Annotated in this window: 96 protein-coding genes (2 of these 96 cut by a window edge); 51 read left to right on the top strand and 45 right to left on the bottom strand. The window is 68.1% G+C overall.

The genetic code is table 11. The features are described 5' to 3' along the window. On the top strand, positions 1-1,006 hold the 3' portion of the coding sequence (locus B9N97_RS03855; protein ID WP_085083563.1) for a tetratricopeptide repeat protein. It extends 248 nt beyond the left edge of the window; 1,006 of the gene's 1,254 nt are visible here — the last part of the coding sequence; the start codon falls outside the window, past its left edge; the stop codon is at positions 1,004-1,006. Between the two features lie 12 nt (positions 1,007-1,018). On the opposite strand, the gene B9N97_RS03860 is transcribed toward B9N97_RS03855, so the two are convergent. After that, positions 1,019-1,906 carry a tetratricopeptide repeat protein gene (locus B9N97_RS03860; RefSeq protein ID WP_085083565.1) on the bottom strand — a complete coding sequence of 296 codons (888 nt, stop codon included), beginning with the start codon at positions 1,904-1,906 and terminating at the stop codon, positions 1,019-1,021. 210 nt (positions 1,907-2,116) lie between these two features. Between B9N97_RS03860 and B9N97_RS03865 the strand changes: the two genes are divergently transcribed. Both B9N97_RS03865 and B9N97_RS03870 read left to right on the top strand, forming a co-directional pair. Beyond that, positions 2,117-2,728, top strand: coding sequence for a hypothetical protein (locus B9N97_RS03865; RefSeq protein WP_085083567.1), 612 nt, complete (start codon positions 2,117-2,119; stop codon positions 2,726-2,728). A gap of 46 nt (positions 2,729-2,774) precedes the next feature. Next, complete coding sequence (locus tag B9N97_RS03870; protein WP_085083569.1) at positions 2,775-2,975, top strand: putative motility protein; 201 nt, start codon at positions 2,775-2,777, stop codon at positions 2,973-2,975. Positions 2,976-3,019: 44 nt separating this feature from the next. Here the strand turns inward: B9N97_RS03870 and B9N97_RS03875 are convergent, their stop codons facing one another. Beyond that, a complete protein-coding gene (locus tag B9N97_RS03875; protein ID WP_085083571.1) occupies positions 3,020-3,424 on the bottom strand; it encodes a flagellar basal body rod protein FlgC in 405 nt (134 codons plus the stop codon). Positions 3,425-3,723: 299 nt separating this feature from the next. Between B9N97_RS03875 and B9N97_RS03880 the strand changes: the two genes are divergently transcribed. Continuing rightward, entirely contained in the window at positions 3,724-4,557 is an 834-nt protein-coding gene (locus B9N97_RS03880; protein ID WP_085083573.1) for a PP2C family protein-serine/threonine phosphatase, read from the top strand. Between the two features lie 9 nt (positions 4,558-4,566). On the opposite strand, the gene B9N97_RS03885 is transcribed toward B9N97_RS03880, so the two are convergent. Further along, the gene (locus B9N97_RS03885) at positions 4,567-6,162 is read right to left on the bottom strand and encodes a DUF4384 domain-containing protein (protein ID WP_085083575.1); all 1,596 of its coding nucleotides are present in this window, start codon (positions 6,160-6,162) and stop codon (positions 4,567-4,569) included. 213 nt (positions 6,163-6,375) lie between these two features. On the opposite strand from B9N97_RS03885, the gene B9N97_RS03890 reads away from it, so the two are divergent. From B9N97_RS03890 to B9N97_RS03900, 3 genes are all read left to right on the top strand, one after another. Then, on the top strand, positions 6,376-8,037 hold the full coding sequence (locus B9N97_RS03890) for an alpha-amylase family glycosyl hydrolase (RefSeq protein ID WP_085083577.1): 1,662 nt from the start codon (positions 6,376-6,378) through the stop codon (positions 8,035-8,037). Positions 8,038-8,189: 152 nt separating this feature from the next. Beyond that, a complete protein-coding gene (locus tag B9N97_RS03895) occupies positions 8,190-9,290 on the top strand; it encodes a TRAP transporter substrate-binding protein (protein ID WP_085083579.1) in 1,101 nt (366 codons plus the stop codon). A 350-nt stretch (positions 9,291-9,640) separates the two neighbouring features. Further along, positions 9,641-10,288, top strand: coding sequence for a DUF305 domain-containing protein (locus tag B9N97_RS03900; RefSeq protein ID WP_244560542.1), 648 nt, complete (start codon positions 9,641-9,643; stop codon positions 10,286-10,288). 177 nt (positions 10,289-10,465) lie between these two features. Here B9N97_RS03900 and B9N97_RS03905 read toward each other — a convergent pair whose 3' ends face one another. The 4 genes from B9N97_RS03905 to B9N97_RS03920 all read right to left on the bottom strand — a co-directional run bounded on the left by B9N97_RS03905 (position 10,466) and on the right by B9N97_RS03920 (position 18,353). After that, the gene (locus tag B9N97_RS03905) at positions 10,466-12,514 is read right to left on the bottom strand and encodes a hypothetical protein (RefSeq protein ID WP_085083581.1); all 2,049 of its coding nucleotides are present in this window, start codon (positions 12,512-12,514) and stop codon (positions 10,466-10,468) included. Continuing rightward, complete coding sequence (gene flgK / locus B9N97_RS03910) at positions 12,511-13,920, bottom strand: flagellar hook-associated protein FlgK (protein WP_085083583.1); 1,410 nt, start codon at positions 13,918-13,920, stop codon at positions 12,511-12,513. Before flgK ends, B9N97_RS03905 begins: the two co-directional genes overlap by 4 nt. Positions 13,921-14,034: 114 nt before the next feature. Continuing rightward, positions 14,035-16,665, bottom strand: coding sequence for a flagellar hook-basal body complex protein (locus B9N97_RS03915; RefSeq protein ID WP_085083585.1), 2,631 nt, complete (start codon positions 16,663-16,665; stop codon positions 14,035-14,037). A gap of 209 nt (positions 16,666-16,874) precedes the next feature. After that, positions 16,875-18,353: a tetratricopeptide repeat protein gene (locus B9N97_RS03920; protein ID WP_085083587.1), complete on the bottom strand. Its 1,479-nt coding sequence runs from the start codon at positions 18,351-18,353 to the stop codon at positions 16,875-16,877. A gap of 82 nt (positions 18,354-18,435) precedes the next feature. Between B9N97_RS03920 and B9N97_RS03925 the strand changes: the two genes are divergently transcribed. After that, positions 18,436-18,774 (top strand): DUF1491 family protein, encoded by a 339-nt coding sequence (locus B9N97_RS03925; RefSeq protein ID WP_085083589.1) that lies wholly within the window; start codon positions 18,436-18,438, stop codon positions 18,772-18,774. A 7-nt stretch (positions 18,775-18,781) separates the two neighbouring features. Here the strand turns inward: B9N97_RS03925 and B9N97_RS03930 are convergent, their stop codons facing one another. The 6 genes from B9N97_RS03930 to B9N97_RS03955 all read right to left on the bottom strand — a co-directional run bounded on the left by B9N97_RS03930 (position 18,782) and on the right by B9N97_RS03955 (position 27,378). Further along, positions 18,782-21,361: an ATP-binding protein gene (locus B9N97_RS03930; RefSeq protein WP_085083591.1), complete on the bottom strand. Its 2,580-nt coding sequence runs from the start codon at positions 21,359-21,361 to the stop codon at positions 18,782-18,784. Further along, positions 21,361-22,995: a bifunctional metallophosphatase/5'-nucleotidase gene (locus B9N97_RS03935; protein WP_085083593.1), complete on the bottom strand. Its 1,635-nt coding sequence runs from the start codon at positions 22,993-22,995 to the stop codon at positions 21,361-21,363. The genes B9N97_RS03930 and B9N97_RS03935 overlap by 1 nt, the downstream gene beginning before the upstream one ends. A gap of 81 nt (positions 22,996-23,076) precedes the next feature. Further along, positions 23,077-23,910, bottom strand: a complete 834-nt coding sequence (locus B9N97_RS03940; RefSeq protein WP_085083595.1) for a metallophosphoesterase family protein — start codon at positions 23,908-23,910, stop codon at positions 23,077-23,079. After that, on the bottom strand, positions 23,907-25,109 hold the full coding sequence (locus B9N97_RS03945) for a carboxylate--amine ligase (protein WP_085083597.1): 1,203 nt from the start codon (positions 25,107-25,109) through the stop codon (positions 23,907-23,909). The genes B9N97_RS03940 and B9N97_RS03945 overlap by 4 nt, the downstream gene beginning before the upstream one ends. A gap of 18 nt (positions 25,110-25,127) precedes the next feature. Then, entirely contained in the window at positions 25,128-26,345 is a 1,218-nt protein-coding gene (locus B9N97_RS03950) for a GNAT family N-acetyltransferase (protein WP_085083599.1), read from the bottom strand. Positions 26,346-26,670: 325 nt separating this feature from the next. Then, positions 26,671-27,378 carry a glutathione binding-like protein gene (locus tag B9N97_RS03955; protein ID WP_085083601.1) on the bottom strand — a complete coding sequence of 236 codons (708 nt, stop codon included), beginning with the start codon at positions 27,376-27,378 and terminating at the stop codon, positions 26,671-26,673. A 273-nt stretch (positions 27,379-27,651) separates the two neighbouring features. Between B9N97_RS03955 and B9N97_RS03960 the strand changes: the two genes are divergently transcribed. The 9 genes from B9N97_RS03960 (at position 27,652) to B9N97_RS04000 (ending at position 36,251) form a co-directional block, all read left to right on the top strand. Next, positions 27,652-28,803, top strand: coding sequence for an acyl-CoA dehydrogenase family protein (locus B9N97_RS03960; protein WP_085083604.1), 1,152 nt, complete (start codon positions 27,652-27,654; stop codon positions 28,801-28,803). Continuing rightward, complete coding sequence (locus B9N97_RS03965; protein WP_085083606.1) at positions 28,800-30,368, top strand: class I adenylate-forming enzyme family protein; 1,569 nt, start codon at positions 28,800-28,802, stop codon at positions 30,366-30,368. The genes B9N97_RS03960 and B9N97_RS03965 overlap by 4 nt, the downstream gene beginning before the upstream one ends. A 51-nt stretch (positions 30,369-30,419) precedes the next feature. Next, positions 30,420-31,598: an ABC transporter substrate-binding protein gene (locus B9N97_RS03970; RefSeq protein WP_085083608.1), complete on the top strand. Its 1,179-nt coding sequence runs from the start codon at positions 30,420-30,422 to the stop codon at positions 31,596-31,598. 153 nt (positions 31,599-31,751) lie between these two features. Then, a complete protein-coding gene (locus tag B9N97_RS03975; protein WP_085083610.1) occupies positions 31,752-32,630 on the top strand; it encodes a branched-chain amino acid ABC transporter permease in 879 nt (292 codons plus the stop codon). Continuing rightward, positions 32,627-33,598, top strand: coding sequence for a branched-chain amino acid ABC transporter permease (locus tag B9N97_RS03980; RefSeq protein ID WP_085083612.1), 972 nt, complete (start codon positions 32,627-32,629; stop codon positions 33,596-33,598). Before B9N97_RS03975 ends, B9N97_RS03980 begins: the two co-directional genes overlap by 4 nt. After that, complete coding sequence (locus tag B9N97_RS03985) at positions 33,585-34,310, top strand: ABC transporter ATP-binding protein (RefSeq protein ID WP_085083614.1); 726 nt, start codon at positions 33,585-33,587, stop codon at positions 34,308-34,310. Before B9N97_RS03980 ends, B9N97_RS03985 begins: the two co-directional genes overlap by 14 nt. After that, positions 34,307-35,029, top strand: coding sequence for an ABC transporter ATP-binding protein (locus B9N97_RS03990; RefSeq protein WP_085083616.1), 723 nt, complete (start codon positions 34,307-34,309; stop codon positions 35,027-35,029). Before B9N97_RS03985 ends, B9N97_RS03990 begins: the two co-directional genes overlap by 4 nt. A gap of 11 nt (positions 35,030-35,040) precedes the next feature. Further along, positions 35,041-35,472 (top strand): PaaI family thioesterase, encoded by a 432-nt coding sequence (locus B9N97_RS03995; protein WP_167393187.1) that lies wholly within the window; start codon positions 35,041-35,043, stop codon positions 35,470-35,472. Then, positions 35,469-36,251 (top strand): oxepin-CoA hydrolase, alternative type, encoded by a 783-nt coding sequence (locus tag B9N97_RS04000; RefSeq protein WP_085083621.1) that lies wholly within the window; start codon positions 35,469-35,471, stop codon positions 36,249-36,251. Before B9N97_RS03995 ends, B9N97_RS04000 begins: the two co-directional genes overlap by 4 nt. A gap of 8 nt (positions 36,252-36,259) precedes the next feature. On the opposite strand, the gene B9N97_RS04005 is transcribed toward B9N97_RS04000, so the two are convergent. Then, positions 36,260-36,478 (bottom strand): hypothetical protein, encoded by a 219-nt coding sequence (locus tag B9N97_RS04005; protein ID WP_085083623.1) that lies wholly within the window; start codon positions 36,476-36,478, stop codon positions 36,260-36,262. A gap of 228 nt (positions 36,479-36,706) precedes the next feature. Between B9N97_RS04005 and B9N97_RS04010 the strand changes: the two genes are divergently transcribed. Together B9N97_RS04010 and B9N97_RS04015 are read left to right on the top strand one after the other, a co-directional pair. After that, positions 36,707-37,168, top strand: a complete 462-nt coding sequence (locus B9N97_RS04010) for a response regulator (RefSeq protein WP_085083625.1) — start codon at positions 36,707-36,709, stop codon at positions 37,166-37,168. A gap of 252 nt (positions 37,169-37,420) precedes the next feature. After that, on the top strand, positions 37,421-37,867 hold the full coding sequence (locus B9N97_RS04015) for a hypothetical protein (RefSeq protein WP_085083627.1): 447 nt from the start codon (positions 37,421-37,423) through the stop codon (positions 37,865-37,867). 68 nt (positions 37,868-37,935) lie between these two features. Here the strand turns inward: B9N97_RS04015 and treY are convergent, their stop codons facing one another. The 3 genes from treY to B9N97_RS04030 form a co-directional block, all read right to left on the bottom strand. Beyond that, entirely contained in the window at positions 37,936-40,716 is a 2,781-nt protein-coding gene (gene treY / locus B9N97_RS04020) for a malto-oligosyltrehalose synthase (protein ID WP_085083629.1), read from the bottom strand. Positions 40,717-40,754: 38 nt separating this feature from the next. Further along, positions 40,755-46,373 carry a malto-oligosyltrehalose trehalohydrolase gene (gene treZ, locus B9N97_RS04025; protein WP_085083631.1) on the bottom strand — a complete coding sequence of 1,873 codons (5,619 nt, stop codon included), beginning with the start codon at positions 46,371-46,373 and terminating at the stop codon, positions 40,755-40,757. 120 nt (positions 46,374-46,493) lie between these two features. Beyond that, positions 46,494-46,802, bottom strand: a complete 309-nt coding sequence (locus B9N97_RS04030; RefSeq protein ID WP_085083633.1) for a hypothetical protein — start codon at positions 46,800-46,802, stop codon at positions 46,494-46,496. Positions 46,803-47,267: 465 nt separating this feature from the next. On the opposite strand from B9N97_RS04030, the gene B9N97_RS04035 reads away from it, so the two are divergent. After that, positions 47,268-47,510, top strand: coding sequence for a hypothetical protein (locus B9N97_RS04035; protein ID WP_244560543.1), 243 nt, complete (start codon positions 47,268-47,270; stop codon positions 47,508-47,510). A gap of 25 nt (positions 47,511-47,535) precedes the next feature. Here B9N97_RS04035 and B9N97_RS04040 read toward each other — a convergent pair whose 3' ends face one another. Both B9N97_RS04040 and B9N97_RS36645 read right to left on the bottom strand, forming a co-directional pair. Continuing rightward, positions 47,536-48,891 (bottom strand): sigma-54-dependent transcriptional regulator, encoded by a 1,356-nt coding sequence (locus tag B9N97_RS04040; RefSeq protein WP_085083637.1) that lies wholly within the window; start codon positions 48,889-48,891, stop codon positions 47,536-47,538. Then, complete coding sequence (locus tag B9N97_RS36645; RefSeq protein WP_280174733.1) at positions 48,888-50,723, bottom strand: ATP-binding protein; 1,836 nt, start codon at positions 50,721-50,723, stop codon at positions 48,888-48,890. Before B9N97_RS36645 ends, B9N97_RS04040 begins: the two co-directional genes overlap by 4 nt. 272 nt (positions 50,724-50,995) lie before the next feature. Here B9N97_RS36645 and B9N97_RS04050 point away from each other — a divergent pair, with 272 nt between their 5' ends. From B9N97_RS04050 to pseG, 6 genes are all read left to right on the top strand, one after another. Next, positions 50,996-52,312 carry a dicarboxylate/amino acid:cation symporter gene (locus tag B9N97_RS04050; protein WP_143266350.1) on the top strand — a complete coding sequence of 439 codons (1,317 nt, stop codon included), beginning with the start codon at positions 50,996-50,998 and terminating at the stop codon, positions 52,310-52,312. A gap of 240 nt (positions 52,313-52,552) precedes the next feature. After that, positions 52,553-54,862: an NADP-dependent malic enzyme gene (locus B9N97_RS04055; protein ID WP_085083639.1), complete on the top strand. Its 2,310-nt coding sequence runs from the start codon at positions 52,553-52,555 to the stop codon at positions 54,860-54,862. A gap of 199 nt (positions 54,863-55,061) precedes the next feature. Beyond that, on the top strand, positions 55,062-57,065 hold the full coding sequence (locus B9N97_RS04060) for a tetratricopeptide repeat protein (protein ID WP_085083641.1): 2,004 nt from the start codon (positions 55,062-55,064) through the stop codon (positions 57,063-57,065). After that, positions 57,062-61,099, top strand: a complete 4,038-nt coding sequence (locus B9N97_RS04065; protein WP_085083643.1) for a tetratricopeptide repeat protein — start codon at positions 57,062-57,064, stop codon at positions 61,097-61,099. Before B9N97_RS04060 ends, B9N97_RS04065 begins: the two co-directional genes overlap by 4 nt. A 204-nt stretch (positions 61,100-61,303) precedes the next feature. Continuing rightward, complete coding sequence (locus tag B9N97_RS04070; protein WP_085083645.1) at positions 61,304-62,029, top strand: nucleotidyltransferase family protein; 726 nt, start codon at positions 61,304-61,306, stop codon at positions 62,027-62,029. Positions 62,030-62,201: 172 nt separating this feature from the next. Beyond that, complete coding sequence (gene pseG, locus B9N97_RS04075; protein WP_085083647.1) at positions 62,202-63,296, top strand: UDP-2,4-diacetamido-2,4,6-trideoxy-beta-L-altropyranose hydrolase; 1,095 nt, start codon at positions 62,202-62,204, stop codon at positions 63,294-63,296. Positions 63,297-63,310: 14 nt separating this feature from the next. On the opposite strand, the gene B9N97_RS04080 is transcribed toward pseG, so the two are convergent. Next, positions 63,311-63,820: an RT0821/Lpp0805 family surface protein gene (locus B9N97_RS04080; RefSeq protein ID WP_085083649.1), complete on the bottom strand. Its 510-nt coding sequence runs from the start codon at positions 63,818-63,820 to the stop codon at positions 63,311-63,313. 180 nt (positions 63,821-64,000) lie between these two features. On the opposite strand from B9N97_RS04080, the gene B9N97_RS04085 reads away from it, so the two are divergent. The 8 genes from B9N97_RS04085 (at position 64,001) to B9N97_RS04120 (ending at position 70,971) form a co-directional block, all read left to right on the top strand. Beyond that, positions 64,001-65,617 carry an acyl-CoA synthetase gene (locus tag B9N97_RS04085; protein WP_085083651.1) on the top strand — a complete coding sequence of 539 codons (1,617 nt, stop codon included), beginning with the start codon at positions 64,001-64,003 and terminating at the stop codon, positions 65,615-65,617. 4 nt (positions 65,618-65,621) lie between these two features. Next, positions 65,622-66,359 (top strand): sulfite exporter TauE/SafE family protein, encoded by a 738-nt coding sequence (locus B9N97_RS04090; RefSeq protein ID WP_085083653.1) that lies wholly within the window; start codon positions 65,622-65,624, stop codon positions 66,357-66,359. A 42-nt stretch (positions 66,360-66,401) separates the two neighbouring features. Continuing rightward, complete coding sequence (locus tag B9N97_RS04095) at positions 66,402-67,106, top strand: ABC transporter ATP-binding protein (RefSeq protein WP_085083655.1); 705 nt, start codon at positions 66,402-66,404, stop codon at positions 67,104-67,106. 109 nt (positions 67,107-67,215) lie between these two features. Then, positions 67,216-68,211, top strand: a complete 996-nt coding sequence (locus tag B9N97_RS04100) for an ABC transporter substrate-binding protein (RefSeq protein WP_085083657.1) — start codon at positions 67,216-67,218, stop codon at positions 68,209-68,211. Positions 68,212-68,214: 3 nt separating this feature from the next. Next, complete coding sequence (locus tag B9N97_RS04105) at positions 68,215-68,982, top strand: ABC transporter permease (RefSeq protein ID WP_348520072.1); 768 nt, start codon at positions 68,215-68,217, stop codon at positions 68,980-68,982. Between the two features lie 34 nt (positions 68,983-69,016). Next, positions 69,017-69,694: an ABC transporter ATP-binding protein gene (locus B9N97_RS04110; RefSeq protein ID WP_244560544.1), complete on the top strand. Its 678-nt coding sequence runs from the start codon at positions 69,017-69,019 to the stop codon at positions 69,692-69,694. A 107-nt stretch (positions 69,695-69,801) separates the two neighbouring features. After that, positions 69,802-70,260 (top strand): DUF2946 family protein, encoded by a 459-nt coding sequence (locus B9N97_RS04115; protein ID WP_244560545.1) that lies wholly within the window; start codon positions 69,802-69,804, stop codon positions 70,258-70,260. A gap of 183 nt (positions 70,261-70,443) precedes the next feature. Continuing rightward, the gene (locus tag B9N97_RS04120) at positions 70,444-70,971 is read left to right on the top strand and encodes a copper chaperone PCu(A)C (RefSeq protein ID WP_085083661.1); all 528 of its coding nucleotides are present in this window, start codon (positions 70,444-70,446) and stop codon (positions 70,969-70,971) included. 67 nt (positions 70,972-71,038) lie between these two features. On the opposite strand, the gene B9N97_RS04125 is transcribed toward B9N97_RS04120, so the two are convergent. The 4 genes from B9N97_RS04125 to B9N97_RS04140 are packed head-to-tail and all read right to left on the bottom strand — an operon-like array spanning position 71,039 to position 75,642. Then, a complete protein-coding gene (locus tag B9N97_RS04125; RefSeq protein ID WP_085083663.1) occupies positions 71,039-71,407 on the bottom strand; it encodes a response regulator in 369 nt (122 codons plus the stop codon). After that, on the bottom strand, positions 71,404-72,933 hold the full coding sequence (locus B9N97_RS04130) for a sensor histidine kinase (protein ID WP_244560587.1): 1,530 nt from the start codon (positions 72,931-72,933) through the stop codon (positions 71,404-71,406). The genes B9N97_RS04125 and B9N97_RS04130 overlap by 4 nt, the downstream gene beginning before the upstream one ends. Positions 72,934-72,944: 11 nt before the next feature. Next, a complete protein-coding gene (locus B9N97_RS04135) occupies positions 72,945-73,418 on the bottom strand; it encodes a response regulator (RefSeq protein WP_085083667.1) in 474 nt (157 codons plus the stop codon). 4 nt (positions 73,419-73,422) lie between these two features. Beyond that, positions 73,423-75,642: an ATP-binding protein gene (locus tag B9N97_RS04140; protein ID WP_085083669.1), complete on the bottom strand. Its 2,220-nt coding sequence runs from the start codon at positions 75,640-75,642 to the stop codon at positions 73,423-73,425. 412 nt (positions 75,643-76,054) lie between these two features. Here B9N97_RS04140 and B9N97_RS04145 point away from each other — a divergent pair, with 412 nt between their 5' ends. Beyond that, on the top strand, positions 76,055-77,029 hold the full coding sequence (locus B9N97_RS04145) for an NAD(P)H-dependent flavin oxidoreductase (RefSeq protein ID WP_085083671.1): 975 nt from the start codon (positions 76,055-76,057) through the stop codon (positions 77,027-77,029). Between the two features lie 583 nt (positions 77,030-77,612). Here the strand turns inward: B9N97_RS04145 and B9N97_RS04150 are convergent. After that, positions 77,613-78,944: an ISNCY family transposase gene (locus tag B9N97_RS04150; RefSeq protein ID WP_085083673.1), complete on the bottom strand. Its 1,332-nt coding sequence runs from the start codon at positions 78,942-78,944 to the stop codon at positions 77,613-77,615. 243 nt (positions 78,945-79,187) lie between these two features. Between B9N97_RS04150 and B9N97_RS04155 the strand changes: the two genes are divergently transcribed. The 4 genes from B9N97_RS04155 to B9N97_RS04170 all read left to right on the top strand — a co-directional run bounded on the left by B9N97_RS04155 (position 79,188) and on the right by B9N97_RS04170 (position 83,356). Further along, positions 79,188-79,763 (top strand): sigma-70 family RNA polymerase sigma factor, encoded by a 576-nt coding sequence (locus B9N97_RS04155; protein WP_085083675.1) that lies wholly within the window; start codon positions 79,188-79,190, stop codon positions 79,761-79,763. Continuing rightward, positions 79,760-80,188 (top strand): hypothetical protein, encoded by a 429-nt coding sequence (locus B9N97_RS04160; RefSeq protein WP_085083677.1) that lies wholly within the window; start codon positions 79,760-79,762, stop codon positions 80,186-80,188. Before B9N97_RS04155 ends, B9N97_RS04160 begins: the two co-directional genes overlap by 4 nt. Next, a complete protein-coding gene (locus B9N97_RS04165) occupies positions 80,185-80,631 on the top strand; it encodes a periplasmic heavy metal sensor (protein WP_085083679.1) in 447 nt (148 codons plus the stop codon). The genes B9N97_RS04160 and B9N97_RS04165 overlap by 4 nt, the downstream gene beginning before the upstream one ends. 373 nt (positions 80,632-81,004) lie before the next feature. Next, entirely contained in the window at positions 81,005-83,356 is a 2,352-nt protein-coding gene (locus B9N97_RS04170; RefSeq protein WP_085083681.1) for a Tex family protein, read from the top strand. 127 nt (positions 83,357-83,483) lie between these two features. Here B9N97_RS04170 and B9N97_RS04175 read toward each other — a convergent pair whose 3' ends face one another. The 6 genes from B9N97_RS04175 to B9N97_RS04200 form a co-directional block, all read right to left on the bottom strand. After that, positions 83,484-84,119: a LysE family translocator gene (locus B9N97_RS04175; RefSeq protein ID WP_085083683.1), complete on the bottom strand. Its 636-nt coding sequence runs from the start codon at positions 84,117-84,119 to the stop codon at positions 83,484-83,486. 134 nt (positions 84,120-84,253) lie between these two features. Continuing rightward, a complete protein-coding gene (locus B9N97_RS04180) occupies positions 84,254-84,514 on the bottom strand; it encodes a hypothetical protein (RefSeq protein ID WP_085083685.1) in 261 nt (86 codons plus the stop codon). A 34-nt stretch (positions 84,515-84,548) separates the two neighbouring features. Next, positions 84,549-84,878 (bottom strand): hypothetical protein, encoded by a 330-nt coding sequence (locus B9N97_RS04185; protein WP_085083687.1) that lies wholly within the window; start codon positions 84,876-84,878, stop codon positions 84,549-84,551. 9 nt (positions 84,879-84,887) lie between these two features. Beyond that, positions 84,888-85,757 carry a hypothetical protein gene (locus B9N97_RS04190; RefSeq protein ID WP_244560546.1) on the bottom strand — a complete coding sequence of 290 codons (870 nt, stop codon included), beginning with the start codon at positions 85,755-85,757 and terminating at the stop codon, positions 84,888-84,890. Continuing rightward, on the bottom strand, positions 85,745-86,719 hold the full coding sequence (locus B9N97_RS04195; protein ID WP_085083691.1) for a YqaJ viral recombinase family protein: 975 nt from the start codon (positions 86,717-86,719) through the stop codon (positions 85,745-85,747). The genes B9N97_RS04190 and B9N97_RS04195 overlap by 13 nt, the downstream gene beginning before the upstream one ends. 290 nt (positions 86,720-87,009) lie before the next feature. Next, the gene (locus B9N97_RS04200) at positions 87,010-87,645 is read right to left on the bottom strand and encodes a helix-turn-helix domain-containing protein (protein WP_085083693.1); all 636 of its coding nucleotides are present in this window, start codon (positions 87,643-87,645) and stop codon (positions 87,010-87,012) included. Between the two features lie 160 nt (positions 87,646-87,805). On the opposite strand from B9N97_RS04200, the gene B9N97_RS04205 reads away from it, so the two are divergent. From B9N97_RS04205 to B9N97_RS04215, 3 genes are all read left to right on the top strand, one after another. Then, positions 87,806-88,126 carry a heavy metal-binding domain-containing protein gene (locus B9N97_RS04205; protein ID WP_085083695.1) on the top strand — a complete coding sequence of 107 codons (321 nt, stop codon included), beginning with the start codon at positions 87,806-87,808 and terminating at the stop codon, positions 88,124-88,126. A gap of 98 nt (positions 88,127-88,224) precedes the next feature. Beyond that, entirely contained in the window at positions 88,225-89,439 is a 1,215-nt protein-coding gene (locus B9N97_RS04210) for an E22 family MetX-like putative esterase (RefSeq protein ID WP_244560547.1), read from the top strand. A gap of 718 nt (positions 89,440-90,157) precedes the next feature. Next, entirely contained in the window at positions 90,158-90,958 is an 801-nt protein-coding gene (locus tag B9N97_RS04215) for an ankyrin repeat domain-containing protein (protein WP_085083699.1), read from the top strand. A gap of 34 nt (positions 90,959-90,992) precedes the next feature. On the opposite strand, the gene B9N97_RS04220 is transcribed toward B9N97_RS04215, so the two are convergent. From B9N97_RS04220 to B9N97_RS04230, 3 genes are all read right to left on the bottom strand, one after another. Further along, a complete protein-coding gene (locus B9N97_RS04220) occupies positions 90,993-91,517 on the bottom strand; it encodes a hypothetical protein (RefSeq protein ID WP_085083701.1) in 525 nt (174 codons plus the stop codon). Between the two features lie 81 nt (positions 91,518-91,598). Beyond that, the gene (locus B9N97_RS04225) at positions 91,599-93,152 is read right to left on the bottom strand and encodes a DHA2 family efflux MFS transporter permease subunit (protein WP_085083703.1); all 1,554 of its coding nucleotides are present in this window, start codon (positions 93,150-93,152) and stop codon (positions 91,599-91,601) included. A gap of 148 nt (positions 93,153-93,300) precedes the next feature. Next, positions 93,301-94,410 carry an HlyD family secretion protein gene (locus tag B9N97_RS04230; RefSeq protein ID WP_085083705.1) on the bottom strand — a complete coding sequence of 370 codons (1,110 nt, stop codon included), beginning with the start codon at positions 94,408-94,410 and terminating at the stop codon, positions 93,301-93,303. A gap of 268 nt (positions 94,411-94,678) precedes the next feature. On the opposite strand from B9N97_RS04230, the gene B9N97_RS04235 reads away from it, so the two are divergent. From B9N97_RS04235 to B9N97_RS04250, 4 genes are all read left to right on the top strand, one after another. Next, positions 94,679-95,308, top strand: coding sequence for a TetR/AcrR family transcriptional regulator (locus tag B9N97_RS04235; protein ID WP_244560548.1), 630 nt, complete (start codon positions 94,679-94,681; stop codon positions 95,306-95,308). Positions 95,309-95,466: 158 nt separating this feature from the next. After that, complete coding sequence (locus B9N97_RS04240; RefSeq protein WP_085083707.1) at positions 95,467-96,660, top strand: GGDEF domain-containing protein; 1,194 nt, start codon at positions 95,467-95,469, stop codon at positions 96,658-96,660. A 190-nt stretch (positions 96,661-96,850) separates the two neighbouring features. After that, positions 96,851-98,017 (top strand): rod shape-determining protein RodA, encoded by a 1,167-nt coding sequence (rodA, locus tag B9N97_RS04245; protein WP_085083709.1) that lies wholly within the window; start codon positions 96,851-96,853, stop codon positions 98,015-98,017. Positions 98,018-98,165: 148 nt separating this feature from the next. Next, positions 98,166-98,954 (top strand): family 16 glycosylhydrolase, encoded by a 789-nt coding sequence (locus tag B9N97_RS04250; protein ID WP_085083711.1) that lies wholly within the window; start codon positions 98,166-98,168, stop codon positions 98,952-98,954. Positions 98,955-98,961: 7 nt separating this feature from the next. Here B9N97_RS04250 and B9N97_RS04255 read toward each other — a convergent pair whose 3' ends face one another. From B9N97_RS04255 to B9N97_RS04270, 4 genes are all read right to left on the bottom strand, one after another. Continuing rightward, entirely contained in the window at positions 98,962-99,690 is a 729-nt protein-coding gene (locus B9N97_RS04255) for an ABC transporter ATP-binding protein (RefSeq protein WP_085083713.1), read from the bottom strand. 1 nt (position 99,691) lies between these two features. Beyond that, positions 99,692-100,696: a branched-chain amino acid ABC transporter permease gene (locus tag B9N97_RS04260; protein WP_085083715.1), complete on the bottom strand. Its 1,005-nt coding sequence runs from the start codon at positions 100,694-100,696 to the stop codon at positions 99,692-99,694. Next, a complete protein-coding gene (locus B9N97_RS04265) occupies positions 100,693-101,562 on the bottom strand; it encodes a branched-chain amino acid ABC transporter permease (protein ID WP_085083717.1) in 870 nt (289 codons plus the stop codon). The genes B9N97_RS04260 and B9N97_RS04265 overlap by 4 nt, the downstream gene beginning before the upstream one ends. A gap of 101 nt (positions 101,563-101,663) precedes the next feature. After that, positions 101,664-102,827, bottom strand: coding sequence for a L,D-transpeptidase (locus B9N97_RS04270; RefSeq protein WP_167393188.1), 1,164 nt, complete (start codon positions 102,825-102,827; stop codon positions 101,664-101,666). 97 nt (positions 102,828-102,924) lie between these two features. Here B9N97_RS04270 and B9N97_RS04275 point away from each other — a divergent pair, with 97 nt between their 5' ends. Beyond that, positions 102,925-104,721 (top strand): tetratricopeptide repeat protein, encoded by a 1,797-nt coding sequence (locus B9N97_RS04275; protein ID WP_085083719.1) that lies wholly within the window; start codon positions 102,925-102,927, stop codon positions 104,719-104,721. Between the two features lie 148 nt (positions 104,722-104,869). On the opposite strand, the gene B9N97_RS04280 is transcribed toward B9N97_RS04275, so the two are convergent. From B9N97_RS04280 to B9N97_RS04305, 6 genes are all read right to left on the bottom strand, one after another. Continuing rightward, positions 104,870-105,328 (bottom strand): cache domain-containing protein, encoded by a 459-nt coding sequence (locus B9N97_RS04280; protein WP_085083721.1) that lies wholly within the window; start codon positions 105,326-105,328, stop codon positions 104,870-104,872. Positions 105,329-105,384: 56 nt separating this feature from the next. Then, the gene (gene pedF, locus B9N97_RS04285) at positions 105,385-105,813 is read right to left on the bottom strand and encodes a cytochrome c-550 PedF (protein ID WP_188051964.1); all 429 of its coding nucleotides are present in this window, start codon (positions 105,811-105,813) and stop codon (positions 105,385-105,387) included. Between the two features lie 204 nt (positions 105,814-106,017). Then, positions 106,018-107,781 (bottom strand): methanol/ethanol family PQQ-dependent dehydrogenase, encoded by a 1,764-nt coding sequence (locus B9N97_RS04290; RefSeq protein WP_085083725.1) that lies wholly within the window; start codon positions 107,779-107,781, stop codon positions 106,018-106,020. Between the two features lie 241 nt (positions 107,782-108,022). Continuing rightward, positions 108,023-108,988 (bottom strand): quinoprotein relay system zinc metallohydrolase 1, encoded by a 966-nt coding sequence (locus B9N97_RS04295; protein ID WP_085083727.1) that lies wholly within the window; start codon positions 108,986-108,988, stop codon positions 108,023-108,025. Further along, a complete protein-coding gene (locus tag B9N97_RS04300) occupies positions 108,985-109,851 on the bottom strand; it encodes a quinoprotein dehydrogenase-associated SoxYZ-like carrier (RefSeq protein WP_085083729.1) in 867 nt (288 codons plus the stop codon). Before B9N97_RS04300 ends, B9N97_RS04295 begins: the two co-directional genes overlap by 4 nt. A gap of 37 nt (positions 109,852-109,888) precedes the next feature. Then, positions 109,889-110,767: a transporter substrate-binding domain-containing protein gene (locus B9N97_RS04305; RefSeq protein WP_244560549.1), complete on the bottom strand. Its 879-nt coding sequence runs from the start codon at positions 110,765-110,767 to the stop codon at positions 109,889-109,891. Positions 110,768-110,963: 196 nt separating this feature from the next. On the opposite strand from B9N97_RS04305, the gene B9N97_RS04310 reads away from it, so the two are divergent. The 4 genes from B9N97_RS04310 to B9N97_RS04325 are packed head-to-tail and all read left to right on the top strand — an operon-like array spanning position 110,964 to position 114,800. After that, the gene (locus B9N97_RS04310; RefSeq protein ID WP_244560550.1) at positions 110,964-112,196 is read left to right on the top strand and encodes an ABC transporter substrate-binding protein; all 1,233 of its coding nucleotides are present in this window, start codon (positions 110,964-110,966) and stop codon (positions 112,194-112,196) included. Beyond that, positions 112,193-113,170, top strand: coding sequence for a YVTN family beta-propeller repeat protein (locus tag B9N97_RS04315; protein WP_085083733.1), 978 nt, complete (start codon positions 112,193-112,195; stop codon positions 113,168-113,170). The genes B9N97_RS04310 and B9N97_RS04315 overlap by 4 nt, the downstream gene beginning before the upstream one ends. Positions 113,171-113,205: 35 nt before the next feature. After that, positions 113,206-113,985, top strand: a complete 780-nt coding sequence (locus B9N97_RS04320; RefSeq protein WP_085083735.1) for an ABC transporter ATP-binding protein — start codon at positions 113,206-113,208, stop codon at positions 113,983-113,985. Further along, positions 113,982-114,800 carry an ABC transporter permease gene (locus tag B9N97_RS04325; protein ID WP_085083737.1) on the top strand — a complete coding sequence of 273 codons (819 nt, stop codon included), beginning with the start codon at positions 113,982-113,984 and terminating at the stop codon, positions 114,798-114,800. The genes B9N97_RS04320 and B9N97_RS04325 overlap by 4 nt, the downstream gene beginning before the upstream one ends. A gap of 4 nt (positions 114,801-114,804) precedes the next feature. Here the strand turns inward: B9N97_RS04325 and B9N97_RS04330 are convergent, their stop codons facing one another. Then, positions 114,805-114,829 carry the end of a 2OG-Fe(II) oxygenase gene (locus B9N97_RS04330; RefSeq protein ID WP_143266351.1) on the bottom strand. The gene runs 674 nt beyond the window's last position, so the window shows 25 of its 699 coding nt (coding positions 675-699); its start codon lies off the right edge, out of view — the gene reads right to left on this strand; its stop codon occupies positions 114,805-114,807.

Below are 114,829 nucleotides of genomic sequence, written 5' to 3' on the forward strand. Positions count from 1 at the left end.
TGGCCTGCATGAGGGGATGGCGCACTACAACCTCGGCTCGGTCCTGCGGCAGGCGGAACGGCATGGCGAGGCCGACGATGCGTTCCGCCAGTCCCTGGCGCTGCGGCCGGACCATGCGGAGGCGTGGAACAACCGCGGCAACCTGCTGCGCGACCTCGGCCGCTTCGGCGAGGCGGCGATGGGTTACCGGCGGGCGTTGGCCCTGCGGCCGGACTGGGCCGACGCCCACGACAATCTCGGCGCCGTGCTCTACCTGCTGCACGAGCAGGGCGGGGTCGAGGAAGCGGCGGTGCTGGCCCGGCTGTGGCGGCGCGATCACCCCGCCAACCCGCTGGCCCGCCACATCGGCGCCGCCATCGCCGGGGAGGAAGCCGATGCGCGCGCCCCCGACGACTATGTGCGCCAGACCTTCGACCTGTTCGCCGAGGAGTTCGACCGCAAGCTGGCGGAGCTTGATTACCGCGCGCCGTCGCTGCTCGCCGGCCTGCTGGCGGAAGAGGAGCGGCGCAGCGGCCTGGACGTGCTCGACGCCGGCTGCGGCACCGGGCTGTGCGCCGCCTCGCTCCGGCCCTATGCCCGCCGGCTGGTCGGCGTCGACCTGTCGGATGGCATGCTGGATCGCGCCCGCGCCCGCGGCCTGTATGACGAGCTGCAGGCGGCGGAGCTGGTCGGTTTCCTCGCCGAGCGGCCGGGCGCCTTCGATCTCGTCGTTGCGGCCGATGTCTTCTGCTATTTCGGCGTCCTGGACGACGCGTTCGCTGCCGCCCGCGCGGCGCTGCGCCCCGGCGGACGGCTGGCCTTCACGGTGGAGGAGCTGGACCCGGCCGACGGACGGCCCCACCGCGTCGCCACCCACGGCCGCTATGCCCATGCCGAGGCTTACATCAGGACGGCGGTGGCGGACGCGGGGCTCACTCTGCGGCGGTGCGATCGTGACCGGCTGCGCTACGAAAGCGGCGAGCCGGTGATGGGGCTGGTGGTGCTGGCGGAACGGCCCGTCGATTAACGGCGACGGCGATTAACGGGGCCGGCGGGGGCGGCGGGCGGACGGCTGTTTCGGCGCCTGAGCCGGCTGCGGCGGGGCCAGCGCCTCGGCCTCTTCGCCACGGCCCAGCGCCCGCAAGGCCAGGGTCAGCGTGTCGCGCGGCGCGGGATGGGCCGGGTCGATGCGCAGGGCGTGGCGCAGCGGGACCAGCGCCGCCTCTGCCCGGTTCGTCGCGGCAAGCGCGATGCCGAGGTTGAGCGCGGCCGACAGGAAATCCGGCACCAGCGCCAGCGCGTTGCGGAAGGCGATCACCGAATCCGCGCGCAGCCCGGCGGCGAACAGGGCGTTGCCCAGCAGGAAGGCGATGTCGGCATCCCGCGGATCCAGCGCGGCGGCCCGGATCAGGTCGGCCAGGGCCGGCGTCACCTGCCCCGATTCCAGCCGCAGCCGCCCGCGCGCGTGCAGCAGGTCGACCAGCTTTTCCCGGGCCGGATCCAGCGCCGGTTCGATCCGCAAGGCGCGTTCCAACAGCTCGGTGGCGGCATCGACGGCCGCCGCATCGCCGCGGCCATGGCGGGCGAAGGCACGGTCGGTCCAGGCCTCCGCGAAATCGGGGCGCAGGGCCAATGCGCGGCGATAGCCCATTTCCGCCTCGTCCAGGCGACCCAGGCCGCGCAGCAGGTTGGCGCGGTTGGCGTGGATGTCCGCCGCCTCCGGCCGCAGGGCCGACGCTTTGTCGATCAGCGTCAGGCCGAACTCGCCGCGGCCGATCTGGCCGGCCAAAACGCCGAGGTAATGCAGAGCGTCCGGCTGTTCCGGTTCGGCATCGAGGATGCGGGTGTACAGTTCCTGCGCCTCGCCGAAGCGACCGGCAAGATGAAGGTCGAGCGCCAGCGTCAAGGCTTCGAGGATCGTGGCCATGGCTCAACGCTTTAGGACGGCCGGTGCCGTCGCCGCAAGCCCGCCCGCGCGGAAACCCGGATTTTCGGCATGAATACGCCCGTAACGCGAAACCGCGTTTCGCCAAAAGGGTTAGATTCGCCAACCCAAATAAGAGTAAAGAAAGCCTTTACGCGTTGCCGGGGTTACGGTAATTTAATGTTCAACTCTCACCGATTCGGATAACCGGTCATGAACGTGGCGGCAGCCACATCGACGGTCTCGCGGCCGTTCGCCTTCATGACGCCCCGCGGCAGCGATGCCGTAGAAACAGGGGCCGGCACCCGGACTCCGACTTCCACCGCACCTGCCGATCCCCAGCCGGAAGCCGGCGGCACCGATCCGCTGGTCAACCGCTTCCCGACCATCGCCTTCAGCTACGACACCGATGCTTCGCGGCTGGTGATGCTGTACCGCGACCCGGCCAACGGGAAAACCGTGTCGCAGATCCCGACCGAAGCGGCGCTGAAGCAGTACAAGGAAGCCCAGCAGAAGGAAAAGAACGCGGAACGCGCGTCGCTTCTGGGGCTGACGGTCGGCGGGAATGGGCAAGGGAATGGGCAGGCGAGCGGGCAGGCCGGCAGCCAGTCTGCGGCCTATGGTCGCGGCGGGTCCGGTGTTTCCCCGGTCGCCGGCACCGGACTCTCTACCGGAACGGGGACTTCGACCTCGGCTGTTTCCCCCTCGACTGCCGCCCCGGTTGCGCTTGCGGCTTCCGCCACGTCCTCGTCCGTGGCACAATCGCCCTCGACCAGCATCGCTTCGGCCGGCAGTTCCGCCGCGCGGGTGAATGTGGTCATCTGAGGACGCTCTCTTCGCGGGGCGCTTTTTTCCGGGGGCCAGGATCGCCATGGACGTCACCTCATCGACCGCCGGCGCGGCGATTGCTCTCAAGCAGGCGCAGAACCAGGTGAATTTCGGTGTGAAGGCGCTGAGCCAGAATGCCGATCAGCAGCAGGCGACCGTCGCGGCGCTGGTCCAGCCGGCCGGTGGCTCCGGCGGCGGCAACGTCACGCCGACACGCGGCCAGAATCTGAACATCACGGTCTGATCTGAACATCACCGTCTGACCCGGCCGCAAGCGCCGCCGGCCGCTCAGACTTTCGAGTCGAGCAGAGACGTCAGCATTTCATCCTGTGTGCGGACGACCGCGATGTTGGCGCCATAGGCGCGGCTGGCGGCCATCTGGTTGACCCGCTCCGTCGCCAGATCGACGTTTGGCGCCGCCACCATGCCGTCGCCGTTGGCCGCGCTGTCGTCCGGCGCATAGTCCTGGAGATAGGCCGGGGTGATCGGCGTGAAGGTCGCGCGCGTCCCGGGGTTGGCATCGGTCTGTGCGACCGCCAGCGGCTGGTAGGGCGCGCGCTTGCTCTCCGCCGACCCATCGGTCGTGGGAACCGCCCCGGTGGAGCGGACATTGGCGACATTGGAGGCAGAGGCGTCGAGCCGCCGCGTCTGGGCGGTCAGGCCGCTGAGCGCGATTCCGATGCTGGCGGCCATGGCGGTCCATCCTTCGTCCGCTGCGAATGGGCAAACTTTACCACATCGGTTTTCCAACGCCAGCCGGGCGATCATCGGCAGAGGCAATCGTCCGGCCTTTACAATCGCCCGGTGCAATCGCCCGACACAATCACCGCTGTATCTTTTGGGGTGCTTGCGCCATTATCGGACAAACGGCCGCCGCTCCCTTCCCGTATTGCCGGGTCTCCCGGTGCTTCCGGTCCCGATGGAGCCGGCCCGGAATTCCGGTCCCAGCATCCATGGGACCAGACAGTCGCGAGACGGGAGCCGCCGCCTGAATGCCGAACTCACCCTATGTCCTGACCGTCGCCGGCCTGACCGACGTCGGGCGCACCCGCTCCCGCAACGAGGATAGTTTCCAGGCCAGCAGCGACGGTGAATTCGCGGTCGTCTGCGACGGAATGGGCGGCCATGCCGGCGGCGACATCGCCAGCGGCAAGGCGGTCGAGGTGATCTGCGGCCTTCTGCGCGATCATGGGGATGTCGAGCCGATCACGCTGGTGGGTGGGATCTCCGCGGCGGACCGCGACGATGCCGACCGCACCCTGACCGATCCGGCGGCGGGCGAACCGGCGGTGCGCCGGGCCCTGTCGCTGGCACGGTCGGCGGTGCAGCAGGCCAACCGGGAGATCTTCGACTTGAACATGTCGCGTGGATTCGCGCAGGGCCGCGGCATGGGCACCACCGTGGCCGGCGTCTGGCGGGTTCCCGGCACGGCGCAGATGGTCGTCTTCCACGCCGGCGACAGCCGGGTCTACCGCCTGCGCGACGGCGAACTGCGCACCCTGACCCGCGACCACAGCCTCTACCAGATCTGGCTCGACAACGGCGGGCGGGGGACCGCGCCGCAGCGGAACATCATCGTCCGGGCGCTCGGCACCGCGGAGGACGTGGAGCCGGAGGTCGGCGTGCATTCGCTGATGCCGGAGGATGTCGTCATGCTCTGTTCCGACGGGCTGAACGGCATGCTGCCGGACGGGCTGATCGCCCGCATCCTGCGGGAGGAGCCGGATCCGGCCCGCGCCGCCGCCACCCTGGTCGAGGCGGCCAACGCCGCCGGCGGTCAGGACAACGTCACCGTTGTGGTCGGACGCTTCGCCGCAACGGCGTGATGCCGTTCGTCAGGGGCCGGTGGCGATGAATCGCGCATCCGCCAGCGGGGCCGGAGCGTCGTCCGGCAAGGTCGCCAGCGCGTCCGTCAGGGCGGCCAGATAGTCGGCCGCGGGCTCCTGCTCCGGCCGCGGGGTCGGGAACAGCGGCGCCGCCGTGGCGATGGTCAGCAGCATCTCGGTGCCGAAGGGCGGGCCGATGGTCCAGTACCGGTCGCTCTGCGGCTTGCCGTCCCCGGCCTTTTCCCCAAGCCGACGCGACGCACCGGCCGCCAGTGCCGATCCGCTGTCCGACGGGTTGGGCAGCAGATGGACGACGCTGCCGTCGATGGTGAAGTAATCGACCTGCAACTGCACCGGCCGGGCGGGCGCCCGGATCTCCAGAACCAGCGGGTCGCCGGCACTGAGATCCGGCCCGTCCAGCACGCTCGCCGCCAACGGTTCCGCCAGCCCGCGATTGGCGTCCAGCGCCGTGGCGACGCTGCCCAGGGGCGCACAGAACTGCGCATCCGCGCCGGCGAGGTCGAAGCCATGGTCCCAGCCGGCGGCCAGCGCCTCGACCGTCTCGCGCACCTCCGTCTCCGCCCGCTCCCCCGCCACCGTCCCGGAGACCAGCAGCCGGCCGCCGGTCTTCTCCACCGTGACCAGCGCACAGGGGACGGCGCGCAGCGCCTTTTCCATCGCCGCGACCGGCGGCTGCCTGCTCGCCACCGGCGGGGCGGGCGGCGCGGAGGGAGTGACAGCGGGGGGCGGCGCGGGTGGGGCGATCGGCGCCGATTCTGCGGTCGGTCCCTCCGTTACGGTGCGGGGTGGGGAGGGAGGATTCACGAACATCATGGCAGCGGCAGCCAAGCCACCCGCCAGAACCACTCCGCCGGCCCACCACGTCCAGCGGGTGGAGCGCACAGGCGCGGCGGCCTGGAGGTTGGAGGCTCCGGTCAGACCGCTCACTGCAAGATGCAGCGAAGCAACATCCGGGAAAGTGCCGCCGTCCCGCAGATCCGCCAGCATGGCCGCGACTGCCGGCCGGTCCTCATGCCCCGCCAGCACCCGCTCCGTCAGCCGGGCGGCAGCCTCCAGATCGCCCCTGCGGTCCGCGTTCGCCGCAGTCAGCGCCGCCCGCCCAAAACCGCCGACCACGGCCGCCGAGCCGCTGTGGCGGATGACCCCGGCGGTCAGCGCGCCATGCGCGACCCCGGCCCGGTGGGCGGCGGTCAGCGCGTCCAGCACGCGGTCGAGCGTCGCGACCGCCTCGTCCCACGGCAACGGACCGCCGTCCAGACGCGCGGCAAGCGTCGGGCCTTCAGCCGGGGTGGTGGCGACGAAGGCTGTACCGGCATGTTCGCCCGACGCCAGGATGGCGGGGATCGCAGGGTGGGACAGCTGGGCCGCGGCTGTCGCCATCTGCCGGAACCGCTCCAGCCCGGCGGCATCGGCACACAGGCGGGCCAGCGGCACCGTCCACAGTTCCACCGCCTGACCATGGGCGTCCAGCGCGCGGTGCAGCCGGGCATCGCCGTCCCGCCCGATCACGTCGAGCAGCCGGTAACGGCCAAGCCGCCGTTCCTTCTCCTTCGTCGATTCGGTCGCCGTCCCGCCGCGTCGCATCCCCACTCCTCGAACTGAGCCGCTGGTATAGCCGCAGCGCGGCGCGGCGGCCAAGCCCCGGGACAGCCGTCCACAAGTTTCTATCCCGATGGCCGACCCCTACGAAAGGCAGGGTCTTGTGACCACGAACGGCCGGTAACCTTTCGTTAGCCACGACAGGCGACTCTGGCGTCGCGAACCGCTTATGCGATCCCCGGCGCGGAGCCCTCTGCCTTGCCCCACACCTCTTCCCAGTCCAAACCGTCGGCCCCCAACGCGTCCTGGCTGAACGGGGCGGCGCTCTACCAGATCTATCCGCTCAGCTTCCGCGACAGCGGCGGCGACGGCTGGGGCGACCTCGACGGCGTGATCGAGGGGCTGGACCATGTCGCCTCGCTGGGTGTCGACGGGGTGTGGATCAGCCCCTTCTATCCGTCGCCGCGCACCGACTTCGGCTATGACGTCGCCGACCACCGGGCGGTGGACCCGCGCATGGGCAACCTCGCCGTCTTCGAGCGGTTGATAGAGCGCACCCATGGGCTGGGGCTGAAGGTGCTGGTCGATCTGGTCTGCGGCCACACCTCCAACGCCCATCCCTGGTTCGTCGACAGCCGGCGGTCGCGGGACGGCGACAAGTCCGACTGGTATGTCTGGGCCGATGCCAAGCCCGACGGCACCGCGCCCAACAACTGGCTGTCGGTGTTCGGCGGCGCCGCCTGGACCTGGGAGCCGCGGCGGCGGCAGTACTACCTGCACCATTTCCTGGCCAGCCAGCCGGCGCTGAACCTGCACCACCCGGCGGTGATGGACGCGCTGTGCGAGACGGCGGAATTCTGGATGGAGCGCGGTGTCGACGGCTTCCGCATCGACGCCGTTGATTTCTTCGCCCATGACCCACAGCTGCGCTCCAACCCGGCCACCGTCTGGCGCGAGGCCGAACCGCCGCTGAAGCCCTTCGCCCTGCAACAGCATGTCTACGACATGATGCACCCGGCCATCGGCGGCATCCTGTCCCGCCTGCGCGAGACGGTGGAGCGCTATCCCGGCCGCGTCCTGCTGGGCGAGCTGTCGAGCCAGCCCGGCGCCGGCCAGCGCATCGCCGCCTACTGCACGCCGCAGGGGCTCCACGCCGCCTACACCCTGTCGTTGGCGAAACAGCCCTTCAGCGCCAAGGGCTTCGCCCAGGCCTTGAGCGCCGCGGGGCGGCCGGAGTCGATCTGCTGGAGCCTGTCCAACCACGATGTGGAGCGCGCCGCCAGCCGCTGGCTGCCCGCCGGTGCCGATCCGCAGTCGTTCAACGCCCTGCTGGCGATGCTGGCGGCGGCGCTGCCCGGCACCGTCTGCCTCTATCAGGGGGAGGAGCTGGCCCTGCCCAACGCAGTGCTGGAGCAGCACCAGTTGCGCGACCCCTTCGGCATCACCTACTGGCCCGATTTCCAGGGCCGCGACGGCAGCCGCACGCCCATGCCCTGGCGCGCCGCCGAGCCCCACGCCGGCTTCACCAATGCCGAGCCTTGGCTGCCGGTGCCCGACGCCCATCTCGACCTCGCGGTGGACCGGCAGGAGCGGACCGCCGGCAGCCCGCTGACGGTGTGGCGTGCGGCGCTCTCCCTGCGCCGCGACCTGGAGGCGCTGCGCGCCGGCTCCGTCACCGCCGTGGAGGAGCATGGCGACCTGCTGTCCTTCGAACGGACATCCGGGGAGGACCGCCTTCTCGCCGTCTTCAACATGGCCGACCGGCCGGCGGAATTCGCCCTGCGCGGCCGCGGAGATCTGGAGGAGCTGCCTGTCCCGCGCGCTCCGGGTGCCCTGCCGCCGGAACTGACCGCCGTCGGCCGGATGCTGGTGATGCCGCCGCTGTCGGTCTTCCTGGGACGGCTGCGCACCACCTCCTGACCCCCCTCGAAAGGCAGGCATGCACATTTATGCGATGCAGGGGCCGGCAGCGGATGCTTTGTTACACTCTCGCCTAAGTCGCTGTAATTCCCTGATTCATCGCGGGTCTTGGAAATCGTCAGCAATAGCAATAATCTTGCGGAGTAGCGGGAGTGGAAAGAAGAGCGTTTCTCACCAAGGCCGGTGTCGGTGCCGTTTCGACCGTTGCCGCCTCGACCCTCGCGGCCCCGGCCATCGCGCAGACCCAGCCGTCAATCCAGTGGCGCCTGGCTTCGAGCTTCCCGAAGAGCACCGACATCCTCGTCGGAACGTCCGAGATGATCGCCAAGCGCGTGTCCGAGGCGACCGACGGCAAATTCCAGATCCGCGTCCATGCCGCCGGTGAGATCGTCCCCGGCCTGCAGGTGCTGGACGCCGTCCAGAACGGCACGGTCCAGTGCGGCCACACCTGCGGCTATTACTATGTCGGCAAGGACCCGACCTTCGCCTTCGACACCGCCATCCCCTTCGGGCCCAACGCCCGCCAGCAGAACGCTTGGTACCAGTATGGCGGCGGCCAGGAGGTGATGCGGACCTTCTTCGCCAAGCATGGCATCGTCCAGTTCCCGGCCGGCAACACCGGCGCCCAGATGGGCGGCTGGTACCGCAAGGAGATCAAGTCGCTGGCCGACTTCAACGGCCTGAAGATCCGCATTGCCGGCATCACCGGCCAGATCATGGCCAAGCTGGGCGCCGCCCCGACCCAGATCGCCGGCAGCGACATCTACCCGGCGCTGGAAAAGGGCACCATCGACGCCGTCGAGTTCGTCGGCCCCTATGACGACGAGAAGCTGGGCTTCGTCCAGGTCGCCAAATACTACTATTATCCGGGCTGGTGGGAAGGCGGGCCGCAGGTCTCGCTCTACATCAACCAGAAGGAATGGGACGCGCTGCCCAAATCCTATCAGGCGATCCTGACAGCGGCCTGCGCCGAGGCGAACAGCGCGATGACCGCCCGCTACGACGCGGAGAACGCCAAGGCGCTGAAGCGTCTGGTCGCCAAGGGCGCCCTGCTTCGCCCCTATCCGCGCGACCTGATGGAAGCCGCCCACAAGATCGCCTACGAGCTGTACGACGACATCGCGAAGACCAATCCGGACTTCAAGGCCGTCTACGACAGCTGGAAGCCCTTCCTGGACGAGGTGCAGCTGTGGTTCCGCGTCGCGGAGCTGCCCTACGACAACTTCATGCAGACGGCCGGCCGCAGCAAGTAACAGTGCTGATGGACTGAGTGAAACAGGGGGTGGCTGAGCGGCCACCCCCTGCATGAATCTGTTGTGCCTTTCCGGATTTACCTCTGTCCGGCCCCGCCGTGGGCTGATTTGTAGGGCATCGCGAATACAAGCTCTTTGATCATCGGCATGGTCGACCTAAACGGTTGAGGCGCTAACTACCAGAACCGCCCAGCCCATATACTCAATTGGGCTTCGCTGTACACCATCGACCGCTTCTTCATGCCGATCCGGCACAGCCCCCGACGGCTGTAACGCCCGATCTCGCCAACTCTTCAGACGGGGCATCTGGCGCGGCTACGCGCCGGAGATGGTCGGCAAGTGCCTCGATCATGGAAAGCTTCGCGGGAACAACGACGATGAGGGCCCTGTTGCCTGTCATTGGGCAGAATCAAACAGAGGAAGCCGCAATGTCACGCGAACGGGATCATCATGAGAAAATGATGAATATGGGCTGGGGACGGTTCGCGGCAATGATCGCAACCTCCACGTTCATCATGTTCTTTTTGATGTATCAACTCGTTTATTCGCTCGATCATGCCCTGTTCAGCATAAATCGGATGGTTTCTTCACTCGTCATGGCCTGCGTCATGACAATCGTGATGCTTGGCTTCATGTGGTCTATGTACAGGGGGATGTTTACCAAGATTGCCGTGCTGGTGGCCGCCATTCTGGTCGGATCTGCACTCCTCTACGTGAACCGTAGTCAAGGTCTGGTCGACGATCTCAATTTCATGAAGTCGATGATCCCGCACCATTCCATTGCCATCAACAACGCAAGCAATGCGAGCATCAGCGACCCCCGCGTGCGCAGGCTCGCGGACCAAATCATCGAATCACAGGTCCGTGAGATCGCCGAGATGAAGCTGCTCATTGACGAAATTGCGAACAATGGCAAGCGCGGGAGCCAGCCCCTGCCGGCCCGACCGGCTCAGATCACTCCCGATATGGAGCGGCAGATACAAGAGGCGGTTCAATAGCGCCATCGACTAAGGCGGACCATTTTGGCGATCGGCAGCAAAAAGTCGCTCTCCTTTAATTTCCAGGCCGAGGAGAGACGCTTCGATTGGTGCCGCACGCCATCCGGCTTGCGGCACCTTCTGGGCAAAGCCCGTGCCCATTCGGCCGCCCCCATTTTTCTGTCAGGCCGGCCCCTGTCAGGCCAGATAGTTCAGCAGCGACAGCTTCTGCGTCTGGCCGGCGACGGTGTAGGTCGCCTGCTGGACGTTCATCGCGCTGCTCAGCCGCGCCGCGACCTCGGTCTGGTCGATGCCTTCGATCTTGGCGATGCGGTCGGTCAGGGTGGCGATCGAGTCGGTGTGGGCGTTCTTGGTGGTTTCCAGCGTGGCGGCGTCGGACGCGACCTTGGCGTGGATCGACCGGATCTGGTCGGTCGCCTGGGTCAGCATCTCGCGCGCCTGGGTGCTGTACTCCGTCCATTTGCCGGGATTGGCCGCCGCCGTCCGCACCAGCTGCATCGCCTTCACCAGGGTCTGGAACGCCTTGTCGTCGGCGCTGACGCCATAGGTCAGGTTCAGGTTGTCGTCGATGGTCACCTGTGACTTGCGGTACGCCTCGGCGTTCTTGCCCTTGGTCAGATATTCGGAATCGTAGAAGGGCAGGTCGGGCGGCTCGGCATAGGGGACATCGATCAGGCTGTCCTGCTCCGGCGGCAGGGTCCCGACCGAGATGGTGTTCTCCAGCGACCCGTTCGTCACCTTGGCACTGGTCGAGAACAGCGAGCTGCGGTTGGGATGATTGGGATCGGCGTTGGCCGTGCTGGTCAGCGCGATGCCGGGGCCGTTGCCGACCGCGTCGATGGTGACCGGCGGGGCCGGGTTCAGGTTGCCGAACTGCTGGCGCAGCTTGTCGGCCACCTGGCTGACGTCGGTGACGCCGGCGGCATAGTCGGTGTCGCTGACCGTGTAGCGCACCGTGTAGGTCTGGTAGGGCGGCAGGTCGCGCGGCTCGTTGGGATTCTTCGTGTAGTAGTTCTGGTTGTACGGATCGTCGGGATCGCCGACCGCGACCGTGAATTCGAAGGTGTCGCCGATGTCCACCGCGGCACCGTTCAGGGTGAAGCTGTCGACCTGCGGCAGGGCGGTCGTCGGCGCCTGGGTGGTGGTCGGCGCGGTGACGCTGTTCTCCACCGTGGCGGAGTTGATGACGCGGGCCGACAGGTCGAACTTCTGCCCCGGATCCTGGCCGACCAGCGTGATGATGCCGTTGGCGGTCGACACCGTCATCGGCAGCGGCGGGCTGGCGGCGTTGATCTGGGTGGTCAGGGTCTGGGCGACGAAGGTCAGCGTCTTCGGGTCGGTGGCCTGGATCTGGTAGCCGAAGGTCTGACCGGAAACCGTCACCTCGAAATAATCGTCGACGTTCACCACGGCGCCGTTCAGCGTGATCTTGCTGGTCTGCTTCGTCGCCATCAGATCGGTGACCGGTTCCGTTCCGAACCGCGAGCCGGAGAACAGATAGCGGTCGCCGAAGCGCTGGTTCATCAGCGCCTGGATGTCGCGCATGGCGCCCTCGGCGCGGTCCTTCACCTGATCGGCCTGCGGGAAGGTGACGGAGAAGCTGCTGCTCGCCGAGGCCTTCAGCGTGTCGAAGCTGAGGTTCAGGATCGCGCCCTCGCCGGGGCCGCCGGAGATGTTGAAATTGTATCCCTTGCCGTCGTTGGGCGGGGTGGTGCCCAGATTGATGGCGCGGGTGGTCTTGCCGCCCAGCCCGTCGGTCACCGTCACGTCGAAGGTGCCGTTCGGGCCCTGCTGCGACGGAACCGCGGTGACGGTGTATTTGGCGCCGACCGTCAGCTTCGACTTGGCGGCGTCGACCGACATCTTCATCCCGTCGGGATTGGTGTTGATCGGCGTGGCCACGCTGGCCGGACCCGGCTCGAACGGCATCGTGGTGCTGGAGGTCCAGCTCGACACGATCGATTCCAGCGAGGTCAGCACCTTGTCGGTCGCCTGCACGCGCGGCGCCGCCATGTTGATGCTCTGGACGTAATTGTCCTTCTTCGCCATCTCCGACCGCAGGTCCAGAAGCTTCTGCACCTCCGGGCCGTAGGCGTTGAGATCGACCGACTTCTTGCCCGTGGTCAGCTGTTCGGACAGCCGGTTGATGTCGTTCTGGCCCCCGGACAGGTTCCGGACAAGGCTCAGATATTTCGAGTAGCTGCTGACTCCCGTTATCGAGCTCATCGGACCACCGCCTCCAGCGCGTCAAACATTGCATTGGCCACTTGCATGACCCGTGCCGACGCCTGGTAGGAGGTCTGGAGCTGCTGCAGCTGGGCGATTTCCTCGTCGATGTTCACGCCCGTCTGCGACTGGTAGCGCTCGCTGAGGAGCTGCATGGAGGCCTTGTTGGAATCGGCGGCGGTGTTGGCCGTCTTGGCCGCGGCCATCCAGGTTCCGGTGATGGCGCTGCCGATGGCGCTGTAGGTGGTGTCCTTCATCTGCAGCCCGTCGGCGTTGAAGCTGCGGCCGGCGGCATTGACCGCCTGGACCATGCCGTCGATGGCGGACTGCTTGATTTTGCTGGTGTTGTCCAAGAGCTTGGGGTTGATCGCGATGGTGAAGCGGTCGCTGCCGGTGAAGAACTGGTTGGTCTGTTCGCCGTCGGCGGCCGGGCTGGCATCGTTGTAGGCGTCGGCGAAGCTGGTCGGCTCGCCCGGCTTGGTCGGGCCGGTGAAGGCCTTGGCGAACTCGTCCAGCTGCGAACGCAGCTTGCGGATGATCTCGGTCGTCGGGTCGCCGCTGGCCGGTGTCGGCGGCTCGGTCGTCGAGCCGTCCTTGCGCATCTGGATCAGCGAGCCCAGCTTGCCGGTGGTCAGGTGGCTGTTGATCGAGGTGATCTGATTGCCGACCTGTAGGTTGATGTTGCCGCCGTCATAGGAAAGATTTGCCGGCTGGGCATCGACCAGCGCCAGACCCGACGGGGTGAAGATCGCCAGCCGGCCATCCGGCCGCTCCACGGTGCGGATGCCCATGTAGGTGCTCAGCTCGCGCACCAGACCGTCGCGCTTGTCGGCGACAGCGTTGGCGGCGGACCCCTGGCCCTGCAGCGACACCATGTCGTTGTTGATCGAGTTGATCTGCTTCAGCAGGTCGTTGACCGTGTCGACCGACTTGGTGATGTCGGTCGACATGTCGCGGTCGAGCTGCTCCACGCCTTCCGACACGCGGCGGATCTCGCGCGAGAAGCTTTCGGCCGCCTGCACCAGCTGGTACTGCGCCGTCTCGTCCTCCGGCGAGGTCGACAGCGTCTTGATTGCCGCCTGGAACTTGTCGGCATAGTCGTTCAGCAGCGGCGTCCCGTTGGTGGTCCGCATCAGGTCGCCCAACTGCTGCATGTAGGTCGAGGTCACCTGCGATCCGCCGTCGCGCGAGGTCAGATCCATCACCTGGGCCATCAGCGCCTTGTCGACTTCCCGGCGATAGGTCGTGCTGATGACCTGACCGCTGGCATCCACCGACTGCTGGGCGGTGTGGCGGGTGCGGTTCGGGTCGTTGGCCTGCGCGATGTTGTCCGAAACCAGCTTGACGTTGGTCTGGACCGTGCGCAGCCCGGCCGTGGCACTGTTCAAGGCTGCGAAGAGGGACATGGCAGGAGACCTTTCACGGATCGGGATGGTCGGGGCGGTGCCGGGATGGCCGCCGCCCCCCATTCGGACGATCAGGGAACTGGCGATCAGGTAATCAGAAGGTCAGGGCCGCGCTTAGCGCTTCAGCCCCAGCACTTCCTGAAGCATTTCGTCCGACGTGGTGACGATCTTCGCGTTGGCGGAATAGCTCCGCTGGGTGACGATCATCTTGGTGAACTCGTCGGCGATATCGACGTTGGAGCTTTCCACGCTGTTCGCCACCACCGCACCGGCGCCGTTCGTCTCCGGATCGTTGAAGTTCGGCTTGCCGGCCTCTTCGCTCTCGACGAAGACGCCGCCGGACTCGCGCTGCAGGGCGTTCGGGTTGTTGAAGGTGATGATCGGCACCTTCGCGATCATCTTCGACCGTCCGTTGTCGTAGTTGACCAGGACGGTGCCGTTGTCGCCGAAGACCACGTCCTTGAACTGTCCGCGTGGCGCGCCGTTCTGGACCAGCTGGGTGACGTTGATCTCCTCGCCGGCATACTGGGTCAGGCCGCCCGGCTTCTGGTACTTGCCGAGGTTCAGCGAGATCTGCTGCGGGCCGAAGCCGTAATCGACGGTGAAGGTGACGGTGGCGTCGGAGCCGGCCGACTGGTTGGCGGCGCTGACCGCCGTGCCGGTGCCGACCAGCGCGGTGGAGATGTTGGTCAGCGTGCCGACCGTCTCGGGCGTCTTGCCGAAGGTCAGGCCGATATGGGCCGGCGTCTGGCCAGCGACCGCGCTCTGGTCCAGGGTGAACTGATAAGCGGTCGCGTCGCTCACCGTGCCGGTCGCCGTCGCGTCGCTGGTCACGGCCAGCACGTTGCCGGTCACCGTCGCAGTGCCACCGGCAGCGGTGATCTGCGTGGCGAAATAGTTCAGAACCGCGTTCGGCGTGCTGTAGGTGTTTATGTTGGCGTTGTCGAGGGTCAGCGAATAGGTCGTACCGCCGGCCGTCACAGTATAGGTATCGCCGACGTCCACCGTCGATCCGCCCAGCGTGATGGAGCCGGTGCCGGTCATCGTGTTGGCGTTGGCCGGCGTGGCCGCGGTCTTGGCGGTGACGGTGATGACGCCGCCTTGAGCGGTGGCGGTCACCGGCAGCGAGGTGTTGGAGTTGATCTTGTTCGCCAGCGCCGCGGTGATGTCCTCCATCGTCATCTCTTCGCCGGTGGTGCTGTAGGTCACCGCCGTGCCGTTGATGCTGAGGGTGTATTGCGTGCCGATGTCGCCCGGCGTGCCGGTCAGCGTCACCGTGCGGCTCTGGCGCACCCCGGCCACGCTGGCGACCGACGGCAGCGAGCTCATCGTATTCACCGACGCGCTGGAATTGGTCACCGTCGCGCTGGAGGTGACGTTGGTGTTCACCGCATTGGCCTGGATCGACAGGATGTTGCCGGCCGACGAGGCGGTGACGGTGGAGCCCAGCGCCTGGTTGATCTTGCCGGCCAGCTGGGACACGACGTCGCTCACCGTCGAGTAGCTCTGATAGGTGGCGGCGGTCACCGTGTAGCTGATCGGCGTGCCGTTCACGTTGATGGTGAAGGAGTCGCCGACCTCGACCTGGGTCTGCGGGAACTGGAACTTGTCGATCTCGCCGGCGCTCGCCGTCGCGGCCGTCGAGGTCTGGCTGACGATGGTGTTGGTGGTGTTGGTGCCGGACACCACGTCGGTGTTCAGCTTGAACGGCGTGCCGGGTTCGCGGGCGGTGACGCGGATCGTCTGGCCCGAGGAGGTGGCGAGCACCGATGCCGCCGGCGAGGCGGAGTTGATCTGGTTGGCCAGCGCGCCGGCCAGACCCGAATAGGTCCGGATCGACCCGATGTTGTCGGCCGTGATCTTCAGGCTGTAGTTGGTGCCGTTGACCTTGACCGTATAGGTGTCGCCGATGCGCAGGTTGTCCTGGCCGTTGGTGTTGTTGCCGGCCAGCGTGATGACGTTGACCTGTGCGACCGCGGTCTGGCCAGCGATGTTCTGGCCGAAGGTCACGGTGGCCGGATTGCCGGTGAAGGTGCCGTCGACCGGCTTGGTGTTGGAACCCGGCGCGTCCAGGACCATGCGCCAGCTGCTGTCCGCCTGCTGCCGCCATTTGAAATTGACGGTGCGCGGGTTGCCCTGGCTGTCGAAGATCTGGATGCTGCTGTCGGGAACCTTCTCGCCCGGCTTCGGCGTCGCCGGAAGGTTGGCCGACAGGTCGATGGTGTTGGTCGCCACCGGCTTGTCGATCAGCGAGTTCACCTGGATCGGCGCCACCTGGTCCTTGTGCAGGACGCCCGTCACCGGATCCACCAGCCAGCCGTTCAGGGCATAGCCGGAGCTGTTGACCAGGTAGCGGCTCTTGTCAAGTTCGAAGTCGCCGGCGCGGGTGTAGAAGGCGGCCGAAGAGCTGACCGTGCCCGTCTGCGTCTGCACCAGCGTGCTCGACCCCTGGGTCGCCACCTTGGTGACGCTGAAGAAGCCCTGGCCCTGGATGGCGATGTTGGTCGGGCTCTGCACCTGGGTCAGGCTGCCCTGGATGTTGTTCATGAAGACCGGCTGCGCCGTGACCCCGCCCGGCTCGTGCAGGCGCTGGCTGGACTGCAGGACCATCGTCTCGAAAGCCGAATCCACACGCTTGTAGCCGATGGTCGAGCTGTTCGCGATGTTGTCCGAGATATGTCCGAGCGCCTTCGACTGGGCATTCAGGCCGAGAACGGCGGTTGTCATCGAACCGAAGATGCTCATGGCCGGGGTCTCCGAAAGAAAGGGCAAAGGTCTTCTGCGCCCTGTCTAGCAAGAGGAGTGCCAACTGCCGCGCCGACATCAACTCATTGAAAAAGGCCAATCTTTTACAGGAGCACCGCAGCGGGGCCGGAATTTGCCGGCCGGTAGGAAAGTTTCGCCTAGTGCCGCTGGGCCGGCCGGGCAGAAAGCTCCCGCCGAAGTTGCCGGCCTCAGCCCAATCGCCGGGCGGCGCGGGCGGCCTGCGCCTTCAGCACGGCGGCGGCGGTGCCGAGCGTGGTGGTCCAGTCACCGGGGCGCGGCTGGCGGAACAGCCGAAGCGACGGGTACCAGGGGCTGTCGGCACGGTCGAGCATCCAGCGCCAGTCCGGCACATGGGGAAGCATCAGCCAGCACGGCACGCCCATTGCCCCGGCCAAATGGGCGACGGCGGTGTCGACCGTCACCAGCAGGTCGAGGTTGGCGAGGATGGCGGCGGTGTCAGCGAAATCGCGCACCCGCCCCATCGCATTCGGGATCGCCACGCCGGGCAGGCGGTTCAGGTCGGCCGCCGCGTCGCCGGTCTGCAGGCTGACGAACCGCACCCCCGGCACCGACAGCAGCGGTGCCAGGGCCGCCACCGGGATCGAGCGGTTGCGGTCGTTGCGGTGCTGCGGATTGCCGGCCCAGACCAACCCTACCCGCAGGCCGCCGCCGTTTCCGGCTTCGTCCTCCCCGGCCAGCCGGTCGCGCCAGCGGTCCACGTCGGCGGGGTCGGGGGCGAGATAGGGCACGTCGGCGGGGATGCTCCCCAGGTCGGTGCCGAAGGCCCGCGGCAGGCTCATCAGCGGACAGTGGAGGTCGTGCGGCGGCGGGTCCTCTCCGCGCACCAGCACCTGGATCGACGATCCCAGGCTGCGATTGAACAGGCGGTAGAGCAGCAGATGCGTTTCCAGGACCACACGGCCGCCGCCCTGCGCCGCGATCTGCGCCATCAGCGGGGCATAGCGCACGAACTGGATGGCGTCGCCGTAGCCCTGGTCCATGTGCAGCAGGATGGTGGCGCCGCCGGGCGGCTGGCCGGCCCAGGGCGGGCCGGCGAAGCGGTGCCAGCGATGCTCGAACCCCTCCCAACCCGCGCGCAGGTCGCCACGGACCAGCCGCCCCACCGCACGCGCCAGATGGGCGTCGCCGCTGGCGGGATTGCGCGCAAGCACGGCGTCGAAGCAGGCCTCCGCCTCGTCGAAGCGGCGCTGGTCGCGCAGGACAGTGCCGAGATTCAGCAGGGTCGCCGCATGGCCTGGCCGCAGCCGGGCCGCGCGCTCCAGCCAGCGCCGCGCCTCGGGGTAGCGCGCCAGCGCGTGCAGCGAGGCGCCCAGCGCCTCCAGCGCGTCGCCGTCGCCCGGGTCGAGCGCCAGGGCGCGCCGCAGCACCGGCTCCGCCCGCTCCGGCATCTCCGCTGCCCGCAGCGCCGCGCCCAGATGGCCCCAGGGGGCCGCCGCCGCGGGGCGGACCCGAACCGCTCGGCCGATCCACCGCACCGCCGCCGCCGGGTCGCCCGTCTGCGCCCGCAGCACGCCCGACAGATGCAGCGCGTCCGGCTGTGCCGGCTCCGCCGTCAGGATATGGCGATAGGCGTCGGCCGCCGCTTGGGCATGGCCGGCCATGTGGTGGTTGACGGCGGCGTTCAGAGCGTCCAGGAGTGTTGCCATGCTCTCTTCTCTACACCGGCAGGCCGGGCAGGGCGAGATTCGAAAATCAGTGTGAGCCGACGATCAGGAGCCTGTCACGGCAATGGACGACCGCCTTCCGACTCATCTCTGGGTTTCGGCCCATATCCGCGCCGCCGATGCCCAGGGCGTGGCGATGACCGTGGTCCGCAAGGGCGACCCCAGCCGCGGCACGGTGATCCTGAAGATCAACCGGCTCGACCGGACCTTCACCGTTCTGGTCCAGACCCGCGAGGCGGATGGCGAGCGGCTGTTCTGGGCGCGCGGCACCGGCGCCGATCCGGTGCCGGAGGCCGATGCCGACGCCTACATTGCCCGTCAACTCCGCTACGACCCCGACGTCTGGGTGGTCGAGGTGGAGGACCGCCAGGGCCGCCACTGGTTCGACGGCCCGGTGCGCTGAGCGGGCGTCACGCGGCGGCGGTGACCCGGGGAAAACGCAGGGTGAAACGGGTGCCGTCGCCGGGGCGGCTCTCCACCCCGATGGTGCCGTGCAGGCGGCCGGTCACCAGATTGTAGACGATGTGCAGCCCCAGGCCGCTGCCGCCCGCCCCGCGCCGCGTGGTGAAGAAGGGGTCGAAGACCTTGGGCAGGACCTCCGGCGCGATGCCGGCGCCGTCGTCGGCGATCGACAGTTCGACCATGTCGCCGTCGATCACGCGGGCGGCGATGGCGATGCGGCCGGGCTGCTCCGGATCCAGCGCATGGACCAGCGCATTCATGATCAGGTTGGTCAGGATCTGCGACAGCGCCCCCGGATAACCGTCCAGCTCCAGATCCGCCGGGCAATCGACGTCGATGGTCAGCGCCACCCGTGCCTTGTAGGTCGGATGCAGGCTGCGCAGCAGCTCGTCGATGTAATCCCGCAGCAGGAAGGCGCGGCGCTCGTCGCTGGACTGGTCGACGGCGACCAGCTTGAAGCTCTGCACCAGATTGGCCGCACGGGTGCTGTTGGACAGGATCAGGTTGGCCATCTCCATCCCGTCGCTGAGGAAGCGCTGGAAGTCCGACTTCTTCAGCGCATTCGCCGTGTGGCGGTCCGACAGTTCGCCGATCAGCGCCTGCAGCTGCGAGGCGCCGGTGATGGTGATGCCGATGGGGGTGTTCACCTCGTGCGCCACGCCGGCGACCAGCTGGCCGAGCGAGGCCATCTTCTCCGCCTGGATCAGGCTGGCCTGCGTCGCCTTCAGTTCGCCGAGCGCCCGTTCGGCGGCGTCGCGCGACTGGCGCAACGCATTTTCCGCTTCGACCTCGCGCGTCACGTCGACCACCACCGCCTGGACCGCCGGGCCGTCCATCCAGTCGACCCGGCGGCCGGTCAGCTCCACCCACAGTTCGGCCCCATCGGGCCGGCAGGCGCGGATCCGGCGGCGCGGCGTGGTCTGCCCGCCCTCCAGCAGATGGTCGTAATTGTCGATCATCGACTGCCGCGCCTCCACCGCGACCACGGACAGCAGGGAGGGCAGGGCCATCACCTCCGCCACCGTCAGCCCCAGCATGGCGGCGAAGCTGTCGTTGGCGTAGAGCGCGTGGAAATCGCGATGGATGATGATGCCCTGGATCGATCCCTCGACCAGATCGCGGAAACGGCGCTCGTTGTCGGCCAGCGCCTGCTGGCGCCGGTCGATCTCGTCGATGAAGTAGCGGATCGAGGCGCCGATGTCGGTGATCTCGTCGTCGCCGTCCACAGGCACCGGAACCGTCCCGGCCGCCCCGCCGCCGGCCTGCCGGCTTCCCGACAGCCGGGCCAGCACCGCCCGGTTCATCGCCACCAGCCGCGAGGACAGGAAGCGGCGGAAGATGAAATAGACGCCGACCGCCAGCAGGATCGACGCGCCGGCCAGCATCATGACCGTTCGGGTGCGCTCGGCGATCAGCTCTGCCAGCGCATCGGTGCGCTCGGCCGACTGGTCGCGGATGGAGTCGTAGAGCGCGCGGGTGGACCGTTCGACCGTCTCCACCAGAACCTGGGCCTGCCCGGTCAGCGCCTGGGCGCGGTTACGCGCCTGCAGCCGGTCGATTGCGCTCTCGAACATCCCGCCCGGCGCCACCAGCAGCGAGAACAGCTCCTCCTGTACGGTGGAGATCATCTGGCCGGTGGGGTCCGGCGCGCCGGCCGACAGCCGGGCAAGCTCGGCAAGCGTGCGCTCCACCGCTCTCGCCTCACCCTTCAGACGGCTGAGATGGTCGAGCTGCATGGCCCCCGCTGCCCGTGCCATCAGCGCACCGATGCGCGCGGCCCACGCCCCCGTCTCCGGCATGCTTTCCATCGACGTCGCCAGCCGGCCGAGCGCGCGGGCGGCCTCTGCCTGACGGTCGCCATAGTCGATCTGGCGGGTGACCTCGGCATTCAGGTCGGCGACGGTGGCGGCCAGGATCAGCAGGGTGGAGCGGGTCTGCTCCAGCAGGCGGACATTGCCGTCGCGCTCCTTCCCGTCCCCGTGCCCGTGGTTGTCCTTCATCAGGCCGCGCATGCGGGCGACCAGAAGCTGCATTGAATCCAGCTCCGTCACCAGCCCGTCATAGATGGACCGGCGCTGCGGCATCGAATTCGCGGCGGCAAGCTGCGGCAGCTGCGCCACCAGCTTCTGCAGCGACCCATGCAGTTCGGCGCTGGTGATGACCTCCGGCAGGGTGGTGGTCGACAGGGCCGTCACCTCGGCCCGGAACAGGCGGAAGGACGACATCGACACGCCACCGATCAGCACCACCAGCAGCGCCATCACCGACAGCCCCAGCGTGATGCGCACCGCGATGCCGAAACGCCGCGTCCGGTTCGGCGGCGGCGTCTGCGGACCCGGCCTCGCGCCCGGTGACGACGCGGTCAGCGCGGCCGCCCGCACCGGGCTCTGCACGATCGCCGACGTGCTCTGCACGATGGCCGACGTGCTCTGCACGATGGCCGACGTGCTCTGCACGATGGCCGAGGTGCTCTGCAAAAGGCTCGGCACGGTGGAGGAAGACAGGCTTGTGGAGAGCTGGCCGTCCATTACCGCCTCACCGTCATGCGGCCGTCCAGCCGGGGAACGAACTCGCCGCTGCGGGCGATCTGGTCGATCATCTGGGTGGAGATGAACTCGGTATTGCGGTCTTCGACCAGCCTCGGCACGCCAGCCAGCACGCCGTACCCGTCGCCGCCCGCCGCCAGGAAGCTGCTGGTCGCCAGCCGGTAGCGGGTGGACCGGCCGACCGGCTTGCCGCCGATCGACAGGCTGCGCAGCCGCTGGCCGGGCGGGCGGGTCAGGTCGATCTCCGCGCGGGCGTTGGATAGGTGGGGGAAGCGGCCCTGCAACTGCTCCACCGCCGAAACGCCGCTTTCCACCGCCTCCCAAAGCTGCTGTCCGGTGATGTCCAGCACGACGCCGACATCGTGAAAGGGAAGGATCGTGTAAATGTCGCGCCGGGTCAGCAGGGTGTCGGCCGGATATTGGCGGTCGCCGCGGACGCCGCCGCCGTTGATCAGCGCCACATCGGCGTCCAGCGTCTCGCGCAGCGTGTCGACCACCGCGTTGGCGAAGGCGTTCTCGCCCGTCCGCAGCGACTCCTTGCGGGTGTCGAGCGGTGCGGTGAGACGTCCCACCTCCATCCGCAGCATGGTGTCGAGCCGTGCCGCATAAGCCTTGGACTGGATCAGGACGGCGGGATCGGGCGGCACCGTCGCGCTGTCGATCAGGCGGGGCGCCGGGGTCCAGATCACCTGCGGCTTGCCGTCCGGCCCGGTCCCGCGTTCCACCGTCAAATCCAAAGCCAGCACCCAGGCGGCCTGCGGCCCGACGGTGGCGGACAGGAAATGCCCGTCATAATCGACGGCGAAGGGGCGGTTGCGGTCCTGGTACAGCACGATGTCGGCGGGGCGGGCGGCCAGCACGCTGCGGTGGGTGTCACCGGCATAGCCGGTCATCGCCACCACCAGATCGACGCCGTCGGCCCGCAGCGCCGCGGCCTTGGCCCTCAGCGCCGGAACCGGGTCGCGAAACTCCGTCCGCTGGGCGCGGGTGGTCTCCCGCGTCAGCACCGGCGTCGCCGCCATCACGCCGATGCGCAGGGGGCCGGCGTTCAGCACCACCGCATCCTCCAGCCCGTCCGGTGTCCGGCCGGTGGCGCGGTCCACTGTGTTGGTGGTGACGATGGGAAAGCCGGCCTCGAAGGCACGGGCGCTCAACCGGTCGTCGCCATGGTGGAATTCGCGGTTCAGCGCGGCCATCGCGTCGATGGTCATGCCGTTCAGCAGGTCGATGATGTGGGCGCCCTGGTCGTAGAAGGCGAGCACCGACGGCGCCAGCGTCTGGCCGCCATGCAGGACCAGCAGGTTGGGGTGCGCTGCCCGTTCCTGGCGGATCGTGCCGGCCAGCCGGGCCATGCCGCCGCGCCCGGCGGTCTCGTCCAATTCGGTGGTGCCCTGGGTGTAGAGGATGGTCAGATGGACCGGCCCGGTTTCCGCCGCGGCCTTCCCAGACCGAGCCTCGGCCGCGGCGTCAGGCTGCTGCGCCTGCGCCGACAGGACCGCCGCAGCGGAGACAAGTCCGAGGCCGAGCGTCAGCGATGCGGCCAGACACGACAATGTCCTGCCGAACCGGATCCGCATCCCGCCGGCAGCGCCGTTGAATATACCGATAGTGTCCATAGCCCGGCGTCACCTCTGCCCCCGCGCCGGATTATGCTCATTTCCACGTCACTGTTGAAGCAAAGCCGCGTTACGGGATTGTCATATTGACGACACACGGCGTGGAAGAGCCCGTTTTACCCAATCGTAGACACCGAGAACTCGCAGAATCCCGATCAACTTCATCCTCACCGGCGCCGGAACTGCGGCAAAACGTGGCGCCAGCCCGGCGCGCCGGGTTTTCGACAGTGCCGCCCGTCGGGCATAGGCGACGCGGTGCAGGGTGACCCGCCGGCGGGCGGTATCGAAGCTGGCGAAGCTGGCACGGGCATCTGCGCCGCGCGGCTCCCCCACCGTGCCGGGATTCAGCAGATACAGCCCGTCGGCCCGCAACTCCGCCCCGCCGTCGAGCGGTACCGCCCGCACCGCCCCGTCGCGCCATTCCCACAGCCCCGCCCGGTGGGTGTGGCCGAAGGCGCAGACACGCGCCCCCGACGGATGCCCGAGCAGCGCCTGCAGGCTCAGGCGCCGTTTGCCGTCATCGTCCAGCCGCACCAGTTCCTTGCCCACCTCTGGATGCAGGGCGCCATGAACGGCGACCAGCGCCCCATCCACCACGGCGGTCAGCGGCAGGGCGGACAGGAAGGCGCGGCTCTCCCCGTCCAGCCGTTCTTTGGTCCAGGCGACGGCGCGCGCCGCCGGCCCGCTGAACCCCTCGGTCCCGATGGCGCCGGTCACCGCCCGGTCGTGGTTGCCGGCGATGCAGACGGCGCCGGCCTGCCGCAGCAGGGCGATGCAGGCGGCAGCGTCGGTGTTGTAGCCGACGATGTCGCCCAGGCAGACGATGCGCTCCGCCCCCTCGGCCCGGATGGCGTCGAGCGTCGCCTGCAACGCCTCCAGATTGGCGTGAATGTCGGAAATGAGCGCGATCTTCATGGCTTCGCCAGCCGCACCGGGCCGGCGACGCCGGGAATGCGGGCGAGCAGCCGGTCCAGCTTCGGCCGCAGAAAGGGCATCGGGTCGTCCGGTGTGATCGCCTTCGCCTCGCAGCGCGCCACCCAGGCCAGCCAGCGCGCCGTCGGAACGCCGCTGTCCCGTGCCGCCAGCCTGTCCTTGCTGATATGGCACCAGCAGGCGCCGGGCCGGGCCTTGGCAGGAGCAGGATGTGGGTCTGGGCGGGGACGGCCGGTCAGGTCGGCCTGCACCATCGCCGGCAGGTTCACCCCGGCGACCGCACCCAGATGATGCCACAGGTTGAAGCGCGGATTGATCTCCAGCAGGTGCAGCCGGCCGTCGGGATCCCGCTTGAAATCGAACTTGGCGACACCCTTCAGGCCAATGCGCGCGGCAATTTCCCGCCCCAGCGCCGCCACGTCGGCCCCCTCGCCGTCGATGTCGGTGATGGTCAGCGCGGTGCTGTGGCCGTAATCGACCGGATATGTGCGGATCTTGCGGCCGGTGAACTCGCCGGCCACGGCACCGCCGGCGTCGATATACACATGATGGCTTTCGATCCGCGTCTCCGGTCCGGGGATCAGTTCCTGCGCCAGCAGATCGATGCCGACCGGGATCAGCCGCGGCCACAGGGCGCGAAGCTCATCATGCCCGTCCAGACGGATCGCCTTGCCAAGCCCTTCGATCTCGTCCCAGGGAGGGCGGCGGGTCAGCGGCTTGACGATGAGCGGATAGCGCAGGTCCAGATCCGGCGCCTCGCTGCCGGGCAGGGGGCTCAGGCGCCGGGTGCGGGGAACCGGCAGGTCCAGCCGCTCCGCCAGCGCCTGGAACCGCCCCTTGTCGACCAGCGTCTCCACCAGATCGGCATCGGCCAGCGCAATGCGGAAGACGGCGGACAGCCGGTCGCGGTGGCGTGACACCATCAGAAGCTGCGCGTCCTCCTCCATGTAGAGCACCGGCTTCTCGGCCTGCGCAGCGCCGAAGCGCAGAAGCCGGTCGACCAGCACGTCCTCATTGCCGCCCTCCCACGGGATCAGCCGCTCGGCGAAGCGGGAATGGGCGGTCGCCCCGCCCGGCGGTCCGACCACGGCACAGCGGATGCCGGCCAGCCCCAGCGGGCGCACCAGATCCATGTCGCCCAACACGCAGGCCAGCGGCCCGGCTTTCGTCCCCGTTGCCATGGCGAACGCTCTCCCTTCTCAGATTCCCTTTGCCGGAGCGATCCAGCCGCGCAGCGACCGTTTGACGGCATCGGCCATCACCCCGCGCGCCCGGCGGCAATGCGCCTCCATCCGCCGGCTGAGCCGGTCGGGGCCGAGCGTCAGCCAGTTCATCGGCTGTTCGGCGTTGGAGAGCAGCGGCTTGTGCCCGGCCGGCGTCGACATGAAGTCGTAGCAGTCCTCGCCGCGGGCCAGCGCATCCTCGATGGCCAGCACATGGCTCAGCAGCCCCGGCTTCAGCCGGTTGTCCGCCTCGAAGGCGAAGCCGCCCTGGTAGTTCAGGACGCGGTTGCGATGGACGAAGTTGTAGAGATAGCCGATCGGCTGCCCGCCGGCGCTGACCCGGCTCAGCCGCACCGCGCCGCGCGGCAGCCCCTCGGCGATCAGCCTTTCGTGGAAGGGGCGGAAGGCGGGGTTGGCGAAGGCCCCCGCCTGGCCGCGCGCCCGCCAGCCGGCCTGATGCAGCACCTCCAGCCCGGCGAAATACTCCATCGCCTCGCCCACCGTCGCGGCGACGCGGTGCTCCAGCACGCCGCGGGCGTGGTAGAGCCGTTCCGTCCGGTTCACCGCCGCCCGCGTGTTGCGGCCGAGACCGCCGCGGAAATCGCCGCCGCCGGCCCGCACCGTGCCAAAATCGACCCATTGCGCCGAATCCGCGATGCGCAGTTGCACCGTATGGCCGGTCCGCGCCGCCACCCGCCGGGCGGCCCGCTCCGCCGCCAGGGTCAGCCCGCCCAGCACCAGCTCGTCATCGGCGGTCAGTTGTCCGCCCAGCCAGTGCAGCATGGCGTCCGTCACCTCGTCGGCGAAGCGGTGGTCGGCGAGGATGCCGTTATACTCCATGAACAGGCGGTCATAGCTGCGGTCGCCGGTCTCGTGCAGCATCCAGCAGCGGCTGGGCAGCAGCCCGAACCGCCGCCGCACGCGCGGGCAGAGCACGGCCAGACCGACCGGCTCGTCGCCCCGCACTGCCACCAGCAAATGCGGCTCGATCCCGTCCGGCATCTGCGCCAGCCAGGAACCGATCCAGGTCCAGGAGAGAAAGAAGGAGGAGTCGGCGCGGCTCTCCAGCTCCGTCCATGCCCGCGCCAGTTCCGGCATGGAGGGGAGGGGGTGCAGGGCGATCCGGATTTCGGTTGAGGGGGCGGAACCGCCGGAGGGCGGACGGGCGGAGTCGGGGCTGGGCCAGATGCTCATCGGCGCGGCGTCTCCGGAAGATATTCTCTACCGAAAACAACACGCTGGATCCGGGAACGGTCCCGTCTACGCCGGGGAGCCCCGAAAGTCTGCGCGGCGCAAAAGGATAAGGCGAAGAAGTGGGTCGCTATACGAAGTTGCCGTGCGGGCTGGCGCAGATAACTCCCTCTCCCGTCCCGGGAGAGGGAAGGGGCCCAAGCGCAGCTTGGGAAGGGTGAGGGGTGGCGCAAGACTCCCGAACCGCATGGCTTCTTGCATCACCCCTCACCCTCCCCGCCTCCGGCGGGTCCCCTCCCTCTCCCGGGGCGGGAGAGGGCGATTAAGCTCAGCGCTTGACTGTGTCGGCGGACTGCCCGAACAGGATCTTCTTGCTGTCCTCGTTCACCGTGGGCGTGCGGTTGGGGTTCACCGCCTGCCCCTTTTCATAGGCGCGCACCACCGCCGGCCGCTCCTTGATCGCGTTGAACCAGCGCTTCAGGTTGGGGAAGTTGTCCAGATCCTGCTGCTGGCGTTCATGCGGGACGATCCAGGGATAGCTCGCCATATCGGCGATGGACAGGTCCGCCCCGCCCAGGAACTCGTTGTCGGCAAGGCGCTTGTCCATCACGCCATAGAGGCGCCCGGTCTCCTTGACGTAGCGTTCCATGGCGTAGGGGATGCGCTCCGGCGCGTACTGCACGAAATGGTGGTTCTGGCCGGCCATCGGGCCGAGGCCGCCGACCTGCCAGAACAGCCATTCGAGAACCGTCTTGCGGCCACGCACGTCGCTGGGCAGGAACTTGCCGGTCTTCTCGGCCAGATAGACCAGGATGGCACCGGATTCGAAGACGCTGATCGGCTCGCCGCCGTCGGCCGGGGCGTTGTCGATGATCGCCGGCATGCGGTTGTTCGGCGAGAAGGCGAGGAATTCCGGCTTGAACTGGTCCCCGGTGGAGATGTTCACCGGCTTGAACTGGTAGTCCAGCCCGGCCTCCTCCAGAAAGATCGTGATCTTGTGGCCGTTCGGCGTCGGCCAGAAATAGAGGTCGATCATCCCAAACCCTCCTGTGATTTATCGGCCAGCCGTTTCGGGCCGGTGATTTGGGCAAAAGGTTAACCGCTTCGCCCCGGCTGGCAAGCCCGCACGGACGCGCGGCAGACCCTCGATCCGCCACACTAATTTCGTATACCGGAATACAATTTCATTTTGTTGACAGCCTCAGCGTCATCTGTCAGCGTGGCCAACGAACAGATGAGGCGGCGCCCCCTCAATCCCCCTTGATGCTTGGTTTCCCCTGAAATCATTCTCCCCGGACGGAGAGCACGCATGGCCTTGGACAAGGACGTTTTGGATCAACTGCTGGACACGCTGGGGCGCTTCGTCCGCGAAAAGCTGGTCCCGCTTGAGCATAAAGTGGCGGAGGACGACGCCATTCCGCCCGAGGTGATCGCCGCGATGCGCGAGATGGGCCTGTTCGGCCTGTCGATCCCGGAGGAATATGGCGGGCTGGGCCTGTCGATGTCGGACGAGGTGCAGGTCGCCTTTCAGCTGGGCCAGACCTCGCCGGCCTTCCGCTCGCTGATCGGCACCAACAACGGCATCGGCTCGCAGGGCATCGTCATCGACGGGACGGAGGAGCAGAAGCAGAATTATCTGCCGCGTCTGGCCGCCGGCGAGATCGTCGGCGCCTTCGCCCTGACCGAACCGGAATCGGGGTCCGACGCCGGCTCGCTCCGTACCACCGCGCGGCGCGACGGCGACCACTTCATCCTGAACGGCACCAAGCGCTACATCACCAACGCGCCGCAGGCCGGTCTCTTCACCGTGTTCGCCCGCACCGACCTGGAAAGCCGCGACGCCCGCGGGGTGTCGGCCTTCCTGGTGGAAGCCGGGACGCCCGGCCTGTCGCTCGGCCCCATCGACAGGAAGATGGGGCAGAAGGGCGCCCACACCTGCGACGTCATCTTCGAGGACTGCCGCGTTCCGGCCAGCGCCATCCTGGGCGGCAAGGAAGGGCAGGGCTTCAAGACGGCGATGAAGGTTCTCGACCGCGGCCGCCTGCACATCGGCGCCGTCTGCGTCGGTCTGGCCGAGCGGCTGATCCGCGACAGCCTGTCCTACGCGATGGAGCGCAAGCAGTTCGGCCAGCCGCTCGCCGAATTCCAGCTGATCCAGGCGATGCTGGCCGACAGCCGGGCGGAAGCCTACGCCGCCCGCTGCATGGTGGTGGAGACCGCGCGACGCCGCGACGCCGGGCAGAACGTCAACACCGACGCCGCCTGCTGCAAGATGTTCTCGACCGAGATGGTCGGCCGCGTCGCCGACCGGGCGGTGCAAATCCATGGCGGTGCCGGCTACATCGCCGATTACGGGATCGAGCGCTTCTATCGCGACGTCCGCCTGTTCCGCATCTATGAGGGCACCACCCAGATCCAGCAGCTCGTCATCGCCCGCAACATGATCCGGGAGGCGGCATGACTGTGGGGCGGCCGGTTCCCGATTTCGCCGCGATGGTGGCGGCGCTGCCGCCGCGCATCAGCCACGCCGCGCTCGCCTGGGCGGAACGGACGCCGGACGCCCCCGCCCTGTTCGACGGGACGCAGGAATGGAGCTACCGCCGCCTGTCCCAGGCCGTCGGCAGCGCCGCTGCGCATCTCCGGCGGCTGGGGGTGATCGGCGGCGACCGGGTGATGATCGTCTGCGAGAACGGCCTCGCCGCGGTCACCCTGATCCTGGCGGCGAGCGAGTGCGACGCCTGGCCGGTCATCGTCAACGCCCGCCTGTCGGACCGCGAGATCGATACCATCCGCGACCACTGCCGGCCGCGTCGGATCTTCTATACCGATACGGTATCCTCCGACGCCGCCGCCCACGCCGCCCGCCATGGCGCCGAACCTCTCGGCGACCCGGACCTGCCGCCGATGGCCGTCGGCCCGCTGCTGGCGGCCGAACCGGAGCCGGTCCATGCCGGCAACCAGCGGCAGGTCGGCGCGCTGATCTACACCTCCGGCACCACCGGCAAGCCCAAGGGCGTGATGCTGTCCCACCGCGGTCTGCTGTTCGTCGCCTCGGTGTCGGGCTGGATGCGCGGGCTCGGCCCCGGCGACCGCACCTATGGCGTGCTGCCGGTCAGCCACGTCTTTGGCCTCGCCTCCACCTGCCTCGGCACCCTCTATGCCGGCGGTTGCCTGCACACGGTCCCCCGCTTCGCTCCGGCAGCGGTCTGGCAGGCCTTGGAACAGGATGGGGTCACGGTGTTCCAGGGTGTTCCAGCCATGTACGCCAAGCTGGTGGAGCACGCCACCGTCACCGGCCGCACGCCCAACGCGCCGGCCCTGCGCTACCTGTCCTCGGGCGGGTCGGTGCTGGACCTCGACCTCAAGCTGGCGGTGGAGCGGGTCTTCGGCCTGCCGCTGCACAACGGCTACGGCCTGACCGAATGTTCGCCGACGGTGACGCAGACCCGGCTGGACGCGCCGCGAACCGACACCTCCATCGGCCCGGCCCTACCGCTGGTGGAGATGCGCTTCGTCGACCACGTCACCGGCCGGGATGTCGCCGACGGTGAACCGGGCGAGCTGTGGGTCCGCGCCCCCAACGTGATGCTCGGCTATTACCGCGAACCGGCGCTGACCGCCCAGGTCATCACCGACGACGGCTGGCTGAAGACCGGCGACGTCGCCCGGCTGGAGCCGGACGGCTGCGTCGCCGTGGTCGGCCGCATCCGCGAGATCGTCATCCGCTCCGGCTTCAACGTGTACCCGGAGGAGGTGGAGGGTGTGCTGACCAGCCACCCGGCGGTGACACTTGCAGCAGTGGTCGGCCACGCCGTCGCCGGCAACGAGGAGGTGGTGGCCTTCGTCCAGTTCGTCCCCGGCCGCAGCGCCACGGAGGAGGAACTGAAGGCCTGGGCCGCCGAACGGCTGGCTCCCTACAAGCGCCCGTCGCGCATCGTCGCCATGGACGCCCTGCCGGCCAGCCCGACCGGCAAGCTGCTGAAAAGCGGCCTCCGGGCGCTCGCCGCCGAAGTGATGGCCGCCTGACTTAACGAACAAAGCCCTAAAACGACAATGCCCATGGGAGGGAACGAAAGCATGACCCGGACGATCGCCAAATTCGCAACCGTATCCGCACTGGCCCTGTCGGTGGCGCTTGGCGCCGGGGCGGCGCAGGCCAAGGAGTTCCTGCTGGGCTCCGAACTGCCGCTGACCGGCAGCCTCGCCCGCGTCGGCCAGGGCATGCATGAGGGCATCGCCGTCGCCATCGAGATGGCCAACAAGAGCTATGCCGGCAAGCACAGCTTCAAAGTCCAGACCATCGACGACGAGACCTCCCCGGCCAAGGGCGTAGCGGCGGTGGAGAAGCTGGCCGGCGACGGGGTGGTGGCGATCACCGGCGGCTACGGCTCCAACATCATCGGCCCGGCGTCGGAAGCGGCACAGAAGGCCGGGCTGGTCTACATCACCTCGGGCGGCGTCTCGCCGGAACTGACCCAGCGCGGCTATCCCACCTTCTTCCGCATCAACAACACCGACGGCTACGCGCTGGCGATGATCGGCCTGATCCAGGAGATGGGCGCCAAGAAGGTCTCCATCGTCTATCTGAACAAGGATGCGACCAGCAGCCTCGCCAAGCAGGTGAACACCGCGCTGACCGGCAAGAGCATCACGGTGGGCATGCACGAGTTCGACGGCTCCACCAGCGACTTCAAGCCGCTGATGAACAAGGTGAAGCTGCAGGACCGCCCGGACGTCATCGCCATGGTCGGCTACGAGAACGACTATGTCGGCATCCTGCGCGCCGCCAAGGTGCTGAAACCGCAGGTCAAGGCGGTGGTCGGCGTCTGGTCGCTCGCCACCGCGCAGATGGCCAAGGAATTCCCCGACCTGATGGAGAATGTCTACGGCACCTCCATGCTGCCCTATCCGGTGGAATTCACCCAGCCGGAGGCGGTGGAGTTCGCCGCCACCTATAAGAAGCTGTTCAACAAGGACCCCGACTATCTGGGCCAGTTCGGCTATGTCCAGACCCGCCTGCTGATCGACGCCGTCGTCCGTGCCGACGAGGCCGGGACGCTGGGCAAGGGTGGCCTGCCGGAAGAACTGCGCAAGACCGACGCCAATACCCTGATCGGCCGCGTCACCTTCGACAAGAACGGCGACAACCTGAACTTCACCCACCGCATGGGCCAGCACCAGGGCGGCAAGGTGGTCCTGGTCTGGCCGAGCGACGCCGCCAACGGAAAGATGAACTTCCCGGCGGTTCCGTGGTGAGTGGATACCCCCTCTCCCCCCCGGGGAGAGGGTCGGGGTGAGGGGGATGCACAGCGTGGATATCCCAAGAATCCCTGCTGCGCGACCCCCTCACCCTAACCCTCTCCCCGGGGGGAGAGGGGATGAGGTCCCTCCCCCAAAAGGGCGTAATCCATGCTTGAACTGACGCTCCAGGCACTGTTCTCGGGCCTGCTCGCCGGCGGCTATTACGCGACCGTGGCGGTCGGGCTGGCGCTGGTGTTCGGTACCATGCGGGTCATCAACCTCGCCCATGGCGAGCTGGTGCTGCTGGCCGCCTATGTCGCCTATGCGGCGGAAACCAACTATGGCGTCAACCCAGTGATGGCGATCCCGGTGGCGCTGGTGATCGTCGGGACGGCGTCGGCCATCGTCTATGCGCTGCTCAGCCGGATCAACCAGGACCGCGAGATCAACTCGCTGATCCTCACCTTCGGGCTGGGGATCATCCTGACCAACGCCATCCTGTCGATCTGGGCCGCCGACATCCATTCGACCTCCGACCCCTGGTTCCAGGATTCGATGGTGATCGCCGATACCCTGTTCGCCATGAACGCGGAGGTCGCGGCCTTCATCGGCGGGCTGGTGCTGATGGCCGGCGTCTGGTGGTGGCTGAACCATTCCTGGCAGGGCCGGGCGGTGCGGGCACTGTCGTCGAACCGGGCGGCGGCGACGCTGATGGGCGTCAACCCGCGCAAGATCGAGATCCTGTCCTTCCTGATCGCGGCCCTGCTCGCCACCTTCGCCGGCTTCGCCATCTACACCGGCAAGACCGTCTTCCCGGCCTTGGGCCATGTGCTGACGGTCAAGGCCTTCATCATCACCGTGCTGGCCGGGATGGGGTCGATCCCCGGCGTGCTGATCGGCGCCATCATGATCGGCGTCATCGAATCGCTGACGGTCACCTATCTGTCGGCCTCGCTGCAGGAGTTGGCGGGAATGATCCTGTTCCTGGTCGTGCTGTTCGTCTCGCCCTCGGGCCTGTTCGGCGGCGGGAGGGCACTGGCGCGATGACCAAAACGCTCATGAACCGCATCGTTCTGACCGCGGCCCTCGCCATCGCCTATGTCGGCGTGCCGCTGCTGCTGGGCGGCAACGCCTATGTGCTGGGGCTGATCGTCGCGGCGCTGACCATCGCCGGCGTGGCGGTGGCCTGGGCGCTGCTGGGCAACCTCGGCGGCATGGTCAGCTTCGGCCACGCCGCCTTCTTCGGGGTGGGGTCCTACACCTCGGCCGTGCTGGCGATGAAGCTGGGGGTGCCGGTCTTCGCGGCCATGCTGCTGGGCGGGGTGGGGGCGGCGGTGTCCTCCATCGCCATGCTGCCGGCGCTGCGGCTGCGCGGTCCCTATTTCGCGCTCGCCATCCTCGCCTATGCCCACATCTTCCAGATTCTGGCGACGGAGATGACCGCGGTCACCGGCGGGGCCGGCGGGCTGCTGTCGATCCCGCGCTTTCCCACCCTGCTGGGCTTCGAATTCGGCGAGAAGCTGGGCGGCTACCTGATCGTGCTGACCATCGTGGTGCTGGCGGCGTTCGCCTATGACGCCATCCGGCGCAGCACCTGGGGCCTCGCCCTGAAGGCGATGCACGACACCGAGGTGGCGACCCGCGTCGTCGGCGTGCCCAGCACCCACCTGAAGGCGGCGATGCTGGTGCTGTCGGCCTTCATCACCGGGGTGGTCGGCGCCTTCAACGCCCATTTCATCAGCTTCCTCGACCCCGATTACGCCTTTTCCAGCGGCTGGACCGTGCTGCCCATCGCCGCGGCGATCTTCGGCGGCTACCGCACGGTGTGGGGGCCGGTGGTCGGGGCGTTGGCGATCTATCTGGTCGACCAGTTGCTGTTCAAGCCGATCCTGCCGCACGGCCACCAGATGATCCTGGGCGTGCTGCTCTGCGCCATGATCCTGTTCAGCCCCGGCGGGCTGATGCCGGCCTTGCGCCGCCGCCCGGTGAAGGAGAACCGCCATGCTCACGCTTGAAGGCGTCCAGGTGAATTTCGGCGGCGTGCAGGCGCTGAAGAGCGCCAGCTTCTCCGTCGCGGAGGGCGAGAGCATCGGCTTGGTCGGCCCCAACGGCGCCGGCAAGACCACCCTGTTCAACGTCATCTCCGGCGTGGTGCGGCCGACCGCCGGCCGGCTCGATTTCCGTGGCACCTCTCTCTTGAAGCTGCCGGAATGGAAGCGGGCGCGGCTCGGCATCGGCCGCAGCTTCCAGATCCCGCGCCCCTTCGGCCACTGCACGGTGCGGGAGAACCTGCTGGTGGCCCAACGCTTCGGCGCCGGCAAGAAGGATCCGAAGCGGATCGACGAGATCCTCGACATCCTGAACCTGCGCGACAAGGCCGACCGCGACGCCACCACCGAACTTGCGCTGACCGAGCACAAGGCGCTGGAGGTCGGCAAGGCTCTGGCGACCGAGCCCAGCCTGCTCCTGCTGGACGAGGTGCTGGCCGGGCTTGAGACCAGCAGCAAGCGCGCCTTCATGGAACGGCTGGCGGCGGTGCGCGACCGCTACCGCCTCGCCATGGTCATCATCGAACACGACATCGCCACCATCGCGGCGCTCTGCCCGCGCGTGCTGGTGCTGAATTTCGGCCAGATCATCGCCGACGGCTCCCCCGACGCGGTCTTCCGCGACCCGGAGGTGATCCGCAGCTACACCGGCGAAACCACACTTGCGGAGGCGTCATGACCAACGCGCTCGACATCCTGACGCTTCGGGCCGGCTATGGCGCGATCAACGTGCTGTGGGACGTCTCGCTGTCGGTGGAGACCGGCAAGACGACGGTGATCGTCGGCCCGAACGGGGCCGGCAAGACCACGCTGCTGCGCGCCATCATGGGTCTGGTGCCCGCCACCGCAGGCGACATCCGCGTCGACGGGCAGAGCCGCAAGGCGATGAAGACCTGGGACCGGGTGGCCGACGGGGTGGTGATGATCCCCGAAGGCCGGATGATCTTCCCCGACATGACGGTGGAGGACAACCTGATGATGGGTGCCTTCCCGCCCGGCTGCCGCAGGGATTGGAAGCGCAACAAGGCGATGGTCATGGACATGTTCCCCCGTCTGGCGGAACGGCGCGGCCAGATCGCCGGCACCCTGTCGGGCGGCGAGGCGCAGATGCTCGCCATCGGCCGCGGCCTGATGGAACAGCCCCGCGTCTGCCTGATCGACGAGCCGTCGCTCGGCCTCGCCCCCGTGGTGGTGGACGAGATCTTCCGCATCCTGGCCCGCCTGCGGGCGGAGGGGCTGACCATCCTGCTGGTGGAGCAGAACACCAGCCGCGCGCTGAAGATCGCCGACCACGTCTATCTGATGCAGTCGGGCAAGGTGGTGCTGTCCGAACGCGGCGACCGGGTGGACCTGGAGCGCCTGCACGCGCTTTACTTCGCACACGAAACAGCCGCGTGATGGGACAGGGTATGGACGATCTGATGAACGGGGAGCCGGAATCCGGCTTCCAACGCCTGCTGGGCTACGCCTTGAGTCGCTGGGAGGATGGGGCGGCGGAACTCACCATGGCCATTGACGAGCGCCACCTGAACCGGGCTGGCGTCGTGCATGGCGGCGTCATGACGACGCTTTTGGACACGGTTTCCGGATTTTCGGCAACATACTGTCCCTTCCCCAGCCGGGTGCGCCGGGTGGTGACGCTGTCCTTGTCGACCAGCTTCCTGGGTCAGGCGCGCACCGGTACGCTGGTGGCCACCGGCCGGCTGCGCGGCGGCGGGCGCAAGATCGTCGGGGTGGCGGCGGAACTCCGCCATGGCGACACCGGCGCCCTGATCGCCACGTCGGAAGGCATGTTCAAATACCGGCCGGGCAGCGAGAACCGGGAGGGGACCGAGCTATGAGCGGACAATTGACCGTCACGCACCAGGGCCGCGTGATGGTGCTGACGATGGACGACGCGGCCACCAGGAACGCGCTGGGGCCGGAGATGATGGTCGCCGCGCGCGACGCGCTGACCCAGGCGGCCGAGGATCCGGGGGTTGGCGCCATCGTCCTGACCGGGGCCAACGGCAGCTTCTGTTCCGGCGGCAACCTGGGTCGGCTGCTCGGGAACGCCAAGGCCGATCCGAAGGTGACCCGCGCCAGCCTGGAGCGCTTCCATGGCTGGACCCGCGCCATGCGCGCCTGCCCGAAGCCGGTGATCGCCGCGGTCGAGGGCGCCGCCGCCGGGGCCGGCTTCTCCATCGCGCTCGGCTGCGACCTGATCGTCGCGGCGGAGGATGCGGTGTTCACGCTGGCCTATGTGAAGGTCGGGCTGAACCCGGACGGCGGCGCGTCGGCCTTCCTCGCCCGCGCGGCGACTCCACAGCTGGCGGCCGAGATCATGTTCGAAGGCGGCAAGATCGGCGCGGCCCGGCTGGCCCAGCTCGCCATCGTCAACCGGGTGGTGGCTCCGGGCACCGCGCTTGCCGAAGCCCTGGCCTGGGCGGAGCGGCTGGCCGAGGGGCCGACGCTCGCCATCGGCCGGGCCAAGCGGCTGATCGAAAGCGGCTTCGGCGGACCCGACGACCAGCTCGACCGGGAAGCCGCCTTCTTCGTCGAGGCACTGCATGGGGCGGAGGCGGCGGAGGGCATCACCGCATTCTTCGAGAAGCGGGCTCCCAACTATCCCAGAGGCTGAGCTTATCGTCAGGCCAGCAACGACAGGGTAGGGTCGGGCGGGGTCGGTGCGGCGTTTTCCAGGGCGCGGGCGACATCGGCCGGCGCGCCCGGCAGCCGCAGCGGCTCCGCCCGGCCGGCGAAATACAGGTCGGTGCCTCCATCGGCCGTAACACGCAGGTAGGCGACCGCGATGGGGTTCACCAGAACGGTTTCCCCGGTCGTATCGGTCAGTTCAACGAATGACATTGCGTCTTTCCTCTCTCGCGTCTGGGTAAAACAGGCTGAAATGGTGTATGTTTCCAGCCCGGACGTTCAGTGAGGCGGCATACCCGTAAGGGAGTACCCCTTAGACCTCTTGAACGGAGCGGAACCGCGACAAACATGGGCGGTTCAGTTGATCGAAGCCGAACGCGCTTCGAAAACCGGACGGGACGGGCTATAAGCCCGCACCGTCAATCAAGGGAGCATGCCGTCTTGAAGTTGCTTGTCGTCGAGGACGATCCGCTGATCGGTCCGGCCGTAAAGGCCGTTCTGGAGAATGCGGGCTATACCGTGGTTGGACCGCTGCGCGATGCCGTGAAGGCCGCGCGGGTCGGTGCCCGCGAATGTCCCGACCTGGCGCTGGTCGACGTCAATCTCGCCGGTGGGGAGAATGGTCTCGTGCTCGCCCGGCGGCTGTGGGAGGAAAACGGCGTTCCGTCGCTGCTGATGACCGGCTTCGACCACCATGCGGCCGAAGCCCGCGAATTCGCCATGGGTCTGCTGCGCAAGCCGGTGATGCCGGACGCGCTGGTCCAGGCCGTCGGCGCGGCGGGCGAAATCCTGGGCGGCCTGCGGCCGTCCTCCACGCCGGCGGCGCTGGAAATCTTCCACGGCTCCGTCGCCACCACCGCCAGCCTGAGCGCCGGCAACCTGCCCAAGGCCCGCACGGCCTGACCGGCATCCTGGCGCATCGTCCCCTGAGAACGCCCGCCCCTTCGGCGGGCGTTTTCCTTTTGGGGCAAGATGCCTGCGCAATGATTGCCGGCTGCCGCTGTTGGTTGCGTGGATGACGGAGACGAACTCCCGCCTCCGTCCACGAGTTTCGACGTTCCGTTTCGATGTTCCCGGACTTCGACGTTCCCAGACACCGGCTGCCCATTGCTGCAAGACCAGCGGCAAGGGGCATGCGCAGCGAAAGGAATTGACATGAAGAGCCTGATGATCGGCACCGCCGCCGCTCTTGCCCTGATGGCCGCCCCGGCCTTTGCCGCCGGCAGCAACTCCATCTCCGGCAGCCCCGCCGCGACCAGCGCCGGTCCGAGCACCAACGCCAACCAGACCAACCCGCCCTGCACCTCCAACAACCAGCTCGGCTGCGGCAGCATGGGCGGTGTCGACAGCAACAGCGGCGCCACCAGCGGCTCCAGCGGCTCGTCCTCCAGCGGCTCTTCCATGGGCAGCGGTTCGATGACCGGTTCGGGCTCCTCCAGTTCGACCAACGGCATGGGCGGCAACAGCACGGGCAACAGCGGCTCCATGGGCACCGGCTCCGACGGCCCGGTCGGCACGCAGCAGCCGTCGGGCTCCATGGGCAGTTCGACGGGCGGTTCGGCGGGCGGTTCCTCCTCGGGCACCGGCGGCACGACCCGCTGACGCTCACTATCCCGGCAACGCAAAGGGGCGCGCGATCACTCGCGCGCCCTTTCGTTACGACGCCGGCCTCACCCCTCCTGCGACAGCAGGGCCACCGGCAGGTCGGCGAACAGCGTCGTCGCCATGACCGCGTCACCGCCCTCCACCTCCGCTCCGGTCAGCCGGTTGCGCCAGCGGGTGCCGCGCGGCAGCGGGATCGCGGTGTTGCCCCAGTCCGGGCTTTCTCCCAACTGCCCGACCAGCCGCGGCACCGCCACCAGCACCGTGTCTTCGCCGCTGCGGCGGGCATAGGCCACCACATGGTCGGCGCGGTCCCCGGTCGCCTCCAGCGGCAGATACTCGCCGGCACTGAAGACCTCCGGCATCTCCGCGCGAACCGCCAGTGCCTGCCGGGTGACAGCCAGCTTCACTGCACCGTCGGTCCAACGCTCCAGCAACCCGGACACGGCGCCGCGCTCCACCACCTCCTCGACCTCGTCCAGCAGCTTGCGGCGGGCGTCGTAATCCACCGGCAGGCGGTTGTCGGGATCGACGAGGCTGAGGTTCCACAGCTCGCAGCCCTGGTAGATGTCGGGCACGCCGGGGCTGGTCAGCTTCAGCAGGGCTTGGGACAGCCCATTGACCATGCCGATGCGCGCCAGCGTCGCCTGGAAGGGCAGGAAGGCCTCAAGGAAGGCGTTGCGGCGGGTCACGTCCAGGGCATCGTGGATGAAGCTAACGACCGCCCCCTCATAGGTCTCGTTCGGCGCCGCCCAGGTCGAATGGACCTTGGCCTCGCGCATCGACTTGGTCATGGCGCCGACGATGCGCTCGGCGAAGGCGGTCATCGCCGACTGGTCGATCTGCTCGACCGAGGCGCCGGTCAGTTCCGCTGGCCAGGCACCGAGCAGCAGCTGGTAGAACAGGTATTCGTCGTTGCGGTCGGGCGGGGCGGTGCCCTCCACATCTCCGCGGCGGGCGCGCAGCAGACGGCTCCAGGTCTGCACCTGCCGTTCCCATTCCTCCGGCATCTCCGACAGGGCGTAGAGCCGGGCGCGGGTGTCCTCGCCGCGCTTGGTGTCGTGGGTGGTGCTGGCCAGCATGTTGCCGGGCCAGTTGCGGGCACGGTCCTGGTTGGCGCGGTGGAAGGCGGAGACGCTGACGCCGAAATGGTCGGGATGGCCGCCGACCTCGTTGAGCGCAACCAAGCGGTTGTAGCGGTAGAAGGCGGTGTCCTCCAGCCCCTTCGCCATCACCGGTCCGCTGTACTGCTGGAAGCGCATGGCGAAGCGGGTGACCTGCCGGTGGCTGTAGCCGCTCTTGGGCGCCGCCACCAGATCGGTGGTCAGCAGCCGCTGCAGGAAGTCATAGACCGAGCCGTCCGGTCCCTGCTCCACCCGCCGCGCCTGGGAGATCGCCCAGTCGATGTCGCGGCGGTCGAGGTCGCTCGGCACGCCGCCATCGACATAGGTGCGATAGACTGGAAAGCGGGCGATGGTCTCCTTCAGCGCCTGATGCAGGATGTTGGCGGTGAAGTCGGCGGTGGCCGGGTTGGAGCGGGCGATGCGCGACGCCTTGCGCGACAGCACGTTCAACTCGCTCGCCATCTCGCTTTCCATGATGCGGATCTTGCACTGCCGCACCACCTCTTCGAAATCGTCGCGCCGGCCGATGAAGTCGGCATAGAGGCGGGTGAAGGTCTCCTCCGCCTTGGGATCGACGAACAGGCCGCCCATCAGGTTGGCATATTCGTAGCCGGTGGTGCCGTCGATCGGCCAATCCTCGCGCAGCCGCTCGTGCCGGGCGAGGATCTTCTCCACCACCAGATAGAAGGGCTTGGAAGACGCCGCGACCAGCCGCTCGCAATAGCTCTTGGGGTCGATCAGCCCGTCGATGTGGTCGATGCGGATGCCGTCGAGCGTGCCGTCGGCCACCATGGCCAGCACCATGCGGTGGGCGACGTCGAACAGTTCCTGCTCGTCCATGCGCAGGCCGGCCAACTCGTTGATGTTGAAGAAGCGGCGATAATTGATGTCGTCGGCCGCCACCTTGAAATAGGCGACGCGCCAGTTCTGGCAGGCGATCAGCTCATGCAGATGGCCCCAGGTGTCGATCTCCCCCTGATAGCCGCGGAAGACCGCCAGCCGCTGATTGATCGCGTCGGCCACGTCGGGCCGGGTCGCCACCAGCCCCGCCAGTTCCGCCTTCAGGTCGGACGCACCGCGAAGCTGATGGGGGCGGGCATCCATCAGATGGGTGAAGGCATCGGCGATCCGCTCCAGATCCGGGTGGTCGCTGCCCAGGATGGTGCCGTAATCCTGCGGCCGCACCGGCAGCTTGTGGCTGCCATAGGCCCAGACGGCGAAGCTGCCGGTCTCCGGATCGAAGCGAAGTTCCAGCCCGCCCGACACCAGCACCGCGCCATACTGGTCGCCCAGGAACGGCACCAGGACCTTGCCCTGGAGATAGCGGTAGTCGGATTCCCATTCGATGTCGAAATACCCGGCATACGGGCTATCCGGCCCCCACTCCAGGACATTCAACCACCATTCGTTGTCGCTGCCGCCGACGCCCATGTGGTTGGGGACGAAGTCCAGGATCTGGCCCAGGTTGTTGCGCTTCAGCGCCTCCACCAGATCGCGGAAGTCGTTCTGGTCGCCGACCTCCGGATTCAGTTCGTTGTGATTGACGATGTCATAGCCGTGGGTGCTGCCCGGCCGCGCCTTCATGTAGGGGGAGGCGTAGAGATGACTGACGCCCAGACGGGCGATGTAGTCGGCGATGGCGGCGGTGCGGTCGAAGCCGAACTCGCCATTCAGTTGGACCCGGTACGTCGCACGAGGGATGGGCTTGCCGGCGGCGGGGGCCATGGGTGTGTGCTCCTCGGAATAGGGAAGGGCGTTTTTTATTAGCGGCGAGCAGGGGAAGAGGATTGGCGCGCCGCGGCCAGGATATCGGCGACGGCGGCCGGTTCCGGTGCATCGGCCAGCTCCTCCAGCGTCATCGACAGCTTGCGGCGCCAGTTGGGATACTGGTCGGTGGTGCCGGGCAGATTGACCTGATCGCGCTCGCGGGTCAGGTCGTCCAGCTGCGCCACCGCCAGCGCCGCGTTGGTGCGGGCGAGGAAGGCATGCACCGCATGGTCCAGCGCCGCGTCATAGGGGCTGTCCGGCCCGAACCCGGCGGGCAGGGCGATGTCGGCGGCGCGCAGGGCGTCGATCAGGGCGTTGCGGTCGGCGGCGCGGCGGGCCTGCTGCTTCTCCGCCTCGTCCTCCGCCGGATAGAGGCCCTTCTCGGCTTTCAGTACGATATCGTCGCCCTCCCACCAGCCGCGCAGCGTGGCGAGGTCGTGACTGCCGACGGTGGCGAGCGCCAGTTCCGGATACTCGTCCGGCCCCTTGAAAGCGCCATCCTCCGTCCATTCGAAGAAGACGACGCGGTAACTCAGCACCCCGGCCTCGGTCATCCGCTCGCGGAAACCCTCCGGCACGGTGCCCAGATCCTCGCCGACCACGAGGCAGCGGTGACGCTGGCTTTCCAGCGCCAGGATGCCCAGCAGATCCTCCATCGGATAGGCGACATAGGCGCCTTCGCCCGGCGGGTGGCCGTCGGGGATCCAGTAGACATGCTGCAACGCCATGGCGTGGTCGATGCGCAGCGCACCGGCATGGCGCATGTTGGCGCGGACCAGATCGATGAAGGGCTGATAGCCGGCGGCGCGCAGCGCCTGCGGATGGAAGGGCGGCAGCCCCCAATCCTGCCCGGCCGGGTTGAACAGGTCGGGCGGGGCGCCGACATGGGCGGCGCCGACCACCGCCTCCGGCGTCATCCAGGTCTCCGCCCCGCTGGCATCGGCGCCGACAGCGAGGTCGCGGTAGAAGCCGATGGTCATGCCCAGTTCGGTCGCCCGCTCCGCCGCCACGCGCAGCTGGTCGTCGGCCAGCCATTGCAGCCAGGCGTAATAGGCGACGCGGTCGGAATGCTCCTTGGCGAACCGCTCCACCGCCGGCGCGGTGGCGTCGTGGTAATCCGCCGGCCAGCGGTGCCAATCGGCCTTGCCCTCTTGCGCGAAACGTTCGCGCAAGGCCTGGAAGGTGGCGAACCGCTCCAGCCCGATGCCGCTTTCCGTCCAGAAGGTGTCGAAGGCGGCGCGACGCTCCGGCTTGGCCGATGCCTGGAAATCGGCGAACAGCTTTTCCAGGATCGGCAACTTCAGCTTTGCGACCGCGACGTAGTCGACGTGGGAGGTGGACCGCGCCGCCTCCAGCGCCTGCCGGAACTCCGGCGAGGCCACTTGGCGGCGCAGTTCCGCATCGTCCAGGAACTCCGGAATGGCGGTGACGTCGATGTAGAGCGGGTTCAGGAACAGCCGGCTGGCCGGGGAGTAGGGGCTGGCATGGTCCGGATTGTCGAGGAACATGGCGTGCAGCGGGTTCAACCCGATCACCGCCGCCCCGCGCGCCGCCGCGATGTCGGCCAGTGTCCGCAAATCCCCGAAATCGCCGATGCCCCAGTCATGGTCGCTGCGCAGGGTGTAGAGCTGCGCCGACAGGCCCCACAGCTTCTCCCCCACCAGCATCGGCGTCGGCAGATGGCAACGGGCGGGCGCCAGGATCAGGCGGGTTTCGGCGGTGCCATGCTCCGTCTCCACCCGCAGCGTGTGGTAGCCGGCCTTGCCCAGTTTGCCCAGCGGCAGCCGCCGCTCGGCATAGGTCACGTCGCCGGCGGTGATGCAGCGGCAGCGCGGCAGGCTGGCGAAGCCGACGACGCCGCTCTGCGTCTCTCCGCTTTCCAGCGTCAGGGTGTAGCGCAGGGTGCGGGTGCCGTGGGGCAGGGTGACCGGCACGGTGACCGCCGCTCCGGCGCGGCGGACCACCGCCGGGGGCAGGGCGCGGCCATACTCCTCCTCGTCCAGCCGGTCGAGATGGGCCAGCGCGGCGGCCTCATCGCCCGCCTCTACCCCCATCGCCGATAACAGGGCGCGGATGGTCTCCTCGCTGGCCGTCACCGTCTCCCCGGCGGCATTGTCGAAGGAGCGTTCCACCCCCATGCGGTCGGCCAGCCGGTCGAGCGCCGAGGCCTCCTCCAGCCACAGCACCACCGACCAGGGCCCGAGCGTATCGCCGGAAAGCCCGGCGCCTTCGGACCACAGCACACGCCCCGACGCCTCCGGGAAGCCGGCGGCCGGCGTGTCGCCGAGATTGGCGAAGGCGTGCAGGCGGCTGCCGTCGCCCAGCTTCCAGCAGACGGTCAGCCCGGTCTTGCCGACCGCCTTATGGCTCGACGCACCGCCGGGAACCGCGTCCAGCCGCGGCACGATCTCCGCCCGGCGCACTGCCAGTGCCCGGCGATACCAGTCGAGCCAATTCGCATGCTCCGCCTGTCCGCGGGCATCCCAGTCCAGCTTCGCCGACTCCGCGGTCTCCGGCGCGGTGGGGTCGGGGATGCGGGCGCGGGCGTCGGGGTTCTGGAATTCGGGGAACTTGGCGAATTCCTCCGCCCGGCCCTTGCGCACCGCCTCCGCCAACTCCTCGCCGAAGTCGCAGAAGAAGGGAAAGGGCTTGGCCGACGCCCATTCCTCGCCCATGAACAGCATGGGGATGCCGGGACCCAGCAGATAGAGGATGGTGGCGGCGCGCACCGCCTCGGCCTTGGCGATGTGGGTGATGCGCTCGCCGAAGGCCCGGTTGCCGATCTGGTCGTGGTTCTGGATGAAGGTGACGAAGGCGGTCGGCGGCAGATGGGCCGACGGCTCCCCGCGCAACTCGCCGTCGCGATAGGCCGACGGATCGCCCTGGAAGGCGAAGCCCTCCGCCAGCGCGCGGCCCCATTTGGCCGGGTCATGGGCGTAGTCGGCATAATAGCCGCCATCCTCGCCGGTCGCCGCGCTGTGCAGGCAGTGGTGCAGGTCGTCGTTCCACTGGGCGGTGTGCCAGCGCGGATCGCCCTCGCGGTGGCGGGCCAGGAAGCGTGCCTGATTGGCGTCGTTCTCCAGCACCAGATGGACATGGCGCTGGTTCTGGAAATGGCCGTGCACCCGCTCCGCCAGTTCCTCCAGCACGTGGCGGTCACTGTCGTCGATGATGGCGTGGACCGCGTCCAGCCGCAGCCCGTCGAGGTGATATTCCTCCAGCCAATAGAGCGCATTGTGGACGAAGAAGTCGCGCACCGGCCCGCTGCGCTCGCCATCCACATTGATCGCCGCCCCCCACGGCGTCTTGTGACGGTCGGTGAAGAAGCTGTCGGCGAAGGCGTGGAGGTAATTCCCCTCCGGCCCGAAATGGTTGTAGACGACGTCGAGGAAGACCATCAGCCCACGGGCGTGCGCCTCCTGCACCAGCGTCTTCAGATCCTCCGGCCGGCCATAGGCGCTGTCCGGCGCGAAGGGCAGCACCCCGTCATAGCCCCAGTTGCGCGTGCCGGGGAAATCGGCCACCGGCATCAGCTCGATGGCCGTGATACCCAACTCGACCAGATCGTCCAGCCGCTCGATGGCGGAGAGGAAGGTGCCTTCCGGGGTGAAGGTGCCGACATGCAACTCGTACAGCACCGTCTCGTGCCAAGGCCGTCCGGTCCAGGCGGCGTCTGTCCAGGCATGCACGCCGGGGTCGATCACCTCAGACGCGCCATGCACGTCGTCCGGCTGGAAACGGGAGGCCGGATCCGGCACCGCCAGCCCATCCGGCAGGACGAAGCGGTAACGGCTGCCCGCCTGCGCCCGCGCGGTGGTCAGGCTGAACCAGCCGTCATGCTGGCTTTCCATCGCCAGTGGCGGCCCGCCATCGTCGAGCGACAGCAGGACCGACGCCGCCGTCGGCGCCCAGAGGGAGAAACGGACGGACCCGTCGGCCTGTACCTCCGCACCGAAGGGCATGGAATGGCTGCGGCGGCGCTCGTCCACCGGGGGAATGCGGTCGCGGTCGCGGCTGGCGATCTCCGGCCCGGCATCGGCGCGGATGATGGCGGTGACGCCGGCCAGCGGGATCGCCACCCAGCCCGGCCGGTTGGCAAGCTCGTATCCGACCTCGTACAACGCCTTTTCCAGCAGGAACAGCTTCAGCAGCGGCGCGGCGGCTTGCGGATCGCGCGGGAAGCCGGGACAGTCGCCGATTGCGGTGCGATAACCGTCGAGGAAGGCGGCCGACGCCGCCCCCTCCCACCAGGACAGCCACGCGACACGAGCATCACGCGACGGGCCATCCAGCCCGGCCGGGACCGCCTCGCGCGCCATGGCGGCGGCATAGGCGATGGAGCGCAGCATGCCGGCGACATCGCGCAGGATGCAGTGCTTGGCCCGCCTCTCGGCCAGCGGGCGCATCGGTTCGCCTTCGAAATCGACGATCTGCACGTCGCCGCGCGACACCAGCACCTGACCCAGATGATAGTCCCCGTGCAGCCGCATGGCGCTGAGATCGGCGTTCGCGGGGATCAGCGCGTCGATCTGCGCCATCACTGCCGCCTCGCTCGCCGCCAGGGCGGCGGCCTGCGCGGCAATCGCCGGGTCCAGCGTCTGCTTATCCACTTGCCCCGCAGCGCGCAGCCGTTCCAGCACGCGCTTCGCCAGGGTCCGCACCCCGGCCGCCCACTCCGTCAGCCGCTCCGCCGTCGCCGGCTCAGGCGTGAAGGCGTCGCCGCCGCCGGGGGTGGCGAGCGCCCGGTGAAGCTCCGCCGTCCGCTGGCCCAGCAGGCGAAGGAAGCCGACGCTGTCGACATCGGCGGCCTGCGCCGCCTCGCTATCCTCGAAGCTGGCGACGCGGTCGTTCAGGTAACCGGTGACATGACCCCAGGCGTCCTTCGCCTCCGGCACCAGCTCCTGCATGACGCACAGCGTGGTGGAGCCGGAGCTGTTGGACCGCTCGACCCAGCCCAGCAGGGCCGGCGTGTTGGGGAACTGCGCCACCTCGGTCAGGAAGCGGCTGACCTCCAGTTCGGGGTGCATGCCGGGTTCCAGCTTGCGCAACCCCTTCAAAATGGCGGCGTCCCCGACGCGGATGGAGGTGTTGGACTGTTCGGCAGTCATCCGATGCAGCGGGGCGTCGGCATGCAACCGTTCGGCCAGCGCCTCGCAGGCGCGGGTGTGGCCGGCGGTCAGGCCGGCGGACAGCGCGGTTTCGCTGGGTTCGGGATCTCGCTTCAGAATGGCGCCCAGCAGCGCGCGGACCACGCCGTCATCGGCATAGCCGTCGCGCAGGCGCCCCGGGACCGGCAGGTCCTTGGAGCCTGCGATCACCGACGCATCCTCGCCGGTGCCGCGGTCGAGGATCAGGGGAAGCTGGTAGAGCTGCGGCTCCCGCCCCGGCGGCTCCACCCGCAACAGGCAGAGCTGCGCCTGCGATCCGCCGGCGAGCGGCAGCGGCAGGGCGTCGACGATGCGCACGACCGGCCGTCCGGCGTCCTTTGCCGCGTACCAGCGGCGGGTCAGCAGATGGTCAGGCAGCAGGTCGTCCTGGAGGCGGGACAGGATCCCGCTTTCCAGCGGGTTGGCCAAAACAGTTGCTTGGGCATGTGGCTGCGGCGCGGTGGGCACGAGGGCTCCTCCCCTGTTGAGCGCTGGGTGGCACGTCGCTCAAACAGCACGGCGGGGAGAAATTCCCGCACCCGCGAAGCCGCTTCCACGAACGACCGCGCCCTTCTCCCGAAAGAGTGGTCAGACGGTCCGCGGGTGGTGCGGCAGATGGGCGAGACGGCCGATCCGCTCGGCCACTTGCAGGGCCTCGACCACGTCGTCCAACCGGCCGTCGCGCATCAGATTGTGTGCGTGGGTGTTCAGCGCGGCGACGACGGCCCGCTCATCGGACACCCCGCGGGCCGGCTTCCCGTCGGGATCGAGCACGGTGGCGCCCAGCGCCGCCATGGCCTCCGCGGTCAGGTTCACGGCCTCGGACAGGGCCTCTTCGTCGTCTTCCGCTGCGGTCAGGATCGGTTCCAGAAGCTCCGCAAGGAGACGGGGGGTCATGGTGCTAATCCTCGGTGACATTCTAAGGCCGTCCCCTTCGACGTCGGTGCTGTGTGGTCTTCAGTACAACAGCCGAAACGAAGGAAAGGTCCGCCCGGCCGAGCTGTCCGAAAGCCGGTTTCCTGAAGCATGGGGAAGGCTGCCGGACATGTGAAGCGACATGGGAACCGGGGGCGCAACCGGCAAGCGGAACCGGATGTCAACTGCACGGATGGGAGAAGGAAGGGGGCGGCCATCCACCGCAGGACGTGATGAGTTGTGGAAAATTCCTTTTTATTTCGCAAAAATACATTTGCATTCCGATTGTGGCGCGTACCAAGCGAGCAGAGTCCACCGAAAATCCAGGATAACGTTGCAATGGGCCTTCCGAACAGAGCATCCGGCATGGATGATCGGCAATCGATCACACAGGGTAGCGAACGTGCGCCCGTTGACGGAAGCGGTGGCGGGGGCCATCCTCCTAGTATGGACGACCTGACCCGACGCGTTGACCGGCTGGAAACCATCCTTGATCAGATGGCGCCGACGCTTGCACGGATTGACGAGCGGTTGAAATCCCTGGCGACAAAGGAGGATGTCGCCAAGGTGGGGGAACGTGTCGCCAAGGTCGAGGGCGCGGTCGAAAAGCTCCCGACCACACTTCATCTGCTGGGCTTCATCGTCAGCGTGCTGGCGCTCGCGGGGATCGCGAAGTTCCTGCATCTCTGAGGAGGATCCCTAACAGTGCAGGGACTCACTCGATGAAATCCTCCCGGCTCAGCCCGTAGCGTTTCAGCTTGTCGTAGAAGGTCTTGCGCGGGATGTTCAGCGCCTCGATGGCGGCCTTCACGCTGCCACGATGGCGGGCGAGTTCGGACTGGATCAGCCCCTTCTCGAACAAGTCGACCTGTTCGGCTAGCGACAGCGCCGACGGTGCCGACACCGGTGCTGGCGCCACATCCTCCAGCCCCAGCACGAAGCGGTCGGCGGCGTTGCGCAGTTCGCGGACGTTGCCGGGCCATTCCTGGCTCATCAGCCGCTGCATCTGCTCGCGGGTGGGCACACGCGGCTCGCGGTTGTAGCGGGCGGCGGCCTGGGCGACGAAATGCTGGAACAGCAGCGGGATGTCGTCCCGCCGTTCCCGCAAGGGTGGGATGGTCAGCACCACGACGTTCAGCCGGTAATAGAGGTCGGCGCGGAATTTCCCCTCGTCCGCCGCCTGCCGCAGATCCGCCTTGGTGGCGGCGACCACCCGCAGATCGACCGGCACCTGCTCGTTCGATCCCAGCGGTTCGACGACCCGCTCCTGGATCACCCGCAGCAGCTTGACCTGCAGGGCCAGCGGCATGCTTTCGATCTCATCCAGGAACAGAGTGCCGCCGCCGGCATGCTCGATCCGGCCGACCCGGCGCTTGGCGGCCCCGGTGAAGGCGCCGGCCTCGTGCCCGAAAAGCTCGCTCTCGAAGATCGTCTCCGGCATGGCTCCGCAATTCAGCGCGACGAAGGGGTTCTTGCGCCGGCCGCTGGCGGCGTGCAGCGCACGGGCCACCATCTCCTTGCCGGTGCCGGTCTCGCCGAACACCAGAACGTCGGCATCGGTGTCGGCAACCGCGGCGATGGTGGCGCGCAGCCGCTCGATTCCCGCCGTGCGGCCGACGATGGTCTCCGCCGGATCGGCCCCGCCGGCGATCTGCGCCCGCAGCCTGCGGTTCTCCAGCACCAGCCGCCGCTTCTCCACTGCGCGCCGGGCGATCTCGGTCAGCCGGTCGGACGGAAAGGGCTTTTCCAGGAAATCGTAGGCGCCGTTGCGCATCGCCTCCACCGCCATCGGCACATCGCCATGGCCGGTGATCAGGATGACCGGCAGGTCGGGGTCGATCTCCTGCACCCGCGCCAGCAGGGCCAGCCCATCCATCTGCGGCATGCGCACGTCGGTGACGAGGCAGCCCGGCCAGCCGCGGCCGAGATGGCGCAGAGCCCGCTCCGCCCCGTCGCAGGCCGTCACCTCGAACCCCGCCAGTTCCAGCGCCTGCTGCCCGGCCAGACGCACCGCACGCTCGTCGTCGACGAACAGCACGGCGCCGGCGGCCTCGGGAATGGGCTGACTCATATGGCCTGCTCCGTGGTGGTGAGCCGCAGGGTGAAGACCGCGCCTTGGCCCGGTTTCCCGTTGCGGTTGGCGGCGGTCAGGCTGCCGCCGAAATCCTCGACGATGCCGTGGCTGATCGACAGCCCCAGCCCCAGCCCCTCGCCGGCTTCCTTGGTGGTGAAGAAGGGTACGAACAGCCGGGGCAGATCGGCCTCGGCGATACCGCCGCCGGTGTCGGCGACGCTCAGCAGCGCTTCGCCCTCCGCCGTGACCAGCCCGATGCGCAAGCGGCGCACCGGACAGCCGCGCATGGCGTCGGCGGCATTGCCGATCAGGTTGACCAGCACCTGCTGCAGCCGCACATCCTCCGCCACCACCCGGACCGGCTGATCGGGCAGATCGGCCTCGACCGTGATGTCCTCGCGCCGCAGCTTGGATTCCAGCAGGGCAAGCGCCTGGCTCACCGCGCCCTGCACCGACACCGGCCCCAGCGTGCCGGAGGCGCGGCGGGCGAATCCCTTCAACTGGCGGGTGATGGCGGCCATGCGGTCGGTCAGTTCGGCGATCTCCGCCAGATTGCCGCGCACCGCGTCCATCCGCCCGCGCTCCAGCAGGACCACGGCGTTGTCGGCGAAGCTGCGCATGGCGGCCAGCGGCTGGTTGATCTCGTGCGCGATGCCGGCCGACATCTGGCCCAGCGCCGCCAGCTTGGCCGCCTGGGTCAGCTCGTTCTCCGCCGCGCGCAGATCGGCGGTTGCGGCGGCGACCCGGCGCTCCAGTTCCGCCCGCGATTCCTCCTGCAGGGCGATCCGCTCGACCAGGGCTACCCGGCGCAGCGCCACCGCATAGGCGGTGAGCGCGACCATCGCCACCGCCGCCGCCGCCAGCAGACCGGCGACCCAGGCGCGGGCGGTCACCGGGTCCAGGCTGGTCAGGCTGTGCAGGGTCCAATCGCCGCCGGGCATGGCGACGGAGGTCAGCAGATAGCGCCGCGGCCCGCCCTTTTCCTCCAGCGCGATGCGGTCGGAGGCGCCGCCGAAGGCCCAGGGCAGCACGTCCAGCCCCTCGCTGGTGCCTTCCGGCACGATGGGCAGGCTGATCGGCAGCCGGCGGGGCAGAGCGTGATAGCGCCACGAGGGCATGTTGGTGATGAACACGACCCCGTCGCGGTCGGTCACCAGCAGCTTTTCCTGCCCCGGAGTCCAGCCGCGCTCCAGCCGGTCGAACCCCAGCTTCAGCACCACCGCCCCCACTGTGCGGTTTTCCGCCACCACCCGATTCGCCGTGTAATAGCCCGGCACCAGCGAGGTGGTGCCCAGCGCGAAATGGTGCCCTTCCCCCTGGTCCATCGCCATGCGGAAATAGGGACGGTAGGAGAAATTCTCGCCCACGAAGCTGGCGGCGCTGTTCCAGTTGCTGGCCGCCAGCGTCGTCCCCTTGGCGTCCATCACGTAAAGCGCCAGCGCGTCCAGCGCCTGGGCAATGCCCTGCAGCTTGCGGTTCAGCCGGTCGACCGCGGCCGGCGTCGGGTTGACCAGCAGGGCGCGCACCTCCTCGTCCTGCGCCAGCGCCAGGGGAACGGCGGCATGACGCTCCAGCTCCGCCCGCAGGTTGGCGTTGTAGAGCGCCAATTGCGCCCGCGCGCTGTCCTTCAGATCGTCCAGCGCCACGGACGAGGCCCAGCCCGCCGCCAAAGCCGCCGCCGCCGGGACGCCCAGCAGCAGCGCCACCATCAGCAGCCGGCGCGGCCGTTCCAGCGCCCGGGCGACCAGCTGCGCCGCCGGCGACAACGTCGCGGCGGGGGAGGGAAGGGCGGTCGAATCTGTCGCCGTGCCGGTCGGATTGCTAAGCAACGTCTTCCCTGATCCTGCTGCGCCGCAACATTGATGCCGCAGCGCTGTGAAGTGTGCGGATTTTCGCACATCGCCGGACCCCCTGTCGTGCGGATTCTCGCCCTCGGCCATTCGGCAAATGCTTGATGTTGCTGGATTCAGCAATTGGCCCACCGCTTGCTTTCACAGGCAATCAGTTGGGGTCCGCCCGCCCAGCCGGCGCCGAATGCCGGACGAAAGAACGGGCACCCCGCCAGGAACGCCGTTCTGAGGAACGCCACGAGGAGAGCAACATGAGCGCCGACGTGACCGCCGCCCGCCCGGGCACGGTGAAGAAGCCCTTCTACACCAACCTGACCGTCCAGGTTCTGACCGCCATCAGCATCGGCATCCTGCTGGGGCACTTCTACCCGGCCATTGCGGTGCAGATGAAGCCGCTGGGCGACCTGTTCATCAAGATGGTCAAGATGGTGATCGGCCCGATCGTCTTCCTGACGGTGGTGACCGGCATCTCCTCGATCGGCAACCTGAAGAAGGTCGGCAAGGTCGGCGGCAAGGCCCTGCTGTATTTCGAGGTGGTGACGACCTTCGCGCTCGGCATCGGGCTGCTGGTCGTCAACCTCGTCCGACCCGGCGCCGGCATGAACATCCTGCCGGGTCAGCTGAAGGCCGACGCGGTACAGAAATACGCCACCTCCGCCCATGAGCACGGCTTCATCGACTTCGTCGTCGGCATCGTGCCGGACAATGTCGTCGGCGCCTTCGTCCAGGGCGACATGCTGCAGATCCTGTTCTTCGCAGTGGTGTTCGGCGTCGCCCTGTCCGCCATGGGCCAGAAGGGCAAGCTGGTCGAGGACATCTTCGACAAGATCGGCCATGCCCTGTTCGGCGTGATCGGCATCCTGATGCGCGTCGCCCCGGTCGGTGCCTTCGGCGCCATGTCCTTCACCATCGGCAAGTACGGCATCTCGTCGCTGACGGCGCTGGGCCAGCTGATGGCGTCGGTCTATCTCACCATGGCGATCTTCATCTTCGTCGTGCTGGGCGGCATCGCCAAGGCCTATGGCTTCAGCATCTGGAACTTCATCCGCTACATCCGCCAGGAACTGCTGATCGTGCTCGGCACCTCCTCCTCGGAGTCCGTGCTGCCGCGCATGATGGAGAAGATGCAGAAGTTCGGCTGCTCCAAGCATGTCGTCGGTCTGGTGATCCCCACCGGCTATTCCTTCAACCTGGACGGCACCTCGATCTACCTGTCGATGGCGGCGATCTTCATCGCCCAGGCCTTCAACGTCGACCTGACGATCTGGCAGCAGCTCTACATCCTCGTCATCCTGATGCTGACCTCCAAGGGTGCGGCGGCGGTCACCGGCGGCGGCTTCGTGACGCTGGCCGCCACCCTGTCGGCCACCGGCGTCCTGCCGATCGAGGGTCTGGCCCTGCTGCTGGGCGTCGACCGCTTCATGTCGGAGGCCCGCGCGCTGACCAACCTGATCGGCAACGGCGTCGCCACCGTCGTCGTCGCCAAGATGGAAGGCGAGTTCGACGAGAGCAAGGCGGTCGCCGAATACCAGCAGCACTTCAAGGAGCCGGCATTGGCCCGGATCTGACGACCCGCCGCAAACGCGCGGCACATATGCGGGCGCCGGATTTGGAAATTCCAAAGATGATCCATCCGGCCCTCATAAGGATCCTGTAAGGTAAGGGGGACGTTTCGATTAGGTTCGAATCGTCCCCCTTCCGTTTCGCGGGGCGGTTGGCGCAACAGTCCGAATGGGCTATAACCGCCAATCAGGTGAAGTGAACGCAAAGAATTAACTGAAATCTTGTTAACCGGAGGAAGAGACCCGATGTCCGGCGATTTTGAGGCGATGGCGCTTGAGTATCACCGCAACCCGCGGCCCGGTAAGCTGGCAGTAGTCGCGACCAAGCCCATGGCCAACCAGCGCGATTTGGCGCTGGCATATTCGCCGGGCGTTGCCCATGCCTGCACCGCCATCGCCGAGGATCCGTCGAAGGCGGCGGAACTGACGGCGCGCGCCAATCTGGTGGCCGTCGTCACCAACGGCACCGCCGTGCTGGGCCTTGGCAACATCGGGCCGCAGGCCGCCAAGCCGGTGATGGAAGGTAAGGCCGTCCTCTTCAAGAAGTTCGCCGGCATCGACTGCTTCGACATTGAGCTGAACGAGCTGGACGTCGATGCGCTGGTCGACACCATCGTCCGGCTGGAGCCGACCTTCGGCGCCATCAACCTGGAAGACATCGCCGCCCCCGCCTGCTTCGAGATCGAGCGCCGCTGCCGCGAGCGCATGAAGATCCCGGTGTTCCACGACGACCAGCACGGCACCGCCATCGTGGTGGGCGCCGCCGTGCTGAACGGTCTGGCGCTGGTCGGCAAGGACATCTCCAAGGTCAAGGTGGTTTCCACCGGCGGCGGCGCGGCCGGCATCGCCTGCCTCGACCTGATGCTGTCTCTCGGCGTCCGCCGCGAGAATGTCTGGCTGGTCGACCGCATCGGCGTGGTCCACAAGGGCCGCAACGAGGAGATGAACGAGTACAAGGAGGCCTACGCGCACGACACCGCGGCGCGCACGCTGTCCGACGTCATCGACGGCGCCGACATCTTCCTCGGCCTGTCGGGCGCCAAGGTGCTGAAGCCGGAGCTGCTGGCCCGCATGGCCGACAAGCCGCTGATCCTGGCGCTCGCCAACCCGGAGCCGGAGATCATGCCGGATCTGGCCCGCGAAGCCCGTCCGGACGCCATCATCGCCACCGGCCGTTCCGACTTCCCCAACCAGGTCAACAACGTCCTGTGCTTCCCCTTCATCTTCCGCGGTGCGCTGGACGTCGGCGCCACCACGGTGAACGAGGAGATGAAGATCGCGGCGACCCACGCCATGGCCAACCTCGCCCGCGCCGAACCGTCGGACGTCGTGGCGGCGGCTTATGTGGGTGAATCTCTGCGCTTCGGCCCGGACTACATCCTGCCCAAGCCCTTCGATCCCCGCCTGATCGTCGAGGTGTCGTCGGCGGTCGCCAAGGCGGCCATGGAGTCCGGCGTCGCCACCCGGCCGATCGCCGATTTCCGCGCCTATCAGGACCAGCTGAACCAGTATGTCATCCGCTCCGGCCTGTTCATGAAGCCGGTCATCACCAAGGCCAAGACCGCGCCCAAGCGCGTCGTCTATGCCGAGGGCGAGGACCCGCGCGTGATCCGCTGCGCCCAGGTGGTGGTCGACGACGGCATCGCCCATCCGGTGCTGATCGGCCGACGCGAGGTGATCGAGCGGGTGATCGGCGAAATGGGCCTGCGCCTGAAGATCGGCCAGGACGTGGAGGTCATCGAGATCATCCGCGACCCGCGCTATCACAACTTCACCGAACATTATCGCAAGCTGATGGGCCGCCGCGGCGTGTCGCCCAGCCATGCCGCCAACGTGGTGCGCACCCAGCCGACCGTCTTCGGTGCCCTGATGGTCCGCCGCGGCGAAGCCGATGCGCTGGTCTGCGGCACCACCGGCCGCTTCAACGAGCATTGGGCGCACATCTGCGGCCTCATCGGCCTGCGTGACGGCGTGAAGGTCGCCGCGACGATGAACGCGCTGATCTCGCAGAAGGGCGTCCACTTCATCACCGACACCTACGTCAACCCCGACCCGACCGCCGAGCAGGTGGCCGAGATCGCCCGGCTGGCCGCGGACGAGGTGATGCGCTTCGGCATCGAGCCGAAGGTGGCCCTGCTGTCCCACTCCAACTTCGGCAGCGCCGACACCCCGTCCGCCCGCAAGATGCGCGCGGCGGTGGAGCTGGCCTCCGAACAGATGCCGGGTGTCGAGATCGACGGCGAGATGCATGCCGACGCCGCCCTCGCCCCCGCCATCCGCAAGGAGGTGCTGCCCGACAGCCGCCTGAAGGGCGAGGCGAACCTGCTGGTGATGCCGACGCTCGACGCTGCCAACATCGCCTTCAACATGATGAAGATCCTGGGCGAGGCGCAGAATGTCGGCCCGATCCTGCTGGGCGTCCAGCGGCCGGTCCACATCGTCACCCCGTCGGTCACCACCCGCGGTCTGGTCAACATGACCGCCGTCGCCGTGGTCGACGCCCAACTGGCCGAGCCGGTGAACGCCGCCCCGACTCCGCCGGCGGGCGTGGCGTAAGATAGGGTTTTGCCCCCACCCTAACCCTCGCCCTCTTCGAGGGAGAGGGAACTGCCGCTGAAATCCCGCAAGGCTCCTGCCCCCTCTCCCGCGAAGCGGGGGAGGGATGGGGACGGGGCATGCGCAAGTGCCACGCCCCATTCCTCAACCGACAATTCGTGCTATCCCTTACCCGTAGCCAACCAATTCGGCACGGGGCATGAGCAACCAGCGCAAATCCGGCAATTCCGCCGCCGCCACCGCCGCGGCGCTGATCGGGCAGGCCGTGCCGCTGCATCAAGCCGGCCGACTGCCTGAAGCCGAAGCGCTCTATCGCCAGGCGATCGCCACCCAGCCGCGCCAGCCGGATGCCCTTCACCTGCTCGGCATGATCGCCTGCCAGACCGGCCGCTTTGCCGAGGCCGCCGACCTGATCGGGCAGGCGGTGGCGGCCAAGCGCGACGTTCCCGATTACCACGCCAACCTCGCCTACGCCCTTCAGGCGCTCGGCCGCTCCGTGGAAGCGGAACGCGCCGCCCGCAACGCCCTGCGCCTGCGCCGCCCGTTCCCGGAGGCCGCCAACACACTGGGCAACGCCCTCAATGCGCAAGGCAAGGCCGCCGAGGCCGCCGAGGCCTACCGTGCCGCCCTGCGCGCCCGTCCCGACTATGCGGAGGCGGAAGGCAACCTGGGCGCCGTGCTTCGCAGCCTCGGCCGCTCGGCTGAGGCGGAACCGCTGTTGCGTCACGCGCTCGCCGCCAACCCTGCGATGACCGAGGCGCGTGCCGCCTTGGGCCTCGCCCTGCTCGACCTCGGGCATGCCGACGAAGGGGAGGCGACGTTGCGTGCCGTGCTGGCCCGCCGGCCGGACCATGCTGCGGCGGCCCTGGCATTGGCCGGATCGCAGCAACGCCGGGGCCGGGACGCGGAGCCGGCCTATCGCCGCTACCTGACTCTGCAACCGACGGATGCCGAGGGCTGGAACGCCCACGGACTCGCCCTGCAAGCTGCCGACCGCATCGGACCCGCCGCCGATGCCTTCGCCCGCGCCGTACGGCTCGCTCCCGACATGGCGGAGGCGATGACCAATCTCGGCACCATCCGCCGCCTGCAGGGGCAGGCCGCGGTCTCCGCCGAGTTGCAGCGCCGCGCGTTGGACCTGCGCCCCGGCTACGCCGCCGCCCATACCAATCTGGCGCTCGCCCTCCAGGATCTGGGCGACGACGCCGGCGCGGAGCGGGAGTTCACCAATGCCCTGGACGCCGATCCGGCGCAGGCGCTCGCCCGCTTCAACCGCGCCATCCTGCGCCTGCGCCAAGGCCGCTTGGCCGATGGGTGGGAGGATTACACCGTCCGCTTCGAATCCGGACGCCTGCGCCCGAGACGCCCCTTCAACATCCCGGAGTGGGAGGGGAGCGAGCTTGCCGGGCGCCGTCTGCTGCTGTGGGCCGAGCAGGGGTTGGGCGACGAGTTCATGTTCGGCGCCATTCTGCCGGAAGCCCTGTCACGTTTCCCGGACGCCATCGTCGAATGCGAACCCCGGCTGGTCCCGCTGTTCCAGCGCTCCTTTCCCGGCACCACGGTGCGCGCGCCGACGCGGCGCCCGGACGATGCCGACTGCCATCTGCCCTTCGGTTCGCTGCCGCGCCTGCTGTGGAGGAGCGCTCCAGTCCCGCCCCCGCCCGCCGGCTGGCTGAAGCCGGATCCGGAGCGGGTGGCGGCGTGGCGGTCGCGGCTGGACGCGCTCGGCCCCGGCCTGGCAGTCGGCATCGCCTGGACCAGCCAACGCATCACCACCGAACGGCGCCAGTCCTATACGCAGTTGGAGGAATGGGCTCCGCTGCTGCGCCTGCCCGGCATCCACGCCGTCAGCTTGCAATATGACGGACGAGAGGAAGAGATCGCTGCCGTCGAGGAGCGCTTTGGCCGGCCCATCCATCGCTGGCCCGACCTCGACCAGATCGCCGATCTGGAGGGCACCGCGGCCCTGATGGCCAACCTGGATCTGGCGATCACCATCGCGTCCTCCGCCGGCGAAATGGCGGCAGCGCTGGGCGTGCCGGTCTGGCGGCTGGGACGGCGTGACTGGACGCAGCTCGGCACCGCGGTACGTCCCTGGTTCCCCACCATGCGCTGCATCCATCCCGATGGGGAACCTGGTATCGGCGGTGCCATTCCCAAGGCTGTACAGATGCTTACCAGACTTTCCGCAGGTGACCTGTGAGCGTTGCCGACTGGTTTGCCGAGGCGCTTCGCCACCATCAGGCCGGCACTCTCGACGCAGCCGAACCCCTGTACCAGCGCGTGCTGCAGGCCGAACCACGCCATGCCGATGCACTTCATCTGCTGGGCGTGCTGAACCACCAACGCAACGACAACGACCAAGCCATTGGGCTCATTGATAAAGCGGTCGAACTTGTTCCGGATGTGGCGGATTACCACGCCAACCGGGGCATTGTTCTGCAGCGTCTTGGCCGCCTTGATGAAAGCGAAGCAGCCCAGCGCCGCGCGCTGGAGTGCGATCCCACCCATGTCGGCGCCCATTTCAATTTGGGGCTGGTGCTGGCCGCGCTCGCCCGCTTTGCGGAAGCCGCCGCCGAGTATGCCGAGGCCGCCCACCTGTCTCCCGGCCTGGCCGATGCCCACCTGAATCTCGGTGCCGCCCTGCAGGAGATCGGCCGGGCGGAAGAGGCCTTGGCCGCCCACGCCCGCGCCGCGGACCTGCTTCCCGGGGATCCGCGCCCCTGGACCAACCGGGCGGTCAGCCTTCAGCATCTCGGTCGTGTGAAGGAGGCAGCCGACGCCTTGCACATGGCGGCGACGCTGGGCGGCGGCAGTTCCGACCCCACGGCGCTGTCCGCTCTCGCCGCCGCCCTCCACGCCGCTGGTCGGATGGAGGACGCCGCCGAGCGCTATGCTGACGCCCTTCGTCTCGATCCGCGCGATCCCTTTTCCCTCAATGGCTTGGGGCTGTGTCTTAAGTCGCTTGGTCAACTGGACGATGCCGCCGCCTGCTTCGATGCGGCCACCGCCATCCAGCCCGATCACGCCGATGCGCTGGACAATCTCGGCAGCATCCGCAACGCCCAGAACCGCCATGCCGAGGCGGAGTCCCTGCACCGGGAGGCGATCCGCCACCGGCCCGACTTCGCAGGCGCCTGGAATAATCTCGGCAATGCCCGACATGCCGCCGGCCGCACGGCCGACGCCTGGAGGGCATGGCATGTGGCGCTGACTCTCGACCCCGCCCTGCCGGAAACCCACACCAACCTGGGCAACGCCCTGCGCGGCGCCGAGCGTTACGCCGAGGCCGAGCGGTCGCAACGCCGCGCCATCCGGCTCGCTCCTCTGGTGGCACCCGCCCGCAACAATCTCGGCCACCTGCGCCAGGGCCGCCACGACCATGCCGGCGCCGCCGACTGCTACCGCAGCGCACTGGCGCTGGACCCGGCCTATGGCGAGGCCTGGAGCAATCTGGGGCTGGCCCGCCAGCGGATGGGGGACAATGCCGGGGCGGAACGCTGCTATGACCGGGCGCTGACGCTGCGGCCCGACCTGTCGCTGGCGCACTTCAACAAGGGCCTGCTGCGGCTGGAGGCCGGCGATCTCGACCATGGCTGGCCCAGTTATGCCTGGCGCTTCGGCTCCGGACAGGTCGGGCAGGGGCGCCAGCCGCGTGCTCATCCATGGCGCGGGGAGGATTTGACCGGTCGCCGGCTGATGATCTGGGGCGAGCAGGGGGTGGGCGACACCATCCTGTTCTCCGCCCTCTGCCCCGAATTGGCCGGCCGCGCCGTTTCCACCATCCTGGAGGTCGACCGGCGGCTGGTGCCGCTGTTCGCCCGCTCCTTCCCGGCCCTGCGGGTGCGGCCGGAGGCCCTGGACGCGCAGGGGCGGGAGGCCATGGCGATCCCGGACTACGACCGCCATGTGCCGATGGGTTCCCTGCCCCGCGTCCTGCGCCGCCGGTCGGCCGATTTTCCGCCGCGCCCGTCCTGGCTGGTGCCCGACGCCGGGCTGGTGGAGCGCTGGCGCGAACGGCTGGCGGCGCTCGGCCCCGGTTTGCGCATCGGCATCGGCTGGCGCAGCCAGATGATGACGGCGGAGCGCAGCGTCGCCTATCTGCCGCTGGACGCCTGGGCGCCGCTGTTCGCTTTGCCCGGCATCCGCTGGGTGGTGCTGCAATATGGCGAGGTGGAGGCGGAGGTCCGGCAGGCGGAACAGCGTTTTGGCATCAAGCTGCACCGCTGGGACGATCTCGACCGCAAGGACGATTTCGACGGCGTCGCCGCCCTGATCGCCGGGCTGGACCTCGTCATTTCGCCCGCCATGTCGGTCGGCGAGTTGGCCGGCGCGCTCGGCACCCCGGTCTGGCGCTTCGGCACCCGCGACTGGACGCAACTGGGGGCCGGTGTCCGCCCCTGGTACCCGTCGATGCGCCTCTTCCAGCCCCAACCCGGCGAGCCGTTGTCGGAGACGATGGCCGATATGGCCTGTGCGCTGCGATCCCTCTCCCGATTATCGGGCACGTCACGCCCTGCGCCCCTCTCACCCAGTCCTCTCCCCAGGGAGGAGAGGGTATCCGCAGCGGGAGAGGGGTTGGCGGCACAGGCGGTCGCCCTGCACCGGCAAGGCCTCCTGCTCGATGCTGAATCCCTTCACCACAAGGCTGTGGCTGCGGCTCCGACCCACCCGGCGGCCTGGACCAATGGGGGGCTTACGCTGCTCCGGCTTGGCCGCGTCGACGCCGCCATCCAGTGGCACCGGCGCGCGGTGGCGCTGAACCCGGCCTTTCCCGAAGCCTTGGGCAATCTTGGCGTGGCGCTCCAGGCCGGTGGGTCCGCGGGAGAGGCCGCGACGCTGCACCACCGCGCCGTCCGGCTGCGTCCGCTGCTGGCCGAGGGCTGGGGCAACCTCGCCGCCGCCCTGCTCGCCGCCCGGCACTTCGCCGAGGCGGAGACCACCTGCATGCGTGCCGCAGTCCTGGCGCCGAGCCTTGCCGGCATGCTGACCACCGCCGGCGCCGCACTGAAGGGGCAGGGGCGTTTCGCCGAGGCCGTCCGCCAGTGTCGCCGTGCATTGCGCATCGCGCCGACTTCAGCCAAGGGCTGGTCGAACCTGGGCATGGCCCTGGCCGGTCTTGGTCGCTGGAACGATGCCCTCAACGCCCACCAGCGCGCATTGACGCTCGCCCCGGACCTGCCGGACGTTCTGGTCAACCACGGCCACCGACTGCTGATGCGGGGAGAGCGTCGCCCCGCCCGCGACTGGACCGAACGGAGCCTGAGGCTGGCGCCGGGCAGGGCGGACGGCCGAATGAACCGTGCTCTGCTGCGCTTGGCCGAAGGCGACCTAACCGGCGGCTGGGACGACTACGCCCGCCGCTTCGCCACCGGCGATGCCGTATCCCGCCGCCTCACCATCCCGGAATGGCAGGGCGAACCTCTGGCCGGCCGCCGGATCCTGGTTTGGGGGGAACAGGGGCTGGGCGACGAGATCATGTTCGGCACGGCGCTGCCCGACCTGCTCCGCCGGTCCGGCCGGCTGATCGTCGAATGCGATCCGCGCCTGACCGGTCTGTTCGCCCGCGCCCTTCCGGGGGCGGAGGTTCGCGCGCCAACGGCGGACCCGCGCGACGCCGACCGCCATGCGCCCATGGGCAGCGTTGCCGCGCGGCTGCGGCCTGCCCTGCGGCATTTTCCCTCAGCCGCCCCGCTCTTCACCGCCGAGCCGCGGTTGGCGGCGGAATGGCGCGGCCGGCTGGCGGCCCTCGGCCCCGGCCTGCGGGTCGGCATCTGCTGGCGAAGCAGCCGCATGACGGCCGACCGGGCCGGCGCATACAGCCGGATCGACCAATGGGGACCGGTCCTCTCCGTGCCGGGCGTAACCTTCGTCAGCCTGCAATATGACGGGCACGAGGCGGAGCGCGAGGACGCCCTGCACCGTTTCGGCACGGTGCTGCACCATTGGCCCGATCTGGACCAGCGCAACGAACTGGAAGGGGTGGCGGCGCTGATGTCCGGTCTCGACCTCGTGATCTCCGCCCCGACCGCTGTGGGAGAGCTGGCCGCAGCCCTCGGTATCCCGGTCTGGCGGATCGCGGGGGCCGGCGACTGGTCGGCCCTGGGGACGGCGGTGCGGCCCTGGTTCCCATCGATGGCGCTGTCCGGCCATGGCGGTGACCATGACGTGACCCTGGCGGCGGTCGCGCAACGCCTGCAGCGCCTCGCCGAAGGGCCCCCTGACCATCGCCTCTAACCATCGCCCCTGACCATCGGATGGGGAGGCTCACGCAATTCCGCATTGCGATTCCGGAGCCGCCCCTTTATCGACTATGGCCGCCGGTCGCCACGCAGGGTGGATGACCCGGCGCCCGCGCCGTCGTAAGCTGTTTCCTGCCTGACGGCGACAGATGGGTTCAGGACGGGGTTTCGGGTCGGGGTTTATGGGAAAGGACGGTCGGTGCGGTCTGAGGACGCTCTTGCCAACATAGACGTCGCGGTGCTTGCCGGCGGGCTGGGCACGCGCATCCGGGGCGTTCTGGGTGACACGCCGAAGGTCCTGGCCCCGATCGCGGGCCGCGCCTTCCTCGGCCATCTCCTGGATTACCTGTCGACCTACGGATCGCGCCGGGTGGTTCTGTGCCTCGGCCATCTGGCCGACCGGGTGACCGCGTGGCTCGCCCGCGGCGATTCCGCGGGCACCATCGACGTGGTCTGCCAGATCGAACCGCGCCCGCTCGGCACCGCGGGTGCGCTCGGCTATGTCCGCAAGGAGCTGCGCAGCAGCACCATACTGGTGGTGAACGGCGACACCTTCCTCGACGCCGACCTGCGGGCCTTCATCGCCTCGCACCGCCTGTCGGGCGCGGAGGCGTCAGTGCTGTGCGTGACGGTGGAGGACGCCTCCCGCTTCGTGCGGGTGGAGATCGGTCCCGACAGCCGCGTCCGCCGGTTCCTCGACAAGGCGCCGGGGGCTGGCACCATCAACGCCGGCGTCTATCTGTTCTCCGCCGCCTTCCTCGACCGCTTCATCGCGGCCGGCGCGGTGTCGCTGGAACGCGACGTGCTGGAAAAGCTGCCGCCCGGCACGCTGAACGCCCATGTCGCCAAGGCGCGCTTCCTCGACATCGGCACGCCGGAAAGCCTTGCCACCGCCGCCAGCGTCATCGCCGGCCGCGAGTCCTGACGCGGAGGCTGGTCGGGAGTCACGGCGGCCGCAATTTACCCCCGCGTACGCGACCGTCTGCCACTGGACTCGCGCAAAGTGCCGGGCCAAGATGCGCACCGACTCGACACCATGCGCGGCAAGTGCCTGCGCCGGGGCCGGGCCGCCACGCCGATTTCTCCGGACCAGTGCCATGGCCGTCATCCTCATCCGCGCCGACGCGTCGCCGACCATCGGCACCGGCCATGTCATGCGCTGCCTCGCCGTGGCCGAAGCGCTGCGCGACCAGGGTCACGAGGCGCTGTTCGCCGCCGTGGAATCCACTCCCGCCATCGACCGCCGGCTGTCGGCGGACGGTTTCCGCCATGTCTCCATCGCCGGGCCGGTGGGGCAGGCGGCGGATCTGGCCGCCACGCGGTCGCTCCTGCGGCGGGAGCATGGCACGGCCGTGATGCTCGACGGCTACCGCTTCGGCGAGGCCTACCGCGTCGGGTTGCAGGCGGCCGGCGCGCGGGTGCTGGCCTGGGACGATCTGGGCGACGGCACGCCGCTGCATGCCGACCTCGTCGTCAATGCCGCACCACAGGCGGCGGCCCTTCCCTATGAGGCGATGGCGCCCGGCGCCGTCCTGCTGCTCGGCCCCGGCTACGCCCCCTTGCGGCGGGAGGTGCGGCTGGCGGCGCAGGCGCCGCGGCGGACCATCGCCGACCGGCCGGTGCTGCTGGTCACCTTTGGCGGCTCCGACCCGCTCGGCCTGACCGGGCCGGTTCTGCAGGCGCTGGCGTTGAAACGGCCCGACGGCTGCCGCATCGTTGCCGTCGTCGGCGGCAGCAATCCCCAAGCAAACGTGGTGGCGGAGGAGGTGGCGGCGCTCGCCGCCGATGGCGTCACCGTGGAGATCGACTGCCCGCGGATGGGCGCGCTGATGGCCGACTGCGGTCTGGCGGTTTCGGCCGGCGGCGGCACCATGGGGGAACTTGCCGCGCTGGCGGTGCCGACCCTGCTGGTGGTCACCGCCGACAATCAGGCGATGGCGAGCGGCGACGCCGCCGAACTCGGCTGGTGCACCGCCGTGGACGCCCGCGGCTGCGACCCCGCCAAGGCGGCGGCGGTCATCGCCGGGCGGGCGCTCGCCCTATGGTCCGACGTCGGGCAACGCCAGCGGATGCAGGATGCCGCCGCCGCGCTGCCGCTGGACGGCGACGGGGCGGTGCGCATCGCCAGCGCCCTGACCGGCCCGGCGCCCAAAGCCGGCAGCGCCGCCCGGCGGCGGACGGCGCTCGCCTGATCCTGCCGTTCCCGTCAGCTGACCACGCGCCACGTGCCGTCCGCCTGCTGACAGGCGGTGCCGAAGCCCTGCTGGGTGCGGCCCTGGACCACGATGGTGGTCTGGTATTCGCGGCAGAGCTGGCCCTGCGGCCCGGTGCCCTCGCGCACCGGCGTGTAGCTGCCGTAATTGCCGGTTTCCGGGTTGTTCCAGCGGATGGTGCTGCCGGTCGGCGCGCTGTAGGCGTTGACCGCCGCCTGCTGGGCATAATTCTGGTCGGCGCGGTCGAGGGAGGCGCCGGCCGCATTGCCCAACGCCGCACCCAGCAGCGTGCCGACGCCCACCGCTACCAGCTTGCCGCTGCCGCCGCCGAAGCGCGAGCCGGCCAGGCCGCCGACCACGCCACCCAGAACGGTGCCGGCCGTCTGCTTGTTGGCGCTGACGCCGCCATAGGAATCGCCGTAGCCCGGCTGGGCGCAGCCGGCAAGCGGGGCCGCGAGCAGGCTGGCGGACAGCGCGGCGGCGAGGAAGGGGCTGGCTTTCATGGTGGCTCTCGTCCTGTTGGGTCCTGTTTGGATCGGCACGAAACAGTTCGTTCCTGACGCCATCAACATGGCTGACCCGCATCTTATTCCCGGTGCGTGACGCGGTGCCTCGCTTGCCCCTATGATCGTGCCAACGGTTCCACAAAGGAATCGACGACAAGCCCTTGGGAGGGAACGAACATGCTGCCCAACGCGGACAGCTGGGAAGGGGTATCCCGCGCCTTCGCCTGGCGCGTGCCCGACCGCTACAACATCGGCGTCGACGTCTGCGACCGCTGGGCCGAGACGGACCCCGGCCGCATCGCCCTGATCCACAAGCGGCGCGACGGCGGAACCGAGGAATACCGGTTCGCCGACATCCGCGCCCTGTCCAACCGCTTCGCTAATGCGCTGGCGGCCCAAGGCGTCGCGCGCGGCGACCGGGTCGGCATCCTGCTGCCCCAGGCGCCGGAGACCGCGATCAGCCATGTCGCGGTCTACAAGATGGGCGGCATCGCCGTGCCGCTGTTCTCGCTGTTCGGGGTGGAGGCGCTGGAATATCGGCTGGCCAACTGCGGCGCCCGCGCCGTGGTCACCGACGCCGCCGGAGCCGCCAAGATCGCCCAGATCCGCGACCGGCTGCCGGAACTGCGCGCAGTCTTCCGCATCGACGGGTCGGGTCCCGGCTGCCTGGATTGGCATGGGCTGTGCGACGCGGCGTCCGACAGCTTCACCCCGGCCGACACCGGGCCGGACGATCCGGCGCTGATCATCTATACCTCCGGCACCACCGGCCAGCCCAAGGGCGCGCTGCATGCGCATCGGGTGCTGCTGGGCCATCTGCCGGGCGTGGAGATGTCGCACGACCTGTTCCCGCAGCCGGGCGACCGCATCTGGACGCCGGCCGACTGGGCGTGGATCGGCGGCTTGCTCGACGTGCTGCTGCCGGCCTGGCACCATGGGGTGACGGTGGTTTCCCACCGCTTCGAGAAATTCGACGCGGAAGCTGCCTTCGCTTTGCTGGCCGAATTCCAGGTGCGCAACGCCTTCCTGCCGCCGACGGCACTGAAGATGATGCGGGCGGTGAAGAACCCGCGGGCGCGCCATCGCATCGACATGCGCTCCGTCGCCAGCGGCGGCGAGACGCTGGGCGCCGGGCTGCTCGACTGGGGGCGCGAGACCTTCGGCGTGACGATCAACGAGTTCTACGGCCAGACCGAATGCAACATGATCGTCTCCTCGGCCGCGACGCTGATGGCGCCGAAGCCCGGCATCATGGGACGTCCGGTCCCCGGCCATGACGTGGCTGTGATCGACGGGCAGGGCAACCGGCTGCCGCCGGGGCAACTCGGCCTGATCGCCGTGCATCGGCCGGACCCGGTGATGTTCCTCGGTTATTGGAACAACCCGGACGCCACCGCGGCGAAATTCATCGACGACTGGCTGGTTACCGGCGACCAGGGAGAGCTGGACGAGGACGGCTATATCCGCTTCGTCGGGCGGGACGACGACGTCATCACCTCGGCCGGTTACCGCATCGGCCCCGGCGAGATCGAGGATTGCCTGATCGGCCATCCCGCCGTCCGCATGGCGGCGGTGGTCGGCGTGCCCGACCCGTTGCGCACGGAGATCGTCAAGGCCTTCATCGTCCTGCAGGAGGGGGTGACGCCGGACGACGCGCTGGTCGCCTCGATCCAGGAGCATGTAAAGACCCGGCTGGCCGCCCACGAATATCCGCGCTCGATCGAATTTCTTGAAAGCCTGCCCATGACCACCACCGGCAAGATCATTCGCCGGGAGTTGAGGAATCGCTCGTAATATCATGATCGAATTAATTTTATTGGCTGCGGCCTTTCTGGCCGGAGCGATGAATGCCGTTGCCGGCGGGGGAAGTTTCCTGACCCTGCCGGCCCTGATCTACGCCGGGGTGCCGCCGGTCGCCGCCAACGCCACCGGCACGGTCGCCCTGCTGCCCGGCTATGCCAGCGGCGTCTATGGCTACCGCCAGGACCTGACGCCGGTCGGCACGCTCGGCCTGCCGCTGCTGTCGGCGGTCAGTCTTGTCGGCGGGCTGGCCGGGGCCGGGCTGCTGCTGGTGACGCCGGATTCGGTGTTCCGTGGCATCGTGCCCTGGCTCCTGCTGCTGGCCACGGGTCTGTTCGCCTTCGGTAACATGCTGGCGCAGCGGCTGCGCAGCCTGGGCCTGCACGGCAACGGAGCAATGCTGGGCACGCTGTTCGCCGTCTCGGTCTATGGCGGCTATTTCAACGGCGGGCTCGGCATCCTGCTGCTGGCGCAGTTGAGCCTGTTCGGCATGACCGACCTGAATGCCATGAACGGGCTGAAGAACCTGTTCTCCGCCGTGCTGACCGCCATCGCCGTGGTGGCTTACGCCGCCGGCGGGGCGGTGGAATGGCCGAAGGCGCTGCTGATGGTGGTGGCCGCGGTCGCCGGCGGCTATGTCGGCGCCCGGCTGGGCCGCAAGATCCCCAAGCCGATCCTGCGCGCCGGCATCATCGCCGTCGGGCTGGTGATGAGTGCGGTGTTCTTCCTGAAATGATCGCGCTATAGAGGGCGCTCCCCGTCTTTTGGATCTGCCGCCATGCTGACCGTATCCGATCTCGACCTGTATTATGGCGATGCCCAGGCGCTCGACGGCGTCACGCTGCAGGTGGCGGCGGGGCAGACCACCGCCATCGTCGGCGCCAACGGGGCCGGCAAGACCTCGCTGATCCGCGCCATCTCCGGCATCCTGAAGCCGGCACGGGGCAGCATCCGCTTCAAGGACCGCGAGATCGCCGGCCTGCCTAGCCATGTCGTCTGCGACCTCGGCATCGGGCAGGTGGCGGAGGGGCGGCAGATCTTCCCGACGTTGAGCGTGCGGGAGAATCTGGAGATGGGCGCCGTCATCCCGCGTGCCCGGTCCAGCGCGCGCCAGACCTATGACCGGGTGCTGGCCCTGTTCCCCCGCCTGCGCGAAAGACTGGACCAGGCGGCCGGCACCCTGTCCGGCGGCGAGCAGCAGATGCTGGCGATCGGCCGCTGCCTGATGGGCAAGCCGGACCTCATCATGTTTGACGAGCCGTCGCTCGGCCTGTCGCCGGCCCTGGTGCAGGAGCTGTTCCGCATCATCCGTTCCCTGGCGGCCGAGGGCATGACGATCATTCTGGTCGAACAGAATGTCGCCGCCTCCCTGCGCATCGCCCAGGCGGCCTATGTGCTCGAAAACGGCCGGGTGGTGCTGTCGGGCACCGGGGAGGCGCTGCTGGCCGACCCGGCGGTGAAGCAGGCCTATCTGGGGCTGTGATCCGGAAACCCTCCGGCTGGCGATACCCCCCTTATCCTCCTATCGTTGAATATACGAACCATCTACAGTCCCCCTAAGCTGGCAGTCCAAGAATAAGCGGACGGGGATCATGGCGGCAGGCTGCACCAGGCGAACGACATTGCTGGCGGCCGGCGCGCTGCTGGCATCGGCGACGCTCCGGCACGCGGTGGCTGCCGACCGGCCCGTCGTCCGCGCCGGGGTTTTGAAGTTCGGCACGGTCAGCTGGGAACTCGACACCGTCCGCGCCAACGGCTTCGACCGCCAAGCCGGCATCGACCTGCAACTGGTGGAACTGGCCGGCAACCCCGCCACCCAGGTCGCGCTCCAGGCCGGCGGGGTGGAGATCATCGTTTCCGACTGGCTGTGGGTGTCGCGGATGCGCAGCAAGGGGGAGGCGCTGTGCTTCATCCCCTATTCGACCGCCCTCGGCGCGCTGGTGGTTCCGGCCCAATCCGCCATCGCCGGGATCGGCGACCTGCGGGGCAAGCGCATCGGGGTGGCCGGCAGCCCGCTCGACAAGAGCTGGCTTTTGCTGAAGGCCCTGGCCGCCGACCGGCACGGGCTGTCGCTCGACCGCGATGCGCAACCCTTCTTCGCCGCACCGCCGCTGCTGAACAGCAAGATCGCCGACGGCGACCTGGACGCCGTGCTGACCTTCTGGCCCTTCGCCGCCCGGCTGGAGGCGAAGGGCATGCGCGTGACCATGACCGTGTCCGACATGCTGGAGGCGCTGGGCCAGCCGGCGACGGTGCCCTCCATCGGCTATGTCTTCCGCGAGGAATGGGCGCGCGCCAACCCGGCCGCCCTCGCCGGATTCCAGGCAGCGACCAACAAGGCGAAGACCCTGCTGGCGGACTCCGACGCCGCCTGGGACCGGCTCGCCCCGCTGATGCAGGCGGAGGATGACGCCACCTTCCGCACCCTGCGCGACCGCTACCGTGACGGCATCCCGCGCCGCTGGACCGAGGAGGAGCGGGCAGGGGCGGCGAAGCTCTATGCGCTGCTGGCGCGGCTGGGCGGGCGGGAACTGGTCGGCGACGCGCCCGCCATCGCCCCCGGCACCTTCTGGACCGGCGGGGCCTGACCGGTGCGCCGCGCCCTTATGCCCGCCCTGATGCCTGTTGCGTCGATCCTGCTGCTGCTGGCGCTGTGGCAGGGCGCGGCACTGTCCATCGGTGGGCGCCTGCTGCCGGGACCGCTCGTGGTGGCCGAGGCGCTGCTGCGCGAGGCGGAGAGCGGCGCGCTGTTCCATCACATGGGCGTCACGCTGCTGCGGGTGCTGGCGGCCTTCGCGCTCGCCATGTCCATCGGGGTCGGGCTCGGCCTGCCGATGGGACGCTCGCCCTTCATCGACCGGCTGTTCGGTCCCTGGCTGGTCTTCTTCCTGAACCTGCCGGCGCTGGTGGTCATCGTGCTGGCCTATGTCTGGTTCGGATTGACCGAGGCGGCGGCCATCGGCGCCGTCGCCGTTAACAAGATTCCCAACACGGTGGTCCTGGTGCGGGCCGGCGCCCGCGCCATCGACGAGGGGCTGATCGACATGGCCCGCGTCTACCGCCTGTCGCCCGCGGACCGGCTTCGCCATGTGCTGCTGCCGCAACTCACCCCCACCATCGCCGCGGCTGCGCGGTCCGGCCTGGCGCTGATCTGGAAGATCGTGCTGGTGGTCGAACTGCTGGGCCGCAGCGACGGTGTCGGATTCCAGATCAACCTCTTATTTCAGACCTTCGATGTCGCAGGAATCCTGGCTTACACCATCGCGTTCGTGGCCGTGGTCCAGCTTCTGGAATACGGCGTCCTGCAGCCGGTCGAGCGCCATTGCCAGCGCTGGCGGCGGATGCCCGCTGAAGCTTGAGATCCGCTCCAAGCGCTTCGGCGCGGTGGAGGCGGTGCGCGGCCTGACCCTGTCCGCCGCGGCGGGGGAGGTCGTGGCCCTGGTCGGCCCCAGCGGCTGCGGCAAGACGACCGCGCTCGGCATCGTCGCCGGGCTGGACCACGATTTCGACGGCATGGTGGAGGTCGGGCCGCGGCAGGACGGCGGGCCGGCCCGGCTCGGCTATGTCTTCCAGGAGCCGCGCCTGCTGCCCTGGCGAACCGTCCGGCAGAATCTGGCGCTGGTCCTCCCGCGCGCGCAGCGCCGCGGCCCGGCGGTCGACGCCATGCTCGACGCGCTGGAACTGTCGCCCTTCGCCGACCGTTTCCCGACCCAGCTGTCTCTCGGCATGGCGCGGCGGGTGGCGCTGGCCCGCGCCTTCCTGGTGGAGCCGGACCTGCTGCTGATGGACGAGCCCTTCGTCTCGCTGGACGAGCCGACGGCGCTCCGGCTGCGCACCCTGCTGTCGCAGTTGCTGGACCGGCGGCCGGCCACCGTCCTGCTGGTCACCCACAATCTGCGCGAGGCTCTGGCGCTGGCCGACCGGCTGCTTCTGCTGGCGCCATCGCCGGGCCGGGTGGTGGCGGAGGTGCCCGTGACCGTCCCCCGCGCCGCCCGCGATGACGCCACCGTCGAGGCCCTGCGCCGCGACCTGCTGTCCCGGCCGGAACCGGCCTTCCGGCTGCTGGCCTGACCCTTCGCGGCGTGTGGGTCCATTTGCCGCTCGTCCGTTTACGAATGCTGCGGTATCTTGCCTCGCTGCCGGGTATGTCCGGCGATTGCGGGGGGTGGCGGAGCCGGATGGCCTTCGGTCGATCGACAGTGCGGCGGGTGCGGCGGCTCGGCCTGGTGGCCGGGATGGTCGCGCTGTTGCTGCAGGTCATCGCCTGGGGCTGGATGCCGATGGCTCCCGGAATCGCCCGCGCCGGCGAGACCGCTTCGCTGCCGATCTGTTCCTCCGACGGCCTGACCACCATCCAGGTCGACGCCACCCTTTATGGGATCGGCGAGATCAGGCTCGCTTCCGATGATGGCGGCCCTGACAAATCACCGGATCACGCGCCATCCGACACCGGCCCCGCCACTGGCCATTGCCCGCTCTGTCCGCTGGTGGCCGGGCTGGCCCTGCCGCCGCCGCCACTGATGGTCGGCCCGACTCTCGCCATGGCCAGCGACACCCGCCTGCTGCCGGGAGAACGCATCGCCGCCGGCTGGTTCCTGTCGACTCTCCAGGCCCGCGCACCACCGTTGCTCGGCTGATCTTCACGGCTGCTCAGCCATAGCCGCCGCGTGCATCGCCACGCCCGCTTTCCGTCCGGAACGGTGCGTCTGGCGGGCCATCCACGCTTTCCAACGCGCAACCTTCCAATCCACGCCCCGCGGCATCCCCCGCCGCGGCGGCTCCCCTCTGCTGTTCACATCCGCATTCCAGGAGAAGAGTCCATGAAGCGCTTTCTCGGCATCGCCGCCGCCGTCGCCCTGTTCGGTGCCGTCCCCGCCCTGGCCCACAGCTACAAGGCCGGCCCGATCGAGATCGGCCATCCCTGGGCACGCGCCACCGCACCGTCCGCACCGAACGGTGGCGCTTACCTGTCGCTGAACAACACCGGCAGCACGGAAGACCGTCTGGTTTCCGCCTCGACCCCGGCGGCGGAAAAGGCGGAACTGCACACCCATTTGAACGAAAACGGCGTGATGAAGATGCGGGAGGTTCCGGCCATCCCGGTTGCGCCGGGCGAGCAGGTGCAACTGGCGCCCGGCGGCCTGCATATCATGCTGCTCGGCCTCAAGAAGCCGCTGGAGAAGGGCGCCCGCATCCCCATGACCCTGAATTTCGAAAAGGCAGGCAGCGTCGATGTCGAGATCGCCGTCGAGGCGGCCGGACAGAGCGCACCTCAGGCCGAAAGCCACATGGGCGCCATGGGCGGTGCCGGCCACGGCCACAATGGCGATCCGGCCAAGAAGCAGTGACGCAAAAGGCCGCCGGCGGGGGAACCGCCGGCGGCCTCTCTCCACTGCTGCGCTACGCTCGGCCCCGTCAGCGCGGGCGGTGGCGGGCCAGGGCGTCGGTGATGTCGAGGTCGCGGAATGGCTTCCCGATCACCGGCCGTGCGCGGTGGGCATCGGGAAGCCCCTCGGCTCCATGGCCGGTGGTGAAGATGAAGGGGATGCCGGAGGCTGCCAATCGGTCGGCCACTGCGTCGACCCGCTCGCCACGCAGGTTGACGTCCAGCAGCGCGATGTCGAAGCCGCCCGCCTCGATCATCTCCAAGGCCGCCGAAACCGAACCGGCCGGACCGATACAGGTGACGCCCTGGTCGAGCAGGGCATCCTCCAGGCTCATGGCGATCAGCGGTTCGTCCTCGACGATCAGGACGGTCAGGTTCGACAGGTTCGCATCGGTCACTGCGGGTTCACTCGCGACGACAATGGGATTACCAGCCGGCATCGCACGCCGGCGGGGTCGAAGGCAAGGGCAACATCGCCTTCCAGTTCATGCGCCAGCCCGCGCTCGATCAGGCGGGAGCCGAAACCGCGACGGGTCGGCGGCACCACCGGCGGACCACCGCTCTCGCGCCAGCGAAGCACCAGCGCGCCCGTGGCGGCGCGGGAGGCCGTGGGGCCGGCATGGCCCGCCCCATCCCGTGCCGCAGGACCGGCCGGCGGCGTGATCTCCCAATCCAGATCGATGCGGCCGTTCTCCGCCGACAGGGCGCCGTATTTCGCGGCGTTGGTGGCGAGTTCATGGAAGGCGAGATGCAGCGATACCGCCACGCCGGTTGTCAGGTTGACCGGCGGGCCGCCGACCCTGACACGGCCGGCATCGACATGGGGCTCCAGCGTCAGGGCGGCGATCTCGCTCAACGAGGCGCCTTGCCAATGGCGGCGGGTCAGCAGGTCGTGGGCCTGGGCCAGGGCGCGCAGCCGCGACTGGAAGGCATCGGGGAAGGCCTCCACCGACGGGGCCGCGCGCAGGGTCTGCCTGGCGATCGACTGAACCATCGCCAGCGTATTCTTGACCCGGTGGTTCAACTCTTCCAGCAGCAGGAGTTGCCGCTCCTCGGCTTTCTTGCGGTCGGTGATGTTGAGCGAGACGCCGGCCAGACCGGTCGGCGTTCCGTCCTTGTCGTAGACGGCGCGACCGCGGACCTGAACCCAGTGGACGCTGCCGTCGGGCCAGATCGTCCGGTATTCCATGTCCAGCGGCGAACCGCTGCTCACCGCCTGCCGAACCATCGCCTGCTGATGCGCGCGGTCGTCGGGATGGACCAGCTCCAGCAGCCGGTCATAGGTCGAAATCTCCGACGGATCGGAAAGCCCCAGATTGGCGGCACAGATCGACGAGACGCGCAGCCGTTTGGTCGCCAGGGTCAATTCCCAGGACCCAAGCCGCCCGGCCTCCAGCGCGAAGCGCAGGCGCGCCTCGCTCTCGGCCAGGGCAGCCCGCTTGTCGGCCAGCTCGTTGCGGTCGCGCGACTCCACCAGGGCGCGTCGGACCACGACCTGCAGGCGCTCCATGCGCAGCTTCACGACATAGTCGGTGGCGCCCTTCTTCAGCGCCTCGATGGCGTTCTCCTCGCCCAGCATGCCGGACACGAAGATGAAGGGGACCCGGGGCAGCCGGTCGCGCGCGATCGCCAGTGCCGACATGCCGTCGAAATCCGGCAGGTCGAAGTCCGACAGGATCAGGTCGTAGGGGCCGCCGTCGGCGATGGCGTCGATGAAGGCCTGCCGCGTCTCCACCCGATGGATGTCGAACGCGTGGTCGTCGATCATCTTCAGATGTTCGCGCACCAGATCGGCGTCCATGCCGCTGTCCTCCAGCAGCAGGACACGGCACGGGATCGGCCGGCCCGGATCGGCCGGTCCGCCGTCCGTCAAAGGGGCACCGCTCAAGGGAGGACCGGCGGACTGGCCGGCGGAAGGTTCCATCACCTGCGCCATCAGCTGCCGCGCGGTCTGCGGGGATGACAGCCGGGCGGCGGTTCGTTCAGGATCGCCCAGAAACTGCCGATGTCGCGGATCGCGTCGAAGAACTCCTTGAAGCCGACCGGCTTGACCACGAAGGCGTTTACCCCCAGCCGGTAGCTGCGGACGAGATCCTGCTCCTCCTTGGACGAGGTCAGCATCACGACGGGGATGGCGCGGGTGCTGTCGTTGGCCTTGATCCGCTGCAGCACCTCGATCCCGTCCACCTTCGGCAGCTTGATGTCCAGGATGATGACGGCCGGATATTTCGGATCGGTCGGCTTCGACACCGCCTGCCCGTCCGCATGGAACAGATAGGACAGCGCCTCCGCCCCGTCGCGGGCGACGACGATGTCGTTGGCGAGCTGGGCCTCGGCGAAGGCCTCCAGCGTCAGCTCCAGGTCCTTCGGGTTGTCCTCGACCAGCAGGATGGGTTTCAGCGTGGCCATTGGGCTACCTCGATTCGGCGACCGCGGATCGCGGCAGGGAGAAATGGAAGGTCGCACCGTGGTCCAGCCTGCCGTCCGCCCAGACCCGTCCGCCGTGGCGTTCCACGATGCGGCGGACATTGGCGAGGCCGATGCCGATGCCCTCGAACTCCTCCTCGCGGTGCAGGCGCTGGAAGACGCCGAACAGCTTACCGGCATAGGCCATGTCGAATCCACGGCCATTATCGCGCACGTAGAACTCGTGCGCTTCCGCGGTGGAGCGGCAACCGACCTCGATCTCCGGCGCGGCGCGGTCGCGCGTGTACTTGATGGCGTTCGACAGAAGGTTCTGCACCACCAGCCGCAGCATGGTCGGGTCGCCGTTGACGTTGGGCAGCGGATGCACGGTCCAGCGCACGTCGCGGCCCTGCAGGTCCGGCTCCAGCAGGTGGCGCACCTCCTCCACCAGCCGGCCGACGTCGACCTCCACCCGCGCCAGCGTGGTGCGGCCCAACTGCGAGAAATGCAGAAGGCCGTCGACCAGCCGGCCGGCCGAACTCGCCGCTTCGATGATGCTGTCCAGGTAGTGGCGTTCCCGCTCGTTCAGCTTGTCGGCGGCGCGGGAGCGCAGAAGCTCGGCATAGCTGGTGACGTGGCGGAAGGGCGCCCGCAGGTCGTGCGAGACCGAATAGGAGAAGGCGGCAAGCTCGCCGTTGCTGCGGCGAAGCTCCTCATTCAGGGCGGCCATCTCCTCGGCCTTGCGCAGCACGATGCTGACGATGGCGTTGCGGAAATCGCCGGCCGCCTCGATCTCGCCATGGCTCCAGGGCAGGGACTGGCCGCGCACGGTCTCCTTCCAGGCCTCGAAGGAGTTGCGGGGGGAAAGCCCGCCGCCGGCGTCGAGCGGCTTGTTGGGATCGCCGGCCCAATCGATGGTCTGCACGATCTCCGGCCGGAACCACAGCAGATAGCTGGGATGGAGCTGCGAGATGGAGATCGCCAGCAGGCCGCTTGCGGTCCGCTCCATCCCGGCGGCGGCCGGGCTCTCGACCGGAAGCTGGTGGCTGGCGAACAGGTCCTTGATGCCCTGTCCGGCCAGTTCCGCGGCAATGGCCTCGACCACCTCCTGCGGCGGGGTGCGGCCGATCAGCCGGCAATCGCCGTCGAACAGGATCGCGGCGCCGTCGGCATTGACCAGGGCCAGCAGATCCTCGCGATCCTCCCCCAGACCGTCGACGAAATGCTCCGCCGCCGCCATGTGGGCGAGCAGCCGCGCCTGGGTGCTCTTGGAGCGGATGCGGTGGTCGGCGTCCAGAGCCCGTTCCAGCGCGATCATCTGACTGGACAGCATCTGCCCCAGCAGATCGCAGGCGGTGCGCACCGCGAAGGAGACCTGCCGCGGCTCGGCATGATGGCAGGAGATAAGTCCCCACAGCCGGTCGCCGTCCATGACCGAGATCGACATGGAGGCCGGCGTGCCCATGTTGCGCATATATTCCAGATGAACCGGCGACACGCTGCGCAGCACGGAAAAGCTGAGGTCGAGCGGCGGCGGATCCCGCCTGTCGGACAGGATCGGAACCGGCTGATAGCGGGCGTCGGCGATCAGCCGCAGCCGGTTCAGGGCATAGAGCCGCCGGGCCTGCTGCGGGATGTCGGAGGCCGGAAAGCGCAGGCCACGGTAGGAGGGCAGGCGGTCGTTCCCGTCCTCCGCGATGACGGTGCCGTTCCATTGCTCGTCGAAACGGTAGATCAGCACGCGGTCGAAGCCGGTCAGCGCCCGCACCTCCTGCGCGGTGATGGCCAGCAGGGCCTCGAAGTCATGGGCCGCCTGCATGCGGCGGATGCCTTCCCGCATCTGCGGATAGAGCGCCTCGAGCGTGCCGACGCCATTGGCCGGCAACTCCTCCAGCTCCAGGATCACCATATCGCCGGAGCGGTGGCCGATCGCCTGGAATTCGTCGCCGCCACGCAGGTGCAGGATGTCCAGCTGCACCGGTTCGGCCGGCGCGGCACGCAGCCCGCGCAGCAGCGAGGCCGTGGCCCTCGCGGCGATCAGCTGGTCGACCGGAATGCCGAACGCCTCGCCGGGCGGCCGGTTCAGAACCGCGCCGGCTTCCGCGCTGGCGCAGACGAGACGAAGACTGTCCGCCTCCATGCCCAGGAGATGGCCGTGCGGCTGGATGCTGCCGGGGATGTGAATCGGTTCGCGCGCGCAGGCGTCGAGGTCGAGAGTGCCCGCCATGGTCGGGGGCCACGGTTCCGGTCCGGTTGCAGGCGTCACAGTCGTCCTTTGCTCATCTCGGTCACGCGTCCGACGGGCTCTTCCCGAAGCGGACCCGTTTCAATCGGGTTCCACTGACATACGCCGAAGGCTTTCAGCGGCATTCAACATAATCAGCGGTATAGAAACCCCGCGTCCGCCGCGTGCACCGCCTTGAGGTGAACGAAGCGACAGCATGGCCCTTTAGCCGCTATCCTTTCATTATCATAGGATACGTTTTGCGCTCGTCCTTGGATTTTTCCGGCAGCGCGCTCTTTTCTCATACGCCGAAGATCATATACCGCGATCGAGCTTGAATTCGCTTATAAGATAGTATGCCGCAGGGGAATCGGGACCCTCCGCGTACAACGACAAGGGTGGGGAAGGGGACGCCATGAAAACCGAGGTGACGCGCCTGCTCGGCATTGATTACCCGATCGTGCAGGGCGGGATGCAGTGGGTCGGATTGGCCGAACTGGCAGCATCCGTGTCGAATGCCGGCGGGCTGGGCATCCTGACCGCGCTGACCCAGCCGACACCGGAGGATCTGGCGCGCGAGATCGAGCGCTGCCGTGCGATGACCGACCGTCCCTTCGGCGTCAACCTGACCATGCTGCCGGCGGTCACTCCACCGCCCTACGAACGCTATCTCGACGTCATCATCGACAGCGGCATCACCATCGTGGAGACCGCCGGCAACAGCCCACGCGCCTTCGTCGAGCGGATGAAGGCGCATAACATCCGCATCCTGCACAAATGCACCAGCGTCCGCCACGCGCTGAGCGCCGAGCGGGCAGGGGTGGACATCATCAGCATCGACGGGTTCGAATGCGCCGGCCATCCGGGCGAGGACGACATTCCCGGCCTGATCCTGATCCCGGCCGCGGTGCGGGCCCTGCGCATCCCGGTGATCGCCTCGGGCGGGATCGCCGACGGGCGCGGCATGGCCGCCGCGCTGGCCCTCGGCGCCCAGGGCGTCAACATGGGCACGCGCTTTCTCTGCACGCGCGAGGCACCGGTGCATGACAGCATCAAGCAGGCGCTGGTCGCGGCGGGCGAACGCGACACCAACCTGATCCTGCGCAGCATGCGCAACACCGCCCGCGTGTTCAAAAATGCCGTGTCGGACGAGGTCGTCGCCCTGGAAAAGCGGCCCGGCGGCGCTCAGTTCGAAGAGGTGCGGCCGCTCGTCGCCGGCCAGCGCGGCCGAACCGCCCTCCAATCCGGCAATGTCCAGGACGGCGTGGTGTCGGCCGGCATGGTGATCGGCCTGATCGACGACATTCCGACCTGCGACGACCTGATCCGCCGCATGGTCGCCGACTGCCGCGCCCACCTGCGCCGCGCCCTGGCAATGGCCGAGGAATGACCGGGCAGAGTGGAGCGAGGCAGGGCGGGGCAGGGTCAGAAGTTGGTCAGACGTTGGGTCAGAAGATCAGCTTCAGGATTCCGGTGACGACCAGCAGGCCGATGATGAAGATGATCAGGATGGCCCAGCCGAGAATCTTGAGCATGATGTCGGTCCTTCAATCGCTTCGGTCATGACGCCGCCGGTCACCCGGTGACGCCACGGTCATGCTTGGATCAACCGATCCGCGGCAAAGCGGTTCCCGCAGGACGGGCAAAGATGTACGACGGGCACCCTGCCGATGGAGCGCCCGCCTCATCAGCACACCATGTTGCAACCGGATAGAAATGTCAGTGGTTTGCGCAAAGTAGGAATGTCAGTAGGTCAGGCTTAGGCTTGACGGTGTGTCGGGGGGGCGGCCTTTTTCGGCATATCTGGCATGGATGCGTTTGGGATCGGCTCGGCGGCGCGGTCAAGCCCCATCGCCGCTTTGCGGTGCGCCGCAGGCGCAGGGCTTGACGGCGGCGACGATCGCCGAGCCATCATCCTGCTGCCAGAAATGCCGGCCGCATCGGGTCTTCAAGTCGGGGGCAAACACCTGCGGTCAGTCGGCCGCGCAGGCACTGTCGGGTGGTCCGCCCTGCCGCTTGCGCCGGCCTGTCTTGCGGTAGCCGGTCTTCTCGCTGTTGGTCTTCACCCGAGGTGGAGGTCGGCTCTCCTGCATCTCCTTCACCTGGGCCAGCACCGCACTCAGCCGCTTGTTCTCCACAACGTCGGCCTGGGTGACCCGCTGGTCCTTGTCGAAGGCCCGATAAGACAAGGCCACCCCCTTCCATCGCACCTCCAGACGGCCATCGGCGAAGGCGTAGGTGTCGACATACTGGCCAACCAGCCCCCGCGTCAGCTCCGTCTCCTCCAGCATGATCAGCTTGCGCTCGTAGGACAGCGTCAGCTGCTGCCCGACATGGCGCTGTTCGCGCCAGCACAGCACCTGGCGCAGCCGATCCGGCGCGATGTTCAACGGCCGGTGCAGATCGTCCGGCCGGGAAGGGGGCAGGGCAAAGCGGGCGTTGAAGCGCTCGACGAAGCCGGGCAGGAAGGCGTTGCCCGCCTCGATGCCGGTGATGCCGGCCAGCCGCAACTCCTTCACCAGCCGGTCCTGCAGCGTCCGGTTCACCCGCTCGACCCGCCCTTTGGCTTGGCTGGAGTTGGCACACAGGATCTCGATGTTCAATTCCGCCAAGGCCCGGCCGAACTGCGTCATGCCCTGGCCCCCCTTCGCCTCGCGCTGTGGAACCCGGAACACCGTGGCTTTGTCCGAGTAGAAGGCCAACGGCCGGCCATGGGCGTTCAGATAGCCCTCCAGCGCCTCGAAGTAGGAAAAGGCGCTCTCCGATTGAGCGAAGCGAAGCTGCATCAACTGGCCTGTCGCATCGTCGATGAACACCAGAAGCGTGCAGGGATCGGCGCGATCCTCGAACCAGCGGTGCTCGCTGCCGTCGATCTGGATCAACTCGCCGAACCGCTCGCGGCGCAGCCGGGGAGGGTGGAACTGCCGGCGCTGCCGACGCGACAACCACAGACCAGCGTCCGTCATCCACTGGCGCAACGTCTCGCGCGAGACCGTCAGCCCATGCTTGTCCCGCAGCAGTTCCGCCGCCAGGGTCGGGCCGAAATCGCCATACCGGCTGCGAACCAACTCCAGCGCCCGCTCCCGCACATCATCGCCAAGCCGCCGGTTCGATGGACGGCCGCGCCCCCGGTGAACCAAAGCACCGCCGCCACCGGCCTTGTAGCGCGCCAGAAGCCGCCACACCTGACGCTCGCTCAAAGCCAGAACCGACGCCGCCGATCCGATCCCACGGCGACCGCTCAGCACCTCGCCGAGAACCTCGACCCGTTGCAAGTCCCGTTCGCTCATCGTGATCCAGCCCATCGCCAGCCTCCCAGCCGTCGAAAACCGGATGGAAGACTGACACTTCTATGTTGCGCTGGACTGACATTTTAGCTTTGCGCCTACACACCAAAAACACATAAGCATTCTTATGGAAATTATATCGGAGGAAGGGCCGGGCATTGGGGAAATCCCTGACCGGAAAATCGCCGCTCTCGGCGCAGGACTTCGGCCTCTGTCGGCGTATAAATCCCTGACAGCAACCGGGAGCGGGCGGAAAACGGCGTGGAGCCTACCGAGGAAACGGTGACCGACGAGGCGTTGATGGCGAGCGCCGCGGCCGGTGATCGGAAAGCGTTTGGAACACTCACGCGCCGGCATCTGCGCCGCAGCATCGCCTTGGCCCAACGGGTTGTCGGCAACGCCGCCGACGCCGAGGAGGTCGCGCAGGACGCCTTCCTGCAGATCTGGGCCAATGCCGACCGCTGGCGCGGCGATGGAACCCGTTTCACCACCTGGCTGTACAGGATCGTGGTGAACCGCGCCATCGACTACAAGCGGCGGCGCAGCTTCGCCCCCCTGGATGACGCCGGCGAGATTGCCGATCCGGCCTGGAGCGCCGAGACGGTGATCGACGGCATCCGGATCGGCGCCGCGGTGGATGCCGCAATCGCCGCACTGCCCGAACGGCAACGGGCGGCTCTCAGTCTCTGCTACCATGAGGAGATGACGTGCGCTGAGGCTTCGGAAATATTGCAGGTGTCTGTTTCGGCTATGGAAAGTCTGCTGGTCCGGGCGCGCCGCGTCGTGCGGGCCCGGCTTCAACCCCTGATCCGTCAGAAGGACGGTGTACGGTCATGACGCTCAAAGAGTTCAAACGCTATGCCGCCGCCTACGGCGCCGACCTGGACCGCTGGCCGCGCTCCGTCAGAATGGATGCGCTTGCCCTGCTGGGCGGCAGCGCCGAGGCCCGCGACCTGCTGGCCGACGCTGCCATCACCGACGCGCTGCTGGACGCCGCCTCGACCCCGCTGATCTCCGCCCGGCGCGAGGCGCAGGTCTATGACCGCATCGCCGACTGTCTGGCCCAGCGGATCGTCCCGGAATTCGTTCCATGGTTCCTGTCGCGACCGCCCTTCCGCCCTGCCCCGCTCGCGGGCTTCCTGGCCGCCATGGCGCTGGCCGGCTTCCTCAGCTACAGCCAAGGCCTGATTTCCTTCGAAAAGACGAGCACGCCCGACCTGTCCGGCGTGATGATCGTCAGCTATCTGGGAGACGTGAGATGACGCCGGCCATTCGGCGCCGCTGGCCCTGGTTCCTTCTGGTCGGGTCCCTTGCGCTCAACATGCTGGCCGGCGGCTTCGTTGTCGCCCACGCCTTCCGTCCGCCCCCTCCCCCGCCCGGCGGACCGGAGCATCTGGTGGAGCGCTTCGTCGACGACGTGTCGCCGCGCCTGTCGCCGGCCGACGCCGCGATCCTGCGCAAGGCGATGGACGATGCCCGCCCGCTGTTCGTCCGCATGCATATCAGCCGCGAGGAATTCGCGCCGCGCCTGCGCATGGCGCTGATGGCCCAGCCCTTCGATCCGGCCGGTCTCAAGGCCCTGTTCGGCAGTATCCACGCCAACGACGCCGCATTGCGCAGCGAATTCGAGACTCACGTCGTCGACACCCTGTCCCGCCTTTCCCCCGAAGGCCGCCTGCGTCTGGCCGAAAGCCGCCTTCCCTGATCCTTTCGGTTCGGACCGGTGGCAGACACTTTTTGGGGTCCGGCCGGGATGGCATGTCCGTCCCGGCCCTCTTTCTTTGCCGAAAAAAGAAAGGGCGGCCTGACGGTATCACCGCCGGGCCGCCCTCTAGTTGGTTCGGGAGGAAACGCAACCAAGTTGCACGCAGAGGTATAGGGCCGATATGGTTAACGGCCGGTGAATGGCGGAAAGAAAAGAGCCCCTACCACTTTATTGCGAACTTCCGCCGCGAATGGTTGCGCTTTCGCTTGGGTTGCCCGACCCTCTGCCGAAAGGCCGGGGTGGCGTCCCCCCGCCCCGACGCGCTATGACAGACACCCTTTTGTTCGTCACAAGTCCGCAGGATCCCTGCCTCATGCTGTCCATCAGCCAGCGCATCGCCGACGAACTGTCGGTCCGCGAGTCTCAGGTCGCTTCCGCCATCGCCATGCTCGACGAGGGGTCGACCGTCCCCTTCATCGCCCGCTACCGCAAGGAGGCGACCGGCGGCCTGGACGACACCCAGCTCCGCACCCTGGAGGAGCGGCTGGGTTACCTGCGGGAGCTGGAGGACCGCCGCGCCAGCATCCTGTCGACCATCCAGGAGCAGGGCAAGCTGACGCCGGAGCTGGAACGCCAGATCAAACAGGCGGACACCAAGACCCGGCTTGAGGATCTCTACCTCCCCTACAAGCAGAAGCGCCGCACCAAGGCCCAGATCGCCCGCGAAGCCGGGCTGGAGCCGCTGGCCGACGCGCTGCTGGCCGACCCAAAGAAGCAGCCGGAGTCCGAGGCCGCCGCCTTCGTCAACGCCGACAAGGGCGTCGCCGATGTCAAGGCGGCGCTGGACGGCGCCCGCCATATCCTGGTGGAACGCTTCGGCGAGGATGCCGAACTGGTCGGCCGCCTGCGCACCGCCATGGCGGACAAGGGCGTCGTCACCTCCAAGGTGATCGAGGAGAAGAAGGCGGAGGGCGCCAAGTTCTCCGACTATTTCGACTTCTCGGAGAACTGGTCGAAGCTGCCGTCGCACCGCGCGCTGGCGCTGTTCCGCGGACGGGCGCAGGGCGTGCTCGACATCCGCCTGGACTTGGCCGTCGAAGAGGGACAGCCCCACCCGGCGGAGGGCACCATCGCCGCCCACACCGGCATCCGCGACCAGGGGCGCCCGGCCGACAAGTGGCTGTCCGACGTGGTGCGCTGGACCTGGAAGCTCAAGATCGGCCCGCATATCGAGACCGACCTGATGGGCGCCTTGCGTGAGCGGGCGGAGGACGAGGCGATCCGCGTCTTCGCCCGCAATCTGCACGACCTGCTGCTGGCTGCTCCGGCCGGCCAGCGCGCCACCATCGGGCTCGATCCCGGCATCCGCACCGGCGTGAAGGTTGCCGTCGTCGATTCCACCGGCAAGCTGGTGGAGACGACGACCATCTATCCGCACCCGCCGCGCAACGACTGGGACGGCTCCATCGCGGTGCTGGCGGCGCTGGCGGCGCGGCACAAGGTCGAACTGATCTCCATCGGCAACGGCACCGCCTCGCGCGAGACCGACAAGCTGGCCGCCGACCTGATGAAGCGCCATCCCGAACTGTCCCTGACAAAGCTGGTGGTCAGTGAGGCCGGCGCCTCGGTCTATTCGGCGTCGGAGACTGCGGCGCACGAGTTCCCCGGCCTGGACGTCAGCCTGCGCGGCGCCGTCTCCATCGCCCGCCGACTGCAGGACCCGCTGGCCGAACTGGTGAAGATCGAGCCGAAGTCGATCGGCGTCGGCCAGTACCAGCATGACGTTGCCGGCGGCAAGCTGGCGCGTTCGCTGGACGCCGTGGTCGAGGATTGCGTGAACGCAGTCGGCGTCGACCTCAACACCGCGTCGATCCCGCTGCTGACCCGCGTGTCGGGCCTGAACGAGACCATCGCCCGCAACATCGTCGAACATCGCGACCGCAACGGTGCCTTCCGCTCGCGCAAGCAGCTGCTCGACGTGGCCCGGCTGGGACCGAAGACCTTCGAGCAGGCAGCCGGCTTCCTGCGCATCCGCGACGGCGAGAACCCGCTCGACGGCTCGGCCGTCCATCCGGAAGCCTATCCGGTGGTCCAGCGCATCGTGAAGACCACCGGCCGCGACCTCGGCAGCGTCATCGGCGACGCCCGTTTCCTGCGCAGCCTGAATGCGGAGGAGTTCACCGACGAGCGCTTCGGCCTGCCCACCATCGAGGACATCATCAAGGAGCTGGAGAAGCCCGGCCGCGACCCGCGTCCGGAGTTCAAGACCGCCACCTTCAAGGAGGGCGTGGAGGAGCTGAAGCACCTTCAGCCGGGGATGATGCTGGAGGGCGTCGTCACCAACGTCACCGCCTTCGGTGCCTTCGTCGACATCGGCGTCCACCAGGACGGGCTGGTGCATATTTCCCAGCTCGCCAACAGCTTCGTGAAGGATCCTCACACGGTGGTGAAGGCCGGCGATGTGGTGAAGGTGAAGGTGCTGGAGGTGGACATCCCCCGCAAGCGCATCGCGCTCACCATGCGCATGGGCGAGGAAGCGCCCCGCCCGGCCCGCCGGGAGGAACGCCGGGAGGACCGAGGGCCGGCGCGCGCGCCGCAGCAGCAGGATCGCCGCCCGGCAGCACCCGCGGCCAAGGCTGCACCGAAGCCGGCCAAGGCGCCGGAGCCGGTCAATAGCGCCTTCGCCGAGGCGTTCGCCAGGGCGCAGGCGGGCAAGAAGAAGTAAGGGTTCAGGGGGCGGATGCCCCCTCCCTCCCGCTCGTTCGAGTGGGTCCCTCCCTCTCCCGTCCTCGACGGGAGAGGGTAAGTTTGCGATGCGGCGGCAGTTCCCTCTCCCGCGAAGCGGGGGAGGGTTAGGGAGGGGGCAAGGCGTCCGACATCAGGCGGACGCCCAGGCCACCGATCGCTGCCGCGGCAATCCGGTCGACCCAGCGCTTGGACCTGAGATAGGCGGCGCGCGGCCGGCCGGCGGAGAATGCCGCAGCGACGATGGCGTACCAGCCGGCTTCGATCAGAAAGATTGCCGGAGGCAGGAAAACGAACAGCCAGAACGGCGGTTCGGCCGGCATCAACGCGGCGAAGATGCTGCCATAGACGAGCGCCGTCTTCGGATTGCTCAGCTGCGTCAGCAACCCGAACAGCAGTGGCCGCATCAGCCCGGCGGGCGCCGTCTGTCCCTCGTCCGCCATCACCAGCGGCTCGGCGGCTCCGCGCCAGATCCGAACCGCGAGATAGAGCAGATAGGCGCCGCCCACCAGTTTCAGCACCGCATAGAGCCAGCCGACCTGCGAAAGCAGAGCATGCAGCCCCAGCAGCGCCAGCGACGCGAAGAACACGCCGCCGATCCCCATGCCGAGCGCGGTTGCCAGACCGGCCCGGCGGGATACGGCGATGGAGGTGCGGGCGACCAGCACGAAACTTGGGCCCGGACTGGCGGCGCCGACCGCGATGGCCCCGGCGATGCTGACGAAGGCAAGTACGGGATCCATGTTCGCTCCCCTTCGGCTTGAAGGTGGCGACGATAACACAACCTCGACAGTCCGCGAACGGCGGACAAAAAAGTCCCCTCGTCCGCGGGGGGAACGAGGGGAGAAAGGCCGATGGCTTGGCCGTTACGGGGATGTCATTCGGCTGCCATCAGCACCGGAGCCTCGTCACGCACCCGGTTCACCGCGACATAGCGGTCCAGCGCGTCCAGGCATTCGGCCAGGGTTCCGGAACCGACCGCGCGGCAATCCTCGAAGGCGTGCGGTTCGGGGCGGAACCAATGGGTGATGTAGCATTCCTCGCGCCCGTCCAGGCTGAGGGTGAGGGCGAAGCGGCCCTCACGCCCGATGCGGGCTTGAGCGGCGCGCAGACGCGCCTGGACCTCTTCTATCGTCATGGGATGATATCCTTCCCTTGATGTCCGCCTGCGGTCAGGCGGCGTGGGCGAACTTGCCGTCTTCCGATTCCGAGTCTTCCAACCGCCGAGCCCAGTCGATGTCACGCGACAGCGACTCGACCAGGACGCGGGCCGCCCCTGCGGTTTCCGTTGGGCTGTCGGACCGCAACAGTCCCGACAGCCGCATCGCCAGCGTTTCGGCCTCCGCCTCCACCCAGCGGGCGTAGTGGCGGCGGCGCTGGTCGCGATTCCAATACCAGCGCGGCAGCTGGGCGTTGGCGCGCTCGAACTCGCCTTCCCAGGCGCTCATGCGGAAAAGACCGCTGGGCGACCGGTCGCCGGTGTCATGAGTCATCTGGGCCATGGCGTTCCGTCAGGCGGCTTCCCGCCCGTCCTCTTCCTCGCGCTTCAGAATCTCGGCCTTCTTCTGGGCGAACAGGCCGGTGATGCGGTGCTGCGCGGCGCGGTCGACGGAGCCGATCTCGCGCAGGCGGGTGCCGACGCCCGACCGCCAGACCTCTTCCAGGTCGTCCAGATCCAGGCAGGCCCCCAGGCGACGCTTCACCTCCGCCTCGAAAGCCTCGACGGCGGCGGGCTGCAGGTCCGGGTTGGACTTGGCGGCATAGAAGGCCTCCGACTCCTCCCGGTACTTGCTGTCGTCGAACTGGCCCATATAGACATCGGCGGCCAGACCCAACTGCAGCAGGCATTTGCCGACCGCGTCGGTCATCGACATCTTGAAGCACTCGTCGTCCGGCATCTCCATGCCGTTGCGGCGGCGGACCATCTCGGTCCCGCCCCACTGCGGGCCGGTGAAGCACTTCTCCCTGGTCTCCGGGTCGATGTACCAGACGCGGGCGCAGATGAAGATCATGCGTTCCGCGATGGTCCAATCCACCTGCTCGTATCCCCAGCCCTTGCCGATCGGACCGAACACCTCCGTCATCATCTGGAAGCGCCAGGTCGGGTCGATCTGCGTGCCGCGGAATCCGCCGGAGCGGGTAAAAGGCTTGGTCGCCTTCGGATCGGTGCGCTTCAACCGGTTCCACAGGAACATGGTGTCGATGCGCTGCGGCTCGGCCGGCTTGGCTCCGCCGGCGGACCCCTTGGACCCCTGGGAGCCGCGGCTGCCGCCGGACTTCGGCTCGGCCTGGGTGGTCTCCGTCACGTTGGACTCGGCTACGCTGGTTTCGGCGTTTTCAGTGTCGGCAACGACGTGGTCGGTCTTGCTCATGCGTCCCATGATTTGGGTCCTTCTTGTCCAAACGTTTCGGCTCTCCCCTCACCCCAGCCGGCGGTCAGCACTGTTTCCAGGCTGAGTTCCACCGCGTTCGGGTCAGCGGAGGGTCCCCAGGATTGCGCGTCGGCCAGAGCCCGGCGCGGCGGTGCGCCATAGCGCAGGCTGAGCCGGCCCTCGCGGTCGCGCGCGAGATAGAGGCCGCCGGAGCGGCCATCGGCCTGATCGACCGCAACGAAGGCAATGCGCGCATCGTCAGGCATGAGCGCCTTCAGAGCGGCCTCATCCTCCTTCACCGCCAGCGCTGCCGCCCGGTTGGCGACCAGCCGGTCGGCGAGAGCGCGGAAGCGGTTGTGCCGCCCCATGTCGAAGACGCGGCCATGCTCATAGGACGGGCCGTCCATCGGCAGCGGGTCCGACGGCTCGACGTCATTGACGACGTGCCACCAGAAGGCTTCCAGAGTCTCCACCAGACGCTCGACATCGTCCGGGCGACGATCAACCGTCATCAGGCTGTGGCCGGTCGGGCGCAGGATCGACAGCAGCGCATGGTCCAGCCCGACCACCGCCAACTGATGCTGGACCTGCCAGTGATAGCGGCGGGCAAGGTCGGCATCGGTTTGGAAGCCGCTGTTGAACTTCGCCTCCACGATGGTGTCGAGCGCCCCGTCGGCCACGCTGCTGGTCAGGAAGTCGGGGTGGGCGACCATCCAATCATGCTCGGCATGGCGATAGGTGTCGGCCGCCGCCACGCAATCGCGGCCGGTGGCATGGGCGACGAAGCGCGGGTGCAGATGCTCGGTCGCGATGCCGATCTGCACGGCGGCGACGAGATCCAGGTTCTCGGGCTCGACCCGGCCGGTCTTCTCGCGCCACAGCGACAGCCAGTCGCCGGCCATCACGCGCGTCGCGTCCGACGACCCGATCCGCCCCGCCCGCAAGTCCCGCTGTGCCTGAGTGATCGCCATACTTTTCCCAACTTCCCGAACCCCGAAGCGAGACCGCCGCTGCGACTTCGCAGCATGTGTTTCGAACCGCCTCACCGGACCCTGAATATGGGATGCGAACACGCAGCTTTCAAGAACAAAACGTGAACCTATGGCTTGGCCGTAGACCAGCCCAAAGTCCTGGAAACACGCTATATTTGGTGTCTTCTGGCGAGAGTCATCACAAGACAAAACGGACGGAGTAGAGCCGTCCGTTTTTGCGAGTCGCGGGGGATTGGAACGCGCGCCGCGACTCGTGCCGCGGCAGCCTTTTACATGCGAAGCGCTCGCACCACATGCACGGCGACTCCGGCCACATGGGCGCTGTCGAAGGCGGTCGGACGGCAGTCGGGATCGGTCGAAACCGGCATCAGGTGGGGCGGGAAGAAGCGGTATCCGCAGATCGTGCCCTCGCCCACCGTCACCACCACATCGCCCGTCTGAGGTGTCAGCACGTCCAGCGGTTCCAGCACCACGCAGTCGCGCGGCAGCACGCCGGCGGCGTCCAGGCTCTTGGACAGGATGCGCAGCGCGAAGGCCCGGCGGGAGGTGCGGCCGTCCATGGCGACCGACGCGGCGCCGTCCTTCAGCGCCCCGGCCAGGAACGCCTCCCCCGCCCGGCGGCCGAGATCGAGGAAGATGTGCGCCTGCTCAAGAGTCAGCACCGGCACGCGGGAGACCGGCGCATAGGCGTGATCGTCGAGGAATCGCGGCTCCGACCCGGCGACGCGGGCCAGCCGGGCCAGCGTGTCGGCGCTGGGCACGCTGCCCATCACCGGATCGCGCAGGAAGCGGGTCAGGTTGGTGGCGGTGACGCCGGCCAGCCGCGCCCAGCCGCCGGCGCTCCAGCCCTTCGCCTCCATGACGCCGGTCATCCAGCGCAGGATGGCTCGCCGCGTGTCGTCCATCGTTTCCCCCTCGCCTTCCCCCACCTTGTCCTACACGGTACGGACGGGGTGGGGGAAGGCGCGATGGACTAGAACGCCCTGCGATTTCGCAGTGCCGCCTTGGACTCGGCGGTGCAGGCCCCATCTGTGCGGCAGCGAAATCACCTTGGGAGATGCGACCATGATCGTCACCAGCACCGATTCCGTCGAAGGCCGCCAGATCACCCTCTATCTCGGCATCGTCGCCGGCGAGGCGATCATGGGGGTGAACGTGTTCCGCGACCTGTTCTCGTCGGTGCGGGACATCGTCGGCGGCCGGGCCGGCGGCTATCAGGCGGCGCTGCGCGACGCGCGCGAGGCGGCCTTCGCCGACCTGGAGGAGTCGGCCCGCGCGCTGGGCGCCGATGCCGTGGTCGGCGTGGATGTCGATTACGAGGTGCTGGGCAAGGAGAACGGCATGCTGATGGTGTCGGTGAACGGGACCGCCGTCCGGCTGCGGTAAAGACAACCCCTAACCGTAAGCGTCACCGAAGGCGTCTGGACAGGCACAACCGTATGGGTAGACTGCCGCTCCAGCAAACAATCGGGAGGGGGATGCTCATGCATGGGGTTGTCCGCGGTTCCATCTGGTCCGGCTGCCTCGGCGGTCTCGCCATGGCGGCTTGCCTGTTCGGCGCCCTGCCGGCGCTGGCATTGGACGGCATCGTCGAAAAGAAGGTCTTCGAGATGCCGTCCTACACCACCACCGGCGGCGGGACGATCAAGAACGTCCGCATCGGTTGGGAAAGCTACGGCAAGCTGAACGACGCCAAGGACAACGTCATCCTCATCACCCATTTCTTCAGCGGCAACAGCCACGCCGCCGGGAAATACAAGGCCGACGACGCCGCCCCCGGCTATTGGGACAGCATCATCGGCCCCGGCAAGCCGCTGGACACCGACAAATACTTCATCATCAGCTCCGACACGCTGGTGAACCTGTCGCCGAAGGACCCCAACGTCGTCACCACCGGCCCGGCCAGCATCAACCCGGACACCGGCAAGCCCTATGGCATGAGCTTCCCCGTCGTCACCATCCAGGATTTCGTCAATGTCCAGAAGGCGCTGATCGACAGCCTGGGCATCAAGACGCTGCAGGCGGTGATGGGCGGCTCGATGGGCTCGCTCCAGGCCTTCGAATGGGGGGCCGACCATCCGGAGATGGTCAAGCGCGTCATCGCCGCCATCGGCGGGCCGGAGGCCGATCCGTTCCTGATCGGCTGGCTGAACCTGTGGGCTGCGCCGATCAAGCTCGACCCCAACTGGAACAACGGTGACTATTACGGCAAGGCGGAGCCGAAGGCCGGCCTGACCGAGGCGCTGAAGCTGGTCACCCTGCAGGCGCGGCACTGGAAATGGGCCGACGCGGCCTTCGGCCGCAAATGGGCGGAGGACGGCAAGGACCCGAAGGCGGCGATGGGCAACCAGTACGCCATCGAAGCCTGGCTGGACAAGGCCGCCGCCGGCCGCGCCGCGGTCAGCGACGCCAACCACTTCCTCTATCTGGTGAAGGCCAACCAGACCTTCGTCACCGGCAACGGCGGCTCGCTGGAGGACGGTCTGGCGAAGATCAAGGCGCCGGTGCTGCTGATCCCGTCGGCCGACGACCTCGTCTTCCCGCCCGACCGCAACATGCGCCCGCTGAAGGACCGGCTGGAGAAGCAGGGCAACAAGGTGGAGTACACCGAGTCGATCACCTCGACCCTCGGCCATCTCGACGGCGTGGTGAACATTGGCAAGGCGGGCGACACCATCGCGCAGTTCCTGGCGAAGTGAGCGGCTCTTTGAAGAGAAGCCAAGCCTTGATTTTCTTCACCCTGCCGCTCACCCGCTTCGGAGAATAACGTTCACATACATCGGTGGGCCGTCGACGCAAAGCCGGCGGCCCATACGACATTGTGAAGGTACCGGTAACATGGCTGGAACGTACCGGCCGTTGAACGGAAAGCCTTCCATGGCCTTGCTTGTATCCGGCCTTTGCGGCTTTTGAGGCCGCGAAGGCGATCTCTGGATCGCCACTGGCAGCCGACTGTATCGCAAACCGCGATCACGCCTGCCGATTGGTGCCGTCACCAGCCGCGCTCCTATGCTCATTGAAGACCTGTTGCCTGATGCCCGCCAGATAACCAAGACGGTTAATCGGAGGGCATTTTCCGTTTACGTTCAGCTATACTGCTGCCGTGGCACACATGTAATTTCCCACACTTGCGCCATAGGATTTGAACAAAGGATTTGCAAATGGAAGCGATTGATCTATTGCGTTTGGTCTTGATTTTCGGACTGGTTTATGGTGCATGGCGCGGCTGGAGAGCGCTTCCATCACCCGTTATTCTTAAAGGAAAACGTTATTACCGCCAACCCGATGGAACATACCGGACGATCGGAGGGCGAAGAGTGAGGGACCGTGAACTTATAATCGCTCTTGCTGCAGCAAACAATGAGTACTCCAAGTAAAAGCACGTGATGACGTATATATTTTCCGCATCGAGGAGAGATGATGAGGTTCCTGACAATAGCCGTACTGTCGGTGATTGTGCTCAACAGCGCGCCTGTGTATGCCGATGACTGGAACGATCTTTATGGCGCACTCAACTCTGCAATGTGGCAACAGAATGACCAAAAACTGATCGCCCTCCTCGAACAAGGCGTTGATATCAACACCCGGAACGGTGACGGCTGGACCCTGCTGCACATCGCATCCGACCAAGGAAAGACCGCTTTCGTAAGCCTGCTGCTCAACCGTGGAGCCGACCCTACGATCAAGACCAACTACGGCAAGACGGCATTTGACGTTGCCGGTTCCGCTCAGATCAAGCGGATGCTGACCGACGCGATGGCTGCTCGCGGTGGCGGCGGATTGCCATCCTTTGATCCTGCCAAGGCCTGGACGGAAGCTCGCTGGGCTATCGAGTACAATCAGCAGGATGAGTTGGCGCGACTTCTCGACACGGGGTTGGATGTAAACGCCCGCAACAGCGATGGATGGACGCTGCTGATGGTCGCCGCCTGGAAAGGTAATTTGAGAAGTGTGGAATATCTGGTCGGACGTGGTGCAGATCAACGCGCGCGAAACAACGAGGGAGAAACAGCCGCTCAACTTACCTCTGACCCCAATGTGCAAGCGCTTCTAGGTGGTGAAAAGAAAGTCACTCCGCCGCCAACCCAAGACAACTATTGCACGCGTATGTATCACGAGGCGACGCGCTTGTGCGATTCGGGCAGTGCTGGAAGCTTTTGCCGTATTAGAGCGGCAAACAACGCCCAGGAATGCAAGAGGACGGGACGCTGGCCCTAATCACATATGCTACACGACAGTCCTGCCGGCGCGCCTACTCCCCGATCGGAGCCCCGCGGAAGTTCAGCAGGCTCGGCGCCTTGTCGATGATCTCCTCCAGGATCAGCGATGCCGTTTCCAGATCGCGGTCCAGGTCCGGCCCCAGCTTGCCGGCATAGTTGGGCCGCTTCAGCTTTTCCGCCGCGTCGTGCAGGCTGCGCAGCTCCGCGACGAAAATCTCGCGCGCGCCCATCGGCAGGATCGGGTTCGCCGACAGCACGAAGAAGAAGCGCATGCTGGCGCGCACCAGAAGCGCCAGCATCACCATGTCCAGCTTCTCGAACTGGTCGCGCAGGTCGTCGGAGCGGGCATCGACCAGATTGCGCATGCGCTGCTCGATCAGGATGACCAGCGCCTGGAACTCGCCGACCTTGTCGCGGAAGTCGCGATAGGCGCCGAAGCTGTGCTTGCTCGCCTCATGCTCGGCCAGCTGGGCCAGCTTCGACGCTTCACGGCACTGGCGCTCCAGCGCGCCCAGCAGTTCCTTGACCTCGGCTCGGGTGTATTGGCGCTTGCTCATGGGGCTCGGCAGAGTTCGGACGGGCGTTCAGTCGATCCGTGAAGCTATAGCACAACCCACGGGCTGCAACCTATCCCGTGCTCAGTGATCCGCCTTCACCGGCCCGCCCGGCCGGCGCACCAGCGGCATGAACAGCAGGGCACCGAAGAACACCGCCGACATCAGCAGCATGGCGTCGTTGAAGGTCAGGATCAGCGCCTCGCGCTGGAGCAGCCCGACCAGCCGGGCCATCGCGGCGGCGGTGGGATCGGCCACCAGCCCGTCGAAGCGCTGGCTCAGGTTGTCGACCATCTGCTGCACCTCCGGCCGGGCGAGGTTCATGTTGTCGCCGAGCCGGTTCAGATGCAGCGCGTTGCGGTCGGTCAGCACCGTGTTGATCGCCGCCAGCCCGATGGCGCCGCCCAGGTTGCGCATCAGGTTGTACAGGCCCGACGCGTTCTTCAGCTTGTCCGGCGGCAGGGTACCCAGCGCCACGCTGTTGATCGGGATGAAGCACAGCATCAGCGACATGCCGCGCACCGCCTGCGGCAGGAACAGCTCCCAGAAGCCTGTCTCGGCGGTGAAGTGGCTGTTCAGCCAGACGCCGGTGCCGAACAGGATCAGCCCGAGCGCCAGCATGGCGCGCAGGTCCATCCGCTTCGACAGGGCGCCGGCAATCGGGGCCGACATGAACTGGAAGGCGCCGGTCACGAACATGATCTCGCCGATCTGCAGGCTGTTGAAGCCGCGCACGCGGGCCAGGAACAGCGGCTGCAGATAGACCGAGCCGTAGAGGCCGATGCCGAGGATGAAGCTGTAGAGCGACCCGATTGCGAAGTTGCGGTCGGCGAAGGCGCGCAGTTCCACGATGGGATTGCGGTAGGACAGCACCCGCCAGAAGAATCCGACGGCGGAGACGGCCGCCACCACGGCCAGCACGAAGATCGCCTCGTCGTCGAACCAGTCGTTCCGCGGCCCCTCCTCCACCACATATTCCAGGCTGCCCAGGAAGGCGGCCATCAGCGCCAGCCCGACGAAATCGAAGCCCTTGCGCAGTTCGGGGTTCGGCCGGTCGACATCGACCAGGAACCAGACCAGCGAGGTCACCAGGATTCCGGGAATGACGTTGGCCAGGAACAGCCAATGCCAGGACATGTGCTGCGTCAGGTAGCCGCCCAGGGTCGGGCCGATGGTCGGCGCCATGGTGGCGACCAGACCCATCATCACCGACACGCCCGCCCGCTTCTCCGGCGGGAAGATCATGAAGCTGGTGGCGAACACCGTCGGGATCATGGCGCCGCCGATGAAGCCCTGCAGCGCGCGCCAGACGATCATCGATTCGATGCCGCCGGCAAAGGCGCAGGCGACGCTGGTCAGGGTGAAGCCGGCGGCGGCCACGGTGAACAGCACGCGCGTCGACAGGATGCGCGACAGGATGCCCGACAGCGGGATCATCACGACCTCCGCGATCAGGTAGGAGGTCTGCACCCACGAGATCTCGTCGGCGCTGGCCGCCAAGCCCGCCTGGATTTCCGACAGCGAGCTGGAGACGATCTGGATGTCGAGGATCGCCATGAACATGCCAACGACCATCGCGAAGAAGCCGGCGATGTCGCGGGATGTGAGCGGGCGCATGCCCTGGGCCGGTGTCGCCATGGAACCGCTGCCTTCCGTCGCGGCCGAACGACTGCCGCCCCCAAATGGAGGGAGCGCGGCTCCGGCCTGAATGTCACTCGGATTGAAGGCGGGAACGCCGCCCCCGAAGGGGGGAGAAGGGGCGGCGCCCCCGCCGGAGCGTGACCGCCTACTTGGCGGCCACCGCCTGCTTGTCGGACAGCGCGCCGAACACGCCGCCGCTCGCCACATGCGGCGCAGCATCGGCACCGCGGGTGTCGACCTCCGCCTCCACCGACAGGCCCGGACGCAGCAGGCCGGCCAGCGCGTTGTCACGCGGCAGGGCGATCCGCACCGGCACCCGCTGCACGATCTTGGTGAAGTTGCCGGTCGCGTTCTCCGGCGGCAGCAGCGAGAACTTCGACCCAGACGCCGGGGCGAAGCTCTCCACGGTGCCCGTCAGATGGCGGTCGGGGAAAGCATCGACGGAGATGCTGACCTGCTGGCCGGGGCGCATGTGCGCCAGCTGGGTCTCCTTGAAGTTGGCGACCACATAGACGTCGGGCAGCGGCACCAGCGACAGCAGTTGCACCCCCGGCCGGGCATATTGGCCGACCTGGACGCCGCGGTTGCCGATCACGCCATCGACCGGCGCGCGGATCACGGTGTTGTCCAGGTCGTTGCGCGCGGTCTGCAGCGTCGCCTGGGCCTGGGCCAGATGGGCCTCCGTCTCGGTCCGGGTCGCGTGCAGGACGTTGACCTGCTCGTTCTCCGACGCCAGCGCCGCCCGCGCCTTCGCCACCTGGGCCACCGCCTTGCGCAGGTCGGCGTCGGCGGTCTCCAGCTTCTGGCGGCTGGTCCAGCTGTCGCTGGCCAGCGACCGGCTGCGCTCGAACTCCTGCTGGGCGCGGCGCTGTTCGGCCTCGGCGCTCGCCAGCGTGGCTGCGGCTTGGTCGATCACCGTGCGCTGAAGCTCCAGCTTGCTGTCCAGCGTGCCGAGCGCCGCCTTCTGCGCGGTGACGGCGGCTTCGGCCTCCGCCACCTTGGCACGGAAGTCCTGGTCGTCCAGCACCGCCAGCACGTCGCCCGTCCGCACCAGTTGGTTTTCCGCGACCTTCACGTCGCGGACATAAGCGGAAATCTTCGGGCTGACGACGGTGATGTCGCTCTGCACATAGGCATTGTCGGTCGACTCCAGGAACCGGCCCGTGGTCCACCAATGTTCGCCGGCGACGGCGCCACCCGCCAGCACAGCCAGCGCAACGCCCGACAGCACGATCTTCCGTACGCCATTCGCCATTGTCTCTATCCCCAATCCACCGCGGTCCGATTCGCAGTCCCGCCGATGCGCTCTTGCCGGCGCCGTCACGGAAAAGAAACTGAACCGTTCAGTTTAGTCTTGCCGGAAGATGGCGGACGGCCTATCTCTTGTCAAGACCGAACTGAACGGTTTAGTTTTTGGCAATTGGTGTCAGGGGGCTTGTCGAGCGATGCGGAACGCGGTAGGGGCCAGGAACATGGACCGAGGCAGCATGGACTCTGGCAACATGGACTCTGGCGAGGCGCGCATGACCACCTTGGTTGCCCCCACTCCCGAAGCAGGATCGAAGCCGGCCCAGATCATGGAGGCCGCAGGCACCCTGTTCCTGGACCATGGTTACAGCGCCGTCAGCATGGATGCCGTCGCCAAGAAGGCGAACGTGTCCAAGGCGACCCTGTACGCGCATTTCGGCAGCAAGGAGGAGCTGTTCCGGGCGATGGTCGCCTGCGAATGCGCGAACTCCGTCATGAGCAGCGTCTGGGACGAGGCGATGGACCTGCCGGCGGCGGACGGCCTGCGCCTGATCGGTCGCACCTTCGTCCGCTTCATCGCCTCGCCGAAGGCGCTGGGGGTCTACCGGATGGTGCTGGGCGAGGTGCTGCGCCAGCCCCAGCTTGCCCAGGCCTTCTATGAAAGCGGCCCGGCCGAGACCTTTCAGCGCGCCCGGCAGTTCATGGCCCATATGGCGGACAAGGGCGAGTTGGCGATCACCGACTGCGACCTCGCCACCCACCAGTTCTTCGGGCTGCTGAAGGCCAACATGCACATGAAGCTGCTGCTGTGCCTGAGCGAACGGCCGAGCGACGAGGAACTGGAACGCTATGTCGACGCCGCCGTCGACCTGTTCGCCAAGGGCTACGCCCCGGACAGGAGCTGACGGCAAGCGTTCAAAACGCACGGTTGGCGACAGCGGCAATCGAGAGACACTAACCGGGAATCCACGCGCAGAATTCGCCCCTTCGGCTTGTCACCGGCAAAGGCTTCCTATAGCGTGCCGAAGGCATACCCGCGTAACGGTGCGTGACGGATTCGCCGATGGATTATGAGACCAATTTCATCGCGCAGGTCATCACCGTCATTGGCTTTGCCGTCGGGCTGTCGATCGTCGTTGCCTCCGGCCGTTATCCCCGGCACATCCGCGAATCCCTGCGCGCTTATTCTTATGGAAAATTCCTGCTGGGGTCCGCTTTCCTCATCGCCGGACTGCGTGCCGGTCAGGCGCCGGAACTGCTGATTCCGCTCGCCAACGGGATCGGGCTGGCGGGACTGACGATGAACTACACCAGCGTCCGCCATCTGCAGAGCCGTCCGGCCTGGCCCTATCTGCCGGCGGTCGTCGGGCTGGGGGTGGCATCGCTCTGCCTGCTGCTTCTTCTTGCCGGCGGCGGCATCGCGTCGGTCCGCATCCTGACGAGCGCGGCAACCTGCGCGGTGTTGTTGGGCATCGCGTACGAGGTGCTTGTCCGCTACGAAGGACGCGGAGTCCCCCATTATGTCACCGGAGTGCTGTGCACCGCGCTCGTTACGGTCTATCTGGTCCGTATGACCGCCGGCATGACACAGGAGGAGGCGCCGGTCGCCCACATGCTGGATGACCGCGTGGAACGGATAACCTTCCTGCTGTCGCTGTTGGGGACCGTGATCGGAGCGATCAACTATGTCCTGATGGCCAGCGACGAGTTCAATCGCGAGCTGTCGAAACTCGCCCACACCGATGGGCTGACCGGCGCCCTGAACCGCCGCCGCCTGTTCGAAATGGGCGAGGTGGAATTCCGCCGGGCCCGTCGCTATGGCCGGGATCTGACCGTGCTGGTCCTCGACATCGACCGCTTCAAATCGATCAACGACCGCGCCGGCCACCCCTTCGGTGACCGGGTGATCCAGGCGGTGGCCGACTGCTGCACCGGACAGATCCGGCGCGAGGACGCGTTGGGCAGGATCGGCGGGGAGGAATTCGCCATCCTGTTGCCCGAAACCGGGGCGGAGGCCGGCCGGATGCTGGCCGAGCGGCTGCGCGGCGCCATCGAACGGCAGCTGGCCCAGCTCGGCGCCGAGGCCGGGGTGACGGTGACCTGCAGCATCGGCGGCGTCAGCCTGACCAGGGCGCACAGCGAGTTTTCCGACCTGATGGCCCAGTCGGACAGCGCCCTATATGACGCCAAGCATGCCGGGCGCAATCAGGTGCGCTTCTTCCCCGAAGCGGCGCATCCGGTGCCCATGCCGGCCTGACGCCCGCCTGATCCGGCAAGCGGGGCCGGTTAGAAAAAACGGCCGGCGCACGGCCGCCTTTACCCGCGCGACCGCTTGCCGCATTATCCGCGCCGGTACCCCCGGACGGTTTGCCCCGCCCGATCTTTCGGGGTCCGATCCGCCGGGTCCGATCCGGCTCCGTCCCTTCCGGCAACATCGGCGTAAGGTCGTGGTTCTTTCCAATCTCGGCTCCGGCGGCCTGGAGCCGCAGCGGTCGCAGCTGACGCTCGGCACGAAATTCAGGCTCATCAACTGGGGGCTGGTCCTGCTGATCTGCACGATCACCGGGGTCGGCGTCGGGCTGCTCTATTCCGCCGCCGGCGGCCATTGGAAGCCCTGGGCACAGCCGCAGCTGGTCCGCGCCATTCCCGGCCTTGTCCTGATGCTGGGCATCGCGCTGGTCGACATCCGCCACCTGATGAAATCGGCCTATGTCATCTTCTTCGTCATGCTCTGCCTGCTGATCGCGGTGGAACTGATGGGCCGCATTGGCATGGGCGCGCAGCGCTGGATCGACCTCGGCTTCTTCCAGCTGCAGCCGTCGGAGCTGATGAAGCCGGCGCTGACGCTGGCGCTCGCCCGCTATTTCCATGGGGTGACGCTGGACCAGATCGGCCGCCCGCTGCTGCTGATCCCGCCCCTGCTGCTGGTCTTCACGCCGGTGGCCTTCGTGCTGATGCAGCCGAACCTCGGCACCTCGCTGCTGCTCATCATGGGCAGCGGCGCCATCTTCTTCGCCGCCGGCGTCCGGGTCTGGAAGTTCCTGCTGGTGATCGGCGGCGGCCTCAGTGCCATCCCGATCGCCTGGGAGTTCCTGCACGATTACCAGAAGCAGCGCGTCTACACCTTCCTCGATCCGGAGACCGATCCGCTCGGCGCCGGCTACAATATCCTTCAGTCGAAGATCGCGCTGGGCTCCGGCGGGCTGTTCGGCAAGGGATTCATGTCCGGCTCGCAGAGCCAGCTGATGTTCCTGCCGGAAAAGCACACCGACTTCATCTTCGTCGTCCTGGCGGAGGAATTCGGCATGGTCGGCGCCGCCACGCTGCTGGCGCTCTATGTTCTGCTGTTCATCTATGGCTGGGTCATCGCGCTGAACAGCCGCAGCCAGTTCGGCCGGCTGGTCGCCGTCGGCATGACGGCGCAGTTCTTCCTCTACGTCTTCGTCAACGTGGCGATGGTGATGGGGCTGATCCCGGTCGTCGGCATCCCGCTGCCGCTGGTGTCCTATGGCGGCTCGGCGATGATGACGCTGATGATCGGCGTCGGCCTGCTGCTGAGCATGTCGGTCCACCGCGACGTGCGGATCCCCAAAAGCGGCGTGACCGACGTCTGACGGTCCGATGCGTATCGCCTGAGGTACGCCGGCCAGCGGGCGGGTGCACCCCGCCCGCGCGGTTGCCTCCCCGCCCTGCTCTCGCGATATCGGGGTGGAGGCCGACCGAAATTTCGGGTCGGCCCGGCAGCAGCGGGAGGAACCGGCCATGCGGAAAATCGCCACGGGACACGGCGTGCGGAGGACCACCCTGATCGGCGCGAGCCTCGCGGCTCTGTTGGCCACCGCCGGCCCCGCGCTGGCGGACTCGCTGTTCAGCCACATCGGCGGCAGCTTCAGCGAGACGTCGGGCTCCTTCGATCCATCGCGCTGGCAGCGGTCGGACGGCTGGAAGGCGGGCGGACACATGAACTGCACCTGGAGCCGCGCCAACGTCACCTCCCGCAAGGGCCACCTCGCCCTCACGGTGGACGACCGCATCACCGGCTACGACCGCTATTCCTGCGGCGAGTATTCGACTCACCGCTTCTACGGCTACGGCGCCTATACGGTGAACCTGAAGGCGGTGAAGGCCGATGGGGTGATGACCTCGGTCTCCCACTACACCGGCCCGCCCTTCGGCGATCCCTGGGACGAGATCACGCTCGGCATCGCCGGCAAGGACACCACCAAGCTGGAGATCAGCTACGTCGTCAACGGTGTCGGGCACCGCAATGCGGTGGTCGATCTGGGCTTCGACGCCGCCAAGGGCTTCCACAGCTACGGCTTCGACTGGAAGCCGGACGGCATCGTCTGGACCGTCGACGGCAAGCCGGTCCACGAGGTCTCCGGCCGGCCGGAGCAGTTGCCGCGCATGCCGGGCCGGCTGATGCTGCGCTTCTGGAGCGCGTCGGGCGACACCCAGTGGCTGCGCCGCTTCACCTATCCCGGCCACCCCCTGACCGCCGAAGTCGCCTCCGTCACCTATCGCGAAGACCCGGCGAACCTCAGCAACTGAGCCGGGCTCAGTCCAGCGCTTCGGCGCCCAGGTAGGACTCGACGACGCGGGGGTCGGCGACGACCTCCGCCGGGACGCCGTCGGCGATCTTCTCGCCATGGTCCAGCACCACCACGCGGTCGGACAGCGCCATCACCGCGCGCATGACATGCTCGATCATCAGGATGGTCAGCCCCTCGCGCCGGTTCAGGTCGCGCAGGACCTCGACCATCCGGTCGACCTCGGTGGGGCGCAGTCCCGCCAGCACCTCGTCCAGCAGAAGCAGGGTCGGACGGGTGGCCAGCGCGCGGGCGACCTCCAGCCGCTTGCGGTCGGGCAGGGTCAGGCTGCGCGCCGGGCGGTTGGCCTGGTCGGCCAGTTCCAGCCGCTCCAGCACCGCGCGGGCCTGGATGCGCGCCGTCTCCACCGACCGCTCGCGGGCCAGCGCGCCGACCACGACATTCTCCTCCACCGTCAGCTGGCCGAACGGCTTGACGATCTGGAAGGTGCGGCCGATCCCGGCGGCGCAGACCTGATTGGGCTTCAGCCCCGTCAGATTGCGGCCCTTCAGCGTCACCCGACCCTCGTCGGGCGGAAAGACACCGGCAATCAGGTTGAAGGTGGTGGTCTTGCCGGCGCCGTTCGGGCCGATCAGGGCGAGGATGCGCTCCTCCGGCACGGTGAAGCTGACCTCCGACACCGCCTTCAGCCCGCGGAAACGCTTCGACAGGCCCTCGACCTCTAGCAACGCGGCCATCTCAGGCGCCCTCCCCCGGCTGGCGGACAAGACGCAGGCGGCGGGCCAGCCAGGGCCAGACGCCCTCCGGCCGGAAGACCACGATCACCACCAGCGCCGCGCCATAGAACAGTTGCTTCAGACCGGGCAGATCCAGCCCGCCGGCCTCGATCAGGAAGGTCAGCGCCTCGCCCAGCGGGGTCAGGATGAAGGCGCCCAGGATCGGGCCGACCAGCGTGCCGATGCCGCCGACGATGGCCGGCAGGATGATCTCGATGGAGCGGCCCATGGAGAAGACCTGCTCCGGGAACAGGTTGTTGAAATAGAAGGCCTGGAACACTCCGCCCAGCGCGGTCAGGGCGGACGACACCGCCACCGCGGTCATCCGGGCGCGGAACAGGTCGACGCCCGACGCCTCCGCCGCGTCCGGCTCCTCGCGCACCGCCAGCCACTGGTAGCCCAGGCGGCTGTGGAGCAGCACCCGCGACAGCAGCAGCGCCCCGACGACCAGCGCCAGCGCCACGTAATAGAACAGCATGGGCGAGCCGCGCAGGTTCAGCGGATCGCTCGCCCCCGCCTCCACCGGCAGGAAGAACCCGCCGGAGCCGCCGACCCAGGTGATGTGATCGAAGCCGATGCGCGCCACCTCGGCGAAGGCGATGGTCAGCAGGGCGAAATGCACGCCCTTGACCCCGAAGCGGAAGCCCAGGAAGCCGATGATGCAGCCGGCGACCACCGCCACCAGCATCGCCAGCACCATGCCGGCCCAGGGGCCGATGCCGAAATGGACGAACAGCGCGGCGCTGACATAGGCACCCAGGCCCACATACAGCGCATGGCCCAGCGACAAGAGGCCGGAAAAGCCCATCATCACGTTCCAGGCCTGCCCGACATAGGCGAACCACAGCACCGTGGTCAGTACCGAGACCAGATAGCGGTCGGCGACGAAGGGCGCCACCGCCAGACCCAGCGCCGCCAGCACCAGCAGCACCATCCCGCGCCCGGTAATCCCGGAAAAGCCACTCATGACCGTTTCCCCAACAGCCCTTGCGGGCGCAGCAGCAGAACCACGATCAGCACCCCGTAGCTGAACAGGGATTTCAGGGACGGCGTCAGCAGGAAACCGGCCAGCGCCTCCGACATGCCGATCAGCACGCCGCCCAGCAGCGCGCCGGGCAGGCTGCCCAGCCCGCCGACGATGACGATGATGAAGCTCAGCAGCGTGTATTCCGGCGCCAGCTGCGGCCGGGCATCGACCAGCAGGGTCATCAGCGCGCCCGCCACCCCGACCACCGCGGCGCCGATGCCGAAGGTCAGCGCATAGAGGCCGTCGATGTTGAGCCCGACCACGCGGGCGCCCAGCGGGTTGTCGGCGCAGGCGCGGATCGCCTTGCCGGTCCGGCTGAAGCGGAAGAAGGCGAACAGCACCGCCGCCACCACGATGGCCGCCGCCCCGGCGCGCAGCCGCACGGCGTCCAGCAGCATCGGCCCGATCTCCACCGTGTCGAAGCTGTAGGGCACCTGCACATTGCGGGCGTCGGGGCCGAACAGCATCAGCATGGCGTTGACCAGGATGGTGGCGACGCCCAGCAGCAGGATGAACTGCATGTGCTCCGGCCGCTCGACGAATCTGTTCACCAGCCCGCGCTGCAGAAGCCAGCCGCAGACGAACAGCAGCGCCGCCATGATGGGCGCGGACAGCAGCGGGTCCAGCCCGAGCCAGCCGCCCAGCAGCACGGCGCCGTACATGCCCGCCACCATCATCTCGCCATGGGCGAAGTTGACGACGCGCACAACGCCGAAGATGACCGACAGGCCGAGCGCCGCCAGCCCATAGACCAGGCCGGTCAGCAGGCCGGAGGCCGCGATGTTCAAATAATAGTCGATCGGCATGGGCGGCGGATTGTCCGAACGGTTGGGTTCTGCGGGTTAGCAGTCCGCAGGCATACAGGCAAGCCAGAACGACCGCGGACCATGCTATTCGGTCTTTCCGGCTATGGCTGTCCGGCCAGCCGCATCCCGCGCCGCAGGCCGGCGATCCGGTCCGCCACATCAGCCAGCCGCCGCTCCAGCGCCGTGGTCAGGCAGGAATGCGCCGCCGCGGCCACCGCCGGGTCGCCCTCCGTCCCGGCACGGATCCAGCACAGCGCGGCAACCCGCTCGTGAAAGCGGCGCTCGTCCTGGATCAGGTCGTAGGACGCCGCGGCGCGGGCCGCCGGATCGGCGATGCCGGCCAGGAACCGCTCCTGCGCCCCACGGGCGCGGCCGTCGAGCAGGGCGAGCGCGGGGACGTCGCAGATCATCCGCCGCAGCGGCGCCGTCACCGTGGCGCAGCGCGGATCGGCGACCGGCGCGGGCGGCGGCTCAGGCGCCGGCATTGGCGCCGGCACGGCAGGAATGGTGGAAGCCGGCATTTTGGAAGCAGTCACGGCGGCCACCGGCTGCGGGCGCGCTGCCGGCGGCGGGACCGTCCTGACCGCAGCCTGCAGCGTCCTCGCCGGCTGGAAGGCCGGCGGTTGGGTCCCGGGCCGTTCCGGCGCGCTCCCGCCCAGCGAGTCCCGCACGACCCGCACCGGCGTGCCGACCTCGGCCGCTGCGAAGACCGTTTCGATGTCCGCGGGCAGCATGCGGAAACAGCCGCCGCTGGCCCGCCTGCCCACCGAGTCCGGCTCGTTGGTGCCATGGATGGCGATGGCGGGCCAGCCGAGGTCGAGCGCGAACTTGCCCAGCGGGTTGTTCGGCCCCGGCGGCACCGCGCGCGGCAGCGACGGCTTGTCGCGCCGCTGGTGCGCGGTCGGCCGCCAGGTCGGGTTGCGGCGCTTGCGCAGGATGGTGCTGTCGCCGACGGGGATCGGCACGCCGGGACGGCCGATGGCGACCGGAAAGCTGCGGACTTCGCCGTCGGCCCCGGTCAGGTACAGCCGCCGGTCGGCAAGGCTGATCGCGATCGACGGCCCGCCGGATGCGTCCCCGGCCGTCCCCTCCGCCGGCGTGGAGGCACAAGCCGCCGTGGCGCCCCCCGTGGCGACCCCCGTGGCACCCGCGATGGCGAGCAGGACCCAGAAAAGACACCGTGCCAGGATGCCCGCAATGGCTGTTGTCGGTCGGGGGATGACGCCGCGGCCGCGGCCTCCCCGAATGGTCGTAGGTCTACGCATGCGGAAAGTTGATCGCGTGTCCCCTAAAACAGAGTAAACAGCATGGGACGACGGTCTCCGGGGGATGGGGGCCGCCCCGACAGCAAGGACGTGCATCATGGACCAGATCGAGCAGACGTTGGCCGTCGCGACGGAACACCACCGCGCCGGCCGCACCGCGGAGGCCGAACGGCTGTACCGCGACGTGCTGGACGCTTCGCCCGGCCATCCGGACGCCCTCCATCTGCTTGGGGTCATCGCCCTGCAATCCGGCCGGGCGGAGGAGGCGGTCGACCGAATCGCCCAGGCGGTGGCGGGCGACGACGGCTCTCCCCTGTTCCACGCCAATCTGGGCCACGCCCTGCACGCCTCCGGCCGGCAGCGGGAGGCGGCGCTCAGCTTCGCCCGCGCCCTGACCCTGTTGACCAACGAAGGCGAAGGCTGGGGCAATGTCGGCGCGCTCGCGAATCTGATCCGTCGCTATGACGACGACACCCGCGCCGCCGCCGCGGCGGAGGTCGATGCGCGTTACACCATGGGCGACGTGATGCGGCGCCAGTCCCTGCTGTTCCTGCTCAGCGGCGACATCGCCCATTACCGCAATCTGGTGAACACCGCGCTGGAAGACCCCCTGCGCTTCTCCGTGCCCTCCATGCATTACGCCTATTGGGGCATCGCCATGCGGCTGTTCCAGGGCGATGCGCGCAAGGGCGACGTCGGCGCCTTCACCAATGGCGAGTTCCGCCGTTTCTACCGGCTTCTGGTGGAGGAGACCGCGCGCCGCTACGGCCTGGACGGCCGCCTGCGCCGGGCGTCTCCGCGCGCGGCGGTGAAGCGGGTGGCGCTGATCACCAACCAGATGCTGGGCGAGGGGCACCAGCCCACGGCCGATGCCTTCGATTACGCCCGCCGGCTGCAGGACGACCATGGCTGCGAGGTGCTGATCGTCAACCCCAACGCCATGGCGGTGGAGGGGGAGAACGGCTTCGTCCCCGAATACAGCTACAACGTCACCGAGGAATATGACGGCGAGCAGACCATCTCCGCCCAGGGCGCGAGCGTCCGCATGCTGTCCTTCCCGCAGCCGCGCTTCGACGAGGAGAAGCTGACCGCCATCGTCGACGCGGTGGAGCGGTTCGATCCCGACGTGATCGTCGCCTTCGGCGGGTCCAACACCGTGGCCGACCTGTTCGCCGGCACCCGGCCGGTTGTGTTCCTGCCGACCTCCAGCGGCCTGGCGCCTTCGCTCGCCACCCTCCTGCTGGGCTATGCGCCGGAGGACAGTGCCGCCGGCTGGCCGGAGGAGGCGCGGACGCGTTTCCGTCCCTTCTCCTTCGGCTGGAGCCTGCCCGCCGCCGGTCCCGCACGCAGCCGGGCGGAGCTCGGCCTGTCCCCGGACGGGCCGCTTTACGTCGTCGTCGGCAACCGCCTGGACCAAGAGGTCGGGCCGGAGTTCCTGGAGACACTCGACCGCCTTCTAGACCGCGTGCCGGATGGGCAGGTCGCCTTCGCCGGCGCGGTTTCGGAACTGCCCGGCCGGATCGCCGCCGCCCGCAACGCGGCGCGGATGCGTGCGCTGGGCGATGTCGAGGGCATTCGCGGCCTGTACGGCGTGGCGACGGCCTATCTCAACCCGCCGCGCCAGGGCGGCGGCGGCAGCGCCGCATTCGCATTGGCCGACGGCCTGCCGGTGGTGACCTATGCCCGGGGCGACGTCGCCGGCGTCGTCGGCCCGGCCATGACCGTGGCCGACGAGGCGGCCTTCCTGGAGCGCGCCGTGGCGCTCGGGCAGGTTCCGGCCGCAAGGTCGCAGGCGGCGGACGCGGCGCGGACGCGCTTCGCCGAAACGGCCGACCGCGCGCGGTCGGTGGAAAAGCTTCTGGACTATGCGCGCGAGGCCCAGGGGCTGTTCTGAGGCGACGCCCCGCCGGTTCCGCAAAACAATCCCGCCCGGCCTTCCCACGAAACTGTGCTTCGTGGGAAGGCCGGGCGGTCCAGTTTAAGAAGAACAGGGTTCAGGGCATCGGCCGCGAACGGCGCGTCACGCGGTCACCGGTCGGCGTTCACTGGTCATAGGTCCCCGCCCCGACGATGTAACGGCCGTCGCGGGTGACGTAGGAATGCTTGTGCTCGACCTTGTTGGTCTGGCGGTTCAGCCAGACATAGTCGATGACGGCGTTCGGCTTTTCCTTGGTTTCAGTAATCATCGCCTGGACGATGGGCTTGCCTTCCGCGTCCTTCAGATTGGCGGCGTCGGTACCGGCCAGCTTCGGGTTGGCGCCGGAGGCCACGTAACGGCCGTCGGTGTCGAAGACGAAGACATACAGCTCACCGCGGCGGAAGCTGCCCTTGGGGTCCTGGAAGGCCTTGGCCGCCTCATCCGGCCCCTTGGCCTTCAGATAGGCGACGGCGTCGGCGACCAGTGACTTGGCCTGTTCCGGCGTGGCGTGATCGGCGGCGAAGGCGGGCGCGGTCAGCAGGGCCGCCGCGACGGCGACCAGGGATGCGGTTCTGCGAATCATGGATGACCACCTTGGATGTGAAGCGTGGAAGGGAAGAGCCAACGATCCGGCAGGGGTCATTCCTCGTGCACGGTTTCCAGCCAGGAGCGGATCGACCACAGAGCCTCCTGGCCCAGCGCCTCGCCGAACTTCGGCATGTAGGTCACGCCGTTGCGGATCGAACCGTTGGTGACGCGCTCCTTGAACCACTCGTCGCCGGCGTCGCCCTTTTCCAGATAGCGGAGGTCGGGAGCGATGCCGCCGGACACCGCGCCCAGCCCGTGGCAGCGCGCGCAGTTCTGGTTGAAGGCCGACGCACCGATCTCGATGGCGCGCTCGTTGCCACGGTAGGGATTGCTGTCCCGCCAGGTCTCGCCCAGCTTCTCCAGCCCGGTGGTGTCGACCGGCTGGGGAACGACATCGCCATGGGCATAGACCAGACCGGGAAGAGCAACGGCGCCGATCAGACCAACGGCGGCGGCAAGTCGAATAATCCGTGCATTCATGAGAAAGACGTTCCCTCTGTTTCTAGCCGCCCTGCGGCCTTTGCTTCGCATGAGCAGACGTTATCAGCAGTGGGACCCGCGAATAATTGGACTATGGTAGGACATCGTTGAAAAGAAGACGAAACGGCCAAATAAGAACAGGCACGGGAATGGGCGGACCGGATTGCTCCGGCCCGCCCCGTTTCCGCTTGGACGCGCCTGATGTCAGGCCTTCGGCAGCTTGAAGACCCAGAGCGAACCGCCCTGGTTGATGTCCTTCACCAGCTTGGCGACATCGCCGCCCCACAGCGGCACCGCACCGCCCCAGCCGGACACCACGGCGACATACTGCTCGCCGTCCATCTTCCAGGTGACCGGGCTGCCGACCACGCCGGAACCGGTCTGGAACTTCCAGACTTCCTTGCCGGACTTGGCGTCGAAGGCCTTCAGATAGCCTTCCGGCGTGCCGGTGAAGACCAGATTGCCGGCCGTGGTCAGGACGCCGCCCCACAGCGGGGCCGGGTTCTTGTATTCCCAGACGATCTTGCCGGTCTTCGGATCGACGGCGCGCAGCGCACCGATGTAATCGTCATACAGCGGCTTGATGGTGAAGCCGGCGCCGAGATAGGCGGCACCCTTCTTGTAGGTGATCGGCTCGTTCCAGATGTCCATGCCCCACTCGTTGGCCGGGACATAGAACAGCTCGGTCTGCGGGTTGTAGGCCATCGGCATCCAGTTCTTGGCACCCAGGAAGGCGGGAGCCGCGAAGACCGACTTGCCCTTGGCGTCGTGCGCATCGCTGGTGGCCGGGGCGCCGGGCCGGTTGTCGTCGATGTAGATCGGACGGCCGGTCTCGATGTCGATGCCCTTGGCCCAGGTGATCTTGGTGACGAAGGGCGAGGCGTTGATCAGCTTACCGTTGGTGCGGTCGATGACGTAGAAGAAGCCGTTGCGGTCGGCCTTGCCGCCGGCCTTGATGACCTTGCCGTCCTTCTTCAGGTCGAAGGACACGAACTCGTTCACGCCGTCGAAGTCCCAGCCGTCATGCGGCGTGGTCTGGTAATGCCACTTGATCTCGCCGTTGTCCGGATTGATGGCGAGCGTGGAGGAGGTATAGAGGTTGTCGCCCGGACGCAGGTGCGAGTTCCAGGGCGCCGGGTTGCCCGTGCCGAAGAACAGCGTCTTGGTCTCCGGATCGTAGGTGCCGCCCAGCCAGGTGGCGCCGCCGCCGGTCTTGTACATGTCGCCGGGCCAGCTGGCGTTGGTCTTGCCGGTGACGGTCGATTCCTTGCCGTTCAGCGTGCCCATGTTGCCTTCGATGGTCGGGCGCTGCCAGACCAGCTCGCCCGTTTCGGCATCGCGGGCCTCGACCATGCCGATGACGCCGAACTCGCCACCGGAATTGCCGGTGATGATCTTGCCGTCGACGATCATCGGGGCGGCGGTGTTGGAATAGCCTTCCTTGTAGTCTTGCAGCTTCTTGTTCCACACCACCTTGCCGGTCTCGCGGTTCAACGCGACGAGGCGGGCGTCCAGCGTGGCGAAATAGATCTTGTCCTTGTAGATCGCCGCGCCGCGGTTGACCACGTCGCAGCAGGGCATGATGCCGTCGGGCAGGCGGTGGTTGTATTCCCACTTCTTGTGGCCGGTGCGGGCATCGACGGCATAGAGGCGGGAATAGGAACCGGTGACGTAGATGGTGCCGTCATAGACGATGGGCTGGGCTTCCTGCCCACGCTGCTTCTCGCCGCCGAAGGAGAAGGACCAGACCGGGACCAGCTTCTTCACGGTGTCGGCATTCAGCTCGGTCAGCGGGCTGAAGCGCTGGGCCTGCGGCCCCATGCCATAGGTCAGGACCGCTTCGGTGTTGGTGGCGCTCTTCAGCAGATCGTCGCTGGACGGGCCGGGGGCGTCGGCGGCCAGGACACCGGTGGCGCTGAACGCAGTCAGCGAGGCTGCCAGGGCGAGACTTGTAACCAGGCGCTTCATATGCGGTTGCCTCCCAAAACTGATTAAGACGGCACCGCCCGGGGCATGACCCGACCGTTGCCGCCGGACGGGCGGGTCCGGCGGGCGATAGCGGGATCAGGGGCGGCTTTTTAAGCTTTTGGCGGCCGAAGGGACCGCGTCGCTTTACGATATCGGCAGTGTAGACGGATGATCGGTTGGGTAAATTGTCGGATAGTAGCAGGCGTAAGCGTCAGGCCCGCCGCCCTTCACCCCCCGCGCTTCAATTGACCCGCGGCAGAGCAGCCTGTTCGATCTTCGGCCAGAGATGGGCGACGGAGCGGCGATACTCTTCACGCAACACGTCCAGCACTTCGAATCGCTCAGGTATCGGCAGTTCCAACGCTTCCGCCATGTCCAGGCCGGAGTCCACCGCGTGGCGCAGCGTGCCGTCCAGCCAGGTCAGCCAGTCGCGCGTCTGGGCGACGCAGGCCTTGTCCGGCCGGATGTGTCCGTGGTTGGGAACCAGCAGCCGGATGTCCAGGCCATCGACCGCGTCCAACTCCTTCAGCCAGTCGGCGATTGTGGCGTGCGGCGTCGTCGGCGTGCGATCGCAGAAGACCACGCCGCCGGCGAAGAGCACGCCCGTCGTCTCGTCCAAAATCATCAGGTCGGCGGCGGTGTGGCCGCTCAGCGGGATCAGCCGCAGGCGATGGTCGCCGAACTTCACGGTCGAGCCATAGACCGGCTCCGTCGGCACCGTCACCTCGGTGCCGCGCATCCAGTCGCCGACCAGCCGGTACATGTTGTCGGCGATGCCGCTCCCCTCCTCCTGGATGCCGGCGATGGTGCCGGGCAGGGCCGCGATGGGCACATCGGCGAAGGCCTGGGACCCCAGCCAATAGTCGGGGTGCAGGTTGCTGATGAAGACCTTGCGGATCGGCTTTTCGGTGACCTTGCGGATGGCCGCGCGCATTTCCTCGCCATAACGGCGGGACGGGCCGGTCTGGATGACGATCACCCCGTCGGCTGTGACGATGAAGCCGGAATTCAGGATGTTGCCGCCGTTGGCACGGGTGAAATGCTTGGTCGAGCCCTCGAAGACATAGGTATCGGGGGCGATGCGCGTCGGCTTCAGATCGTAGGTCAGCGGCCCGGCGGCCCGCGCCGATCCCGTCGCCGCACCGGCCATCAGGGCAACGGCAAAGGCGGTGGTCAGCGCCAGCCGGCGCAGAAGCGGCATGCTCATTGCCCGACACTCCAGGGCTGGTCGGCCGGTTTCACGGACATCGCCGGCCTCATCGCCGGCAGCGCACCAGGCGGCGGAATCGGGATCGTCGCGCGAATCTCGCCGCCCTGGTTGTCCCGGCCGCGCAGCACCAGCGCCGTGGCGTCGGGCGGCGGACGCACGTCCAGCGAATAGACCGGATTCTCCGACACCGGCTCCAGACTGTCGATCTTCGCCAGTTCGGCCGAACCGCCGGGGGACTGCGCCTCGACCTGCAGGGTCTCCACGAAATAGGCGGGAATGCCGTCGACCAGACCGGTGTCGTTGGGATGGCGGATGCGCAGCCGCAGCCGCGCCACCCCATCGGTGTCCGCCGGCCAGAGCCGGGCCTGCACCTCGCCGACATGGTCGGCCCAATCCTTCTGGGCATAAGAGGCCGGCGGCGCGCTGCAGCCGCCACCCGCCGCATCCACCATCACGCCGGAGACATGCCACACCCCATCGGCGGTTCGTGCAGCCCCGCGCACCGCGGTCGCCTGCTGGATCTTGATGCGGGTGGCGATGTAGGGCGCGGCGGTGCCGGGCTGGTAACGCAGCACCAGCGGGAACGGATTGAGGTCGGCGATCGCCACCATCTCCACCACATGGCCCAGCGCCGTGGCATCGACGGAAACCGGCACCGCCCGCGTGTCTTCCGCCGCCGCCGGGGCGTTGACCCTGACGGCATCGTCGAACACCACCGGCGCGCCGGCGAAATACTGGTCGCGCAGCGCCTCCCACATCACCGAGTTCAGCGGGTCGGAGGGGGAGCTTGCGGCGAACGCGGTGCCCGCGACGACGATCATCGCGCCGGCAAGTCCTACTTGGTAAAGGGCGTGTCCCATCCATCTCCTCCCGACCGGCCGTTTCCTTCCGTCCCGATCACTCCACCAGCGGCGGCGGCGTGTGGGTCGCGCCATAGGCGGCGAAGATCCGGCCCATCGTCCCGTCCTCGGTCAGCGCCGTCACCGCATCGCCGATGCTGTACGCGAGATCGCGGGAGTTCTCTTTGGTCGCCATGCCGATGTTCCAGTTGGAGGTCATCATGCCCGGCAGGGTCACGGTGGTGACCGGGAACTGCTCCGCCCGCGCGCCCAACGCCGCCTGCACCTGGCTCAGCGGCGCCAGCACCGCCGCTGCCTCGCCGGAGGTCAGCTTCTCGATGGCGGCCTCGGGCGTCGGGCAATGGATGATGCGGCTGCGCAGCCGGCCGCCCTGCAGGCCCAAAAGGAAGAAGTCGGGAACGCTGTCGATCTCCACCGCGATCGGCTCGTCCGGCAGGGTCGCCAGCACGGCGGAGCGCACCCGCTGCGGATCGCGGGCGAGCGCGAACACCTCGTGATGATAGGGGCCGAACAGCACCGCTTCCGGATTCATCAGCCCGAATTGCTTGTCATAGGGGATGTGCATCATGATGTCGGCCAGCTCGCCGCCGAACAGGCTGCCGCGCCAGACCGCCACCCGCAGGTCGTCCGACACCGTCTCGCCGGGAATCTGCTCGTAGATGTCGGCCTTGACGCCCAGCTTCTCCGCGATCGCCCTCGCCAGATCGACGTCGATGCCCACCAGCTTGCCGTCGCGCTGGAAGGAGAAGGGCGGGAAGTCGCGATAGACCGCCACGCGCAACCGGCCGCGCTCCATCACCTCGTCCAGCGGCCGGGCGGCGGCACTCCGCGGCACGCCGAGTGCGGACGCGATTCCGACAGACGCGCAGCTCGCGGCAAGTCCGGACAGGAATCGGCGGCGGGTCACATACGCCATGGCAAGTCCCGGCAATGGTGGTTTCATCATGGAACGGGCAGCCAGGATAGCCATCGCTCCGCAACACCAATAATTGGACTTTCGTACAAGACGGGGTCCCGCCCCTGCCGTCGCCTGTCCATCCTTCCATAGTCGCATTCCGCCATCCGGATTCGCTCGATAGGCTGCACTCCAAACAGTTGGCGTTCCGACGGATATGATGACCAAGCCCCGCCTTCCCGGCCCTCTCCGCAGCGCATCGCTGGCCGCCCTCGCCGCAATCCTGCTGGCCGGGACGCCCGGTGCCGGTGCCCAGGCCGTCGGTGCCGATTCCATCGCCGAGATCCGCATCGGCCTGCTGTCGCAGACGCCGGAACCGCCGCCCTCGGTCTCCAACCCCGACGAACCGGCGGCCGACGACGGGCTTGCCGGGGCGACGCTCGCCATCGCCGACAACAACACGACCGGCAAGTTCCTGAAGCAGTCCTTCGTGCTCGACAGCGTGGAGGTTCCGCCGGACGGCGACGCAGCCGCCGCCCTGCGCGAGCTGGCCGGCCGCGGCAACCGCTTCGTCATCGTCGACGCGCCCGGCGCCACGGTGGAGGCCCTGTCGAAGCTGCCGGAGGCGCGCAACCTGCTGCTGCTGAACGCCAACGCCCCCGACGACGCCCTGCGCGGCAGCGCCTGCGCCGCGAACCTCGTCCATGTCGCCCCCAGCCGGGCGATGCTGGCCGACGCGCTCGGCCAATATCTGGTGAAGAAGCGCTGGCCGCGCTGGTTCCTGGTCACCGGCCGCCGGCCGGAGGACAAGCTTTACGCCGACGCGATCCGCCGCACCGCTAAGCGCTTCGGCGCCCAGATCGTGGCGGAAAAGGAATGGACCGCCGAAAGCGACGTCAACCGCACCGCCGAATCCGAAATCCCGGTCTTCACCCAGACCAAGGCCTACGACGTGCTGATCGTCGCCGACGAGGTCGGGGAGTTCGGCGATTACCTGTCCTACCGCACCGCCGATCCGCGCCCGGTCACCGGCACCCAGGGGCTGGTCCCCACCGTCTGGCACCGCACCCACGAGCAATGGGGCGCGGCACAGCTGCAATCCCGCTTCAAGGCTGCGGCCAAGCGCCCGATGACCGCGCGCGACCACAATGACTGGACGGCCGTCCGCGTGGTGGGCGAGGCCGCCGCCCGCACCCGCACCGCCGATCCCGACCGCCTGATCGCCTTCATCCAGTCGCCCGACTTCACCATGTCGGCCTTCCGCGGCGCGCCGCTCAGCCTGCGCCCCTGGGATGGGCAGCTGCGCCAGCCGGTGCTGCTGGCCGCCGACCGGTCTGTGGTGTCGGTATCGCCGCAGGAGGGATTCCTGCACCCGCGCACCGAACTGGACACACTGGGCTACGACCAACCGGAAACGCTCTGCAAGACGCGAGGAAAGACCACGCCATGACCGCCGTCCGCTTCACCGGCATCTCCTTAGCCGCCCTGATCGCAGCCACCTTGGCGTCTGCCGCCGCGGCCCAGACCATCTATGTGTCGAACGAGAAGGACAACACCCTGTCGGTGATCGACGGCAAGACCATGTCCGTCACCGACACCATCAAGGTCGGCAAGCGCCCGCGCGGCATCACCCTGTCGAAGGACGGCACCCAGCTGTTCATCTGCGCCAGCGACGACCATGCGGTCCAGGTCCTCGACCTCGCCAGCAAGAAGGTCGTCCACAACCTGCCCTCCGGCGAGGATCCAGAGCAGTTCGCCCTCAGCCCCGACGGCAAGAGCCTGATCATCGCCAACGAGGACAGCAACATCGTCACCGTGGTCGACGTGCCGACGCGCAAGGTCGCCTTCCAGGTCGATGTCGGGGTGGAGCCGGAGGGGATGGACGTCAGCCCCGATGGCCGCTGGGGCGTCAACACCTCCGAGACGACCAGCATGGTCCACTGGATCGACATGGAAAAGCGGCAGGTGGTCGACAACACGCTGGTCGGCCCCCGTCCCCGCTACGCCCAGTTCACCCGGGACGGTTCGCAGCTCTGGGTCTCGTCGGAGATCGGCGGCACCGTCAGCGTCATCGACACCGCCAGCCGCAAGGTCACGAAGGTCGTCGATTTCCATATCAAGGGCATCGCCAAGGACCGCATCCAGCCGGTGGGCGTCAAGCTGACCGACGACGGCCGCTATGCCTTCGTCGCGCTCGGCCCGGCCAACCATGTCGCGGTGGTGGACGCCAAGACCTTCGAGGTGAAGGATTACCTGCTGGTCGGCCGCCGCGTCTGGCAACTGGCGCTGACGCCCGACCAGAAGACGCTCTACACCACCAACGGGGTCAGCGGCGACGTTTCGATCATCGACGTCGACGCCCTGAAGGTGACGAAGACGGTCAAGGTCGGCCGTTATCCCTGGGGCGTGGCGGTCAAGGGTTGAGACGAACAGGGACTGAGGCAGAGAGGAACGGTGGAATGACGGTGCCGGCACTGGAGGTCGATGGACTGCGCCACAGCTATGGCGGCAACCGCCTCGCGCTGGAGGATGTCGGCTTCCGCGTGATGCCCGGCGCCTTCACCTGCCTGCTCGGCCCCAACGGCGCCGGGAAGAGCACGCTGTTCGCGCTCGCCACCGGCCTGCTGCGGCCGACGGCCGGACAGGTGCGCATCCACGGCCACGACATCGCGCAGGCACCGGGCGACGCGCTGGCCCATCTGGGTGCGGTGTTCCAGCAGCCGACCCTCGACCTCGACCTGACGGTGGTGCAGAATCTCCGTTATTTCGCGGCCCTGCACGGCATCGGCCGGCGCGAGGCCGACCGGCGGATCGAAGCGGAACTCACCCGCCTGTCCCTGTTCGAACGACGCGGGGAGAAAGTCCGCGCGCTGAACGGCGGCCACCGCCGGCGGGTGGAGATCGCCCGCGCCCTGCTGCACCGCCCCACCCTGCTGCTGCTGGACGAGCCGACGGTCGGGCTGGACATCCCCGCCCGCCGCACCCTGATCCGTCACGTCCACGCCCTGTGCGCGGAGGATGGCATCGCCGTGCTGTGGGCCACCCACCTGATCGACGAGATCGACCCTGCCACCGATCATGTGGTGGTCCTGCACCGCGGCCGGGTTCGCGCCGATGGGCCGGTGGCGGCAGTGAATGAAGAGACCGGCTGCGCCACCGTGGCGGAGAGCTTCGACCGGCTGACCGCCGCCCGGCCCACCGCCGCCCAACCTAACGCCGATGCGGAGGCCGCAGCATGACCGACCGGCGGTTCGCGGGATGGTGGATCGCCTTCCAGGCCATCGTCGCGCGCGAGGTGCTGCGCTTCGTGCATCAGCGCGAACGCTTCCTCGGCGCGCTGGTGCGGCCGCTGGTGTGGCTGTTCGTCTTCGCGGCGGGGTTCCGCGCCGCACTCGGCATCGCCATCATTCCGCCTTACGAGACCTACATCCCCTACGAGGTCTACATCGTGCCGGGGCTGATCGGCATGATCCAGCTGTTCAACGGCATGCAGGGCTCGCTGTCGATGGTCTATGACCGCGAGATGGGCAGCATGCGCATCCTGCTGACCAGCCCGCTGCCCCGCGCCTTCCTTCTGCTGGCCCGCCTGCTGGGTGGGGTGGTGGTGTCGATCCTCCAGGTGGCGGCCTTCCTGCTGATCGTCCGGCTCTACGGCATCGACCTTCCCGCTTGGGCGCCACTGACCGTGCTGCCGGCCCTGTTGCTGAACGGGCTGATGCTGGGGGCGCTGGGCATGGTGCTGGCCTCCACCATCCGCCAGCTGGAGAATTTCGCCGGGGTGATGAATTTCGTCGTCTTCCCCCTCTTCTTCCTGTCCTCCGCCCTCTATCCGCTCTACCGCATGGAGGAGGCCGGCCCGCTGCTGTGGTGGCTGTGCAGCCTCAATCCCTTCACTCATGGGGTGGAACTGATCCGCTTCGCGCTCTACGGCCGGATCGACGGGCTGGCGCTGGCGGTCGTTACCGGCGCCACGCTGCTGTTCGCGGCCCTGGCGGTGCGCGGCTATTCCCCCGCGCGCGGCATGGGATCGCGGGCGCCATCGGCGGCGGGGTGACTCCTCACGCCGCGTCATGGAAGATGATG

The organism is Azospirillum oryzae (assembly GCF_900177515.1).
Lineage (GTDB): Bacteria > Pseudomonadota > Alphaproteobacteria > Azospirillales > Azospirillaceae > Azospirillum > Azospirillum oryzae_A.

Coding starts and splice junctions, on each gene's coding strand:
- B9N97_RS03860 (WP_085083565.1), bottom strand. CDS start 1,906: ATGGCCACGATCCTCGAAGCCTTGACGCTGGCGCTCGACCTTCATCTT.
- B9N97_RS03865 (WP_085083567.1), top strand. CDS start 2,117: ATGAACGTGGCGGCAGCCACATCGACGGTCTCGCGGCCGTTCGCCTTC.
- B9N97_RS03870 (WP_085083569.1), top strand. CDS start 2,775: ATGGACGTCACCTCATCGACCGCCGGCGCGGCGATTGCTCTCAAGCAG.
- B9N97_RS03875 (WP_085083571.1), bottom strand. CDS start 3,424: ATGGCCGCCAGCATCGGAATCGCGCTCAGCGGCCTGACCGCCCAGACG.
- B9N97_RS03880 (WP_085083573.1), top strand. CDS start 3,724: ATGCCGAACTCACCCTATGTCCTGACCGTCGCCGGCCTGACCGACGTC.
- B9N97_RS03885 (WP_085083575.1), bottom strand. CDS start 6,162: ATGCGACGCGGCGGGACGGCGACCGAATCGACGAAGGAGAAGGAACGG.
- B9N97_RS03900 (WP_244560542.1), top strand. CDS start 9,641: ATGGAAAGCTTCGCGGGAACAACGACGATGAGGGCCCTGTTGCCTGTC.
- B9N97_RS03905 (WP_085083581.1), bottom strand. CDS start 12,514: ATGAGCTCGATAACGGGAGTCAGCAGCTACTCGAAATATCTGAGCCTT.
- flgK (WP_085083583.1), bottom strand. CDS start 13,920: ATGTCCCTCTTCGCAGCCTTGAACAGTGCCACGGCCGGGCTGCGCACG.
- B9N97_RS03915 (WP_085083585.1), bottom strand. CDS start 16,665: ATGAGCATCTTCGGTTCGATGACAACCGCCGTTCTCGGCCTGAATGCC.
- B9N97_RS03920 (WP_085083587.1), bottom strand. CDS start 18,353: ATGGCAACACTCCTGGACGCTCTGAACGCCGCCGTCAACCACCACATG.
- B9N97_RS03925 (WP_085083589.1), top strand. CDS start 18,436: ATGGACGACCGCCTTCCGACTCATCTCTGGGTTTCGGCCCATATCCGC.
- B9N97_RS03930 (WP_085083591.1), bottom strand. CDS start 21,361: ATGGACGGCCAGCTCTCCACAAGCCTGTCTTCCTCCACCGTGCCGAGC.
- B9N97_RS03935 (WP_085083593.1), bottom strand. CDS start 22,995: ATGGACACTATCGGTATATTCAACGGCGCTGCCGGCGGGATGCGGATC.
- B9N97_RS03940 (WP_085083595.1), bottom strand. CDS start 23,910: ATGAAGATCGCGCTCATTTCCGACATTCACGCCAATCTGGAGGCGTTG.
- B9N97_RS03945 (WP_085083597.1), bottom strand. CDS start 25,109: ATGGCAACGGGGACGAAAGCCGGGCCGCTGGCCTGCGTGTTGGGCGAC.
- B9N97_RS03950 (WP_085083599.1), bottom strand. CDS start 26,345: ATGAGCATCTGGCCCAGCCCCGACTCCGCCCGTCCGCCCTCCGGCGGT.
- B9N97_RS03955 (WP_085083601.1), bottom strand. CDS start 27,378: ATGATCGACCTCTATTTCTGGCCGACGCCGAACGGCCACAAGATCACG.
- B9N97_RS03960 (WP_085083604.1), top strand. CDS start 27,652: ATGGCCTTGGACAAGGACGTTTTGGATCAACTGCTGGACACGCTGGGG.
- B9N97_RS03965 (WP_085083606.1), top strand. CDS start 28,800: ATGACTGTGGGGCGGCCGGTTCCCGATTTCGCCGCGATGGTGGCGGCG.
- B9N97_RS03970 (WP_085083608.1), top strand. CDS start 30,420: ATGACCCGGACGATCGCCAAATTCGCAACCGTATCCGCACTGGCCCTG.
- B9N97_RS03975 (WP_085083610.1), top strand. CDS start 31,752: ATGCTTGAACTGACGCTCCAGGCACTGTTCTCGGGCCTGCTCGCCGGC.
- B9N97_RS03980 (WP_085083612.1), top strand. CDS start 32,627: ATGACCAAAACGCTCATGAACCGCATCGTTCTGACCGCGGCCCTCGCC.
- B9N97_RS03985 (WP_085083614.1), top strand. CDS start 33,585: ATGCTCACGCTTGAAGGCGTCCAGGTGAATTTCGGCGGCGTGCAGGCG.
- B9N97_RS03990 (WP_085083616.1), top strand. CDS start 34,307: ATGACCAACGCGCTCGACATCCTGACGCTTCGGGCCGGCTATGGCGCG.
- B9N97_RS03995 (WP_167393187.1), top strand. CDS start 35,041: ATGGACGATCTGATGAACGGGGAGCCGGAATCCGGCTTCCAACGCCTG.
- B9N97_RS04000 (WP_085083621.1), top strand. CDS start 35,469: ATGAGCGGACAATTGACCGTCACGCACCAGGGCCGCGTGATGGTGCTG.
- B9N97_RS04005 (WP_085083623.1), bottom strand. CDS start 36,478: ATGTCATTCGTTGAACTGACCGATACGACCGGGGAAACCGTTCTGGTG.
- B9N97_RS04015 (WP_085083627.1), top strand. CDS start 37,421: ATGAAGAGCCTGATGATCGGCACCGCCGCCGCTCTTGCCCTGATGGCC.
- treY (WP_085083629.1), bottom strand. CDS start 40,716: ATGGCCCCCGCCGCCGGCAAGCCCATCCCTCGTGCGACGTACCGGGTC.
- B9N97_RS04030 (WP_085083633.1), bottom strand. CDS start 46,802: ATGACCCCCCGTCTCCTTGCGGAGCTTCTGGAACCGATCCTGACCGCA.
- B9N97_RS04035 (WP_244560543.1), top strand. CDS start 47,268: ATGGACGACCTGACCCGACGCGTTGACCGGCTGGAAACCATCCTTGAT.
- B9N97_RS04040 (WP_085083637.1), bottom strand. CDS start 48,891: ATGAGTCAGCCCATTCCCGAGGCCGCCGGCGCCGTGCTGTTCGTCGAC.
- B9N97_RS04050 (WP_143266350.1), top strand. CDS start 50,996: ATGAGCGCCGACGTGACCGCCGCCCGCCCGGGCACGGTGAAGAAGCCC.
- B9N97_RS04055 (WP_085083639.1), top strand. CDS start 52,553: ATGTCCGGCGATTTTGAGGCGATGGCGCTTGAGTATCACCGCAACCCG.
- B9N97_RS04060 (WP_085083641.1), top strand. CDS start 55,062: ATGAGCAACCAGCGCAAATCCGGCAATTCCGCCGCCGCCACCGCCGCG.
- pseG (WP_085083647.1), top strand. CDS start 62,202: ATGGCCGTCATCCTCATCCGCGCCGACGCGTCGCCGACCATCGGCACC.
- B9N97_RS04080 (WP_085083649.1), bottom strand. CDS start 63,820: ATGAAAGCCAGCCCCTTCCTCGCCGCCGCGCTGTCCGCCAGCCTGCTC.
- B9N97_RS04085 (WP_085083651.1), top strand. CDS start 64,001: ATGCTGCCCAACGCGGACAGCTGGGAAGGGGTATCCCGCGCCTTCGCC.
- B9N97_RS04090 (WP_085083653.1), top strand. CDS start 65,622: ATGATCGAATTAATTTTATTGGCTGCGGCCTTTCTGGCCGGAGCGATG.
- B9N97_RS04095 (WP_085083655.1), top strand. CDS start 66,402: ATGCTGACCGTATCCGATCTCGACCTGTATTATGGCGATGCCCAGGCG.
- B9N97_RS04100 (WP_085083657.1), top strand. CDS start 67,216: ATGGCGGCAGGCTGCACCAGGCGAACGACATTGCTGGCGGCCGGCGCG.
- B9N97_RS04115 (WP_244560545.1), top strand. CDS start 69,802: ATGGCCTTCGGTCGATCGACAGTGCGGCGGGTGCGGCGGCTCGGCCTG.
- B9N97_RS04120 (WP_085083661.1), top strand. CDS start 70,444: ATGAAGCGCTTTCTCGGCATCGCCGCCGCCGTCGCCCTGTTCGGTGCC.
- B9N97_RS04130 (WP_244560587.1), bottom strand. CDS start 72,933: ATGGAACCTTCCGCCGGCCAGTCCGCCGGTCCTCCCTTGAGCGGTGCC.
- B9N97_RS04135 (WP_085083667.1), bottom strand. CDS start 73,418: ATGGCCACGCTGAAACCCATCCTGCTGGTCGAGGACAACCCGAAGGAC.
- B9N97_RS04140 (WP_085083669.1), bottom strand. CDS start 75,642: ATGGCGGGCACTCTCGACCTCGACGCCTGCGCGCGCGAACCGATTCAC.
- B9N97_RS04145 (WP_085083671.1), top strand. CDS start 76,055: ATGAAAACCGAGGTGACGCGCCTGCTCGGCATTGATTACCCGATCGTG.
- B9N97_RS04150 (WP_085083673.1), bottom strand. CDS start 78,944: ATGGGCTGGATCACGATGAGCGAACGGGACTTGCAACGGGTCGAGGTT.
- B9N97_RS04160 (WP_085083677.1), top strand. CDS start 79,760: ATGACGCTCAAAGAGTTCAAACGCTATGCCGCCGCCTACGGCGCCGAC.
- B9N97_RS04165 (WP_085083679.1), top strand. CDS start 80,185: ATGACGCCGGCCATTCGGCGCCGCTGGCCCTGGTTCCTTCTGGTCGGG.
- B9N97_RS04170 (WP_085083681.1), top strand. CDS start 81,005: ATGCTGTCCATCAGCCAGCGCATCGCCGACGAACTGTCGGTCCGCGAG.
- B9N97_RS04175 (WP_085083683.1), bottom strand. CDS start 84,119: ATGGATCCCGTACTTGCCTTCGTCAGCATCGCCGGGGCCATCGCGGTC.
- B9N97_RS04180 (WP_085083685.1), bottom strand. CDS start 84,514: ATGACGATAGAAGAGGTCCAGGCGCGTCTGCGCGCCGCTCAAGCCCGC.
- B9N97_RS04185 (WP_085083687.1), bottom strand. CDS start 84,878: ATGGCCCAGATGACTCATGACACCGGCGACCGGTCGCCCAGCGGTCTT.
- B9N97_RS04190 (WP_244560546.1), bottom strand. CDS start 85,757: ATGGGACGCATGAGCAAGACCGACCACGTCGTTGCCGACACTGAAAAC.
- B9N97_RS04195 (WP_085083691.1), bottom strand. CDS start 86,719: ATGGCGATCACTCAGGCACAGCGGGACTTGCGGGCGGGGCGGATCGGG.
- B9N97_RS04200 (WP_085083693.1), bottom strand. CDS start 87,645: ATGGACGACACGCGGCGAGCCATCCTGCGCTGGATGACCGGCGTCATG.
- B9N97_RS04205 (WP_085083695.1), top strand. CDS start 87,806: ATGATCGTCACCAGCACCGATTCCGTCGAAGGCCGCCAGATCACCCTC.
- B9N97_RS04210 (WP_244560547.1), top strand. CDS start 88,225: ATGCATGGGGTTGTCCGCGGTTCCATCTGGTCCGGCTGCCTCGGCGGT.
- B9N97_RS04215 (WP_085083699.1), top strand. CDS start 90,158: ATGATGAGGTTCCTGACAATAGCCGTACTGTCGGTGATTGTGCTCAAC.
- B9N97_RS04220 (WP_085083701.1), bottom strand. CDS start 91,517: ATGAGCAAGCGCCAATACACCCGAGCCGAGGTCAAGGAACTGCTGGGC.
- B9N97_RS04225 (WP_085083703.1), bottom strand. CDS start 93,152: ATGGCGACACCGGCCCAGGGCATGCGCCCGCTCACATCCCGCGACATC.
- B9N97_RS04230 (WP_085083705.1), bottom strand. CDS start 94,410: ATGGCGAATGGCGTACGGAAGATCGTGCTGTCGGGCGTTGCGCTGGCT.
- B9N97_RS04235 (WP_244560548.1), top strand. CDS start 94,679: ATGACCACCTTGGTTGCCCCCACTCCCGAAGCAGGATCGAAGCCGGCC.
- B9N97_RS04240 (WP_085083707.1), top strand. CDS start 95,467: ATGGATTATGAGACCAATTTCATCGCGCAGGTCATCACCGTCATTGGC.
- B9N97_RS04250 (WP_085083711.1), top strand. CDS start 98,166: ATGCGGAAAATCGCCACGGGACACGGCGTGCGGAGGACCACCCTGATC.
- B9N97_RS04255 (WP_085083713.1), bottom strand. CDS start 99,690: ATGGCCGCGTTGCTAGAGGTCGAGGGCCTGTCGAAGCGTTTCCGCGGG.
- B9N97_RS04260 (WP_085083715.1), bottom strand. CDS start 100,696: ATGAGTGGCTTTTCCGGGATTACCGGGCGCGGGATGGTGCTGCTGGTG.
- B9N97_RS04265 (WP_085083717.1), bottom strand. CDS start 101,562: ATGCCGATCGACTATTATTTGAACATCGCGGCCTCCGGCCTGCTGACC.
- B9N97_RS04270 (WP_167393188.1), bottom strand. CDS start 102,827: ATGCGTAGACCTACGACCATTCGGGGAGGCCGCGGCCGCGGCGTCATC.
- B9N97_RS04275 (WP_085083719.1), top strand. CDS start 102,925: ATGGACCAGATCGAGCAGACGTTGGCCGTCGCGACGGAACACCACCGC.
- B9N97_RS04280 (WP_085083721.1), bottom strand. CDS start 105,328: ATGATTCGCAGAACCGCATCCCTGGTCGCCGTCGCGGCGGCCCTGCTG.
- pedF (WP_188051964.1), bottom strand. CDS start 105,813: ATGAATGCACGGATTATTCGACTTGCCGCCGCCGTTGGTCTGATCGGC.
- B9N97_RS04290 (WP_085083725.1), bottom strand. CDS start 107,781: ATGAAGCGCCTGGTTACAAGTCTCGCCCTGGCAGCCTCGCTGACTGCG.
- B9N97_RS04295 (WP_085083727.1), bottom strand. CDS start 108,988: ATGAGCATGCCGCTTCTGCGCCGGCTGGCGCTGACCACCGCCTTTGCC.
- B9N97_RS04300 (WP_085083729.1), bottom strand. CDS start 109,851: ATGGGACACGCCCTTTACCAAGTAGGACTTGCCGGCGCGATGATCGTC.
- B9N97_RS04305 (WP_244560549.1), bottom strand. CDS start 110,767: ATGGCGTATGTGACCCGCCGCCGATTCCTGTCCGGACTTGCCGCGAGC.
- B9N97_RS04310 (WP_244560550.1), top strand. CDS start 110,964: ATGATGACCAAGCCCCGCCTTCCCGGCCCTCTCCGCAGCGCATCGCTG.
- B9N97_RS04315 (WP_085083733.1), top strand. CDS start 112,193: ATGACCGCCGTCCGCTTCACCGGCATCTCCTTAGCCGCCCTGATCGCA.
- B9N97_RS04320 (WP_085083735.1), top strand. CDS start 113,206: ATGACGGTGCCGGCACTGGAGGTCGATGGACTGCGCCACAGCTATGGC.
- B9N97_RS04325 (WP_085083737.1), top strand. CDS start 113,982: ATGACCGACCGGCGGTTCGCGGGATGGTGGATCGCCTTCCAGGCCATC.